This window comes from Halomicrobium zhouii, assembly GCF_900114435.1.
Classification (GTDB): Archaea; Halobacteriota; Halobacteria; order Halobacteriales; family Haloarculaceae; genus Halomicrobium; species Halomicrobium zhouii.
The window spans coordinates 629,110-743,093 of sequence record NZ_FOZK01000002.1; the positions used below are offsets into that span (position 1 = coordinate 629,110).

Sequence of the window (113,984 nt, forward strand, 5' to 3'; positions counted from 1 at the left end):
GCGTCGTCGCCCAGAAGAGCTGGCGACGCGCCCGCCGGTCTCCCTTCACCGTCCAGTTCGCGATCTTCCCCTTTTTCCTGCTCGTCCTCCAGGTGCAGGTCGCCCTGATAGAGCGGACCGTCCCGTCGTCGCTCCCCCTCCTGGCCGCGCTGGCGAGCGGAACCGCGGGTGGCGCGGCGTTCTCGCTCAACCCGCTCGGCGGCGAGGGCGACGTGTTGCCCGCGACGCTGACGTCGACGGTCTCAGGGGCGCAGTTCGTCGCCGGCCTGGCCCTCGCCGGCGGGCTCCCGGCCGCCGGCCTGGCGGTCGCGCTCGCCGTCCCACTGGGCGTCGCTGCCGGACTGGACGTTTCGGCCATCGCCGCCGCCGCTGGCGCCGGAATCGTCGTCGCGGTCGGTGCGCCGGCCGTCGCCGCCGGCGTCGGCGTCGTCTTCCCGCGGTTCGAGACGACCACGGTCCGGAGCCACGCGGTGGTCGTCCCGAGCACCTGGGCGTTCGTCGGCTACATCCTGTTGCTGGGGGTCGCCGTCCTCCCGGTGCTGGTCACGCAGCATCCAGTCCTCGCCTCACTCGTCAGACCGAGCGTCCCGTACGGAGATGGGGGCCTCGCCGCGCTCGGTCTCGTCGGGACGGCGGTGCTGCTCGCTTTCTTCGGTGGTGTGAGTGGCGGCTACGCCGCACGGACTGTCGGGACGTACCGACTGGACTGAGTCAATCGGCGGGTGGACGGCGCGACGGCTACCAGGACACTGTGCGCGCAGTGATTCGACGCGAATGGCCCGCGATCGGTCGGTTACAGCGGCAGTCGGCGCCGGAGCGCATCCAGCAGTGATTCCTCGTCGTCGACGTCTGCCGGGCCGACGACGCCGTCTTCGGGGACGATGACGGTTCGCTCGTTCTCGTGGTTCACCAGGATCAGGTCGTCTTCCTTGAGTTCGGCGAGCGCGTCTTCGAGACGGTCGATGTCGGCGTCGACGCGCGACCGGATCTCGAACACGGTCATCCCCTCCTCGCGCCGGTCGGCGAGTGCGTCGAGAACCGCGACCTCCGTCTCGTCACGGTCGCGATACGCCGGCTTCACTCTCATATCCTCCAGATACACGTGGACCACTCTTGTGCTTATCCCTCGAACCAGTGACTGGCCGGCGCCATTGGGCCGTCCGGCGACCGCGGGCAAACGTATCAGATCGCGGGGGGCAAGCAGTAGGCTTATGTTTCGCAGCGAATCATGACGTGACAATGGGTCTCAAATGCTCCGTCCTTGGACACAAGTTCGGAGACGCGACGGTCGAACGCGACCGTGAGGAACAGGGGAGCGAGGTCGTGATCACCATCCGGGAGATCGAGGCCTGTCGCCGCTGCGAGGAGGAGCGGGTCGTCTCCGAGAACAAGGAAGTCACGACGCTGGAGACGCCGGACGAGCCCGCCGGTGCGGACGCGGAGCCCGCGGACGAATCCGAGGAGACGGGATCGGACGAGTCGGAACCGGCCGCCGGCGCCGAGGACGTGACGTCCGATTCCGCCGACGAGGCTGACGACGCTGGCGACGACCGCGAAGACGACGTCGAGACGTCCGGGAGCGCGGACGAGGAGTTCGACGGCCCCGTCGACGCGGACGACGGGACAGCCGTCGGCGATACCCCGGTCGACGCCACCGAGGGCGCCGAGATTCTGGATGCCGAGACCGAAGACGACGTCGTGGACGACGAACTCGCCGACCCCTCCATCGAGGAGACGGGTATCGGCAGCGACCCGGTCGAGGAGGAACCGGTCGAGGACGACGCCGTGTTCATCGACGAGGACGACGAGAGCGACGACGGCGACGGTGGTCGGGAGCCCGGCGCGTGGCCGGAGGAGCCAGACGACGACCGCGACGACGCGTGGGCACCGAGTGACGCGCTCGACGACGAGAAACCGATCACGGCCCCAGACGCTGGGACGGAGAACAACGCCGCCGTCACCATTCCGGACGGCCAGTTCCGCTGTCCCCAGTGTGGCTACACGACGCTGGTAGAGGACTCCTCGCTGCGAGCCGGTGACTTCTGTCCCGACTGTCGCAAGGGATCGCTCGTCCACGAACCACGGGACGAAACGCGAAAAGAGTAAGGCGGGTCCCACACAAACCGATTTGCATGCGAGAGTACAAGATGCGTCGGGGGGAACACCTCGAAGACCGCGTTCCTGACATGGAGGCATTTGTCGAGGATTACTTCGGTGAACCGACCGACACGGAGGAGTACAAGGGGAACGACCTCCTGGTCGTCGAAGAGCCCGAGAATCCGGTGTTCGAACGCGTCGTCGCCGGAACTATCGAATTCAGTGGCAAGAAGAACAAGCTGGCGCTCAACATCACCGAGCGGCCGGCCGAGGACGTCATCGCCGAGGGCCACGTCGACGCCGCGGAGGACGCCGTCAACGCCAAGAACGACTTTCTCGAGGAGGCGACCGGCCGTGACGCCAAGGCCCGCCGCGACTCCATGAAACGCGACGTCGAGGACGACGCCGACGCGCCCGACGACGTCTAGGCAACTCCTGTCTCCGTCAAGCGATTCGAACTGGCCCGAACAGTCGTCACTCCTAAGTACGTGTGTGACATACGTTATCACACGCCTGGCCCGGAGGCGGCTCGTAAATATCCGGGTCACGAGCCCGGCTCGTGCGGCTGCCGACCGGCTGGGTACCCGGTCGGCGTGCGCCCTGTCATAGTTTGTCCCGCCCCGCCGGTGGCGGACAGTGCCTGGCGGCCGGCCGCCAGCACAACCCGGCATTCCGGTTTTCGATCCGTGTTCTAGCGCTAGCTTTTATTCGCCTAAAACGAGGAGATACACGATCACAGTAGTGAACGTTGTAATCGCTACTACCACAAACGCCACGAGCCGATATACGACTCCTTCTTCAGGGATGAGACCGCGATCTGCCGTCCATTGTATTAGCCCAAACCCCAGAACCACTGAAACCGTCACTCCGACCGGAAGCGTGAACCAGAGTAGCTGAAACAATTTCATACACTAAATAAATGACATTAGATAATAAACATCGTCATCTGAAAGTATCCCGTTCGAAGTACCAATACGAATCGTCGAAATGCTATACTCTCGGAATGGCTGGCAGTGAGCAAGCAGAGATCGAATCCACTCTAAGTTGCTAAGTTGGTGTTCCTCTACTCCACGAGCCCGTAGCCGCGCTTGACGAGCGCGATATCGAGGGCGACCACGGCGACGGTCAGCCCGGTCAACACCGCCAGCGAAACGTCCGGCGCGACGTCCACGGCGCCGGGGACGACGCCGTACCGGACGCCGTTGACCATGTACACCATCGGGTTGAAGTACGACACCGTCAGCGCGATGCCGTCCAGGGCCTCCAGCGGGTAGAACACGGCGCCGAAGAAGACGAGCGGCCGGATGATGAACTGGTTCATCACCGTCAGGTAGTCGAAGTCTTCCGCCCAGAGGCCGCCGATCAGGCCGAAGCCGGCGAACAGGACCGGGATGACGACGGTGAAGGCCAGCAGGTAGAACGGGTTGACCAGCGGCACCGGGGCGAACAGCCAGCCGATGGCCCAGATGATGCAGCCGACGACGACGCCGCGTAGCGCCGACGCCGTGACGTAGGCCAGCACCATCTCGGTGTGGGACAGCGGCGAGGTGAGCACCTCGTGGATGTACTCGTTCCAGCGCCCGTGGAAGATGGAGAACGACGCGTTCTCGAAGGCGTTGGAGATCATCCCGAGCACGACGAGGCCAGGGAGGATGAACAGGATGTACGCCTCGCTGGGCGAGAGGCCGGTCTGCTGGAGGCCGACGTCGCCCAGGTCGATGCGCGCGCCGAGGACGACGCCGAAGACGGTGAAGTACAGCAGGTTGGTGATCACCGGCGGCAGGAAGGTGTTGCGCGGCCGACGGACGTACCGGAGGATCTCCCGGCGCAGCAGCGTCCGGAAGCCCGTACTTCTCACTGTGCCACCTCCGTCTCGACGCTCTGTGTGCGCTCCGCCCTCGTGAGGTCGACGAACACCTCCTCCAGTGACGCCCGGCGGACGTCCAGCGAGGTGACGGTGTACCCCTGCGATTCGAGGTCCCGCATCACCGCGGGGGCGAGGGTGCTCCCGCCCGCGGCGGTCACCAGCAGCGTGTCGCCCTCGACCGTCACGCCGTGGACGCCGTCGACGTCGAGCGTCGGCGCGGTGGTCGGGGCCGACGCCAGTCCCACTTCGACGGTGTCGGTGCCCCGCTCCATCAGGTCCTGGGGCGTCGCGACCTCCACCTTGTTCCCCTCGTTCATGATGGCGACGCGGTCACAGAGGCGCTCGGCCTCCTCGATGTAGTGCGTCGTCAGCAGGATGGTGGTCCCGTCGTCGTTCAGGTCGGTGATGAGCTCCCAGAGGTCCCGGCGGAGTTCGACGTCCACGCCCGCCGTCGGCTCGTCGAGAATGAGCAGGTCCGGGTCGGAGACGAGCGCGCGGGCGAGGACGAACCGCCGTTTCATCCCGCCCGAGAGCCAGTCGAAGCGCGTATCGCGCTTGTCCCAGATGCCGACAGTCTTGAGCGCGTCGGCCGCCCGCTCTTCGGCGACGTCGTGGGGAACGCCGTGGTAACCGGCCTTGTGCTCCAGAACCTCGTGAATCGGGAAGAACCGGTCGACGTTGTACTCCTGGGGCGCCAGACCGATGCGGTCCCTGGCCTCACGGTAGTCGGCCTCCACGTCGAAGCCGAACACCTCCGCGGTCCCGCCGTCGGCGTGGACCAGCCCGACCAGCGAGTTGATGAACGTGGTCTTGCCCGCGCCGTTCGGCCCGAGCAACCCGAAGAACTCCCCCGACTCCACGGTGAGCGAGAGGCCGTCGAGGGCCTGCACGTCACCGTAGGATTTGCGTAGCTCGCGGACGTCGATGGCGGGTGCCGTCATTGGCTATGCGAAACCGATGGCCACGCAAAAGGGTGCTGAAACGGCTCTCGTCGTGGAATTCCGTCGACAAAACCGGCGTCGATAAGTCGTCTAACGTCGCGTTACTGGCCGAGGCGTTCGCGGCTGATCGCCACGCCCGCCGGCGTGATGAGCAACTGGTCGTCGTCCTTCTGGACGATGTCGCCGCCGACCTCGTTGACGACGCGCTTGAGTTCGTCGCTTATCTGTTCCATCGTCCGGTCCTGCGTGCTGTGGCGCGTGATGTCGGCGACGACGATGTCACCGTCGTAGACGGCGTCTTTGATCTCGATGACGTCCTGCTTGTTCCCGATTCGGGCGATCCGGACCTGTCGCTCTGCCTCTTCGGAACCCAGGTCGAAGTCGTCCGCGTGCAGTTCGACGTAGTCCTCGGTCTGGCGAGACGACCCGCCCTCTCCCAGAATCTTGCTCATCAATCCCATGTTCCCCAAGGTGGGTGGAATCCGTATAGGTCTTACGTCAGACGCGACCTTTTTCGTCGTCGGGTGTCCTCGGACCGCTTCGCGGTCCTGCGGGCACCACTCCTCGAAAATCACCCTCAGACGCGCTTCGCGCGTCTGATGGGCTCGCAAGTGCTTCGCACTTGCGACCGTCGGTGAAAAAGGCCGGTCGCTCGTTTCACTCGCGACCGGTAGAAACCGCGGCTCCCTGCGGTCGCCGCGGTATGCTCTTCCGCCCCGCCTACACCGTGAACTCGAAGAGGTCGTCGCCGACGTGGTGGATGGACTCGACGACCTTGCCGGAGTCGCCGACCATGTCGTCGCCGGAGGCCTTCGCGCGGCCGACGGCGAGGAACTTGCCGTGGGACTCCTCGTTGATGGCCACCAGGTCGCCCTCGGAGATGTCGTCGTCGGCCTCGGTGATGCCCGGGCGCATCACGTCCGCACCGTCGGAGACGAACGAGACGGCGCCGGCGTCGACGGTGACGATGTGCTCGGTCGGCGGGAAGGCGTTGAGTCCCTGGACGGTGAGGAACGGCTCGTCGTCCACGTAGAGGACGAGCGGTTCGCCGTCGACGAGGACGACTTCCCAGTCGCTGTCGTCGAACTCGACTTTCTCGTAGCTGTCGGCCTCGACGTCGACGCCGAGGTTCTCCGACACGGCCGTCTCGATGTCGTCGATTGCGTCCGCCCGGAGGTGGTGGCGCGACTTGACGTTCATACCCTGACTGTGCAGTGGCCCGGAGATAAATCGCCCGCTCTCGCGGTACTGGTGCGCGACGCGTGCTCGATTCGACCGTCCTGATGGACTGTTCACGGACGATCGGACGTGCTGTCGCCGACGTGCGAAAAACGATAAATAGGTAGGCGAACCAACTAGTTCCCATGCTGGGATCCCGGCGCTCCCGGGACGTCGTCACCTGCATCGCCTGCGGTGAGTCCGTGGACCGGACCGACGCCCGAGAGTACGACAAACACGGCGACCGGTGGAATCGCCGCGACAAAGAGTTCGAGTACCTCTGCAAGCCCTGCCATCGCGACCTGACCCACCAGCCCCGGAGCGGCCTCGAAGATACCCTCGACGACGCCGGCGCCGGCGAACTCGACCAGGCCCGCTTCCTCCAGCAGTACCACGACCTCGTGCGGGGGCGCGACTCGCCGAAGTAAGGCGTCACACCGCCCGTAGACCGCGTTTTCTTCGCTCGGCCCTTCGCTGCACGCCTGTCGCTCCCTGCGGTCGCTCCCCGCCAGCTCACGGCTCGCTTCACTCTCACGGTTCTCTTCGTTCACCGTTCGAGCACTGTGGCGCGTAGCGCCACTCGTTCCCCGTTCGCCGTGAGCTGGTTTTCGCTGCGCTCGAACCAGCCTCCCGACACTCCTAACTACACACCCTCCGTAGCCGGCGTATGACCACAGACGACGCGCAGGCCGCGGCAGGCACCGTCGAGGGCCAGGGTCCCGTCGAGATCGACGAGGACGTGGCCCGGCACCTCGCCAACAAGCGCGAGGAGCTCTTCGAGAAGTTCGAGATCCGCGACGAGTTCCCCCCGGCCGTGATGGAGGAGGCCGAAGAGCGCACAACCGACGTCCAGCAGGAGATCGCCGAGGAGATCGACGAGCGCGAGGACCTCCGGGAGATGACGACCTGGACGACGGACCCCATCGACGCCCAGGACTTCGACGACGCCATCTCCGTCGAGGAGCGCGAGGACGAGTACGTCCTCTGGGTCCACATCGCCGACGTGACCCACTACGTCAACCCCGACACGGCGATGTGGGACGAGGCCGTCGAGCGGGCCAACACCGTCTACCTCCCGGATTACACCATCCACATGCTCCCGCCGATGCTGGCCGAGACGGTCTGTTCGCTGGTCCCCAACGAGGACCGCCTCGCCCACACCGTCGAGATGCACCTCGACAAGGAAGACCTGGGCTACGAGACCATCGACATCTACAAGTCCGTCATCCGCAGCGACGCCCGGCTCACCTACTCCGAGGCCGAGACGCTGCTGGACGAGCCAGAGAGCGCCGCCGACTTGCTCGAAGACCAGAGCGTCGACCTGGCGGAGAAGACGGACCTCGTCTGGCACCTCGCCGACGCGATGCACGAACAGCGAAAAGAGGAGGGGTCGCTCGTCCTGAACCCCAGTCGCGACCGGGCCCACACCATCATCGAAGAGTGCATGCTCAAGGCCAACAAGGCCGTCACGCACGAACTCATGTGGGGTCGCGGCGTCGAGGCGATGTACCGCGTCCACCCACAGCCCAGCCCAGAGGAGTGGGACGAGGCCCTCGTCGAGATCCAGGAACTCGACGGCGTCTCCATCCCCGGCAGTTCGTGGGACGACCCGCGGATGGCCGTCAACGCCACGCTGGAACAGGCGCCCAAGCGCCAGCTCGACCAGATCCAGTGGGCCGTGATGAAGGTCATGCCCCGGGCGAAGTACATGAACGACCCCTTCGGCGGTCACCACGCGCTGAACTTCGAAATCTACGGTCACTTCACCTCGCCCATCCGCCGGCTCTCGGACCTGATCAACCACTGGATCGTCTACACCAACGACGTCCCGGAGGACCTCGTGGCCCTGTGTGACCGGGCCAGCGACAAGCAGAAAGACGCCGAGCAGTGCGAACGCGAGTACAAACAGTTCCTCGAAGAGGTCGGTCTCGACCCCGCCGCGGTCAACAATCGCGGGATCGAAGTCGTAGAGGAATAGGGAGCCGTCAATCGGCAGCGGGATCCGTGCCGTGCGCGTCGAGGTACCGCTTTCCCCACTCGTCCATCGCCGTCACGACGAGTTCGAGTTGTTCGCCCCACTCGGTGAGCGAGTACTCGACGCGGACCGGTTTGTCGTCGATGACGGTCCGGTCGACCAGGTCGCGTTCCTCCAGGTCGTCGAGGCTCTCGGAGAGCACTTTGTCAGAGATGCCCTGGACTCGCTCTTTCAGTTCGTTGAATCCCAGGGCGCCCGCTTCGAGCAGCACGGACACGATCAGCGGATGCCACTTCTTTCCGAGTACTGTCGCCGTCACGGACAGTGGCCGACGTCGTCTCCGCCCGGTCCCACACCCCGGTGCGTCGTTCCCCGTCAGGTCCATAGCTCGCATATAAAATTCCTCACAGATAAATGCTGCAGAACCCGACTTGCCCCACCTCGTCACAGTCAAGATCATTTCGGAGATAATATTTAAATATTCGAGTTAGGTAACAGCAAACCACGGAAACACGGCGGTGTGTGTTCGGAAAAGTTGATTAACATAACATTTTAGTGGGATGGGCCCGGAGTTCCGGGCGGAGGTGAGAACGAACGATGGCCAGTGACATCGACGACACGGCGGAACGAACGGACGTTCGACGGGTTTCGCGATACGACCTCGTTCTGGCCGTCATTCCGACGGCGTTCCTGCTCGCCGGGATCGCGAGCCTGTTCGTCTCGGCCCCGACGCGGGTCGTCCTGACGGGGGCGGCGGCCGTCGGGCTGCTCGCGCTCGTCGACGGCATGTTCGTCAACCCGCCCCGTTCCGGGTCTGGAACTCTCTGAGGCCGTCGCGTTCAGTTCGTCCACGGGTACCGGTTCATCGCGTCACACCGCCCAGAATTCTCTCCACGGACTCACTGGACGTCCAGCCGGTGCCCGGAATGCGTAGCGAGCGCTCACCGGCTGCTAGTAGACAGTCGCAAACGACGGAAGAACGGCCGCGTCGGTTACTTGCCGCGTCCTCGGTTCGAGCTGAGGCTGGGGCGGGTGTGTTCGCTACCCTTGCCCTTCTTGCCGAGGCCCCGGTTCCGCTGGCCGGCGCCGGTGAGGCCGCGGAAGACGCGGTCGGTCTGGGCCGGGTTGCAGATCCAGTTGAGGTCGTCGTCGTTCTGGATGGCGGGGTGGTTCGGGTCGACGAGGACGACTTCGTGCCACTTCTGGCTGCCGTCCTGGCCGACGGAGTAACTGTTGAGCACCTCGAGGTTGGGGAAGGTCCGCGCGGCGCGCTCTTCGGCGACGCGCTGGATGTTCTTCCGCCGGGTGACGCGGGTGACGCCCTGTCGTTTCGACCGGCGACCGGCCTTGTGCCGGACCTTGCGGGCCCCGCCCTTGCGGACGGAGACGCGCGCCACGATGACGCCCTGCTTGGCCTTGTAGCCGAGCGAGCGGGCCTTGTCGAGGCGGGTGGGGCGCTCGATACGTTCGACGGCGCCCTGTTCGCGCCAGTCCTGTTTCCGCTGCCACTGCAGTTCCGCGAGCTTGTCGTCGTCGTCCTGGTTCTTCCAGGCGTCCCTGATGTGGGAGTAGAAGCTTCGTGCCATGTGTGTTCACCACGGGCGTTGCGTGGTTCAAGCCACGCCGCGGTCGACTCGACCGCTCGCGGCTCACATCCCGACCTGTACAGACAGGTGCCCGCTGGTGCCCGTCGTCCAGCGAGTTACCCCACAGTATCCCGTTCGTCCCCTTAAGCGATTCGAACTCTGCTAGCTCCCGGGCGGGTATCGCCCGGTCACGGGTCGGAGGCCGCGCTGGTACCGGCCGTTTCAAAATTTAATATTATAGTTATCACACGCATTATTAAGGGGGGTGACGCTATATAGATAATGAACGATACTTATGGATAGGCGGACCCTGTTGGACGGACTCGTAGACGGTGGGCTCTCGGAGTACCAGGCCGACGCGTACCTGACGCTGCTCGAACGCGGTACGTCGCCGGCCGTCGACGTGGCGAAGAACTGCTCGATCCCGGTCCCGCGCATCTACGACATCCTGAACGAACTGGAGCAGATGGGATACGTGGAGACGCTCGATAGAGACAAACTGCACGCGCGTGCGTGCGACCCAGTCGAGTTCATCGAGGACCTCCATCACAAGAGCGCACGCCTCTCCGACGTCGCCTCGGAGATCGAGGACCGGTGGGAGCACTCCCCCCTCGGCGAACACGAGATCAACGTGACCAAACACGCCCAGACGGTCCTCGACCACGCGGAGGCCAAGATTCGGGACGCGGAGTGGGTCGTCGACCTCGCCGTGACCGACCGGCAACTCGCCGACCTGGAGGGGGCGCTGGAAGCGGCCGTGGCGAACGACGTCGTCGTCCGCGCGTCGGTGTACTCGGAGGCCGGGGAGTCGTCCATCCTCGACGACCATCCGGTGACCGACGTCGTGACCGAGATCAGGGCCCGTTCCATCAGCGGCCCGTTCCTCGCGGTGATGGACCGGACGGTGGCCTGTCTGGCCCCGACCGAGCGGATGCCGGACCCCTACGGCGTCGTCGTCAACGACGAACTCATCTCCTTCATCTTCCAGTGGTACTTCCAGACCTGTCTCTGGGCGGTGTGGGAGACCCACGACCAGCGCCGCCGGTATCCCGTGCGGTACGTCTCGCTCAAGGAGTTCGTCTGTGACGTCTACCCGGTCTGGTGGGAGGACGCGGTCATCTCCGTGACGGTGGAGGGGATCGACACGACCTCGGGCGAGCAACGGGTCGTTTCGGGCGTCATCACCGACGTTCTCTTCCCCGGCAAGGACCTGACCGGTACCGCCCCCGGCCTGATTCAGCTGGCGGGACAGGCGACGGTAGTCGTCAAGACGCCGGATCGGGTGTGCACGGTCGGTGGATGGGGCGCGCTCATCGAGGACGTCGAGGCACGTCGTATCACTATCGACGCGATCGAGTGGCCTGCCTGATCCGGTTGGTTCACTCGCCACTTCCGTTTCTCGACGCACCGCGCCCGACCGCGAGCGGCGCCTACGTGCGACGCCAGTTACCTGCGAATTGCGTGTCAGGGAGACACTTTTACGCGAGTTAAAATGATGGTGAAACTGACAGTGTGCCCACTTTCGTCCACGATGTGGCTGGAATTCGAACTCTCGAACTCATATATGAATAATTACCTGTGGGGAAAACAATAGTAAACTACCAGATTGCTTATAGCAGGTGTGGAAAACACAATACTGCTAATAACGGCGGTTAGAGCGTTTTTAGGACGTTTTTAATATTCTAAAATAATTAACCCGTCAGTATAGGAAAGTATTTTATATGGTCCTGTATATAGTATGGCAACACGCACCGTCGGGTGCGTGTAGAAGGGGTCACAATGACAGACCGAGAAACTCCCCCGAAAGGGGATAGAGAGGCATCGCTGTCCGACCAATCGAAGCCCGGAGGGAGCGCCCTCAGGCGGGACTTCCTCAAGAGCAGCGCCGTGGCCGGCGCGCTCGCGCTCGGGGCGGGATCGTTCGCCACCGGTGGCGCGTCCGCCGGTATTCCGACGCCGCGGCTCCATCGAGACGGGAACCTGATCAAGGATCCCGAGGGGAACACCGTCACGCTGCGCGGGGTCAACATCGCCGACCCGAAGCGCATCAACGTCACCTCGCAGGCGCGCGGGATGACGGCGACGCAGGTCATCGACATGCTCACCGACGAGAGCGATGGCTGGTACAACCGGGTGATCCGGGTACCCGTACAGCCCGTCGATATCGGTGAGTTCGAACCCGGTTCCGGCCCGCCGGTACCGGCGTTCGACGAGAGCCAGCTGGAGAGCTACCTCACGAATCACCTCGACGAGGTCGTCCAGCACTGTGCGGACCGTGGCGTCTACTGTATCATCGACTATCACCGCCACCGGGACGTCCAGTGGGCCGAGGGCCAGGACGGGCCGGTCAACACCGAACTCCAGGACGAGGTCGACATGTTCTGGGACATCGTCGCGCCGCGCTACGCCGAGGATTCCCACGTCCTCTACGAGGTGTACAACGAGCCCACCGAGCCGGGGATGTGGGAGGACCCGACGACGACGGACTGGGTCGCCGACATCTGGCGTCTCTGGCTCGAGATGGCCCAGCCGTGGGTCGACACCATCCGCTCGCACGCGGACAACCTGATCCTGATGGGGTCGCCCAGCTGGTCACAGAGTCCGGAAGGCGCCCTCGTCGAGGAGTTCGACGGCGAGGACATCGCCTACACCTTCCACATCTATCCGGGGCACAACTCCAGTCAGAACAACGACTGGGAGGACGCCTCGACCAACGGTGAGGGCGTCGCCGGCGTCTACGAGCAGGCGCCCCTGTTCGTCACGGAGTTCGGCTGGGAGGAGAACGCCGGCCAGTACATCGGCGGGACCGACTCTGGCTACGGCGAACCTATCCTCGACTGGCTCGAAACCAGCGAAGCGATCCACTGGACGGCCTGGTGTGCCGACCCCGTCTGGCGGCCCGTGATGTTCAGCCGGCCGTTCACCGAGAACGCGAACGATTCGGTCGGCGACCCGTACAACGGGTCCGTCCCCGAGGCCTGTTCGGACCTGCCCTGTGAGTGGGAGCTCACGACCGGCGAAGGCGGCATGGGTGACAACATCAAGAACGCCCTGGAACAGTACCGCAACGACGGGCTCCCGGGCGGCGGCTCCGGGACGCCGCCTGAGACGGACACCGAGACTGACACGGAAACTGACACCGAGACCGAGACTGACACGGAGACGGAGACGGACACCGAGACCGACACGGAGACGGACACGGAGACGGAGACGGACACCGAGACCGACACGGAGACTGAGGATCCGCCGGACGATGGCGACCTGATCGCCTCCATCGATCCGGGGACGACGTCGGCGTCGACCGGCGACCTGGTCCAGTTCTGGATCACCGACGAGACCGGCAACAGCACGTGGATCACCGACCTCCAGTGGGAGCTGGGTAACGGCTCGACCGGCAGTGGCTGGTACACCGACGAGCGCTACCAGTCCGCTGGCACGTACACGGTGACGCTCACCGCCACCGACAACGAGGGCAACACGAGCACGGATTCGGTGGAGGTCACCATCTCCTGACCGGACCGGCGCGATTCGGCTCGCATAGCGACGCAACTGAACGACTACGAACGACAACACAATGTCACACGACAACGCGAACGGCGGCGGAGAATCGACGAACAACAACGGACGGCGGATCGACAGCGTCTCGCGACGGGACGTACTGAAGGCGGCGGGCGCCACGGCACTGACGGCCGGGATGGCGAGCAACCTCATCGGCTCGGCAGCTGCAGTCGGCATTCCGACGCCGCGGCTGGAGCGCGATGGCAACGAACTCGTCGACCCGAGCGGCAACCAGGTCATCCTTCGCGGCGTGAACATCGCCGACCCAGCCCGGACCGCTCGTAGCTGGCGGAGCAAGGACGCGATGGGCATCTTCGACAAGGCGACCAACACCGACTCTTCGAACGACGGCGGCTGGCACAGCCACATCATCCGTGTGCCGACCCAGCCCCAGGACATCGCAGACGGCGGGTCCGGCAGCGTCGGATCGATGCCTCACGGCGACGACTGGGGCCCGCTCCTCCCCGGCCAGTTCGACGAGTCAGACCTGGAGACGTACTTCACCAACTACGTCGACCCGCTCGTCGACGCCGCCGAGGAGAACGGCACGTACATGATGATCGACTATCACCGGCACTTCCCCATCTTCCACCAGCCACAGCACGAGGAAGACATCGGTGAGTACGAGTGCGGTGAGGAGTCCTTCGAGAACGACCTGGGCTTCTGTGGCGAACGCGGCGTCCTCTGGCACGGTGAGGACCAGGCCGACCAGCTCGACGGCTACACCGAGGAGTACGCCGCCGAACTCAACCAGGAGCTCGAGCTGTACTGGAACTTCGTCGCGCCCCGCTATGCCGACCGGGAGCACGTCATCTACGACATCTTCAACGAGCCGACCGGCCCGTACGCCGGCGACTGGGGCTCGCCGACCTCGCTTCCAAACACTGGCGAAGAGGGTTCGGAGAACCCCTCCTACGACGCCGACGAGAACCAGCAGTACTGGGACATGTGGGTCGACCGAGCGCAGCCCTGGGTCGACATCGTCGAGGAGAACGCACCCGCGAGCGTCAAGACCATCGGCTCCCCGCGGTGGAGCCAGCTGACCTACTGGGCGCCGACCAACGAGTTCGACGGGACCAACATCTGTTACACGGGCCACGTCTACACCCACGAGGGAATGCGCCCGCTGTCGGACTCCTTCGGTACGGCCGCCGAGGAAGTCCCCGTGTTCTTCAGCGAGTTCGGCTGGGCGATCGACGGCGGTCGCGACGGGTTCAACTTCCTCGACGGGACGGCGACGGGTGAGCCTGAAGGGTACGAGGTCGCCTACGCCGACGACTTCGAGAGCTTCCTCGACGAGTACCCGGTCCACCCCATCTGCTGGAACTTCGACCACACCTGGGAGCCGTCGTTCTTCGTCCACGACGAGAGCCAGGACGGCAACTGGGTCATCCACGACTACGAAGACCGACCGGCCCAGTGGTGGCAGGAGTACCTCGCGGCCAACGCGGAGAACGACCTCCCCGGCCAGAGCGACGACGACACGACGACGGAGCCGCCGACGACGACAACGACGACGTCGACGCCGGAGACGGACACGCCGGACACCGACACGCCGGAGACGGACACGCCAGACACCGACACGCCGGACAGCGGCGACCTGGTCGCCTCTATCCGTCCCAGCACGACGTCGGCGTCGACCGGCGACCTGGTCCAGTTCTGGATCACCGACGAGACCGGCAACAGCACGTGGATCACCGACCTCCAGTGGGAGCTGGGCGACGGGTCGACGGACAGCGGCTGGTACGCGGACAACCGGTACAGCTCCAGCGGCAGTTACACCGTCACCCTGACCGCGACGAACAACGAGGGGACCTCGAGCACGACCTCGGTGGAAGTCTCGATCTCCTGACGACCGACGCGATAGCAGTGACGACGCCGCGCCACGTGACGCGCGGGCCGTTCGGCCCAGGCAGGGGGACTCGGTCCCGACCACACCGGTCGGACCCGAGCGCTAGTGGCCGAACCGACGCGGCGGCTGGCCGCCCAGTCCGGCGGTCGCCCGCCACGGGGTAGCGAACTCCGGTTCGCCGGTTCCGGGGCGACCGACTCGCCGCCGTTCGATGGCGGCACACGTCGGGCCCCGGTCACCGGAACGAATCACGCGACCGACCACGCCGCTCCCGGCTATCGTCGGGCACGTTACGGGGGTAACTGCCGCCCGACGACCACTGGGGCTGGCCGACGCAGACACGAGACGACGATGACAGAAAACGATGCGACCGGACCGAGATCCGACGCGAGCGGACCGACGAGGGGACACAGATCGCACGGCGAGCAGCGGGACGGGAGCGCCGGCGAATCCGACACCACGAGCAGACGGGCGCTCCTGCAGGCCGTCGACACTGGAACCCTCGTCGGGAGCGTCGCTCCGTCGGAGGACCGGGCGCACGCCGACGACTTCGCGACTGCCTGCGAGACACTCGATTTCGATCTCGCGTCCCCGCGGGCTTGCTGCTCGGACGAGGGCAGTCACTACCGCCAGCAGGACCCGGACGTCTACGACGAGGTGGGGTTCCAGCACGCACGAAATCGACGGGATACGACTCGAATTGCTACACGACTGCTCGACGCACCTGCGACGCCGCCCCGGCGGTCGGGGCCGACCAGGCGGGCGACGCGAACGAACATGACATGACACGACGGACAGACAGCACCGACGAATGGGGCGAGGGACCGAGTAGCGACGCCGACCACGGCGGAACGAACGAGCGGGACGAGACCGGGGGAACCCAGCATCGACGCGACTTCCTGAAGGCCGGTGCGACGGTCGGCGCGGGCACGTTCGCGCTCGGACTGGGCGAAGAGGCGTCCGCGGCCACCGAAACCGACCCGTCGGACCTCGACATCTACCTGCTGTTCGGCCAGTCGAACATGGAGGGGGCGGGTCCGATCGAGGAGCAGGACCGGGAGACGCATCCGCGGATACACGTCCTCGCGGACCTCGACTGTTCGAACCTCGGGCGCGAGTACGGCGAGTGGTACCTGGCCGAACCGCCGCTCAACCGATGTAACGCGGGGGTCGGTCCCGGTGATTACTTTGCGAAGACCGTGATCCAGGAGATGCCGGAGGACAGGGGTATCGGCCTCGTCCCCGCGGCCGTCGGGGGCGCCGACATCGCGCTCTTCCAGAAGGGAGCGCCCATCGGCCGGAACGACCGCAACATTCCGTCGCAGTTCGACGGCGGCTACGAGTGGCTGCTGGACCTGGCCCAGACGGCCCAGCAGGTGGGGACGATCAGGGGCATCCTGTTCCACCAGGGTGAGACAGACACCGGCGACCAGGAGTGGACGTCGGACGTGGCCGGTATCGTCGAGAACCTCCGCTCCGACCTCGGGATCGGCAACGTCCCGTTCCTCGCCGGCGAGATGCTCTACGACTCCCAGGGCGGGTGCTGTGGCTCGCACAACACCGAGGTCAACGAACTTCCGGACGTGATCCCGAACGCCCACGTCGTCTCGGCCCAGGGACTGGCGGGCCAGGATTACGCCCACTTCACGACGGAGGCGTACCGTGAGTTCGGCCGGCGCTACGCCAACGAGATGCTGGAACACGTCGACGTCGGCGGTACCGGCGGCACTGGTGGCACCGGCGGCGATTCGGGCGGCGATTCCGGCGGTGACTCCGGCGGAGACAGTGGCGGTGGCTCCGCCAGCCAGCAGCCCTACGACGGCTCGCCCCACGCCGTCCCGGGGACCATCCAGGCCGAGGAGTACGACGAGGGTGGCTCGGGCGTGGCCTACAGCGACAACACGTCCGAGAACGAGGGCGGTGCGATGCGGACCGACGAGGCCGTCGACATCACCTCCAACAGCGCCGGGTCGGGTTACGGTATCGGCTACATCGAGTCCGGCGAGTGGGTCGAGTACACCGTCGACGTCCAGCAATCCGGCGAGTACACCCTCGAGGCCCTCGTCGCCTCCGACTCCGGTGGTGGCTCGTTCCACCTCGAAGTGAACGGCCAGGACGTCAGCGGGACCGTGGCCGTTCCCGCCACCGGTGGCTGGGATTCCTGGGAGACCGTCTCCACTTCCGGCGTCTCGCTCGACGCCGGCCTGCAGGTCGTCCGCGTCTCGATGGACGAGAGCTGGTGGGACCTGAACTACATCGACCTCTCGCTCGCCAGCTCCGGCAGCGGCGGTAGCTCCGGCGGCGACGACGGCGGTGGTTCGGGAGACACCGGCGGTTCCGGGGACTCGACTGTCGAACCCCCCGAGAGCACCGGCGATCTGATCGCCGAGATGGAGCCGAGCACGGCCACGGCGGGCGTCGGCGAGCGCGTCACCTTCAGCGTCACCGACACGACCGATTCGAGCACCTGGATCGACTCGCTGTCGTTCGACTTCGGCGACGGTGCTTCGGCTACCGGCTGGTGGGCCGAACACGCCTACGACTCGGCGGGGAGCTACACCGTCGCACTGACCGCGACCAACAACGAGGGCAGTTCGACGACCCACGAGGTGACGATAACGGTGTCGTGAACCGAGCTACCGCTCGCCTGGACGGCTCCCGGTCTCCCGGACCGGACGCCGTGGCTGGGCGGGTGATTCGAACGAGAACCGACGACCCATCCCACGCTCGACCGTCGCGGGACGAACCGCCGCTCGGCGGTACGTTCCCGACGCTGACGACCGGGATCACGAGATAAACGAACGCAGCTGATTCACACCAATGACACGAGACACGACCGACGACGGAATCGACGAACGACAGACCGACCCGGCCGACGAACGACCGGCCGACGGTGACGGCCGAACCCCGCTCGCGAACCCCGCACGCCGCGACGTCCTGAAGGCGAGCGCCGCGGTCGGCGCCGCCGGCCTCGGACTCGGCCTGGGCAACTCCGCCACGGCGGCGACGGCCGAGGAGATCTGCGACTCGGAGTTCGGCCAGATTGAGGTCGGCGACGGCTACACCCTGATGGACAACCAGTGGAGCATGTCGAATGTGGCCCAGTGCGTCTGGTTGAACGACGACGGGAGCTACGGCTACGACTTCGACGCCTCGAACGGTAGCGGCGGCCCCAACTACCCGGAGGTGTTCATCGGGACGCGCCCGTGGGGCGAGGACACCGGGGTCGCGGAGTTCCCGATCCAGCGCCGCGACGTCGACCAGCTAGAGATGGCGGTCGACGCCGACTACAGCCAGTCAGGCGGCGAGTGGAACTGGGCCGAGGAGTGGTGGCTGATGGAGCAGCCACCGGGCCAGGAGGCCGAAACCCACGTCTACGAGATTATGTTGCTGCTTGACTGGAACGGCCAGCACGACCACGGCGGGATGGAGAACGAGGCCGCCTGGACCGACCAGTACGGCAATACGATCGACCACTGGACGACGTACAACTCCGGCGGTACGAGCGCCACGTTCCCCATCTTCCGCGTCCAGGGCGGCTACGACGGCGGCCCCATCGACATGACCGAGATCATCGACTACGTCAGCGCCGAACTGGGCGCGAGCGAGGACCTGTGGCTCTCCGGCATCGAACTCGGCAACGAGTACTGGGGGGGTTGCGTCGGCGAGACGACGTACAACTCCTTCGAGGTCACCATCAACGGCTCGACGTACACCAGCGGGAGCGGTGGCGGTGGTAACGGGACCCCGACGACCGAGCCGCCGACGGACACGCCGGAAACCGACACGCCCGACACGGAGACGCCGGACACGGACACGCCCGACACCGAGACGCCGGACAGCGGCGACCTGATCGCATCGATCGATCCGGGGACGACGTCGGCGTCCGTCGGCGACATGGTCCAGTTCTGGATCACCGACGAGACCGGCAATAGCACCTGGATCACCGACCTCCAGTGGGAGCTGGGCGACGGGTCGACTGACAGCGGCTGGTACGCGGACACCCAGTACGACTCGGCGGGCACCTACACAGTCACCCTGACCGCGACCAACAACGAGGGTGCCACGAGCACCGACGAGGTGGATATCACGGTCTCGTAACCGAGCCACTGCGCTCCATCACTCCGGCTCTGCCGGTCCCCGCACGCGCCCACCGGGAACCGGACCGACCGACGATCGGCCGATCCACCACGCGACGACGAACGACGGCTTCGACGCCTCGTTCTCGTCGGTGTCGATCGAGATCGACGAGATCAACTCACCCGACTGACAGTACGCCCATGACCACAGACGAATTCGACGACGACCGCACCGACGACCGACCGACTGACGCCGCCGAACCGTCGGCGACGAGCGGCGCGTCCACTGGGCCACTCGGGGACGCGTCGCGCCGCGACTTCCTGAAAGCGGCGGCCACAAGCGGCGCCGTCGCAGCCGGTCTCGGCGGCGGCTTCGCGGGCAGCGCCGCCGCGGCGGTCATCGACACGCCGCCGCTGCACGTCGACGGCAACCTGATCAAGGACCCCGACGGCGCCACGGTGACGCTCCGCGGCGTGAACATGGCCGACCCGAAGCGGATCAACGTCACCGCGCCGGCCAGGGGCAAGACAGCGACGGACGTGGTCGACCTGCTGACGAACACCGACGAGGACTGGTACTCGCGAGCCATCCGCATCCCGGTCCAGCCCGTCGATATCGGCGAGCACACGCCCGGCGAGGGACCGCCGCCGGTCGCCTTCGACGAGGGGCAACTGGAGACGTACCTGGAGGAGCACCTCGACCCGGTCGTCGAGCGCTGCCTCCAGCGTGGCGCCTACGCCATCGTCGACTACCACCGCCACCGGGACGTCCAGTGGAACGACTCCACGCTCGACGAGGAGGTGCGCACGTTCTGGGACGTCGTCGCGCCGCGGTACGCCGACCAGCCTCACGTGATGTACGAACTGTACAACGAACCCACGGAGCCCGGGATGTGGGGCGACCCGACCCAGAGCCAGAACTGGGCCGACGTCTGGCGTGACTGGAAGGCCGTCGCCCAGCCGTGGGTGGACATCATCCGCGAGCACGCGCCCGAGAACCTGGTCCTCGTCGGCTCGCCGAGCTGGTCCCAGAGCCCGGAGGGCGCGCTGGTCGAGCCTTTCGACGGCGGGAACCTCGCCTACACCTACCACATCTACCCCGGCCACGACTCCAGCCAGGCGGGGGACTGGGAGGACGCCACGAACAACGGCGAGGGCGTCGCCGGCGTCTACGAGGAGTACCCGCTGTTCGTCACGGAGTGGGGCTGGGAGGAGGGCGGCGGCGAGTACATCGGCGGGACGACGTCGGGGTACGGCGAGCCGTTCCTCGAGTTCCTCGAGCAGAGCGAGGCGATCCACTGGACTGCCTGGTGTGCGGACCCGGTCTGGCGCCCGGTCATGTTCGACCGCGCGTTCGCCGAGGCGGACTTCGAGGACAACATCGGGAACCCCTACGAGGAGGACGTCCCTCAGGACTGCACCGACCTCCCCTGCGAGTGGGAGCTGCTCGGCGGCGACAGCTACATGGGCGAGACGGTCAAGAACGCCCTGATCGAGTACCGGGACCACAACCCGCCGACGGTCCCCTACGACACCCAGGCCCCGCCCACGCCGACGAACCTCAGCGCGGAGGGGGTCGCCGAGACGACGGTGGATCTCTCGTGGGACGCCGCCAGCGACGAGGGCGAGGCGGGCCTCTCCCACTACGCCGTCTCCGTCGACGGCGAGCAGACCGCGGAGGTCCCCGAGGGAACCACGACCACGACCGTCGAGGGACTCGAATCGGACACGACGGTGACTCTCGGCGTCACCGCCGTCGACCGCGCGCGCAACGAGTCCGGGACGGCGACGGTCGAAGTGACTACCGACGCCTTCGAGGACTCGACGCCGCCGTCGGTCCCCGGGAACCTGTCGTCGCCGGCCCGAACCTGGCAGTCGGTGACGATCTCGTGGGACGCCGCGACGGACGCGGGCGACGCCGAGACAGCCGGTATCGACGGGTACAACGTCTACGTCGACGGGGAACGCGATCGCCGGGTCGCCGCCGAGACGACCCAGGTCCAGATCGGCGACCTCGACGCGGACACGACCTACGAGTTCGGCGTCAGCGCCGTCGACCGCGCGGACAACGAGTCCGAGCAGGCGACGCTCAGCGTCGCCACCGACCTGGCCAGCGCCGGGCCGAACGACCTGCTGATCAACGACTACGACGGCGACCCGGCCTGGCCCGACTCGAACGACCTGGGTAACTGGGTCGGGAGCAGCGGCTTCGAGAGCATCGGGGTCGTCGACGGTGCCCTGGAGATCGACTACGACGGCAGTGGCTGGTACGGCACCGGCGTCTCGCAGGACATCACCGACTACCCGACGCTCCGGATCAAGGTCTCCGGCGAGAACGGCGGGGAAGAGCGCGGGATCGAACTGGAGTTCGCGGGCATCGACCCGCTGCTCTCCGAGGTGACCGACGGCACGATCGGAACGGGCGAATCGATCCTGTCCGTCGACCTGGAAGCCGCGGGCGCCGACCTCGAAGCGCCCGGCCAGATCACCTTCCGGTTCTACGACGCGGGCGACAGTTCGATCGCCATCGACGAGATCTGGCTGGACAGCGGCGAACCGGCCGAGACCGGTGATACGACGGCGCCATCGGCCCCGTCGAACCTCACGTCGCCGAGCCAGACGGAGACGGCCGTCGAGGTCGAGTGGGACGCCTCGACCGACGAGGGCGGCTCCGGCCTGGACCACTACAACGTCTCCGTCGACGGCGAAATCGACCAGCAGGTCGCCGCGGGCACCACGTCGGCGACGGTCGAGGACCTGACCGCCGGCACGGCCTACGATATCGCCGTCTCCGCCGTCGACGGCGCGGGCAACGAGTCCGCGCAGGCGACCGTCGCGGTGACGACGGCCGGCGCGACCGACGAACAGGCACCGACCGCTCCGGCGAACCTCACCTCGCCGGCCCAGACCGACTCGACGGTGGAACTGGCGTGGGACGCGTCGACCGACGAGGGCGGGGCCGGCCTCGACGGCTACGTCGTCTCCGTCGACGGCGAGGAAGACCACACCGTGGACGCCGGGACGACGAGCACGACCGTCGAGGGGCTCGAACCCGAGACGACCTACGAGTTCGGCGTCAGCGCTGTCGACGGCGTCGGCAACGAGTCCGGGACGGCGACCGTCGAGGCGACGACCGAAGCGGGTGAGACGGAACCGCCCGCGGACGACGCGCTCGTGATCAACGATTACGACGGCGACCCGGCGTGGTCGAGCAATCAGAACGACCTCGGCCAGTGGTGCGGGGCCGGGTCCTTCGAGAACGGCGGCGGGGAGGTCCAGGACGGCGCGCTCGTCCTCGAGTACGATAACGGCGGCTGGTTCCAGGAGCAGATCAACCAGTCCGTCGAGGAGTACTCGTCGCTCGTCTTCGCAGTCAGCGGCGCGAACGGCGGCGAAGAATCCGAGGTCCAGTTCAACATGGGCGGCGTCACGTCGCTCCTTTCCGACGTGACCGGCGACTCCATCGGGACGAGCACGGGCGACGTCGCGGTCGACCTGGAATCGGCCGGCGTCGACACCGCTTCCCCGGGGCTCTCGGTCCGCCTGAACTTCTGGCAGGGGGGTGCCAGCACGCTCGAAATCGACGAGATCCGACTCGAATAGCGACGAAACTGGCGGAACTATCCAACGATGACAGCAAACGACTCACCACGCGACGCGACGGGGGGCACAGGGGACGAACAGACGCGAGCCGCGGAGACGACGGACCGCGGGCTCGGTAGCGGAACGACCAGGCGGACCGCGCTGAAGACCATCGGCGCGACCGTCGGGGGCCTGGCGCTGGCGGGCGACGTCAGCGCCGGCATCCCCACGCCGCGGCTCCACACCGACGGGAAGTGGATACGGGACCCGAACGGGAACGAGGTCCAGCTCCGCGGCATGGCGCCGGCTGACCCGGCGTTCTACCGGCGGACCCACTCGAAGAGCTTCGAGGAGGTGCTCCGGTGGGCGACCGACGAATCTCGCGGGTGGCACCCGAACGTCGTTCGCCTGCCGTTCACCCAGGACAACGTCGACCACTACGGCATCGACACGCTGGTCGAGGAGTTCATCCGGCCGTCGGTCGACCTGCTGGCCTCCCGTGACGTGTACGCCCTGGTCGACTTCCACCTCATCAGGCCCTACACCCAGGACGCGACCGAGACGTACAACTCGGAGAACGACGAGGAGCTGGCGCCCATCGACGACGTGATGCGGACCTTCTGGAACGCGGTCGCCCCGGAGTTCGCCGACGACGAGCACGTCATCTACGAGCTGTTCAACGAGCCGACCCGGCCGGGGATGTACGGCGACGACGCGGGCGCCTGGCAGGCCTGGCGCGACGCGGCCCAGCCGTGGGTCGACCTCGTCCGTGACCACGCGCCCGAAACGCCAATCATCGTCGGTTCGCCCCGGTGGACGTCGCTGACGCACATGGCGCCGGAGTACCCCTTCGAGGGTGACAACCTGATCTACGCGGCCCACATCTATCCGGACAACGGCGCGCCCTCCGAGTTCGACCAGTACTACGGCGAGCCGGCCAACGACGTGCCGGTCGTCGTCACGGAGTTCGGCTGGGACCCTGCTGGAGGGAACATCGACCAGGGAACCAACTCGGAGTGGGGCCAGCCCTTCCGCGAGTGGGCCGAGGGCTACGAGAACATGGGGTGGATCTCGTGGTGCTTCGACGACAGCTGGGCACCGACGTTCTTCGATTCACCGGGCGAGGGCGCGAACGAGCCCTGGACGCTCAAGGACGGCGACGAGGAGATGGGCGGCTTCATCAAGACCTGGCTGGCGGAGACCCGGGACGACAGTATCCCGGAGAACACGATCGACGACACCATCGCGCCGCCCGCTCCCTCGAACCTCACCGTCACCCGGACCTCGGAGATTAGCGTCGAGGTGTCCTGGGACGCCGTGACCGACGAGGGCGAGGCCGGCCTCTCCCACTACGTCCTCTCCGTCGACGGCGAACCGAACCAGGAGGCCCTGCCCGACACCACGTCCGCGTCGGTCACCGACCTCGACCCGGCGACGACCTACGAGATCGCCGTCCGGGCCGTGGACGACGCCGGCAACGAGTCCGGCCCGGCGACGGTTATCGCCGAGACCATCGCGACCGACGCCGAGCAGTCCGCGTTCAACGGTCCGCACGTGATCCCCGGCCGGATACAGGCCGAGGACTTCGACGAGGGCGGCCAGGGCATCTCCTACTACGACACCACCTCGTCGAACCAGGCGGACGGCTCCTACCGCGATACTGCCGTCGACATCGGGACGTCGGCCGAGTCCGGCTACAACGTCGGGTACATCGACACCGGCGAGTGGCTGGAGTACACCGTCCAGGTCGACTCGGGCGACGGGCTGGTTACTCACGTCAACGCGGCGGCCGGCGAGGGTGGCGGTGGCGCCCTGCGCATCGACGTGGACGGCGAGACGGTCGCCACCCAGGACGTCTGGCAGACCGGCGACTGGACGAACTGGGAGGCGATCCGGGTCGGCAGCCTCGACCTCCCCGAGGGCGAGCACGTCGTCCGGATCACCGCCGAGTCCGGCGCCTGGAACTTCGACTGGATCGAGTTCGGCGACGGCGACGGTGACACGGGGACTGAAACGGAGACAGAGACTGAAACGGAGACAGAGACTGAAACGGAGACGGAGACCGAGACGGAGACCGAGACAGAGACGGAGACTGAAACGGAGACGGAGACCGAGACGGAAACGGAGACTGACACTGAGACAGAGACCGATGACCCGTCCGGAGGGACGCTGATAGTCAACGACTACGACGGCAGCCCGTCGTGGTCGTCCGGCTGGAACGACCTCGGTCAGTGGTGTGGGGCCGGGTCCTTCGAGAACGGTGGCGGCGAGGTCGAAGACGGCGCACTGGTTCTGGAGTACGACAACGGCGGCTGGTTCCAGGAGCAGATCAATCGGGACGTGAGCGAGTACTCCTCGCTGGTCTTCTCGGTCAGCGGCGCCAGCGGTGGCGAGGAATCGGAGGTCGAGTTCAGTATGGGCGGAGCAAGCGGCCTGCTCGCCGACGTTACCGACGATTCGATCGGCACGAGCACCGCCGACGTGGCGGTCGATCTCGATTCGGCCGGGGTCGACACGTCCTCGTCGAGCCTGGCCGTCCGCCTGAACTTCTGGCAGGGCGGGAGTAGCACGCTCGAAATCGACGAGATCCGACTCGAATAGTGGAACAACCGACAGACGTTCGAGACAATCCAATGACGAACGACGACACACGCGACGACGGGGAACTGACGGACGAACAGACGGGGATCGAAACGGCGAACGAGCCGATCGATACCGACGACGCGGACGACCCGACGGCGGCCGAGGTCACGGCGGAGGCGGACGGCGTCCTGGAGTCCATAGACCGGCGGGACTACATGAAGGCGGTCGGCGCAGCGGCAGCCGCCAGCGCCATCGGCGGCGCGGCGTCCTCGCCCGCGACGGCGGAGACCGCCGACACCTCGCTGAGCGTCGACGAGCGAATCCAGGAACACCGCACCGGTGACCTGGAGATAACGGTCCAGAACGCCGACGGGTCGACGGTCTCCAGTGCCGACGTGACGGTCGAACAGCAGTCCCACGCGTTCGACTTCGGGACGGCGGTCAACGCCAACACCCTGATCAACAGCTCCAGCGAGGGGGACAACTACCGGGAGTACATCCCGGAGCTGTTCAACACCGCGGTGATGGAGAACCGCCACAAGTGGGACTTCTGGGAGAACGAACAGCAACTGGCCGACGAGGCGACCCAGTGGATCCTCGACCAGGGGCTGGACATGCGCGGGCACGTCTGCCTCTGGGGCCGTGAGGACGTCGCCGCTATCCCTTCCGACATACAGACGGCCATCGACAACGAGGACGCCGAGACGATCCGCACCCGGACGATGGACCACATCGAGGAGATCATCACCCACTACGGCGACGACCTGACCGAGTGGGAAGTCGTCAACGAGGTGATGCACGTCTACCAGATGCAACTCGGCGTCTACGGCGACCAGATCGACACCGAGGAGCCCTGGACCGGCGAGGTTATCCCGTGGACCTCGGACCTGCTGGCCGACTGGTACAGCCAGGCGGCGGACGTCATCGAGCAGAACGGCTACGACCTGGACATCGCGGTCAACGACTTCAACCAGTTCGCCTACGGCTACACCGACGACCGCTACGTCAACCAGATCCAGCACCTGAACGACAACGCCACGGACATCGACATCGTCGGCCTGCAGGCCCACGTCGGTGCCCGCCAGGGCGAGTACAACTCAAACGACGACCCGGACGGCCGCATCTCGGCCAGCCAGGTCGTCCAGGAGATGAACAAGTGGGCCGACCTCGGTGCCCGCCTGAAGATCACGGAGTTCGACACGTACAACGGCGACGACTGGAACAGCGACCAGGAGCGCGCCGACATGCTGGAGAACTACCTCCGTGGCGCGTTCTCGCATCCGGGCTGTGACGCCTTTATCATGTGGGGCTTCTGGGACGGGCGCCACTGGGAGAACGAGGCGCCCCTGTTCTACGACGACTGGTCGGAGAAGCCGGCCTACGACGTCTGGACCGGCCTCGTCTTCGACGAGTGGTGGACCGACGAGAGCGGGACGACCGACGGGTCGGGCGCCTACTCGACGACGGCGTTCCTCGGTGAGCACGAAATCACCGTCAGCACCGACAGCGACTCGGCGACGACGACGGTCTCGGTCACCGACACCGGCACGACGTCGGTCACCGTGGACGTCGAGGGCGATGGCACCGGGACCGAGACGGAGACTGACACCGAGACGGAGACGGAGACTGATACGGAGACGGAGACTGACACCGAGACGGAGACGGACACAGAGACGGAAACCGACACCGAGACGGAAACCGACACCGAGACGGAAACCGACACCGAGGAACCGCCCTCTGGCGACCTGATCGCCTCGATCGATCCGGGGGCGACGTCCGGGTCGACCGGCGACCTGATGCAGTTCTGGATCACCGACGAGACCGGCAACAGCACGTGGATCACCGACCTCCAGTGGGAACTGGGTAACGGCTCGACCGGCAGTGGCTGGTACACCGACGAGCGCTACCAGTCCGCTGGCACGTACACGGTGACCCTCACCGCGACCGACAGTGCGGGCAACACGTCCACGGACGAGGTGACCGTCCAGATCTCCTGATCTGAAGGGGACGGATCCGTCGGCGGCGACGGCGTTGCGGGCGCTACCGCTCGCCGTCGACGGACGCCGACGGCCCCCCAGCCCTTCGTTCACGAGGGGCCCGCGGTTCCGAGACGACGGGCGACACCGAGAACCGGCGAACGACTGCTCGACGACGCGGAACGCAGACAAATGACACGACCGACGGACGACGCCGACGGCACGGGAGAACAGGACGACAGAACGAGCGCGGATAGCGACACCAGCCCGCGGGGAGGCGAGCGAAGTGCGCTCACTGACTCCATCAGCGGCGGCTCCCGGCGCGACTTCCTGAAGGCGACCGCCGGAGCCAGCGCGGTCGCTGCGGGGATCGGCTTCGGCGTCAGCGGCTCCGCGTCGGCGGGCATCCCGACGCCGTGGCTCGAACGAGACGGGAACCTTATCCGCGATCCGAGCGGGAACGAGGTGATCCTCCGCGGGGTGAACATCCCCGACCTGAAGCGGCTGAACTCGGACAACTACTACTCCTACTCGGTCGACGAGTACATCACCTGGGCGACGAACGGCAACTCGCCGCCGGGGACGGAAGAGGAGAACGGCTGGTACTCGCGGGTGATCCGCCTGCCCGTCCAGCCGGTCGACATCGGCGGGCACGACCCCGGCGCGGCCCCGCCGGCGCCCGGCTTCGACCAGGGACAGCTCGACAGCTACCTCGAGAACCACCTGCGGCCGGCCGTCGAGAAGTGCGCCGAGCAGGGCGTCTACGCCATCGTCGACTACCACCGCCACCGCGGCGAGCACGACGAGACGCTCCACTACACGAGCGACGAAATCGACGAGGAGATCCGGATGTTCTGGGAGACGATCGCGCCCGAGTTCGCCGAGGACTCCCACGTTCTCTACGAACTGTACAACGAGCCGACGGCGCCGTACGCCGACGAGACCGACCCCACGTCGGACTCCGAGGCCGCACAGGAGACCTGGACCACCTGGAAGGAGACGGCCCAGCCGTGGGTCGATCTGATCCGCGAGCACGCGCCGCGGAACCTGGTCCTCATCGGCTCGCCACGCTGGAGTCAGTGGACCGCTCAGGCGCCCAACGACGAGTTCGAGGGCGACAACCTGGCCTACACCGGCCACGTCTACGGCCAGGAGAACATGCGGCCCCTGTCGGCGTCCTTCGGTGAACCCGGGGAGGAAGTCCCGGTGTTCATGACCGAGTGGGGGTACAAGAACGGCCGCGCGCCGTACCTCTCGGGGACGACCGACGAACAGGGCCAGCAGTTCCAGGAGCTGTTCGAGAACTACCCGCTCCACCCGGTGCCGTGGATCTTCGACTTCCGGTGGACGCCGCAGTTCTTCAATCGGGAGTCCCGGGACGATTTCGAACTGCTCCGGAACAACGACACCCACGGTGGGCTGGTGAAGGACCTGCTGTACGAGAACCGCAACTCGGACCTGCCGAGCGGCGACGGCGGCGGCTCGACCACGACGGAGCCGCCGACGACGACCACGACGGAGCCACCGACGACCACCACGACCGAACCGCCGACGACCACGACCACGGAACCGCCGACGACCACCACGGAACCGCTGACGACCACGACGGAACCACCGACGACGACCACGACCGAACCACAGACGCCGGACGGCACCGCACTCCTCGTCAACGACTACGACGGGGACCCGGCGTGGTCGGGCGAGAACGACCTGGGTAACTGGAACGGTGCGGGGTCGTTCGCGAACGACGACGGCGAGGTGGTCGACGGAGAACTCGTCCTGGAGTACGACGGCGGCGGCTGGTTCGTCGAGCAGGTCAACCGGGACGTCTCGAACTACGACCAGCTGGTGTTCAGCGTCCGCGGCGCCAGCGGCGGCGAGGGGAGCGACTTCGTCCTCGACGTCGGCGGCGCGCGCGCCCAGTTCAGCAGCGTCGCTGGGTCGGCCATCACAACGAGTACCGCCGACGTCGCCGTCGACATGGCAGCCGCAGGGATCGACCGCTCCTCGCCCGGTGAGCTCCGATTCGACTTCTGGGGAGGTGAGAACGGGACGAGTACGCTCTACCTCGACGAGGTGCGTTTCGAGTAAGTCGACTCATCCGCACCTGGGCCGCTTTCAGCCCGGGCCGTTTTCAGCCCACCCGCCGCAGGCCGGCTCGGCCGAGCGGCACGCTTACTAGATTATAAAATTTATTTACTAATCCGTTAAATTTATTTTGCCCGAGGAGTTATTGTCACGTGCAATGGTAAAAAGACGAACCATACTCAAAAGTAGCATCGCGTTCGGGAGCCTCGGGCTGGCGGCGACGGCGCTCGGTCAGGAGTCGTCGCTCGTCGTCCACTCCTTCGACGGCGGCACGTATCCGGGATCGAACGACCTGGGCAACTGGGCCGACGCGGGGAGTTTCGCCAACGGTGACGGGTCGGGCGAGGTTTCGGACGGCGCCCTCCGCCTCGAGTACGACAACGCCGGCTGGTTCGGCAGCAACGTCCAGCAGTCGGTCGCCGACCAGTCGACGCTCAATCTGGTGGTTCGGGGCGACAGCGGCGGCGAGGAGAGCGACTTCGTCGTAGACGTCGGCGGCGCCAGGGGTCTTCTTTCGGATCTGACCGACGACACCATCGGGACGGAATGGTCGACGGTGTCCGTGGACCTCTCCGCGGCCGGCGGCGACCCCGAGAACCCGCGCGCCGTCCGGTTCAACTTCTGGCAGGGCGCCTCCGGCGCGATCGAGATCGACACCATCGCCTTCACCGCTGGCTCGGAGCCCCCGACGGACACGCCGACGACGACCGCGCCACCGACGACCACAGACACCGAGACGGAGACCGAGACGGAGACGGACACCGAAACAGAGACGGAGACCGAAACCGAGACCGGCAACGGCGAGGAGCCCACGTGGGACGTCCCGTTCCCGGACCGACCGCCGGAGCCGGACACACTTCCGTCGGACATCACGGGCAGCACGACGGTCGCCGAACTGTACGAGCACTTCGACGACCCGTACTACGTCCCGCGTGACTTCCTGGACTACCTGCCCGGCGAGACGTCCTCGACCGGGCAGACCTGGACCGACTCCGAGAAGGCCGAGGAGTTCGACTACGACGTCGCGGCCGTCCAGGACAACGTCCAGGACGGGTCGCTGACCCTCGACCAGCTCGGCACCCAGGCGTTGCCCTACGTCCAGCAGCTCGCGGACAACGACTTCCCCGCGCACGCGACGGTGAAGCTCCTCCCCCGGCTGGCGTTGCTGCCCGACGAGACGGAGGACCCCGGCACGCACGACGACCCCGATAACGTCTGGAGCGAGACGGCGGGCCCGACGGCGGCGACGAACGGCCCCGGCCAGTTCATCCAGGACCGCTGGCCGACGGACGCGCGGTCCTACCAGCCCGACGAGGTCCGGGTGCGCGACCGGGTCCACGACCAGCCGGAGTACGACGACAGCCGCGAGTGGGGAAGCTCCGCAGACCTGCCCGACGACGTCGTCAACAACCCGGACAATCCCATCCACGACATGGTCGCCGACAAGGTCGACCCGCGGACGGGTAGTTCGCTCGGTGGGGACGGCTTCACCGCCAACGCGCCGATGGAGGCGAGCATCGAGATCCACGAGAACGGCGGCAGCTACTGGAACCAGTACATCGTCCTGAAGAACACCAGCGAGGTGCCCTACTTCCAGGACGGCATGGTCATCACGTGGCTCGGTCCGTCGGGCGACGCCGCGAACCTCGCCGACGGCCACTGGAACAACCCACACCGGCCCGCCCAGTCGCTGGGTCACCCCCAGCGCGACGTTATCGAGGTCATCCACCCCGACTACGAGGGCCTCTCGTCGTACGCCGTCCGCTGTGCGAACCACGACGAGCCGTACCACATGCGGACCATCTACCCGAACCAGCAGGTCGCGATGGAGGTCGGCACGCCCGCGAACCCGGACCAGTGGTCCTCGTCCTCGGCGCGTCAGGACCTCGTCGACACGATGCTCGACTCGCTCCACGTCGAACTGGAGACGAACCTCAGCCGGAACGACCGGCTCATCGACGAGATCGACCTGAAGTACCGCGTGCCCAACTGAACGGGACGTGACGCCGGTCGACCCCGGAGCGATAGCGGTCGACTGCCCCCACATCATTTCTTTGCGGCGCTCGAGTACTCTCCCATGGAGAGCACAGACGCTGCGATGCCGGCGAGTGCCCACGTCGGCCGCGTCGGACTGACCGTGAACGACCTCGACGCAGCAGTCCGGTTCTACGCCGACGTGGTCGGCCTCCGGGTCCAGTCCCGCGAGGACGACCAGGCCACGCTGGGGGCGGACGGCGACCCGCTCGTCGTCCTTCGCGCCGACCCGGACGCTCCGGAGCGCGGCCGCGGGGAGGCGGGCCTCTTCCACACCGCGTTCCGCCTGCCTACGCGTGGGGCCCTTGGGGACGCACTAGACCGAGTGCAGGAACGGTGGCAGTTGTCGGGGGCGTCAGACCACCTCGTGAGCGAGGCGCTGTACCTCTCCGATCCGGCGGGCAACGGCGTCGAGATATACTGGGACCGCCCGCGCGAGGAGTGGCCAGTCACCGACGACGGCCGCGTCGGGATGGACACGCTGCCACTCGATCTCGACGACCTGCGGGCGGCAGCGGCCGGTGGCGACGCCGCGCCGGACGGAACCGACGTCGGGCACGTCCACCTGGAGGTGACGGACCTGGCCGCCGCCCGGGAGTTCTACGTGGACCGCCTCGGATTCGACGTTCGCCAGCGGTTCGGCGAGTCCGCGCTGTTCGTCGCTGCGGGCGAGTATCACCATCACGTCGGCCTCAACACCTGGAACGGCCGGTCTGAACCGGCATCGGCCGGCACACGGGGGCTCGACTGGTTCGAACTCGTCGTGCCCGACGACGAGGCGTTCGAGGAGGTCCGGTCTCGGCTCGACAGCGGTGGAGCGTCCCTCGAGTCGACCGACGACGGCCTGGCAGTCTCCGACCCCGACGACATCGGGCTTCGACTCCGTCGGTAGTCCTGAACGTCGGTAGCGCCGAACGTCGGTAGCGCCGATACCCGGGCTTCGAGAGTCGACTCCGGCCGCCGAATCGCCGCGAACCCCCGGGGGTGGCCGCCGCTACAGTCGAATTTCTCGCTCGAAATATCTGAATCGCACGATTTCGGGAGCCACAGCACTTCTTTCGACGGTTCGGGAACAGCCGGTACCGTTCTGATCAGTACTGATTTCCTATAGCGTTATATAGTTTATAAGTAGTGACAGATCCGCCCCAGTCGTGGCGGTCGCTAGTCGCAGATCATCGAAATTCGAGGAAAAGCGGCCTCAGCTGCGGTGGTCGTCCAGCGCGTCGAAGCTGTCGTCGGCGATGGCGGCGGCCAGGCCGGGGACGTCGACTTCGTCGACGAACTGGGGGTATTTCCGGCGGAAGTAGCCGACGACGTTCGTCACGTCGCGTTCCAGGAGTTCGCGGGCGTTCTCGTGGTCGGTGGGGACGGCCTGGGGCCAGTCGAAGACGGTGACGCCCTCGCTGTTCACGAACACGTTGTACTCGCTCATGTCGGCGTGGACGAACCCCTCGGCGTAGGCCGTCTGCATCTCGTCCAGGACGAGTTCGAGGACGGGAACGACCTGCTCGTCTTCGAGTTTCGTCCGCGCGAGTTCGACGCCGTCGATCTTCTCCATCACGATGGCGTGGCGGTTCTGGTCGATCGGCTGGGGGACGCTGACGTCGGGGTACAGCGTCTCCAGGGCCTCGTACTCGCGTTCGGCGGCCTTGCGGGCAGTGTACTGCCAGGAGACGTGGTCGCGGTCGGAGGTGTACTCCCGCTCCTTCTGGACCTCGCGGAAGTTGGTGTACCCCTCGCGGTGGAACTTCAGCGCGAGTGGCTTGTACGAGCGCACCTCGTAGACGTCGCTCTCCTTGCCGACGCCGAGCGGGGCGCCGAATCCCTCTATCGTCCCGCGTTCGACCAGCGTGTGCAACGCCAGGGCGTCGTACCCCTCGAAGGTGAGCTTGAACCCCTCGTACTGGATGGTCTTCCGTTCGAGGAAGCCCCGGTCCTCACAGCGGTCCAGCCGGTAGTCGACGTTCTCGGCGGTGAGCCGGGAGAACTTCGGAATCTTCTCGCGGTCGACGTACTCCGAGAAGCGCATCCCCTGCTCGACGCCCGAGAGGAGGTGGAAGTCCTCCGCCTCGAGGTCCGCCATCTCGCTGGCGACGTTCTGGACCATTAGCCCCCCGTAATCGCCCGACTCGTAAAAACGCAGTGAGACCGTCTGCGTACCAGTAGCGACCCCTCCGGCGACGGTTTATACGATCACCTGCCGTACTGTCAACGGAACAGCAATGAACGACTCACTCCAGGGGAACGCCCTCGACGAACTGATCCACGAGGGTCGGTACCTCTACCCGACGAACGTCGTCGAGATCGTCGAACGGTACCACGCCGGTGGCGAACCCGGCGTTCCCCGGTCGCTGGTCCTCTCGTACGCCGACCACGTCCTGTCAGACCTCGGCAACCGCGCGCCCTACTCCCTGACGCGGTTCTCGGCGCTGCTCGACGACCGCGTGACCGACGCGGCGTTCTGGCTGCCCAACGCGCTGTATCGGACGGGACCCGACCGGATTAGCGTCTACCCTCTGTCGTGGCACCAGCGTCTCGACGGCGTCACGGATCCGGTCGAGTACGCGACCGTCGTCGGTGCAGACCTCGACAGGGCACGGGGGATCGCGGACGCCGGTGTTGCTTCGGCCGTCCCGAAGCAGCTACTCCTCGACGCGATGACCGTCATGGGTCCGATGGACCGCCGTACCGCGGGTGGCCTGCTCCGGGACGCGAGGCTGTCGGGGCGGATCCGCGTCGACCCGGTGCAGAATCCCGACGCGGACGTCAGAGTGGTCCCAGCGCCGGCACCGGCGTCGTCTGGTCGGTCCGAACCGACGCGCTCGACCGCTTCCGGTGCCGCTTCCGGGATCCCCGACCGTCGGCCTCGGCCCGGCACGTCACCGGCCCCGGGGCACGGCCGCTCTGGATGATCGAGGACGACCGATCGGAGGGACTCCGTCTCGTTCGCCGTCTCCGGGAGGGACTGGTCCGGAACGATGGGTCCACTCCCCGATTCGACGTCGACCACGAGACTGCGATCGACCCGACACCGGACGGGACGCTCGCGGCGACCCTCGCGGCCGACGGGCGGTCGCTGGCCGCCGTGTACGCCCAGCCGACGCGCGCCTACGTCGAGTTCGAGGCTGCGCCGACCGTCGCGGCGGCGTCCGCCGACGCGGCGGGCTTGCGGGTTCGACCGAAGGCGAGCAGGCCACCGAAGACGCTCGTGTTCGTCGAATCCGTGGGCGACGTGGAGCCCGCACTCGGCGTGATCGCGGCCGTCCACGCCGCATCCGAGTCTCCGCGGGGGGCGGACGAGTCTCCCTGAGGCCCGACCGGCTCCGGAACGGGCCGTCACGGTCAGGGACGAGGCCGTGCCCGGCCCCGGCCGATTCACGGCGGCCGCTCCCGCTCAGTTCGCGGTGGGGCGCTGACTGGCGGCTCGTTCCGCGGCGTGTCCGACACAGAGTATCTCGCCGGTGTCCGTGTCGAAGGCGAACGGGTCGCCGGGGCGGATCCGTTCCCCGTCGACGCCGCAGCCGTCGGCGTGCTGGAGGAAGTACCGCCCCTCCTCGCGGCCGGTCTCCAGCCGTCCGGCTTTGACGGCGAAGCGGACGAGTCCTTCGCCGATCTGCGTGCGTTCGGTGGTGTCGGCCGCTTCGAATCGGAGTATCGGCATGCGGGTGACTAGCACCTCGGGACCGATAAACGCACGCCCGGAACCGGATCGCAGGGCTGTCATTTACCGTGATGGCGGACGAACTCACAGGTATGTCAGTGACAGACGTCACCGACGTCCACGAGGAGTTCGGCGGGGAGCGCCTGCCGCCCGGACAGCGCCGCACCGAGCGGTATCCGGTCCTCTCCAAGAGCGGGACGCCAGAGTGGGACCCCGAGACGTGGGAGTTCACCGTCTCGGGCGCCGTCGAGGACGAACTCAGGTTCTCGTGGGACGAGTTCCGTGACCTCCCCAGCGAGACCCAGCGCCAGGACTTCCACTGCGTCACCGGGTGGAGCAAGTTCGACAACGAGTTCACCGGCGTCACGTTCCCGGAACTCGCCGAGCGGGCCGGCGTCACTGACGACGCCGTGCACGTGATGTTCCGTGCGCTCGACGGCTATTCGACGAACCTGCCGCTGGCGGAGTGCACGCGCGAGGAAGTGCTGTTCACGTACGACCTCGACGGCCGGCCGCTCCCCTCGGACCACGGCGGACCGCTCCGGGTCGTGACGCCCCACAAGTACGCCTACAAGGGAGCGAAGTGGGTGACGGGCGTCGAGTTCCTCACCGAACCCGAGCGAGGGTACTGGGAGAAACGCGGCTACTCCAACACGGCGAATCCCTGGAACGAAGAGCGATACGACACGTTTTGAGTCTCGTCGGTTCGGTCCCGTGCTATCTCAGCCTTCAAGGGCCCGCTGATCCAAGTACCGGCGTGCCCGGACCAGACGACGATTCCCGACCGACGCCCCCATCGGACCCCGAACCTGACGACATCATCGTCTCCTGCGAGCGATGCGACCGCGAGTGGGACCTCTCGGACGAACTCGCGACCGTCGGCAACCAGGCCTTCGAACAGTTCGCGCTGGACCACCGCCGCCACACCGGCCACTTCCCGGACTCAATCGAGACCTGGCGGACGAGTTGCCGGAACTGCCCGGAGGAGGCCGAGCGGTTGGACGAGGACGCGGCCCACCGCTGGGCAGCGACCCACGCCCGCCACACGCGCCACGACGTCGAGATACGGCACGCGACGGCGGACGAGGTCTCGGTCATCGAGGGCGAGAAATAGCGTCGCTGGCGGCTCAGAGTCCCTCGAACGAGGCGATTCGCTCCCGCCAGCTGTCGGGCAACGGTCGGGACTTGCCCGCCTCGCGGTCGTAGGCGACCATCGTGGTCGTCCCCTCGGCCGCCACGTCGCCGTCCGATCTGATCTCGTACTCGATGGGGAAACTGGCGTCGCCGAGCCGCGGGACGCGGACGCCCACCGACACCGAGTCGACCAGGCCGACGGAGTGGCGGTACTGGATGTCCAGGCTGGCGACGACGACGCCGACGGCCGCCCCGCCCCCGTCGCCCTCGGCCGACTCGGCGGCGAGCGACCGCGCCTCGTCGCCCAGTACCTCCTCCAGGTAGTCGATGCGGGCCTCTTCCAGGTAGGTCGCGTACGTCGCGTTGTTGACGTGGCCGTAGGTGTCGACGTCCGAGTAGCGGACGGCGACCGTGGTCTCGAACTCGAAGGCCGGATCCTCGGAGCTCACGCCGCCATCAGCTCCTGGAACTGCTTGCGGACCTTCTCGACCTTGGGGGCGGCGTTGACGGAGCAGTAGGCGTCGTTCGGGTTCTTCTCGAAGTAGTCCTGGTGGTACTCCTCGGCCTCGTAGAACGTCTCCAGCGGCGCGATCTCGGTGACGATGTCGTCGTCGTACCCCGACTGGATCTCGTCGACGAACGCCTCCACGGCCTCGCGCTGGGCCTCGTCGTGGTAGAAGACAGCCGAGCGGTACTGACTCCCCACGTCCGGTCCCTCCCGGTCCTTCGTCGTCGGATTATGCGTCGAGAAGAACACCGTCAGCACGTCCTCGTAGGAGAGCACGTCCGGGTCGTACTCGACCTGAACGCACTCGGCGTGGCCCGTCTCGCCCCGACAGACGGCCTCGTAGCTCGGGTCCTCGACGTGTCCACCGGCGTAGCCCGACGTGACGCGTTCGACGCCCGCGAGCTCCTTGAACACGGCCTCGGTGCACCAGAAACAGCCGCCCGCAACTGTCGCGGTCTCTGTGTCGGTCATTACCACCGGTTGGGCGCCTGGCCACTAAACCCTCACTCTCGACGGATCGTTCTTGTTGGACGTCTGTCAATTCCGTTACCTGATGGCTGGTCGGTACAGATCAGCTACGTAGCGTTTGGTGGGTACTGGGGTTGTCGCTGTTAGCACGACGTCTTGCTGTCGGCATTCGTTTCACTGGCCCAACCGAGAACCACCCACTCAGTTCAAAACTCTACCGAGCAATCACCTCGAATCGCGTCACGTTCAGGACGTCGACGGGTAGCCGGCCGCTTCGACGGCGTCGAGCAGATCGTTCAGCTCCGTCATCGCGGGGTCGAACCGGATGCCGACGACGCCGGTGGGCGAGGACGTCGCCGCCCACTGGACGCCCGGGAGGTTGATGAGCGCCGACGTCACCGCCCGTTCCGCCTCCCGTGGGCGGACGCCGGGCACGTCGAGCGCGACCTGTTGCATGCGAAATACAACGCCGTTCTCAGCTATAATATTTTGGGAACCACGGGAAGACGGCGTGGTAACTACCTGTCGACTTCACCCATGATTGTGTCGAGGCTACCGATAGTGGCCACCAGGTCGGCGACGAACTCGCCCCGGCCCATCACGGGGAGGGCCTGGAGGTTCGAGAACGACGGCCCGCGGATCTTGAAGCGAGCGGGCGTGTCGGTGCCGTCTGAGCGGACGTAGATGCCGAGTTCGCCCTTCGCCCCCTCGACGGCGCTGTACACCTCCCGGTCCTTGTCGGGCCGGAGCGTTCTGGGGACGTTCGACTGGAGCGTGCGCTCGTCGTCGGGCCACGATTCCAGCAGGTCGACGCACTGTTCGACGATGCGGGCCGACTGCTCGACCTCCCGCATCCGGACGAGCAGGCGGGCGAGGTTGTCACAGCCGTCCTCGGTGACGACGTCCCACTCCAGTTCGTCGTAGTAGCCGTACGGGTCGTCCCGGCGGAGGTCGTAGTCGATGCCCGACCCGCGGGCGACGGGGCCCGTGCAGCCGAACTCCTTCGCACGTTCCGGCGGGAGAACGCCCGTGTCGAGCGTCCGTTCCTGCAGGATCTCGTTGTTCGAGAGGAGGTCGTGGTACTCGACGACTTTCTCGGGGAGGCCGTCGACGAACTCGCGGATCTTCTCGAAGAACTCTGCGCGCGGTTCGGGGACGTCCCAGGCGACCCCGCCGAGCCGGAAGTAGTTGAACATCAGGCGCTGGCCGGTCAGGTCCTCCAGGACGTCCTGGATCAGCTCCCGGTCGCGGAAGGCGTACATCCACGTCGCGTTGAACTCGCCGACGACGTCGAGCGCGTACGCCCCGAGCGCCAGGAAGTGCGACAGCATCCGGGACAGCTCCGCCGACATCGTCCGGAGCACCTGTGCGTATTCGGGCACCTCGATGTCGGCCAGTCGCTCGGCGGCGCGGGCGTACGCCCACTCGTTACAGAGGCCCGCGCCGCCCCAGTCCCACCGGTCTGGGTAGGGCATGATCTGGTGGCGGTAGGTCCCCTGCTGGCACATCTGCTCCTCGCAGCGGTGGATGTAGCCGATGTCCGGTTCGACGTCGGCGACCACCTCGCCGTCGAGTTCGACCAGCAGGTGGAGCACGCCGTGGGTCGAGGGGTGGTGCGGGCCCATGTTCAGCAGCATCGTGTCCGGCCCCACCTGTCGGTCTTCCATGATACGCTCGTGCTCGCGGTAGGTGACTATCTGTGGCTGGTCCTGGTCGTAGTCCTCGGTCAGCGGGTGGCCCTGCCACGTCTCTGGCAGGAGGATCCGCCGGAGGTCGGGGTGGTCGTCGAACCGGAGCCCCAGGAGGTCGTAGGCCTCGCGCTCGTGCCACTCGGCGGTCTCGTACACCGGCGCCGCCGACTCGTTGCCCGGGTCGTCTTTCGGGGACGGGACGACGACGGACACCTCGTCGGTCGGGGCGTCGTACTTCTTCAGGTGGTAGATGGCCTCGAACCGGTCGCCGTACTCCTGGGCCGTGACGCAGGCGCAGTGGTCGTAGCCCGCGTCCGCTTTCAGCGCGGAGAGAACCTCCTGGACGGCGTCGGCCCGGACCACCACCGCCGGCGCGTTGACGTGCTCTTCGTTCCCCACCACGGCGTCGTCCGGTAATACGTCGAAAACGCTCCCCTCACCGGTTGTAAGCTGTCGTTGCATGCCTTCGATCGTCCGTAACTCCGGCCGGAACGCTCCTCGCGTTTCTGCCTCAGCTGTGAGGTAGGTTTATGTGGTGCGCCCCTCAGCCGTCTCGCATGAAGTACGTCCGCCTGGCACTGGACCAGGACCCCGAGGTGCGCCACCCGATGCACCAGTTCGTCGTCGCCCACGACGGCTACGAGGTGTCGCGCCTGCTGGAGGTGAGCTACAGCCAGCCGGGCACCGACGCCGGCGAGGGGTTCGGCATCCAGACCGCGCTGTTCCACGTCACCGGGTCGCCCGTGGAACCGTACGAGGCCGCACTGCGCGAGACCGAGGAGGTCATCGAGTACGAACTCTCCCGCCGGGACGACGACTCCTTCTACCTCTACGTCCGCGGCGAGCACACCGACGCCGACGACCGCCTCGTGGAGGCGTTCAGCCGTCAGGGGCTCGTCCTCATGATGCCCGTCGAGTTCCACGCCGACGGCACGATGCGCGCCACCGTCATCGGCCCCGGCGAGACGGTCCAGCGCGCCGTCGAAGCACTCCCCGAGGCGTTCACCGTCGACGTCCGCTCCGTCGGCGAGTACGACGCCCGCTACTTCGTCACCGGCGGCCGACTGACCGACCGCCAGTACGAGGCCGTCGACGCCGCCGTCGACTGTGGCTACTACGAGGAACCACGCAGCGGGAGCGTGGCCGACGTCGCTGAGGTACTGGGCTGTTCGCCCGGGACAGCGGCGGAACATCTCCGGCGGGCCGAGGCGTCCGTGATGGCGGACGTCGTATCTGAGAGGTTCTCGTAACCACCGACCGCGTTCGTGAGAACGCCGGGAACCGGGACAGGGCTACTCCCGCCCGGACTGGACCCGAACTGCCAGAACCGCGAGCGGAACGGTAGCGAGGACCGAGACGACTGCGCCGGCGACAATCATCAGGATCAGGGGTCCGAACGGCCGAGTCGCGACGGGAACCCGGACGACTGCGGCCAGGAAGAACGTAAACACGGAGCCAAGGTACCCATATGCGACTGCCCGTGCGGTCCGGGCCGACCGTGGCCCCGCGACAGCGAGCCCGAACGCTGGCGCGACCGCCACGGGGAGGTGGTACGCGGTCTGTTCGAGCACGGTCCGGGCGGAACTGCCGTTTGTCCAGGCGGCAGGCTCGATGGTGGTGGCGACGACCCCGGCTCCGAGAGCAGCGACGACGGCCACTCCGAGTGCGTCACGCACCGACACGAGGCGGTCGGGCCGGCGCCAGGCGACGAGGCCGGTCACGAGGTATATCGCCGCCAGCCCGCCATACCAGGCCGGTTCGTGGAGGTGCTGTGCAAGTACCGCCGCGACGATACCGACGAGACCGAGACCGGCGAGGAGTGGGGCGAGCCGGTCCGAGTCACCGCTCTCGGCTCTCCGTACCGCCGCTACGGCACCGAGCAGCAGGGCTCCGTAGATGGCCGTCGGTGGGAGGACGTACCACTTGACGTTCTCCAGCCAGAGGGGCGCGGTGGCGAGCGCGACTGCGCCATCGGCGTGGTACTCGCTGGTGTCGGGCGGTCCGTACACGAGATAGACGTTTTCGCTAACGAACTGTCCCCAGTCGGTCTCCGGCCCGGTCCAGGTCACTCGCCGACCGTCCACGTCCGGAACGCCCGGTGCGTCGGCGTCGTCGGCGTGGATGGTCTCGTTCGGCTCGTTGACCAGCTCCGTCCCCGGCGGACCGACGACGGTGAACCGGTCGGCGTTGAGGAGCCAGCCGCCCATGACGCTGCCTCTATGCAACGTGCCCGCGACGGTGAGACCGAGTCGTGATTCGCTGGCGTCGCGCTCTCGGAACTGGAACGTGACGTTCCGGCCGTCGACCGACGCGGTGACGGACGTTCTCGGCACTCTCGTACCGGCGGGGTGTCCATACCCCTCCGTCGTGGTGGCCCGGGCGACGCGGTGGAGCGCGGCGGGCGACGCGGCGAGTTGATCGGCAGCAGACTCGTTGACGCGATTGGTCACGACCCACGTCGCCGATCCGTTCTCGTGGACGTACACCGTCGCCGTGCTGTGAGTCACCTCGACCGGAACTCCCTGCTCGCTGGCCACATCCTCGAAGACGTCTCCGCAGGCGCCACAGACGTTGTCTGGAGAGGGACTCGCCATCGCCGTGCCGGCGACCGCCAGGGCGACGACTGCGAGGAAGACCAGCGTGCGGCCGGCGACCCGTTTCATTGCCCACGTGTGTTCTCGACCGGCCTATATGTCTTCTGACGTGACACGGCACCGTGGCAACTCCTCACCCGCCGCGGCCCGCAATCCATTTCCACGGTTCTCGCCAACCCACGAGTAATGACCGAGCTGGCGGACGAGGAGTGGCGGATCATCGCCGAGGAGTCCCACGAAGGGCCGCTGAACATGGCGCTGGACGAAATCGCCGCGGAGACGGCGGCTGCCGGCGGGCCGCGCACCCTCCGCGTCTACCGCTGGGAACCTAGCACGCTGTCGCTGGGGTACAACCAGGACCCCGAGACCGTCGACTGGGACGTTTGCGAGCGGGAGGGGATCACCGTCACCCGGCGGCCGACCGGCGGCGGCGCCATCTACCACGACTCGTGGGGCGACGTCTCCTACTCCATCGTCGTCCCGGCCGACGAGGTGCCCGGGGACCTGATGGACTGCTACGAGCTGCTCTGCGAGCCGGTTCTCGAAGCGTTCTCACGGATGGGCGTCGACGCGGGCTTCGCCGACGAGGAGCGCCCCGCGGTCTATCAGCCGGCCTGCTACTTGCGGGCGCTCCATCCCGCTCACGACGTCGTCGGACCGGACGGCCGGAAGGTCTCCGGCAACGCCCAGTATCGCCAGCGCGACGCCGTCGTCCAGCACGGCTCGCTCACGTTCTCGACGAACCCCGAGCGTCACTGCGCGTGTTTCACGGGAGCGGGCGGCGACGCGGACCAGCGCGATAACGGCCCGGATCCGGCCGCCTTCGCCGACCGCGTCGGTGGGATCGACGAGTACGTCGACGTCGACCGAGCGGGAGTCGTCGACGCGCTCGCGACGACGCTGGCCGAGTGGGTCGACGCCGACGAAGGCGACTGGACCGACGACGAACTGGCCCGCGCTCACGACCTGGCCGAACGAAAACACGAGACCGAGGCCTGGACGCGGGACGGGACGGATCCGACCTAAAATTCGGCGAATCAGAGAAGCATCGCGACGCCGACGCCGACGACGAGGCCGATGGTCAGCAACATCACTGCGACGATGATGCCGACGAGCGGGCGATTGTCGCTGGCGGGCTGGCTGGTCGAACTGGCCGTTCCGGTGTTCGTACCGAGCACCGAGCCGATGGCCCGCTCGACGGTGAGGCCGAGGTTGACCGTCGCGGCGCCCAGCGAGCCGATGAGGTAGGCGACGAACTCGGCGACCTCCCAGACGGGATCGTCGGCCGGGTCGGGATCTGGGCTGGGCCGGCGTGCGCGGCGATTGACGCCGCCGTCGGACTTGGCCGACGCGGTCCCCTTGCTCGCCTGCGACCTGCCGCTCGCGTTGCCGGCGGACGCACTGACGTCGCCGGCGGAGACGTTTCTGGCCGCTCGTTCGAGGGCGTCCTCCGTCGTCTCCGCTGCAGGTTCGTCTGACTGCGACTGGGTGCTGGACTGGGACTGCGATTCGCTCGGCGAAACTTCGTCCGGGTCGGGTTCGTCCAGTTCGTCGAGTTCCGAGGGGTCGCTCGACGTTTCCTGGGATCCGCTGGTCGATTTGGAAGCCTGCTGGGAGTCCCTGGCCGCCGCGTCGGCGGCGGGTTCCCCGGCGGCCGCTCCCTGGCCGCTGGGCTCGCGAGGCGCCGTGTCGGCGGGCTCCGGGTCCGCTGCACCACGCTCGGGGTCCTCGGCGACGGCGTCGACGGCGCTGGAGGTCGCGGCGGCCTCGTCCTCGGCGTCCCAGTCCTTCTGCTCGCCCTTCTCGGTGAGGCTCGCGCCGGCGTCTTCGAGTTCGTCGACGATGTCCGAGCGGACCGACTGGGTCTCCGGGTCGTCGATGCCGTCGAGGTCAGGCGTCGCGCCGGCGTCTAGCGTGCGCTTCCGGCGGAACTTCACCCGGATCTTGTCGTCCTCCCAGTCGGCCATGATGATGGCCTCGCCGGGTTCGAGGCTCTGGACCTCGTCGGCGGTCTGGGAGCCCATGATGGAGGAGACGACCTGGGTGTCGTTCTTCCAGGTGAGGCGGTGCCAGACGAGCCAGTCACACTGGGTGATGAAGTCCTTCGAGACGGAGGCGGGGCGCTGGGACATCGCACAGACGCCCAGGCCGCGCTTCCGGCCGCGCTTGGCGACGCGGACGAGCATCTCACCCACCTCGTCCAGGCCGCCCGATTCGGGGATGAACTCGTGGGCCTCCTCGATGAGCAGGAGGTACGGAACCTTGGCCTTCTTCTCCTTGATGAACAGCTCCCGGACCACGTCGTGGACCAGGCGCTTGGAGTCGGACTCCTCGATGAACCCCGAGACGTCGAGGATGATGGGGACGTTGCTCCCCAGGGTGATGTCGGCGATCTTCTCGGCGTGTTGCGGACCGATGCGCAGGTCGCAGCGCTCGTCGCCACCGACGTGGAGCATCTCGTACTCCTCCTTGAGGCCGTAGTACTCCCCGTCGGTGTCGACGATCATCAGCGGGACGCCCTCGTCGAGCAACTCCTCGCAGAGCACGCTCGCGGTGTTGGACTTCCCGCTCCCGGACTTGCCAGTGATGAACCCTCGCCCCGTCACCACGTCCGCGATGGGCATGGGCTTGTGTTCCTCCGTCAGTATCATCGTCCGGTCCGCGCTCGACATGTACTGAACACGGCTATGTGCTGGGGGGATAAATGCTTCCTGTCCCTCGGTCGTTCGTCAGACGCATTCGCCTGAGATGATAGATACGGGTGTGATACGTCCGACGCGAGAGTGTGGAACCTGTTCGTGTGCGGGTAATTTAGCGTCAACTTGCGTGAACTGAAGCACCGCTTCCGTCGACGGTGGCGTCGGTACCCGTTCGGACGTCGCCGATTCTTCACGACCGACCCTCAGCCATCACACTTGCGACAGTGTCACGATACCCCCACTCATCACCAACGCGTCACTCGAATCCGATTTCCCAGTAACCTTTTATCGGCCTGTACTCACCAGCTACTATGAGCGTTCGAGAACGGACAGTGGGGTTCCTGCGGCAGCGGGTGCTGACGCCGATGGCGCTGGGGGTCATCATCCTCTCGCTGACGCTGACGGCGGCGTTCCTCGGCCTCGTGGGGCTGATCAGTGGGGCAGATCTCAACGTGATCGCGCGCTTGCCGGCGTACTCGCTGGTGATGGGCATCGTCTTCGTCGTGGCCATCCTGCGACTCGACTCGCCGAACCGCGACGGCATGATGGTGCTCGTCTCGACCAGCGGCATCGCCGTGCTGGCGTTCGTCCTCGTCGGCCTCGCCACCGAGGGCGTGATGTACACGTACAATTCCCCCGAGGAGGTCGTGATGTCGAACCTCATCTTCTACTTCGCTGCAGCTGGCATGGTGTGTACGGGCGTCGTCTTCTGGGCGTTACACCACTGGCGCGAGTTCGCGACGAACGACTCGCGGCTGTAAGGGACGAGTCTCGACGTCCGTCCCGACGGGGCGTTCGGTTTCGTCCGGCCGACCGGTCGCGGCTATCCGGCAAGCTAAATAGTTTGGCAGAATACTGCGTGCAATGACGACGGCGGACGACCGGGACGGTGACCGGATCGAACTGTTACTGGTGGAACCGAATCCCGGAGACACGCGACTGTTCACCGAGTCGTTCAGGGACGGAAAGCTGGCGAACAACCTCCACACGGTCTCGGACGGCGAGTCGGCCATCGACTTCGTCCGTCAGCGCGGCGAGTACGCGGACGCGCCGCGTCCCGACCTCGTCCTGCTCGAACCGGAGCTTCCCGGGGTCGGTGCCAGCGAGGTTCTGTCGGAACTGCGGGGCGAGCCTGCGGTCGCGGACGTCCCGGTGGTCGTCCTGTCGAGTTCGGACGCCGGCGAGCAGATACTCAGGTCTCGCGGCCTGGACGCGGACCACATCATCCAGAAACCGATCGAACCCGGCGAGTTCATCGAGTTCGTCCAGTCGGTCGAGGACTTCTGGCTCGCGATCATCGAGCAGCCGTCCGCGGACGACTGACCGCCGGCGTGGACGACTGACCGCCGGCGTAAACGACTGAGCACCGGCGTGATGCCTTCCGGTCAGGCTGCTCCGCTCGCGCCGCGCTTCGAAGCCCCTATGGTCGCGCTCGCGTAGGCTCGTGGTATGAGAGTGGGCGCACACACCTCCATCGCTGGCGGCGCGTACAACGCGGTCGACGAACAGGTCGAGTACGGCGGCAACTGCGGGCAGATATTCAGCCACTCGCCGCAGGTCTGGCAGGACCCGAACATCGACGACGACGAGGCCGAGCGGTTCCGCGACCTCACCGACGAGAACGGCGTCGGGCCGTGGGTCATCCACTCCTCCTATCTCGTCAATCTCTGTACCCCCAAGGACGACCTGCGCGAGAAATCCATCGACTCGATGCAGAAGGAGGTCGACGCCGCCGACAAGCTCGACGTCGAGTACGTCAACGTCCACCTCGGCGCCCACACTGGCGCCGGCGTCGACGGCGGCCTCGACAACGCCGCCAGCGCGCTGGACGAACTGGACATCCCCGACGGCGTCACCGTCCTCGTCGAGTCCGACGCCGGGAGCGGCACGAAGCTCGGCGGCGAGTTCGAACACCTCGCCGAGGTGCTGGATCGGTCCTCACAGGACCTGGAAATCTGCGTCGACACGGCCCACGCGTTCGCGGCGGGATACGACCTCTCGACGGTCGAGGGCGTCAACGAGACAGTCGCGGAGTTCGACGAGGTCGTCGGCCTCGACAAGCTCGCGTGCATCCACCTCAACGACTCCAAGCACGAGTGCGGGACGAACAAGGACGAGCACGCCCACGTCGGCGAGGGCGAAATCGGCGTCGAGGGGATGCAGACGATTCTGACGCACGAGGCGCTCGCAGACGTCCCCTTCGTCCTGGAGACGCCCACCGAGGACGGCAAGAGCTTCGCGTGGAACATCGAGCGAGCCAGAGAATTAGCTGGAGCGGAGTAACGCGACGAGGCGGCTCACGGCTCCCGCTGGTCGCCGGAAGACTCACTCCGTTCGTCTTCCGAGCCTTGCGTCGTTTCACTCCGCAAGACGCCGTTCGCCAACAGCCGGCGCGTGAACGGAGTGAGCGGGCCGGCCGCGTCAGAAGATTTTTCGCCATGATTCGGTTATAGTAACCCAGTGGATTCCCCGTTCGACGTCCTCCACCTCGACCCCGACGCCGACGACGAGGCGGTCAAGCAGGCCTACCGCCGGCGGGTGAAGGAGGCCCACCCGGACCACGGCGGGTCCAAGGCGGAGTTCCAGCGTGTGCGAGCCGCCTACGAGGCGATCAAGGCCGGCGAGACGCTCCCCGAGTCCTGGCCCGAACCCGAAGTCGAGCAGGCGACCGAGCCCGAGGACCAGGACCCCCTCGTCGAGTACCTCGACTACGAGGTGCTGGCCGACAACGGCTGGGAGCTGACCGACGAGGACCTCTTCGAGAAGGCCGCCGCCGCGAACCTCGACGGCGAGGACTACGGCCAGTTCCGCGTGGAGGAGCGGGATACGCTGCTCGAAGCCGCGGAGGAACACGGGTTCACCTGGCCCTTCTCCTGTCGCGGCGGCGCCTGCGCCAACTGCGCCGTCGCCGTCGTCGAGGGCGACCTCTCCCTGCCCGTGAGCCACGTTCTCCCCTCCGAAATGACCGACCGAGGGATTCGCCTGTCGTGTGTGGGGGAGCCGATCACTGACGACCTGAAGGTCGTGTACAACGTCAAACACCTCCCCGCGCTGGACGAGTTGCGGCTTCCGCCCGGCCCCTACGAGTGGGCCTCTGATGACTAGGTGATGGATTTCTTGGCTGGATTTGCGCCAATGACCGCTTCTAGTCGACGTCAGCCAACACTACGAAAGCCCTCGGCGCGCTCCAGTCCCGGGGCTTGCTGCGCGCCTCACTCCGTTCGGTGCTTACTGCGCCCGGGTTCCCGGACCGCGCCTCGCCCTTTCAGTCCACCGTCAGAGCAAGCTCTGACGAGCCCTCGTTCGCTTCGCTCACGAGGACTCCGAGGTAAGCACAGCACCGCTGCCCTGCCCTTCCCCTGGTCGCGCGCCCCTCGCGTCTGCTCGGGGACGTGCTCCCGGCCGGGTGGTTGCCGAGCGGTCAGGAAGCGTGTCGCGCCGCCAGGCGCGACCGGGGAGGGGTGGGGAGTCAATCGCGAGCGCCTCCGTGCGCGAGCGAGGCTGTCCCTGGAGGACTGAAAGGGCGAGGCGGGGTCGGCGACGCCCGAACCCGTAAGCACCCATGGCGCGCAGCGGGTTCGCGCGAGTCGAGCGCGCCGAGGGCTTTCGAGTTGTTTGCTGTATCAATTCTGGCTCCAGAGGCCGCGCCGAGGGCTTCCGGGCTCCTTTCCCTGTCTCCCGCTCTCACACGAACTCACTCACCAGATGATCGACCCGTTTTTTCCGATCCGTGCGCAACCACGGGTGTGCGACAGTTCAGCGCCGACTACCTGGAGACGACGCGGGAGGGGATGTGGGAGGGGTCCCGGGAGGCCCTCACAGACCTCGATCTCGCCGAGCGGGAGTCGGTCCTCGACGTCGGCTGCGGCACGGGCGTCCTCACGCGCGTCCTCCGGGAGGAGTGTCCCGGGGAGGTCGTCGGCCTCGACGCCGACCCGGCGCTCCTCCAGGCCGTCGACCCGCCGGTGGTCAGGGGTGACGCGACCCGCCTCCCCTTCCGCGAGGACGCCGTCGATCTGGTGGTGTGCCAGGCGCTGCTGATCAACCTGCCAGACCCCTCAGTCGCAGTCCGGGAGTTCGCCCGCGTCGCCGCCGACGCCGTCGCCGTGGTCGAGCCCGACAACAGCGCCGTCACGGTCGAGTCCACCGTCGACGACGAACCGGCACTGGCCCGGCGGGCCCGCGAACGCTACCTCGACGGCGTGGACACGGACGTCGCGCTCGGCGCCAGCGCCGCGGCCCTCCTCGACGACGCGGGCCTCGACGTGGTCTCGACCCGGCGCTACGATCAGGTGCGGCGGACGGGTCCGCCGTACTCCGAGAGCGCTATCGAGGCGGCCCGCCGGAAGGCGACGGGCGAGGCGCTGGCCGACAACCGGGCGGAGATCCTCGCCGGCGACGCCAGCGAGGCCGACTACGACGCGCTCCGCCGGGAGTGGCGGTCGCTCGGACGCGACGTCGTCGAGCAGATGCAAAACGAGGCGTACGAGCGCACCGAGACGGTCCCCTTCTTCGTCACCGTGGGCCGGGTTTGAGGCGCCCGAGCAGGTTTAGCTCCGCTCGCCGACGCGGTCGGACTCCGGCGTGGCGTCGGCGGCTATCGGATCGGACCCGCTTCCGTCTGGAACGGCCACGGCTGCGACGCGGACGGCGGCCAGGTCCAGCAGCGTGAACACCAGACCGAACGCGACGCCGACGGCGGTGGCGATGCCTGCACCGATCGCGAAGATCAGGACGACCGACGTCAGGTCCGCACTGCCGGTCACGAGGTCCGGAAGCGACAAGAGCAGCAACGGCCCGACTAAGGTTCCCAGACCGACCAGCCCGCCGCCGGCGCTCCCCCGGAGGATCACGGGCCGCACTGCTCCCGCGAGCGTCGCTTCGAACACCTCGTCGGTGAGCACCCAGCGCGTCGCCAGCCAGGAGAGTACCCAGAGGTAGGCGTAGCCGAGGACGCCCGGAATCGTCCCGAACTCCGGGAGGACGTCGCTCAGTCCGCCGGAGGCGTACGCCGGAATTACAAATCCGATCGTGAGTCCGGCGACGTGGAACGAGGCCAGCGTCCAGACCAGGAGTCGCCGGTCGACCTCAGCCATGGGCGAGCACCTCCGCGAGGACGACCAGGGCCAGAAGTACGACCGTTGTCGCGCCGTAGGCCCGGCGGTAGAAGGGAGCGTTCGTAACGCCAGCGCGGTCACTCCAGGCGTCCATCCTGGCAACCGCCACGGTCCGGACGAGCGAACCGAGGACGAACGCGGCCACGACGGCGAGTTTGACCAGCAGAATGCTCCCCCAGCGGGTCTCGGGACCGGGCGCCCCGAGCGCGCCGAGGTTGCCGACGCCGGTGACCACCATCACGCCGAGCGCGCCCCAGAACGCCCACTCGTAGCCGCTGGCGAGCGACGACGCCGTGTCACCGCCACCGCCAGGATCATCGCGACGAGCCACGTACCACACCGTGCCCGCGCCGCCGAGCAGGACGACCATCCCGAGGACGTGCAGCGTGCGAACGGCGACGTGGAGGGTTTCGGCCATCGGTCGGGGTTCACCCGCCGGGTAGAAATAGACTGTCGCTGTCACCGGCGACAGGGGCTGTCACACCCTTCAGACCACGTCGCCGCGGACCGTCGCGCCGTCCTGGCGCTCGCGGTAGGCCTCGACGACGTCGGCGGCCTCGCTAGCCTCGTCCGCCTCCATCCCGAGCATCTCCAGCGCACCGGAGAGCGTCGGGAAGACGAGTTCGCCCTCTCTGAGTTTGCGGAACGCCTCGTCGCTACGCTGGCCGCCGGAATCGTCGTCGACCCACAGGCAGACGCCCCGCGGATCGAGGATCTGTTCGTAGTTCTCGCGGGCCTGGGCGCCCTTCAGCCGCTGTCGCACGTTGTCCTCGAAGGAGGCGTTGCACACCTCGAGGTGGACCGGTTCGTCGTCGTCGAGCAGCTGGGCCGCCAGACACTGCTCGGGCGCGGCGTGGCCGTTCGAATTCGCCCGGACGTGCTCTGGATACTCGTCGGCCCAGTCGGCCCGGACCGTCTTGCCGACGCCCTGGACGCCGAGTTCCGCCTCGAACGCCTCGGCGCGCTCCGGCGCGTCGCGCATCAGGATGTCCTTGGTGAGGTAGACGTCCAGCCGTTCGACGGGGTCGAGACCGAGCGCGACGTCGCCGTACACCCAGACTTCGCGGACCGGGACCGGCATCGGCTCACTCGCGACGGTCGAGACGATCTCCGCGACGCGGTCGATGGCTTCCGCCCGACCGAACTCGTTCATCGGTCCTCTCTTGACGACTGGGAAGGAAAACGGTTTCCAGTCGGCCCGGACGGTCACGGACCGCTCGACACCGACGCAACCATTAAGCGACGGCTGGCGGTACCCGGACGTATGGACGACGCCAGTCCGGCCCAGCGGGCCCGCGAGAACGCGACGGGGATCGTCTCGATGCTCGTGACCGGCATCTGGCTGGCCGCGCTCTTCCTCGGGTTCGACTGGTGGCTCCCGTTCATGCTGTTCGGGTACATCGTGCTCATCCCCCTCACCGCCATCCTGTTCGGCGACGAGGACGACGTCGAGGAGTGGGTCGGCGAGGACGTCGACGTCGGATCGACGACCGACGAGTCGGCCGATGCGGACGACGCCCGCACCGACCACACCCACACCGACGCGGCCGACGACGAGGCGCTGGCGCGACTGCGCGAGCGCTACGCGAACGGCGAACTCACCGACGAGCAGTTCGAGCGCAAGGTCGAGCGACTCCTCGAAACCGACACCCTGGAGAACGTCGAGGACCGCCAGCGTGACCGTGACCGGAGTCGAGAGCGGGAACCCGAATTCGAGTAGTCCACCGGCGAGTCCGCCCCCGGACTGCGAACGTAAACACTACCGGCACTCCGCTCCGACAGTTCGTCGATGTCCTGGCTCCTGCTGTTCGTCGCCGGACTGTTCGAGGCGGTGTGGGCCATCGGCCTGGAGTACTCCGACGGGTTCACGAGGCCGGTGCCCACTGCAATCACTGTCGTCGCTCTCGCCATCAGCATGGTCCTGCTGGCCCGGGCCGTCCGTGACCTGCCCATCGGCACCGCATACGCCGTCTGGACTGGCATCGGCGCCACGTCGACGGCCATCTACGGCCTGACGGTGCTCGACGAGCCAGCCAGTCCCGCCCGACTGTTCTTCCTCGGGTTCATCGTCGTCGGTATCGTCGGACTCCACAGCACGGGAGCCTAACACTTACTGCCACGCTGGCAGAAGCGGCGGGCATGGTGGACGACGTGGACGCTCACGAGGGGGTGGACGACGTGCCGGCGCAGGAAGGGGTGGCCGAGGCGTTTACGGACCTGGCCGGGTGGGCCGCCGACTCCTCGCCGCTGTACGAACGCATCAGTCGCATCGTCGCCGACGACCCCGACCTCCTCGAACTCGCCGCGGCGGTCCCCGAGGACCGCTCGACGGCCAACGTCTTCCTCGCCGCGGTGCAGTGTCTCCTCTTGCGCGGCACAGACCACCCGCTGGCCGATTACTACCCGAGCGTGACCGAGACCCCACGCGAGCCGGACGACGCGCTCAGCGACCGACTTCGCGACTTCTGCGAGACGTACGAGGACGACCTCCGCCCGCTGCTCACGACCCGGCGAACCCAGACGAACTCGGTCCGTCGTACCGCGGCGCTGTATCCCGCAATCTCCCACGTCGCCCGGCAGGTCGACGGCCCGCTCGCGCTCGTCGAACTCGGCCCGAGCGCGGGCCTGAACCTCCTGTTCGACCGCTACCGCTACGAGTTCGGCGACCGCACCGCCGGGCCGGCCGACGCCCCTGCGACCGTGCGGACGACGGTCCGCGGGGACGAGGACCCACCGCTCCCCGACGACCCGCCGGCCGTCCACTCCCGCGTCGGTATCGACCTGAACCCGATGGACGTGACCGACCGGGACGATGCGGACTGGCTGCGGGCACTCGTCTGGCCCGAACACGACGAGCGTCGTCGGACGCTGGAGGGGGCCATCGAGACCGCCCAGCGAGATCCACCCAACCTCGTCACAGGGGATCTCCTGGAGGACCTCCCGGCCGTCCTCGCCGACGTCCCCGACGACGTACCGGTCTGCCTCTTCGACACGCTGGTGCTGTACCAGGTCCCCGAGGCCGTGCGCGAGCAACTTGACGAGACCGTCCGCGAGTTCGCCGCGCGGCGCCCGCTCCACTGGCTCGCCGGCGAGACGGTGTTCGGCGATCAGGACGGCATCCGCCTGGAGTGGACCCGCGCCGAGGATGGCACGGTCAGGACCGACCTCCTGGCCGCCTTCGAACAGCACGGCGACTGGGTCGAGTGGCGGCCGGACGACGACGCCGCGTAGTTCTCCGGAATCGGCGCCCGTTTTTTCCCGCTCGCGGCAGATGCTCGTCCATGGAGTTCGACGTGTTCGGGTCGGCGGACGCCGCGGCCGACGCTGGTGGAGACGCGGTCGTCGACGGCGAATCTGACACCAGCGACGGCGCGGCCGAGCGTGACTGCCTGTTCGTCCTCGGTTGGGGGAATCGACCGGACCACGAACCCGTCCGCTGGCTGATCGACCGCCTCGTCGCGGACGGCTGGCGCGTCCACACCGCCGCCCTCCCGGTCCACGTCACGAACGTCCGGCACGAGTGGGTGGCTCCGGTCGAGCGCTACGCCGCGGACCTCGACGAGTTCGCCCTGCTGGGCCACTCTGCCGGCGGATTGACGGCCGCCCACGCCCGCGTCTCCGGCGCGACGACGCGGACCTACCTCAGTCCCTGGTGGGGGTATCCCCCGGCGACGAGCGGCCCGCTCCCGTCGCTCCTCGCGAAGATTCCCGCCGACGCGAAGGTCCTTCCCAGCGGGATGGCGGGGCCGCACCTCCTCGGGGAGTACGCCACCGAGCGGCAGGTCGCCGCGACGCCAGACCGCGTCTCGCCCCGCTTTTTGCGGGCGACGCGCGAGGCCCACGACCGACTCCCCGCTATCGACGACGACGCCGTCGTCTTCTGCTCGCTCTCGGACCGCGTTGTCTCGACGCGCGCCATCGGCGACCGCGTCGACTCTGACCACGTCGTCCTCTACGACGGCGGCCACGAACTGTTCTCGTCCGTCTCGCGGGATGACCACCTGGAGACGTTGCTTGGTGTGCTTGGCCAAGGCCCTGATGCGCTCGATTGATTGTACCATGCTATGCGGTCAGGAAGCGTGATTCTCGCCGAACGGCGCGAATCCGGGGAGGTATGGTGGTGTAACCGCGAGCGCCTCCGTGGCGCGAGCTATACGGTGCCTGGTGGACTGAAAGGGCGAGGGCGGTTCCGGGAACGCGGGCGATGCAAGCACCGAACGAAGTGAGGAGCGCAGCGAGCCCCCGGACCGGAACCGCCCGAGGGCTTTCGGGTTCGTGCCGTTCCTTACTGTCCAGCGATCGATCGGTGATCCACATCCAGAACGAAACCCTCACCCTCGCGCGTTCACAACCACACGCCAATGGAGTGCGACAAGTGCGGCGACTCGGCGGCGGTCCACGCCGAATACAGCGGCCTCCACCTCTGCGAGGGCCACCTGTGCCAGGCCGTCGACAAGCGGGTCCGCCGCCGGGTTCGCGAGGACGGGCTCGTACCCGACGACGCGACGCCGGAGGACCCCGACACCTGGGTCGTCGGGCTCTCCGGCGGGAAGGACAGCGTCGTCCTCACGCAGATCCTCCACGAGACGTTCGCCGAGGACCCCCGCATCGAACTCGTCGCGCTGTCGATCCACGAGGGGATCGAGGGGTACCGCGACGAGAGCCTGGAGGCCTGCGTCGAACTCACCGAGGACCTGGGGATTCGCCACGAGGTGGTCCACTACGAGGACGAGTTCGACGTCCGGATGGACGACGTCGTCGAGGACGACCCGGAGAACATGGCCGCCTGCGCGTACTGCGGCGTCTTTCGGCGAGACATCCTCTCCCGCTACGCCGAGGAACTCGGGGCCGACAAACTGCTGACGGGCCACAACCTCGACGACGAGGCCGAGACGGCGCTGATGAACTTCCTCGAGGGCGACGTCGGCCAGATGGCCAAGCACTTCGAGGCGTCGCTGGGCCCCTTCGACGACGAGTCGCGGGGTGACGGCGAGGACGGCGCTGGCGACGGCGACGCCGCCACGGACCACGCCCGCGAAGACCAGGACCACCACGTTCCCCGGGCCAAACCCCTCCGCGACGTTCCCGAGAAGGAGGTCGCCCTCTACGCGCGCTTCCGGGACCTGCCGGCCCACATCACGGAGTGTCCCCACGCCGAGGAGGCCTACCGCGGCGAAATCCAGCAGTTGATGCTCAAGCTGGAGGAGAACCACCCCGGAACGCGCCACTCGATCATGGCCGGCTACGAGGAACTCGCGTCGCTGGCCTCCAGCGCCCAGGACCCCGACGACGAAGACACGCCGGACTTCGGCGAGTGCGAGCGCTGCGGCGCGCCGACGGCCCGCGACGTGTGCCGGAAGTGCGGGCTGCTCGACGCGCTGGAAGCGGTGTAGTCGAAAAGCAGCGGAGAGTTTGTCAGCCTGCGGTCTGGTTCGTGTGCTCCTGCGTGAGCCACGGGTCGAAGTGAACGCCGCTGGAGACGGGCGCGCCGTCACCGTCGGCGGCCGCACCCGTTATCGGGTCACTCACGTTCTCACCGGTCGGACTCGACGGCCCGTTCTCGGCGCCCCAGTAGTTGTTCGTCGCGGCGAGGAGTCCGTCGTCCTCGTTCAGGACGGCGTAAGTCCGTCCGTCCCCGCCGTCGGCCGTGAAGTTGTTCGCGCGAACGTCGACGGCCGCGGCGCCGCTCTGGCGGCGCAGGCAGAGTTCCATCTCGGCGACCCGGGCGCCGTAGATCGCGTCGATGTCGTTGTGCTGAACGTCGACCGAACGCGCGGCACTCTCGATGTACACGCCGTGGACGCCGTCGAGTGTGTTCGACGCAACGCGGTGATCTCCGCCGGCGAGGCGGAGTGCACCACCGCTTCGCTCGATACCGTCACCGCCACTGAGGTCGTTGTTCACGACGGTATGGTCGTCCCCGCGTGCGGTGACCGCCCACTCTTCGCTCGGACTGACGTCGTTGTTCTCGATACTCGTCTGCGTCCCGGAGACGTTGATCCCGGTGCCGGCGGTGGCGATCGTGTTGTCGCTCACTCGATTCGCGTGCCCGCTGACGTCGATACCGACCTGTGGGCGGTCCCGGATCGTGTTGTTCGAAATCACGTTGTCGGCACCACGGTCGACGTCGACCGGGTAGTCGACGCCGCTGAACTCGTTCCCGGACACCGTGGACTGGGTCATCAGCTCGGCGTCGATCGACCGTACACCGCCCGTAAACGCGTTGTTCGAGACGGTCAGGAATTTCGAGTCCCGAATCCGAATCGCCGGGCCCCCGAAACTCCCACCAGCGAGGTCGCTCGATCGAACCTCGATTCGGTCTGCGTCTATCACGGCGACCCCAGCGCCGGTAGAGTCAGGGCCCTGACTCGTCACGTTCGACAGCTGTCCGTCGCTCACGTTCTCGAACCGGACGTTCGTCACGCTCTCTCGGACCGTGAGGTCGACGACGCTGACGTTCTCGATGGCCGTCGTACCGGCCGTGCCGACGCCCGTCCCGTAGCCGTTGCCGTCGACGGTATGCCCGTCGCCGTCGAGGACGACGTCGCTCGATCGGATCTCGATACACGCGCTCTCGGTCTCGCCAGGCTGATCGACGTCCTGCGTCAGGACGTAGTGGCCCGGTTCGTCGATGACTGTACACGAATCGATGGAGGTCGCCTGGGCAGACGCCGGCCCAGAAGCGAGGACCGCAGTACCGGCCGCGCCCACCGCGAGCGCGACCAGTAACACGGCCACCTGTGGTAGTCTTCTGCTCATAGGGCTGCCGGCCGAGCGAACACTGGGGTGCGTGTTTATTACGGACCAGATAAGGTGGCCCAATTCCGTATTATCGGCGCACGCGACGACGCTCTCGCTCACCGGTCGAGCGTCGTGCAAAAAGCGAGATAACCGTGTTCGAGAACTCCGGGCGTGGAGTGCCGGGAGTTACTGGTTCGTCCGGACGACGTCGAGACCGTTGTTCTTCTCGTGAGAGTCCTGGCCGCCGTCGGTGTGGCCGAACTCCTGGGAGGACTCGACGTTCTGGCTGGCGTCGAAGGACATGTCGTCGTCGTCGACGCCCTCGATGGCCTGCCGGGACTTGTCGGCCTGCTTCTGCGTGCTCGGGCCGAGCACCTGCGCCGACTGGACACCGGTCATGATGGCCATGACGCGGACCTTGCCCTTGTACTCCTCCTGGATGCGGGCGCCCCAGATGACGTTGGCGCTCGCTTCCAGGCGTTCGGTGATGTTCTGGGCGATGCCCTCGGCCTCTTTCAGCGTGAGGTCGGGGCCGCCGGTGATGTGGACGAGTCCACCGCTGGCGCCGCGGTAGTCGACGTCGAGCAGCGGGTGGTTCATCGCGTCCTTCACCACTTCCTCGGTCTTGTTCTTGTCCTGGGTCTCGCCGACCAGCATGACGGCGACGCCGCCCTGGTTCATGATCGATGTCATGTCGGCGTAGTCCAGGTTGATCAGGGACGGCTGGGTAATCGTCTCCGAGATGCCCTTGACGGTCTCGGCGATGATCTGGTCCATCACCGAGAACGCCTTGCCGATGGGCAGGTTGGGGACGTAGTCCAGCAGTCGGTTGTTGTCCAGGACGATGATGGAGTCGGCCTCGTTACGGAGCCGTTCGAGGCCCTCCTCGGCCTTGACCGTCCGGGCACGCTCGACGTTGAACGGCGTCGAGACCATGCCCACGACGATGGCGCCCTGTTCCTTGGCGATCTTGGAGACGACCGGCGCCGCGCCGGTGCCCGTACCGCCGCCCATGCCTGCAGTCACGAAGACGAGGTCGGCGTCGCCGAGCACTTCCTTGACCGTGCCCTGGGCCATCTCGGTGGCGCGCTCGCCCATGTTGGGGTCGCCGCCGGCGCCGAGCCCGTTGGTCAGGGACTTGCCGACGAGGATCTTCGTGTCGGCCTCGATCATCTTGAGGTGCTGCTTGTCCGTGTTGATGGCGACGGTGTCGGCGCCCTCGACGCCGATGTTGTAGAGACGGTTGACGGTGTTGTTGCCGGCACCACCACAGCCGACGATGACGATCCGCGGATCGCCGAACCCGTCGACGCTCTCGTCGCTCATCTTCTCCTGCTCCGCTTCGTCACGCTCGAGCGCTTCCTTGACGATGTCCTGCATCGTTATGCCCTCGCCCAGGTGCGCCGCTTGCGTTTCTCTGATGGCCGTTCCTGAGATGGTTCCTGCTCGGAGAGCATCTCACGCACAGCGGAGCGGATAGCCTCGCTGCGGTTGGGGTATTCCCCCGTCTCGACCATTCGTTCGACCTCTTCTATCTGCTGCTTCGGAATCCGTAGTGTCACACGCTCCATTGTTATTCGTTCCCCGGTAAGACGGATGGCGTTTACACGCCGACGAGTGTGTCACACAGCGAAACCCCCAGACGGCAACGCCGTCCGCGCTGATTCGCACTGTGTAAGACAACCGTCTTACGCGTACCTCACAACAAACTATGGCATAATAAAGGTTACGACGGTGTATGACACTGGCACGTTTACGACTCTAAACGGTGCCTAAACGGTGTTTACAGGCCTCTCGGCCGAGCAAACGGCTCCTGCCGTCGCGGCCGTTCGACCCCGGCGACGAGGGGTCGAAAGCCGGGCTTGAAATCCCGCGTTCCGTCTGGCGCCCGTTCTCGCGGCAGGTGTGTAAACGCGAATATCGGGCGTTTCGAGCCGTAACTGGACGATCGAGGAGATCACAGGACCCGTTTACACGCACCGTTCGGAGCACCACTCGACGTCTGCAAACAACCGCTGAGACGGTCGAATTCGGCGCCATTCGGTTCGTCGTATGGGTCACCGGCGGACTATATCAAGTTTCCTCTCCGACCCCCCTGTCACGCGGAATGATAACCGTTAAGTCCGGCAACGGCGCTACCATTGAGTACGCCCGCCCTTAGCTCAGACTGGTAGAGCAGTCGACTGTAGATCGACTTGTCCCCCGTTCAAATCGGGGAGGGCGGATTTCTCCTGCGAACGACCGTGAGCAGTGAGAAGTCTCTCCTGACCCGATTTGAGCCTGGAAGTCCCAGCTCCGCACAGGGAGCGCAGCGATGCGAGCACGTCTCACAGTGTTCAAATCGGGGAGGGCGGATTTGCGCACAAATCCGGCCGAGTCGATTTCGTACTCGGCAGTCGCAGTCCGCGAGCGTAGCGAGCGGAACCGTTTACAGTCGTTCAAACCGGGGAGAGCGGCCTGAATTTGTGCCGACCCCGACCAGAGGAAGCCAGCGGCGGCTAACCAGCTGACGCCCGAGTCGAAACCGAGCGGTAGCGTCACCGGCCGCGTTCGGTGTCCCGAGTTCGGTCGCTGTCCACGTCGCTGCCGGTTCGGTCGTCGGAGGGGTGCTCCGACTGGGGTCCCCACGGTCCTTCGCCGCCATCGATGCTCGTCCACTCTGGAATCGATTCCTGAGGCGTCGCCAGTGGCGTGAGCAATCGCTCCAGGATGCTCAAATCGTCTGGGTTCGGTTTCTGGACGGTCTCGTACTCGACGACGACGTCGCCGTCCGCCTCCGAGATGCACACGTAGTTCAGGCGGTACGAGGGGTAGAACACGTCCGGGAGCAACCCGAGCACCACCGATCGCCGGTGGAGTCGCCGCAGCCACGTCCCCGTGTTTACGACGACGCGGTCGGCAACCTCCGTGACGGAGGCGCGGTGGGTGTGTCCGTAGAGGAACACCGCGACCTCGGGGTGTTCGTCGAACACCGTCCGGGCCACGTCGACGTACCTGTCGTTGACGTCTTCCGGGTCGTCGCCGCCGACCAGACCGAACCGGGTGAGCGTCTTTCGGACGTCCCGGGCGAGGAAGAAGGCCGGTATCGCGAGGAGGGCGAGAATGGCGATGACGACGACGTTCACGACGAGGACGAGGTCGATGAGCGAACCGACGATACTCAACCGGGTGAGCGCGAACGACACCGCCTCCGCCGGCAGCGACCAGACGCCGAGGACGTCGAGCACCACGGCCAGGAGGTAGAGCAAACTCACCTGGAACAGCAGGAGGAACGGCACCGCGGTGTAGCGAAGCAGCGGGCTCATCTCCCGGTAGAAATACTGGGAGATCATCCAGTCGGGAATCCGCGTCATCGGCGTCACCGACTGGATGTCCTTCAGCCAGTTGAACCGCCCGCGCTCAGAGAGGCGTCCGGCCTTGCTCGTCACGTGTCGGTTCACGTGGTAGCCTGGGGGATTCGCGTAGGGATTGCCGAAGTCGGGACTCTTGTTGTTCGGGTCGCGCTGTTGGCCGTGTTCGATCCAGACCACGCGGTCGGCGACTTCGCGAGTGATGACGACCTCCTGTTCGAGGGTGACGTTGTACTCCGCCAGCCGCTCGACGTACTCGGGGTGACACGCGAGTTCGTAGTCGTGATTCCCCGGGATGACGGTTGTCGGGACCTGCTCGCCGGTCGCCCGGAGCTGCTCGAACAGTTCGGGATACAGCTCGAGCAGCGCGTCGAACTTCTCCATCCCCTCCAGTTCGGTGAACTCCCAGAGCCCGAACAGGTCGCCGTTGACGATGAGTTCCGCGTCCTCGTCGCGTTCCGGTAATTCGCGGAGGAACGCGAGGAATTCGTCCATGAACTCGACCTCCTGGAGCGTCTCGTCGCCCCCGATGTGGAGGTCGCTGACGAAGTAGTACCGCGTCGAGTCCCGGTCCGACTCCCCGTTCATGCTCCGTGACGGTTCGCCGAGGTGCGTCTCGGTCGCTCTCTCGCGTCCGGTCGACGAACGGTCTCGACGGGAGCGGTGACGTCGTCCGGCGCCGTGTCGTGACGGTCCCGGGCCAGGAGAATCGTCGGCGGGAGTACGAGCACGTCTCCCCATTCGACCGACGACTCAATGAATGTTGCCGAAGTGTCAGTTCTCCGTCTCAGACCCGCGGCGGTAGCCTGGGGACCCCCACTCCCCCTGGAACGTCGCCGTTTCCGAGACCTGTTCGTCGAGAAACGCGACGCGGACCGTCAGGTCGACGCCTGTCGCCTCTGTCAGGCGGTCGTCGAGGCGCTGGGCGAGATCAGGGGGGACCGACGCCCCTCGCTCGACGCCGACGGAGATCTCGACCTCGTAGTCCGTCCCGAGGGCGTACTGGACGTAGCTGAAGTCGGTGGCGACTCCATCGTAGTTCAGGCCCTGGTATCCCGGTTGCTCGAGCAGCGCTCGCGTCCCCTCGGCCGGTCTCCTCGCAGACCGCGTCGTCGATGGCCTCCTCGTCGAGCACCGCTTCACCGCTGCAGGCCCGGACGCGGTCGGGAGCTGATCCGCCGACGACCCACCGGAGATGGCTCAGTCCTTCGCTTTCTCGCCGAGAGGGATGACTGGCATCTCGTCGAACCTTCGACGACCCTTTCCCCGGTACTCACGGGTCGATCATCTCTCCACCCGTCCCGGCCGATTGTCGGAAGCCGTCACACCGACAGGCTCGCTCGGGTTCGGCCGGCGCCGAATCGAGTTCGGACGCATTCGCTTTCGGCGTACGTCCAACTTTTTCCGACTCGCGTGCGCGCGCGAGCACGCCAACAGGGTCTTACGAACGGAACGACCGACGCTGAACTGGTCTCGTAGGAGTACGACGTGCACCTGACCGGTTATCTATCAGTACCATTCGTTCAAACGTCAGTGACTGGGTAGCTACTGGCGAAAACGACGTGAACGATAGGCCCGCTTTTTAACTACCTGTGTGGTACCTCTGGTGTGGTCGCAATGGGAGTCTTCACCGGAGCGAACGACGCATCGCGCCCCGGGAACCTCGATGGCCGTCCGTACATCTGCATGGGGTGTGAGGCGACCTTCGAGGTCCAGTACCACTCGTGTCCGTCCTGTGGCGGGTTCGACGTCCGACGGGCCGAGTGGCTCGGCGAGTGACTCCCGGCGTCCACGAAACGGCACGTCCTGTCCGAGTGGGTCCGTGACCCACCGAACCGACGACAGCGGCAGTCCGGACCGACGTTTCTGTCATCGGTCCGTTTCGACAGTCCCGCGTGACGGCCCGTTTTGCACATATCCAAGTGTGATCGGTGCATAGATTCGGGTATGCAGCGACGAGAACTTGGTACGACTGGCTGGAACGTCACTGAGGTCGGCCTGGGCACCTGGAACATCGGCGGAAGCTGGGGCGACGTGAGCGACGAAGACGGTCGCGACGTCGTCCGCACTGCGCTCGACGCCGGCATCGACTTCATCGACACGGCGGACGTCTACGGCGACGGCCGGAGCGAGAAGCACGTCGCGCACGTCCTCGACGAGCGCGAGGCCAGGGACGACGTCGTCGTCGCGACCAAGGCCGGCCGTCGGCTCGAAGAGCACACTGCCGAGAACTACGACTACGAGCACCTCTCCGAGTTCGTCGACCGTTCGCGGGAGTACCTCGGCCAGGACACGCTGGAACTCGTCCAGCTTCACTGCCCGCCCAACGACGCGTACTACCAGCCCGAGACGTTCGAGGCGCTCGACCGGCTGAAGGAAGAAGGCAAGATTGCCCACTACGGCGTCAGCGTCGAGAAGGTCGAGCAGGCGCTGAAGGCCATCGAGTACCCCGGCGTCGAGACGGTGCAGATCATCTTCAACATGTTCCGCCAGCGCCCGGCCGAACTGTTCTTCGAAGAGGCCGAGCGTCGCGACGTCGGCGTCATCGTCCGCGTGCCGCTGGCCTCCGGGCTCCTCACCGGGAAGCTCTCCCGGGACGACGAGTTCCCGGAGAACGACCACCGGAACTTCAACCGCGAGGGCGAGGCTTTCGACCGCGGCGAGACCTTCGCCGGACTCCCCTTCGAGCGTGGCCTGGACGCCGTCGACGAACTCGAAACCCACCTCCCCGAGGACCTGACGACGGCCCAGGCCGCCCTGCGCTGGATCCTCGACTTCGACGCGGTGTCGACGGTCATCCCGGGGTCGACGTCGCCGGACCACATCCGCGACAACGTCGCCGCCAGCGAGGCCGACCCGCTCAGTCACCAGACCCACGGCGCCGTCCGCGACGTCTACGAGGAGTACGTCTTCGACGACGTGCACCACCGCTGGTGACTATCAATCTTCCCGAAGATGATTTGCATTTAAGATTCTGAGTCTGTAATTACTTTTCTTTCGCCGTTTCGGGTAGCGACAGCGCCGTGTTCCGGAGTTGCATCAAAGAGTGGAAAATACGATGACAAAACCGTATGTTGCTATATCAAATACTCGTCGCGAAGCCGGGAACTCCCGGGCTGGTTGTGGAAAATTTACGGTTCTGTACGAGAATTAAACTCCACTTTGGTATCTCTGGCCTCGTTCCTGCTGATACCTGTTACAACAGTGGTTTCCACGCGATCATCGCCGAAATCGAGAGGCGTCGTCTGTCCGCAGGGACCGGCTGGTGGGACGGCGAGTGGACGCTCGTCGCGTCTCGAGAATGTGAATTTTTATTACTCGATGCCGTCTTCGTTAATACATGGGCGTCGTCAGCATCTCGATGCCGGACGAACTGGAGCACAGGATCGACGAGTTCGCGGAGGATCACGGCTACACGGGCCGGTCGGAGATCGTCCGCGAGGCCGTGCGCAATCTGATGAGCGAGTTCGAGGACAAGCGCCTCGAGGACCGCGAGCTGATGGCCATCGTCACCGTCCTCTTCGACTACGAGACCACCGCCGTCGAGGAGAAGATGATGCACCTTCGCCACGACCACGAGGACCTCGTCGCGTCGAACTTCCACAGTCACGTCGGCGACCGCTACTGCATGGAGCTGTTCGTCCTCGAAGGGCAACTGGAGGACATCTCGTCGTTCGTCGGTCGGGTTCGCGCGACGAAGGACACGCTGTCTGTCGATTACTCGGTACTGCCGGTCGACGACATCGCGTCGATCACCTGAACCTGTCCCGCTCGACCTGACCGCACTGTTCAAGTGCGATTGCAGTAATCACAGGTGTGTGGCAGTATCGTTCGACTGCTTCGGGACGCTCGTAACTGCAGACCGGCCCGCCGAGCCGTGGGTAGCTGTCGCGGCCGAGCTCCGCGAGCGGGACGTCGCGGTCCCGGACGACTGGGAGGCGGCGTACCGTTCGTCCCACCGCGAGTACGACCGTGGCGCGGAGGCCCCCCTCGACGAGCACGTTCGACTGGCGCTGGCCAGCCGCGGCGTCGAGCTATCGGCGGCGACGGCTCACGACGTAACGCTGGCGGCCTTCGACGGCGACGTCTCGGTCCGCGACGGGGCTCACGAGGCGCTCTCGGCCGCCCGCGATCAGAGCACCGTCGCCGTCTGCTCGAACTGCAGCGTGCCGGGGCTCGTCGAGCGGACGCTCGACCGGGCGGACCTCTCCGTCGACGCCGTCGTCACGAGCGTCGACTGCGGCTGGCGCAAGCCTCACCCCAAAATATTCGAGGCGACCGCGGCGGCGCTGGAGTGCCCGCTCGACGCGCTCGTCCACGTGGGCGACGACGCCCGAACCGACGGCGGCGCTGAGCGGGCCGGCGCGACGTCGGTGCTCGTCGCGGACGTCCCGCTCACCGAGTTCCCGGCGTGGCTCGACGCGGAGGGATCGCCGTGCTGATGGCCGCCACCGTCGGCGCCGTCGTCGTCGCGGGCGCGCTCGAAGCGGCGCTCGGCGAACCACCGCAACGGCTCCACCCCGTTGCCTGGCTGGGCCGCCTCGTCGCCCCGTTCGATCGCCAGTGGTCGCACCCCCGAGTCGTCGGGCTGGTCGCAGCGCTCGTCTTGCCGCTGGGCGCCGCGACGCTCGTCGGGACTGTGGTCGCCCTGGCGGCGACGGTCCACATCTGGCTCGGTGTCCTCCTCGCCGGCGTCGCGCTCTTCGTCACGACGAGCCTGCGGCTGCTCTTGACCGAGGCCGGGGGAGTCGCGACGACGACGGACGCCGACCTCTCGCGGGCGCGCGAACGGCTCCGGTCCCTCGCTGGGCGGGACGCCGCCGACCTCTCGGCCGGCCAGGTCCGCAGCGCGGCCGTCGAGAGCGCGGCGGAGAACCTCGCCGACGGACTGGTCGCGCCGCTCGGCGCGTTTACCGTCGTCGCCGCACTGGCCGGCGCGCTCGCTCCGACCGCACAGCTCGGGCTCGCGGCCGGCGCGGCCGCGTGGGTAAAATCCGTGAACACCCTCGACTCGATGCTGGGCTACCGGTCGAAGCCCGTCGGCTGGGCGCCGGCTCGTCTCGACGACGCCGTGATGTGGCTGCCCGCCCGCACGAGCGCCGTTCTCCTCGCCGTCGCAAGCGGACGACCGGACGCCCTTCCGGCAGCACGCGCGTGGCTCGACCGGGTTCCCTCCCCGAACTCCGGGTGGCCGATGGGTGTCCTGGCCGCGACGGCCAGCGTCCGACTCGAAAAGCCCGGCGCGTACGTGCTGAACCCGGACGCGCCGCTGCCGACGACCGCGGTGGCGCGGTCGGCGGTCCGGACCGTCGGCGTCGCCGGGGTGCTCACCTACGCGCTCGCCGCCGGAACGCTCGCACTGACGGAGGTGGTCGCGTGGTCCTGAGAGCCATTCGGGGTGCACTGGGATTCCTGACTCGGCTCCCGGTCGGCCGCGACGAGGCGGCGCTCGACGCGTTCCAGCACAGGCCGGTCGCGTTTCCGCTGGCGGGCTACGTCGTCGGCGCGCTACTCGCACTCCCGTTCGTACTCGGCCTCCCGGCGACGGCGACGGCCTTCCTGTTTCTCGCCTGGGTCGTCCTGATTACGGGCGTGAACCACGCCGACGGCCTCGCCGACCTGGGCGACGCGGCGGTCGTCCACGGCGACGCGGCGGACCGGCGGGACGTGATGAAAGACACCACCGTCGGCGTCGGCGCGGTGCTCGCGGTGGGGACCGGCCTCCTCGGGCTGGCGCTCGCCGGACTCGGACTCGCCGAACTGCCGGTGCTGACCGCCGTGGGCGTCGTCGTCGCCGCGGAAGTCGGCGCCAAACTCGCAGTCGCACTCCTGGTCGTTACGGGAGAGCCGAGCCACGAGGGGTTCGGTTCCCGGTTCGTCGACCGCGCCGCGAGCGGTGATCGGCCGCTGCTCGCACTCGTCGCGCTGCCGGCACTGCTCGCGCCCGGATCGATTCCAGTCGGCGTCGCCTGCCTCTCGGCGGCCCTCGCCGTCTCCGTGCTCGTCCACCGGTGGGCCGACCGCCGGCTCGGCGGCGTCGGCGGCGACGTCTTCGGCGCGACGAACGAACTCGCTCGCGTCGTCGCGCTGCACGCGGGGGTGGTCGCGTGGACGCTCTGGTGATGTGCGGCGGCCTGGGCTCCCGGCTCGACGGCGACGTCGAGAAGCCCCTCGTCGAGGTTGATAGTGTTCCGATGGTCGACCGCGTCGTCGCTGCGCTGGCTGGCAGTCCCGTCGACGACGTCTACGCCGTCACCTCGCCGAACGCGCCCGCGACGGCGGCCCACGTCGACGTCCCCGTCATCGAGACCGCTGGCGAGGGGTACGTCGCCGACCTGCAGGCGGCCCTCGCCGACTCGCGGATCGAGGGGCCGGTCCTCACCGTCGCCGCGGACCTCCCGTTGCTGACGCCGGAATCGGTGACGGCCGTCCTGGATCGCTGGGACGCAGGATCGCTGACGGTCGCGGTCCCCGTCGCGTTCAAGCGCGACCTCGGTGCGAGTGTCGACTCGTCGTTCACGCACGAGGGCCGCGAGGTCGCGCCGTCGGGTCTCAACGTGGTCGGCGGGGAGCCCGGGCGCGTGCTCGTCCGCGAGGACGATCGACTCGCGGTCAACGTCAACCGTCCCGCGGACCTGACCCTCGCCCGGCGACTGGCGTGAGGCCGGAACCGCTCGGGCCATGGCCGTCGTCGTAGGACTGGCTTACACCTTCCCTCGGCGGGCCTCGCGACCGGTCGACAGTCACCGTATCGGTGACCTAAGCGGTTCCTTACAATGTCACGAAGCGGTGTACCCCTCGGTACTGATGTCACAGACGACCGATCGTCTTCGGGACTGCCTCATCGCCGAGGAACCGTTACAGGGCGTCTACGCTGCGACGCTCTCGGACGAGAGCGCGCCGAAGGAGGTGTCCGTCGGCGTGACCGACCGACGGTTGGTCTGCCTCGCCGACGACGGGACCTTCCTCGACGTGGGCTACGACGCCATCTGTGCGATCCGGAGCCGTCCCGAGTCGACGTTCACCTACCGCGGTAACGACTATCGCCTGGTGCTCGGGGCCGGTGCAGGACTCTCGGTTCTCGGATTCGTCGCGCTGGCGGCGTTCTCGTCGAACCCCGCCGTCCCCGTCCTCGCGCTCACAACCGTCGTCGCGCTCGTCGCGACTGTCCTCTTCCGCTGGAACGACCAGGTCGCCGAACTGGTGACGCTGGAGGCCCTCGACGAGCGGACCGCCACCGACTTCGACGGCGTGGCAGCGCTCCGCCGCGTCGAGCGAGCCCTGCCGGCCGGGGCCGACGGCCGCCGCGTCCTGCTCTCGGTGAGTGCGTTCCTCACCGTCGTGTGCTTCGCCGGCACCGTCGCGCTGACGGCGAACCCGCTGGTGCTGCTGAGCTTCCTCCCGATGCTCGCCGGCATCGGACTCGTCGAGTACGCGCGCCGCCACGTCGACGAGTTCGACGGTATCGAGATACGCCGAGAACGCGCTCGTAACGTCCGGATCAGCACGGCGGACGGCCGGACGGTCTCGCTGGCGGTCGACCCGTCGGCGGAGATCGACCGCGAGCTCGGCCGGCTCACCGCCGTCACCGCCCGCGACGACGCCGTCTCGACCATCTCGTCGCGGGCCTGATAGTGGCGGTTGTAAATCTGGCCCCCTTCGACTTGCCGGTGCCGGCGAACGCCCGAAAAAAGGTGCAACCACCACTCTGAAGCGGTCCGTTCCCAGTCTCGTCACAGCCTGTTCCCCCGTCCGTCCCCGATTCTGCGCCCGCGAAAGTATTATCCGCCGGTGCGACGGACGGGCGGACATGCACCCGGAGGCAGTCGACACGCTCCGCTCGGGGGCCGAGGACGCCATCGACGCGGCCGGCCGCGTTCCCCACGGGAGTTCCGACGACCCCGACGTTCTCGATTTCAGCGCCAACGTCAACCCGCGGGTCCCCGACGGCGCCGAGAGCGTCTTCCGGAGGTCGTTCGACGCCGCTCGCAGCTACCCGGACGACGCCTACCCGGAGTTCCGCCGTGTAGCGGCGTCCTACGTCGACTGCGACCCCGGCGCGGTCGTGCCGACGGCTGGCGGTCTCGCCGCGATTCGGCTCGCGATGCAGATGGCCGTCAGCCCTGGCGACTCGGTTCTCGTCCCGTTCCCCAGCTTCGGCGAGTACGCCCGCGAGGTCCGCCTGCAGGGCGCCGAGCCCGACTTCGTCGTTCACGACGAACTGCTCGACGCCGCTCTCGAGGACCACGCGATGGCCGTCGTCTGCAACCCGAACAACCCGACGGGCGAGGCCGTCGAGGCCGACGCGCTCGAACGTTTCGCCGGCCGGTGTCGGGACGCGAATACGACGCTGCTCGTCGACGAGGCGTTCCTGGGCTTCACGGACCGTCCCTCCATCGCCGGCGCCGAGGGGGTGGTCGTCGCGCGCTCGCTGACCAAACTGTTCGGCCTGCCCGGCCTCCGCGCCGGCTTTGCCGTGGCCACGGGCGACCACCGCGCCCGCCTCGAAACAGCGCGGATGCCCTGGTCGCTGGGGACGCCCGCCGCCGCGACGGGGGCGTACTGCATGCGACAGGAGTCGTTCGTCGACGATACCCGATCGCGGGTCGATCGGGAGCGTGCTCGCATGCGCGAACGACTGGAAACCCGTTACTCGGTGTCGCCGTCGGACGCACCCTTCCTGCTGTTCGATTGCGGGTCCTCGGCGGCGGTCGAGGACCTGCTGGAGCGCGCGGCCGACCACTCCATCGCCGTCCGGGATGCCCGGACCTTCCGCGGGCTGGATTCGCACGTCCGCGTCGCGGTCAGGCTTCCCGAGGAGAACGACCGCCTGCTGGAGGCCGTCGGTGTTTGACGCGACGGTCCGCGACGGCGTCTGTCAGTGCCGGCACGCGGGCGCCCGCTGGCTGGTCACCGGCTGGGACGGTGGGTACCGCGACGCCGACGCGGCGTACAACGTCACCGTGCCCGACGGCTTCGACCGGACCGACCTGGCCGACTTTCGCGACGAACGACTCCGGGCCGTGGGCTTCGAGGATCCGGGGCCAGCGCTGCTCACCGGCGTCTCGATGGCCCACGCCCGCTGTGCGAGCGCCGGCCCGGTGACGGCGCTGGCGACGGCGGGCGTCTCGAACCCCGCGGCGCTCCCGGTGGATCCGGCATCGTCCGAATCCCCGGCGGCGGGGCGCGCTGACGACTGCCCGTCCGACTGGCGACCAGGCACCGTCAACCTCGTCGTCGGGGCGGAGCGGGCGCTCGCCGACGGGACGCTGGCCGAACTGCTGGCGACCTGCGTCGAGGCGAAGGCCGCGACGCTCTCGGACCTGGCCGGCGTCCCGGGCACGACGAGCGACGCCGTCGCCGTCGGCTGCGTTCCCGACGCCGACCCGGTCGATTTCGCCGGAAGCGCGACCGACGTGGGGGGCCGGGCGCGGGCCTGCGTCAGGGACGCGGTCCGGGCGAGTTTCGCGTCGCGGTACGCGGAAGCGGAACCGCCCAACTCGGTCGCCGACGCGGAGTACGGCGTGGTGACCGACCGGGAAACCGACGTCTGGAACCCGGCCGACGCGGACTGAACTCGCTCGCCCGGGCTGCTGTCGCTGGCTCTACAGGTGTCCCTCGCGAGAGAGACCGCGGGGAGTGCGCCGATGACTACGGGAGATGCGAGAGACCGATCCAGACGAGGCCGCAACCCATGATCCGGTGGAGCCAGAGATCGGTCCTGGTCGGCTCCGACGACTCCCCTCGCAGGAAATCGAATCCCGTGCTGTACATCCTGCGTGGAGCAGCGACGTACGCGAGTCCGAGAAGGACGGTGCCGACGGCGGCGATTCGAACGAGCGCGTCCATGGATTATCGTTGCCACACGTAGACGGCGAGTGCGAGGAACCCGCCGAAAAATGTCAGGTAGGTCAGGCCGCCGACGGCGAGCGCCCACAGCGCGCCGTCGTCGTCGCCGCGTGCTTCGGCGTCCGTGTACACCCAGTAGGACATCGCGAACGGAACGACCAGGAAGAACACGCCGACGATAAGCAATTCTGTCGCACCGGGGAGGCCGAACTGGAGGGGGACCATCGGTTTCACACGTCGACTGGCAGCAATTAAAACCACCGGACCCGTCGCCGGCTCACTCCTCGTCGCGTTCGTCCCCGCCGCGGTTACGGGCCCGCAGTGACGCCCCGCCGCCGAGACCGGCCAGAGCGGCGGCGACGCCGAACCCGGGACCGACCGCATCCGTCCCCTCGTCGCCAGCGCCGGTCGTCCCGGGCGCCGTCGTCGCCGTTTCGGAGCGGGTCGCCGTCTCGGTCGGGGATTCGGTCGCCGTGTCGGTCGGCCGGTCGACGTCCAGGGACTGGTCGGCGTGGCGGTAGCCGTCGTGGTGGCCGAGGGTCCCGAGCGTGACGCGCGTCCCCTCGCTCGACGCGTCGACGCCGGCGTCTATGGCCACCAGTCTGCCACCGTTTTCGTCGTCGTCGGCGTCCCAGTGCCCGACGAAGACGGTGCCGTCGACGACCGTCGGCGAGGACAGTACCTCGGCACCGGCGGGCGCGCGCCAGCGCTCCTCGCCCGACTGGGCGTCGATGGCCCGGAGCGTCCCCTCGCTCTCGCTCACGTCGCGTGCATCTATCGCGTTCGTCCCGACGAACACCGTCCCACCGGCGACCGTCGGCGACGAGAAGACGACCTCGTCGACGCCGGCGCGCCACTGCTCCTCGCCGCTCGCGGCGTCGACGGCCCAGACGTCGCCCCCGTCGTCGCTGGTCTGGGTCCCGACGAAGACGGTGCCGTCGGCCACCGTCGGCGAGGAGCCGACGTCGTGACCGGTGTCGAATCGCCACGCCTCCTCGCCGCTCTCGACCGCGAGCGCGTAGACGGACACCGCCTCGTCCCCACTGAACGTCCCAACGAAGAGGCGCCCGTCGGCCACCGTCGGCGACGAGTAGGAGACGTCGCCGATCTCGCGGTGCCAGCGCTCCTCGCCGCTCTCGCCGTCGACGGCGACGACCCCGGCGTCGGTGCCGAGGTAGACGGTGTCGTCGACGACCGTGGGTGAGGAGAACGTGAACTCGCCCGCGTCGACGCGCCACCGCTCGTCGCCGGTCGCGGCGTCCAGCGCGTACAGGATGGCGCCGGCGCTGCCGACGAAGACGGTGCCGTGGACCACCGTGGGCGAGGAGTGCGGGTTGTTTATCTCGCCGCCGACCACCGCTTCGGCGCGCCATAGCTCGCGGCCCGTCGGGGCGTCGAGGGCGAACACGCCGGCGCCGCTGTCGAGGAATACGACGTCGTCGACGACCATCGGCGCGGCGTTCACTGCCCTGCGGCCGGCGGCGTCGACCTCGAAGCGCCACCGTTCGTCGCCCGACGCTGCGTCGACGGCGTGGACCGTCCCGCCGGCGCTGCCGACGTAGGCGGTGCCGTCGACGACCGTCGGCGAGGACAGCGCGTCAAACGGGAGGTCGACCGCCCAGCGCCTCTCGCCGGCGTCGGTCTCCTGGGTGCCGGTCTCCTGTGCGGCGGCGGATCCGACCCCGCCGAGGCCGGCGACCGACGCGAGACCGGTCGCCACGGTCGCCCGGAGGAAGCGCCGGCGGTCGGACGCCGGCGTCGCGCTCGCTGTGTTACCTGGGACCGTCTCGTTCATGTCGGTACCAATTACAGACCAGTTGAAAGTTCTTGTGTGACGCGGCCGGCCGCGCCGGAGAACCGGCCGTCGGGGACGTCACTCGCCGAGCGGCTCGGCCAGCGGTTCCCCCTCGAACAGCTCCGGATGCAGCACGGTCGCGATGCGCTGGCACTCGCCGGCCAGCCGGGGCGTCCAGCGGTTGAGCGCCTTGCCGTCCAGCACGTAGACACGGTCGTTTCGGACGGCGGGAAGCTCCTCCCACCCCGGCCGCTCCGTCAGTTCCTCGATCGAGGCGAAGGAGTCGTCCAGCGTGTAGCTGCACGGTGCAACGATGATCACGTCGGGGGCGGTTGCGCGGACGTCGTCCCAGTCGACCTTCACCGAGCGGTCGCCGGGGTCCGCGAGCGGGTACTCGCCGCCGGCGTGCTCGACGACCTCCGGGACCCAGTTCGCGGCGAGGTGGAGCGGGTCGAGCCACTCGAAGACGGCGACGGTAGGGCGCTCGCCGGCGTCGGCGGCGACCCCCTCGTCGATGATCGACTCGACGGTCGCGAAGCAGTCTTCGAGCTGGTCGATCAGTCGGGCGGCCCGCTCCTCGCGGCCCACGGCCGCGCCGACGGTCTCGATGGTGTCGAACAGGCTTCCGAGGTCGCTGGCTTCCATCCCGAGCACCTCGGGGTCGGCGGGTTCGCCGGCGAGGATCTCGCGGACGCGGCCCTCGTCGACGGCACAGACGCCACAGACCGACTGGGTGAGGATCAGGTCCGGTTCGACCTCCCGGAGCAGTTCCTCGTCGACGTCGTACACCTCGTGCGAGGAGGTGGCCTGGCCGTCGCGCTCCGAGCTGGTTTCGCCATCGACGCGGGAGCGGTCCAGCCGCGGCCGGTCGGCGACCGACGGCGGGTGGTCGCAGGACCCGGAGACGACCGCTGGCTCGACGCCGAGGGCGCAGAGTATCTCCGTGCCCGACGGCGACGTCGAGACGACCGTGGGGTCGGTCGACCGGTCGGTCATCGTCAGGTCCCTCGGCGGCCCGCCAGGAGCGAGAGGGAGACGAGCGCGACCAGCGCACCGACGGCGGTGAAGCCGGGGCCGCTGGCGCCGGTACCGGGCCCGTCTTCGGTCACTTCGGTGGGCGACGGCGTCGACGACTCGGTCGTCGCGTCGGTCGGCGACGCGGTGTCGGTGTCCGTCGCCGTCGCCGTGGCCGACTCGGTCGCGTTCGCTTCGGCGTACGCCTCCGGATGCATCGCTTTCGTCATCGCGACGAGCGGGTAGATCACCCGCGGCGCGGGTCGGTTCAGCTGGTTGTAGTTGACGACGACGATCTGGTCCTCCTGAACGGCGGTCGTCCCGTTGTAGGCCGCCGTCTTCGGCACCTGGTCGTTGTCGCTGTTGCGCAGTATCCAGTCGGGGTCCTCGTCGACGAGCACCTCGTCGTTGAGCTCCTGGTAGCTTTCGATGCCGGCCTCGGCGGCGACGTTCCTCGCCCCGGCGCGCTCGATGAGGTTCCCGATGAACGTCCCGTTGCCGGCGGTCCAGCCGAAGAAGGTGTAGATCATCCCGGGTCGCTCCTGGCCTTCGACGGCCGCGTCCACCGTCGCGAGTTCGGCGTCCATCCAGTCGACGGTCTCCTCGGCGCCCGCGCATTCGCCGGTGAGCTCACCGATGATCCGCGTCTTCTCCTGGATGCCCGCGATCGACCCGGCCTCGCCGAAGTGGTAGACGGTCAGGCCCGCGTCGCGGAGCGACTGGACCGTCTCGTTGTCGATGGTGTTCGGCGCGAGGACGAGGTCCGGCTCCAGGCCGACGACCTTCTCGTTACTGATGGTCTGGCCGCCCGCGGAGATGTTGGTCTTCGCCTCGGCGCCCTCCAGGTTCATGGCGTGTTTCGTCACGCCGACGACCTTGTCCTTGGCGCCGATCTCCCACATCGTCTGGGCCGCGCTGGGGTTCAGCGTCACGACGCGCGAGGGTTCTTCCTCGACGGTCACGTTCGTCCCAGACTGGTCGGTCAGTTCGACCGGGAACGAGCACTCCGATCCCTGTGCTGCCGCGTCGGCCGCCGGCGCGGTCGGTGCGGTGGCCGTCGCCGGTGCGACGGTCGCAGTCGCCGGGGCCGTCGCTGCCAGCACGAGCAACAGGACTCCAAAAAGTGGTGCGTATCGCATTCTGCTAGGCACTCCATCGGCACCCAATAAATATTTGTCTACCCCAACTGAGTTTTCATTCCATGCGACCAGTGCCAGCCGCTTGCGGAGGGGTGACGTGACCGACCCGGAGGCGGCGGACTCGGGTTCGACGGATCCGGCGACGTTCGCGTCTCGCGAAGCGGAGTCGACCGCGGAGCCGGTCGTCCACGCCGTCGGCGTCGGTCCCGGGGCGCCGGCGTTTCTCACCGGGCGCGCTCGCGACCTGCTCGCCGAAGCCGACGTCGTCGCCGGGTTCGAGACGGTCGTCGACTTCGCTCGCGCGGCCATCGACGACGCCGACACCGACTGTCTCACCTGCGGCTACGCCGACGAGGGCGAGACGCTCTCGGCCTTCGCCGACCGCGTCGCCGCCGGCGAGCGCGGCGTCGCGCTGCTAATGGGCGACCCGAACGTCTCGGGCTACCAGTTCCTCGGCAAGGTCGAACGAGCCGTCGACGGGCCGGTCCGCGTCGTCCCGGGCATCTCGTCCATCCAGGTCGCTGCCAGTCGCGCGCGGACGCCGATGGAGGACACCGCGTTCCAGACGCTGCACGTCCGCGGCGACGTGACCGGGGCGCTGGACCGTCTCGCCGACGACGCCGGCGAGCGCCACCTGATCGTCATCCCGCGGCCCTACGACTGGATGCCCGAGGACGTGGCGCAGTTCCTGCTTGACCGCGGCGCGCCCGGCGAGTCGACGGCGCTCGTCTTCGAGCGCCTTACCCACGACGGCAAATCGCGAACCGAGACCACCCTGGCCGACCTGGCGGCCGACGCCGGCGGCGACGACCCGGACGACACCGCGTTCTCGGACCTCTCGATACTCGTGGTCCGTGCGCCGACCGACACTGACCTACCATGACCGACGACACCACCGACGACGCCGCTACCGCCGAATCGCCCACCGACCACGCTATCGAACCCAGCGCGCCCGAGGAGTTCGGCCTCGTCCAGGTGTGGTGGGGCGACGGCAAGGGCAAGACCACCGCCTCGCTCGGCATGGGGATGCGCGCGGCCGGCCACGGCTACCGCGTCCACCTGCTCCAGTTCATGAAGGGCGGCACCGCCTCCGTCGAGAACGTCCGCGGTGAGTACAACGCCATCGCCGCCCTCCCCGGATTCTCCTACGAGAACGCCGGCCACTTCGGCTGGCACGGCTTCATGGACGGCTCCGACGACGACGAGCACGCGGCCCGGGCCGAGGGAGCGCTCGCCCGCGCTCAGGAAATCGTCGAGGGGTCGGCCGACGCCGACCTCGAATCGCCGCTGGACCCCGATGGCACCCCGGACGAGGGCGTCCACATGCTGATCATCGACGAGATCGTCTACGCCGCCAACCGGGACCTGCTCGATCCCGAGGACGTGGTCGACCTCGTCGAGTCGAAGCCCGAGAACCTGGAACTCGTCCTCACCGGCGGCCACGAGCGTCCGGAGTACCTGTTCGACCACGCAGACCTCGTCTCGAACGTCCGCAAGGAGAAACACCCCCTGGAGGACGGCCACCCCGCACGGAAGGGGACCGAGTACTAGTCGAAGCGAGCGCGAGCGTCCGAGAGTCGCTCCCGCGCGGCCGCGACGTGTTCGTCGGCTCGCTCGTCGCCCGTCTCTTCGACCTCCCCGAGAAGCTTCTCGATAGTCGCGAGTCGATCGGCCACCACGTCGGCCGGGAGGTCGCTCTCGCGCAGGTCCGCGGCGAGCGCTTCGGCCTCCCCGAGCCACCTGCTGGCCGACCGCTCGACGGGCAACTCGCCGGTCGCGGCGAGGTGGTCGTGGAGCGCCGCCAGGTCCCCGGCGTCGTCGGTCACGGCTGGTCGCAGGAGCGCCGGCGGGAAAGGTGGCCGGGAGTCTCGCGGTCCGGCCCGCGGGCCGGAAACTATCACGCTCAGCCCGGGACTCCGACTACCCGGGCGAGTGCGACGCCGTAGACGAGCGAGTAGGTGACGTTGGCGACGCTGCCGGTGAGGTAGTAGGTCGTGTTGCCGCTGGAGATGTCCTGGTAGCGGACGATGGACTTCGCGGTGAAGACCAGGCCCAGCGCCGTGTACGCGCCCAGGAGCGCCAGCGTCAGGATGAGGACGTTCTCGACTTTCCCGACCGCCCGCCCGGTGTCTGCCTCCTCTTCGCCGACGTCGGCGCCCGCGAAGCGGAGCGACCCGGCGACGACGTAGCCGCTGGTCGCCACGAGCAGGCCGTAGCCCGCGGCGAGCGTCAGGAGCGCCGTCCCGCTGTCCGCGACGACGGTCGGTGCGGGCGTCAGCCAGAGCAGGACGGCGGCCGACGCCGCCGCGAGACCGATCGACGCGACCCGTCGGAGCACGCTGCGATACCCGTCCCCGATCACGCCAGGTCACCCCACAGTTCCGTCATGGCTGTCTGGAGGTCCCGCTCCATCCCCATAATCGTCACGGCGTCGGCCCTGGCCAGCGTCTGCGAGACCGACTGGATGGAGACCTCGAGGCGGTCTGCCACCGCCGCCATCTCCCCGAAGTCACGGTACAGTCTCGCGACCTCCATCTGCCTGGCGGTCCACCCGGCCTTCCACATGCAGACGAGGTCGATCTGGTTGGTCAGCAGGTCGACGAGCCACTCGTCGGTCCCGTCGACGGACAGGCCGACGTACCGGTCACCTCGTTCGACCTCCGCGAGCAGGTCGTCGGCCTCGTGGAACGCCGGGCCGTCCATCCTGGCGACGTCGTCGGCGTCGGCGCCCACGTCGACGTCCCCCCAGACGACGGCGAACCGGATCCCCGTCGGGTGGACCGCGTCGGTCAGTTCCCGCACCGCGTGGTAGGCCCGCCCCGGGTCCGTCAGGACGCCACCTACCTCGTCGACGCCTTTCAGCGTCGTGAAGGGGGCGACGAGTCGGTCGCCGACGGCGTCGTTCGCCCGCTCCATGCCGGCTTCGAGGCTGTCGTGGAGCGCCTCTCTGTCCTCGACCGCGCGCGAGTCGACGACGTCCCCGACGATCACGCATCGACGCCTGGTCATTGCCCGATGTTCAATCTATACCGGTTTAACAGTTGTGGGTAAACCGAATTTGGTTTACTCACTACCGCGTTGGTAAATCAAAACTGGTTGAATACTAGCATATCAACCGGTTGTGTTTGATAATCGCCGGGAGAGCAGTGGCGAAAGACACGTGGCCCCGCGCGTCGCAGGTACGGCCGATGACCCGGACCGTCCTCGTCGCCGGCACGGCGAGCCACGTGGGAAAGAGCACCGTCGCCGCTGGGCTCTGTCGCCACCTGGCGAACGAGGGACGGTCGGTCGCGCCGTTCAAGGCCCAGAACATGTCCAACAACGCCCGCGTCGTGCCGCGGGCCGATGGGAGGGCGGGCGACGGATCCCCGGACGACGAATCCCCGGACGACGAATCCCTGGACGAGGATCCCTGGGGCGAAATCGGCGTGTCCCAGTACGTCCAGGCCCGCGCCGCCCGAATCCCGGCGACGACGGACCACAACCCCGTCCTGCTCAAGCCCCGCGGCGACGGCGAGTCCCAGTTGATAGTCGACGGCCGCGCCGCCGGCCACTTCGCGGCGGGGACCTACTACGACGACCACTGGGACGACGCCCTGTCGGCGGCCCGGGCCGCCCACGACCGCCTCGCCCGCGAGCACGACGTCGTCGTCGCCGAGGGCGCGGGCTCTATCGCGGAGATCAACCTCCACGACCGCGACCTGGCGAACGTGGAGACGGCCCGGTTCAGCGACGCAGACATTCTCCTCGTCGCCGACGTCGAACGCGGCGGCGTCTTCGCTTCCCTCGTGGGCACGCTCGAACTGATGCCCGACGACCTCCGCGAGCAGGTGGTGGGCTGCGTGATCACGAAGTTCCGCGGCGACCGATCGATCCTCGATCCCGGCGTCGAGCAGTTCGAGGACCGGACGGGCGTGCCAGTGCTGGGTGTCCTTCCCTACGACGACCCCGGCCTCCCAGAGGAGGACAGCGTCGCCCTCCCGGCGGCCGACGAGCGGTCGGTTCGCGGGGCGGCCGACGGCGTACCGGCGGACCGGACCGTCACCGTCGCGGTGCCCCGACTTCCCCGAATCTCGAACGCGACTGACCTGGAACCACTCGCCGCGGAACCCGGCGTCCGGGTGGCGTACGTCCCGCTCGACGGATCGCTGGCCGACGTCGGCGCCGACGCCGTCGTGATCCCGGGGACGAAGAACACCGTCGACGACCTGCTCGAACTTCGGGACGCGGGGATGCACGAGGAACTGCGACGTTTCGACGGCCCCGTCGTCGGCCTCTGCGGCGGGTATCAGATGATCGGTGAGGAGATCACGAACGCTTCTCTCGAAGGCACTGGCGAGGACGAGCGCGTCGAGGGCGTCGGCCTGCTTCCGATCACGACCCGGTTCGACCCCGAGAAGACGCTAGAGGCGGTCACTCGGGATATCTCCGGCGTGGGTCCGCTCGCCGAGGCCGACGGCGAGGTTTCCGGCTACGAGATCCACGCCGGAGAGACCGAAGTCGTCGGTGAGGTGCGGCGGCCGTTCGCCGACGAAGGCGCGGCGACCGACCGCGTCCTCGGTACCTACCTCCACGGCCTCTTCGAGAACGAGGTCGCGTTGGATGGGTTCGTCGAGAGAGTGTTCGAGGTGGCAGGACGTGAGCGACCCGATGGTGATTCCGTGGAGTCTGATCCCTACGAGCGCGCCGCCTCGCTCGTCGAGGAGTATGTCGATCTGTCTCCGATTCTCGGGTAGTGGTTGGTGCTACGAGGAATACCGACAACAACCAGAAAGCCCTCGGCGCGCTCGACCACCGAAAGACTCGCTTCGCTCGTCTTTCGAGCTCTCGTTCGCTCCGCTCACGAGAATCGCGCGCCTCGTTGCGCGCCTCACTGCGTTCGGTGCTTACTTCGGCGTGCTTCGTCGACCTCGCCTCGCCCTTTCATTCCTCCAGGATCAACCTTGCTCGCGCGGCCTCACTCTGTTCGGCACGCGCTCGCGATTGACTCCACCACCCCTCCCCTGATTCGCGGCGTCCGCCGCGAATCACGCGTCCTGACCGCTCAGCAACCGCCCGGCCGGGAGCGCGTTTCATCGCGCGACCAGGGGAAGGGAAGGCTGCGGTTACCTGGTGGACTGAAAGGGCGAGGCGCGGTCCGGGAACCCGGGCGCCGATAGCACCGCAGCGCAGCGAGGAGCGCAGCAAGCCCCGGGACCGGAGCGCGCCGAGGGCTTTCTGGTTGTTGGCGGTCGCAGTACCGGTTTCAGAGAGCGCGCCGAGGGCTTTCCGGGCGTTGACGGTCGTTCTGCCGACACCTGGCGACCCACCACCTCCCCAGAGATCCACACCTTTTAATCAGAACACGAAGACACCGTAAGATAATGGTCGAGGCGTTCGCTGTGGCGAGCGGGAAAGGCGGGACGGGGAAGACGACGAGCACGCTCGCGCTCGGGATGGCGCTGGCGGAGTCCCACGACGTGACCGTCGTCGACGCCGACACGGGGATGGCGAACCTGCTCTTTCACGCCGGGCTCTCGGAGGCGGAGACGACGCTGCACGACGTGCTCTCCGGCGACGTGCCGGTCGAGGAGTCCTGTTACGAGCGGTTCGGAATGACAGTCGTCCCCTGTGGCACGAGCCTGGATGGATTCCGCGACGCAGACCCGGCGCAGTTGCGAGAGGTCGTCGCCGAACTCGCCGCCGACACCGACGTCATCCTGCTCGACTCCGCGGCGGCCCTGTCGAGTCGGTCCGCCATCTTGCCGGTCGTCCTGGCCGACCGGGTCGTCGTGGTGCTCCAGCCCACGATCCCGTCGCTGTCGGACGGGATCAAGGTCCAGGAGTACGCGAGTTCCTACGGCACCGGCGTCGCCGGGCTGGTGTTCAACAAGGTGCGGGACGACGACGCCATCGGTCGGATCGCCGAGAAGTCCGAGCGGTACTTCGACGGGCCGACGCTGGCGACGGTGCCGGCCAGCGAGGCCGCCCGCGAGGCCCGCCGGGCGGGCAGGCCGCTGCTGGCCCACGCCCCGGATTCGGACGCCGCGGCGGCGTTCGAGGAGGCGGCGGCTGCCATCGAGGTCCGCGACGGGGGCTCGGAGGCCGTGGCCGACCGCTTCCGTAGCGCCGTCATCCCGGACCCGCCATGAACCTCCCCGACGGTCGGCTCCTGAAGTCCCGCGTCGTGAGCGACCCGCGCTACCCGCTCGCGGAGGCGCTGGACCGGAGCCTCACCGGTTACGCCGTCCTCGAACCGCAGGAGACGCTCCTGCTCGAGGGCGAGGGGCGCGGCGTCGTCACCTTCCGCGAGGGCGTCCCGGAACTGACCTACGCAACCGGCACCGAGCGGGGCGGTCCGGCGGCGCTGGGCGACCTGGCGATGCCCGGGCCGTACCACGTCGAACTGTACGAACTGCCCGACGACGCCTTCGACGCGCTCGACGACGCCGCGGCGTTCCGGGTGCCGCCGGGGATGCCCGCCGAGCGACTGGCCGGCGACCCCGCCCTGGCCGCCAGCACGCGACGCGCCGCCCCGGACGAGCGAATCGACGCTGGAACCTGTAGCGGCGACGCGTCTGATACCGATAGCGACGGGGCGGAGAGCCAGGCACCGGAGGACCGCAGCGCCGTCGAGGCCTTCCTCGACGACGAGGAGAAGATCGAGGCGATCCGCGAGCAGGCCCGCAGAGAGGCCGAGGCCCGCGCCGAGGAGTGGGGCTTCGACTGAGCGTTCGCCTCCACACGGGCGGACTAACTGCCCGTGTGGAATGGTCCCATTCCGCTCCCGTCTTTCGATAATTAGGCCGAACGTATATCGGGCGAACTCGGATTTATCCTGACGACACAGCGATGAGCAAACGAGCACTCGTACTGACGATAGTCGTATTACTCGCGGCGGTGGCACCGGCCACGGTCGCTGCAGACGCCCAGGACGGGAGTGCGTACGCCGGTTCCCACGTGACGTTCGACGCGACGGGCGACGCGCTGGTCGATTACAGCGTGGACGGCCAGACAGTGATGGAGTCGGTCCGCGTCCAGTCCCAGAGCGACGCGGAGAGTAGCCTGGGCGTCGGCGCCTCGGTGAGCGCGTCGGCCGTGACCGACATCGTGGGTGCGGCCCTCTCCCTCGACACCTCGGTGAAGACGGCCGCGACGGTCCAGTCCGAGAGCGGTGCGACGCTCCGGGCCCACGACAACGGGCACGGCTCGCTGGTCGTCTCGGCCGACGACGAGGCCCAGTACGTCGAGGTCGGGCTGGGCGGCGAGGCCTCGGCCGACCAGTCGAGCGACGACAGGCTGGTCGTCACGACGGCCAACGGGACGGAACAGGCCTACGTCGTGGCGGGCGAGGGCAACGTCACGCTGAACGACGAGGGCAACGTCACCGCTGCCCTCGAACGGGACAGCCGACTCGTCGTCCGGTCGTACCCGAACGAGCGGTCGAGCGACGACGAGGAACAGGAGCGCATGATAGCGAACGGCACCGCGGCCGCCAGCGTCTACCTGCTGCAGGACGGTGAAGAGGCGGTCACCGACACCGTCGACTACGGCCAGGACACCACCGTCGAAGTCTCCGAACGGAGCGCGAACCGCGTGAACATGACGGTCTCCCGCGCCGAGAGCGAGGGCAAGGTCGTCATCGTCTCTGCTTCGGAGGCGGCGTTCGACGCCGCTGACGACGTCGAGGTCAGCGTCGACGGCGAAGCGGCCGCCGAGGCGTCCTCCTACGCCGAACTGCGACGGGCCGCGAACGGCGAGTCGGACGGCTCCCGCTACATGGTGACGCAGTCGAGTTCCGCCGAGGCCGCCGCGGACGTGGCCATCGCGGTCGACCACTTCTCGGAGCGCGACGTGACGATGTCGTCCGGGTCGGACTCGACCACCGACGGTGCGAACGAGGACGACGGCTCGACCTCGGCGATCGGTCCCGGATTCGGTATCCTCGCCGCGCTGTCTGCACTCGCCGGCGTGGTCGGCGTCCGCGTCTGGAACGAGAACTGAGCAAAGAGACCGAACGCGACAGATCTGCAGGCTCTCTTTCTCACGCGTCGCGTTCACGAGTCCAGGCGCCACGTCCGCCCGGACAGCGAAAGCCTATTTGCCCGCCTGGACCCACGAGTTCGCATGGTACGACCTGCACTCGTTTTGCCGCCGTATCCCGACGAGCGATGGGAACTCGCCAAACAGATGGGCGTCACCGACGCCGTCATCCACCCCCTGGAGATCGGCGACGACAAGACCCAGTGGACCTACGACGAACTCCGCGGGCTGCAAAACTACCTGGAGGGCGCCGACCTGCGCTTTTCCGTCCTGGAGGGGAGCGTCCCCATCTCGGACCGGATCCGCCTCGGACTGGAAGGCCGCGACGAGGACATCGAGGTGTTCAAGGAGTTCCTCCGGCACTGTGGCGACCTCGGAATTCCGGTCGTCTGCTACGACTGGATGGCCGGCGTCCGCTGGGCACGCACCGAGGCCCACAACGAGCTCCGGGGAGGCTCCCTCGCGACGGGCTACGACAACGCCAAGATGCAGGGCGGCCCCGCCGTCGAGGCGGCGGCAAAGAGTCACGAAGACGTCTTCGAGGCGCTGGCGTACTTCCTCGAAGAGGTCGTCCCCGTCGCCGAGGAGGCGGGCGTCAAACTCGGCCTGCACCCCGACGACCCGCCGCGCGAGGAACTGCGCGGCGTCCCCCGCGTCGTCACGAGCGTGGAGAACTACGACCGCATCCTCGACGTCTACGACAGCGAGTACAACGGCGTCACCTTCTGCCAGGGCAACTTCGCCGCGATGGGCGCGGACATCCCCGAAGCCATCCGCCACTTCGGCGGGAAGATCAACTTCGTCCACTTCCGCGACGTCGACGGCGACGCCGACCGCTTCGTCGAGACGTGGCACGACGAGGGACCGACCGACATGCACGCCGCGATGGAAGCTTACGTCGAATGGGTCGACGACGACGTCCCGATCCGACCCGACCACGTCCCGACGATGGCCGGCGAGGACAACTCGAATCCCGGCTACCACACGAAGGGTCGGCTGTGGGCCATCGGCTACATGCGCGGGCTCCTGGACTCGCTGGAGTAAGTTCCACCACTGATTCTCGTAGCGCCGGTCGTTCGTCGACGGCCGGTCAGTCCGCGTCTGACAGGCGTCAGACGCCTCTCCCACGGTTTCGGCTGGAAATCGACTGCGCTGGGAGCCCGCGGACGCCGCGGTAGCGGTGCTACGTCGGGGAGAGAGGCGCGTCCACGCGACTGGCGACCGGCGTCGCGTTTCACTTCCGCTCCGGTTGGCTGGCGTATATACTCGTCTGGGTCGAAGCCGGGGATATGATCGAACGCCTGCAGCGAGCACTGGACCGGCGGACCAGTGCCACCGAGTACGGCGAATGCAGACAGTGCGGGACGACCGTCGACACCGATACCGCGCGGTGCCCCGACTGCGGGTCGGCCGAGATCGCGAGCTACACGTTCTGAGTCGAGGAGGTTTCGGCCGCTCTCCAGTTCACACGGAGAAAATACTTACCACAGCCCGGGAACGGCTCGCCTATGGACCGCCGTCGATTCCTGACAGCCCTCCCGCTCGCGGCCGGACTCGCTGGATGCGTGAGCGAGCCCGGCACGGACGATACGACCACCCCATCGACCGGGACCAGTTCGGCCACGGACACGGCTACGTCTACGGAACGCCCTGCGCCAGACGTGCGGCTCCGGTCGTCGTTCAGGTACGGGATCAACGACGACGGCATCGGCGTAGAGGCGCCCGAGCACGACCAGTTCGCGTTCGTTCGACCGACCGGCTCGAGCGGGGACCCGTCGCCGACCGACTTCTCGCTCGTGCTCGGTGACGAACAGTACACGCCGGCGTCGTCGGTGCGGGGGTTCCGCGCCTGGACCCCCGGCGTCGAGTCGGTCTATACCGCGGACGGCAGGTCGGGGTGGCTCAAGTTCGACGTCCCGGCGGTCGAGACGGACAGTGTGGCGCTCGTCCGCGACGGAACGAGCCAGCCGCTCTCCGAGGCGGACCGCGCTCGACTCGCCACGGCACCCGAACTCCGGCTGGAATCCGTCGACGTCCCCGAATCCGTCGCATCCGGTGACCCCATCCAGCTCGGCGTGACGGTCGCGAACGAGGGCGAGGTGACCGGCACCTTCCTCGCGGGGTTCCGCACCGGCGGCTACCCCAAGACGTTGGACGTCAGGGTCGCGCCGGGAGAGACGGCGTCGGGGTCCGTCAGTTACCGGGAGATATCCGACGACGGCGCGCACTTCGCCTTCGATTACCCCGGCGGCGACAGGAGCTACGAAGTCGACGTGACGACCGAGCGAGCGACCGGGACTGCGACGAGCACCGACGCGGCGTGACGGATTTCGACGACGACCGTCCGTCCCGATCGCCGAGTAGGGGCCCGTCCAACGTTCAAACTCGATTTTGACCGTAGGGAAGCTTAACTGACCGTCCCGGTGAACGACCGGGTATGAACCGACGAGAACTGATCGTCGCGTCCGGAGGTATCGCTGCGACCGCGCTGTCTGGCTGTCTCGGCCTCGGTAGCGGGAACGCCGACGTCCCCGCCCAGCAGTCCTCGCCCACCGTCGAGGAGCGGACTGGGCAAACCGTCATCGTCAGCAACACCGGCGAAGTCCAGGGCGAGCCCGACCTGGCGATCCTCGACGTCGGTGTGGAGGCGAGCGGCGACTCCGCCGGCGCCGTCCGGTCCGAACTCGCGACCCGATCGGAGGAACTGCGGACGGCGCTGCTCGAGTTCGGCCTCGACGAGGACGCCGTGACGACCAGCCGGTTCCACATCAGCGACCGGGTCGACCGCCGCCGGATGGAGGAGGAGGGCGTCCGGCCCGACTCGCCCGAGGCCGAGGAGTACGTCTACTACGAGGGGACCCACGCCTTCTCCGTCGAGGTCGCGGCCATCGACGACGTCGGTGGGGTGATCGACGCCGCCGTCGACGGCGGCGCCGACCGGGTCGGCCGGGTGACCTTCACGCTCTCGGACGAGCGCCGGACCGAGTTGCGCGAGGAAGCCCTCCGGAAGGCCATCCAGGGCGCCCGCACGGAGGCGGAGGCCATCGCCGACGAGGTCGGCACGTCCATCGCCGAGACCACCGTCGTCGACGCCTCCGACGGGCGCGTCTCCCCGGTCCACCGCGAGGTCGCCTTCGAGGCGGCCGCCACCGCGACCGAGACGGCCGGCGACGGCGCCGCGACCGGCGTCCATCCCGGCGACGTGACCGTCACCGCCGACGTGCGGATCCAGTACCGGATGGCGTGACGTAGCCCCCTGCCGACCACTGGCGTCCTGACTGCGACAGCCCCGCTCACTCGAACGCCGGCAGCACGTCCTCGGCCATCACGTCGCAGAAGGCGGCCTGGTCGGGGCTGGAGCTCTGGAAGACGACTTCGTCGAAGCCGACGTCGACGTAGGTCTGCGTGACCTCGACCAGGTCCTGCGGATCCGACGTGACGACGAACGCCTCCCGCAGGCGCTCGTCGGAGACGTCCTCGCCCATCTTCTGGAGCTCGCGGGGGTCGGCCGAATCCGACGACCAGACGTCGTCGAGCAGCGTGAGTCCCCAGGGGCGGATCTCCTCCAGGGCGGCCTGCTCGTCCTCGTCGTAGGCGCAGTGGACGTGGACGGTGCGGTGGACGTCGTCGAGCGAGTCGTTGCGCGCGGACTTCTCGACGCCGTCGCGGGCCGCGGGGAACAGTTCCTCGCGGACGCGTTCGGGCGGCTCGTACACCGTGACCAGCCCGTCGCCGAGGTCGCCGGCCATCCGCGCGGAGGTGGGGCCGCTCGCGGCGACGTGGATCGGCGGGGCCTCGTCGGGTCCGGTGTAGAGGTTCGCGCCGTCGAGCGTCCAGAACTGGCCCTCGTGGTCGACGAACTCCTCCGCGAACAGCCGGCGGATCATGCGGATCGCCTCGGCGGTGCGGCGGGCGCGCTCGCCGTAGTCGGGCAGCGGGTTGCCCAGCGGCACCTCGTTGAGCGACTCGCCGGTGCCGATGCCGAGGAAGACGCGGTCGGGGTACAGCTCTGCCAGCGTGGCCAGCCGGTGGGCGACGTTGGCGGGGTGGTAGCGGTTGATGACCGCCGTCACGCCGGTGCCGATGTCGACGTCCTCGGTCCGGTCCAGCGCGGCGGGCAGCCACGTCCAGCAGTTGCCGCCGTGGGCCGGTGAGCCGTCGGCGAGGTGGTCGAACCAGGGGTGGAAGTGGTCGTTCACCCAGACGCTGTCGAAGCCCGCGGCCTCGGCGAGTTCGACCTGGTCGAGGCAGGCGGCCGGCGAGAACTCCTCCAGCGAGGCGAAGTAGCCGAATCTGACCATGCCGACAAGACGGGCGAGGTCGGAATAAGCGTCGGGGTCGCTGCGGGGCGCGAGCGCGTCGCCGAGCGACCGACCGCGGCCGCGTCGCCGAGCGACCAACCGCGGCCGCGTCGCCGGACGACCGACCGCGACCGTTCTGGTGGACTTAAGGCCCGTTCGGTCGTGTGTCCGTTCATGACACGGTACGAGCGCGTCGCGGACTACCGCTCACACACCGGCGAGGGACCGCTGTGGCACCCCGACGAGGAACGGCTCTACTGGGTCGACATCCCGAACGGCGACCTGTTCCGGTACGACCCGGCGACGGACGAACACGAGCAGTGTTTCGATCGAGACGTCGTCGGCGGGTTCACCATCCAGGACGACGGCTCGCTCCTGCTGTTCGAGGACGGCGGCCGCATCGAGCGCTGGGTCGAGGGCGCGGGGACGACCACCGTCGTCGACGGCATCGAGGGCGAGGCCGACTCTCGGTTCAACGACGTGATAGCCGACCCTCGCGGCCGGGTGTTCTGCGGGACGATGCCCACCGACGACCGGTCCGGGCGACTGTACCGCCTGGACACCGACGGCTCGGTGACGACGGTGCTCGAGGAAGTGGGACTCCCCAACGGCATGGGGTTCACCCTCGACCGCCGACGGTTCTACTTCACCGACTCCGGCAACGGCCGCATCGACCGCTACGACTACGACCAGGCGACCGGCGCCATCTCGAACCCCGAGACGGTCGTCGAGGTGGACGAGGGCGAGGCGATTCCGGACGGGATGGCCGTCGACGCCGAGGGGTACCTCTGGTCGGCCCGCTGGGACGGCGGCTGTCTCGTCCGCCACGACCCGACGGGCGCCGAAGTCGCGCGGATCGAGTTCCCGGCGCGGAAGGTGTCCTCGGTGACGTTCGCCGGCCCGGACCTGTCGACGGGCTACGTAACGACCGCGCTAACTGACAATTCGAGGGACGAGGAGGGCGACGGCGCGGGCGCGCTGTTCCGGTTCGACCCAGACGCGGTGGGGGTTCCGGAGTTCCGGTCGCGCGTCCAGATCTGAGGGAGTCGGTGGAGGCGGTAGCGAACGGTCGACTGGGGACTGGTTTCGGGCTGTCTGCCGACGAACTGGCTGTTGGGTAGGGATGTTTATGGAACGGGTGATTCTCGGTTGTGTTGGTGAAATGAACACCGACAGCAAGAACCAGAAAGCCCTCGGCGCGCTCGGGTCGCGGGGCTCGCTGCGGTCCTCGCCTTCGGCTGCGGTCCTTGCATCGCCCGGCTTCCCCGAGCCCGCCTCGCCCTTTCAGTCCTCCAGGGACCGCAGCCCTGCCCTCCCCCTGGTCGCGCGATGAAACGCGCTCTCACGGCTTCGCCGTTCAAGCAAACGCGGTCGCTTCGCGCCCGCTCCGCTCCCGGCCGACCGCCGCGCGGTTGCGGAGCGGTCAGGAAGCGTGACCCGGAGCGGACGCGACGGGTCCGGGGAGGGTTAGTGGACTCAATCGCGAGCGCAGGGAGGCGACGACCGAAGGGAGGGGCCTCCGAACGAGCGAACGGGGAGCGAAGCGACTCGTGAGCGCGTGCCGAACACAGTGAGGCCGCGCGAGCAAAGCTGGTCCTGGTGGACTGAAAGGGCGAGGTGCGGTCGGCGAAGCACGGACCCGCAAGCACCGAACGAAGTGAGGCGCGCAGCGTGGTCCGCGCGAGGCGAGCGCGCCGAGGGCTTTCGAGGTGTTTGCGTCTGTGATCGCAGCGAGAAGTACGAACCCACCGATCGTTCAGTCTCTTACCTGTATTGACCGATTGTGGGTTACTAATTTCAACCGAGGAGTATTAAATTGACTGTACACTATGGGTGCAATAATAACATGCCAACCCCAAGGCATAGGTGATGACGTATTGTCGTCAAATCATGACTTCGCTGGAAGAGTATCTTGGCATTACTGGAGTCCCTCGAAGAGCTGCATACCTGTTATTCCTGTTGGTGGCACTCTATTTTATAGCGACTTTTAGTATCAGCTGGGGCCCATCCGGACTACCAATTGCGATTTTTGCGTCGTATCTCGCTGTTTATATAGCCTTGAGACAGGTTGAGGGAGTTGTCGAAGATAAACTCGATCGCTGACCCGTAGGCTAAGCGTTACATCTAATCCCTGTACTGACCGGGACAGCGGTACTGATGGACGACGTCTCCCACCCACAGCTCCGACCAGAATCCATCAGTCCATCCGGACCGGGATCCACCAGACGCGACTGCGCCCACCGACCTTCTTGCTCGTGACGTCGGTGCTCTCCTGCAGGTCGTGGAGTTTGTTCAGTGCGGTCCGGCGCGAACAGCCCAGCAACTCGGCCACCTCCGACGCCGTCAGCGGTTCGGCGTAGTCCGAGCGGTCCTTGAAGACCTGGATGACGTCGGATTCGGAGTACTCGACCTCTCGTCCAGGTGGTGACATGGGTCGCGCTAGGGTGTCGAGGTACTTAGCGGTTCGTGCCACCGCCGTCCCCGAATTTTCGCGGTCGGGACGCCTGTGTCTCGGGGGTGAACCGGCCCGGAAGGCGAGAGACGACGGGCAGACGAGGGGCCGGTCGAATCGGCCGCCGTCGGCCACCTGGGGGAGTGCAAGATATTTCCACGTCCGCGCCTACGGTCCAGTAGATGCGGTACCGCCGGTCTCTCGCCGTCGCCGTCCTGGTCGTCCTCGTCACGACGGCAGTCGTCGTCGCCGCAGAGTTGAACAGCGACCCGCGGGTCGGGCCCGGACCGGACGACGTCCGCCTCGTCGACATGGAGACGGGCGACGACCGCCTCTGGCCCTACACCAGCCGACACGCGGACTTCGCCTCGCGGACGCTGGCGATCAACCTCATCGTCTACGACGACCCCGAGGTCGTCCGCTATCGGCTCGAACGGCGCTCGAACGCGACCTGGACCGAACTCAACGAGTCCGAGGAGACGGCGAACTTCAGCGTCGAACTGACCGAGGAACGGGTCGGGTTCGACTGGCACTCGGCCCACGGCGCGATGCGCTACACCTACGTCGAGCGCGACGGGCGGGGCCGGTGGCTCCCCCAGCGCTACCAGTTGCACGCCGGCACCTACCTCGGGACTCGCTCGCACGTCAGGGTGTACGCCCCCGGCGGAGACAGCGAGTGGAGCGCCATCCAGGCCCACAGCGAGTACTGGGACTGGTTCCGCATGCGTCACGGCGTCACCGACGTCTGGGGCACGAGCCGACAACTGGAGGAGGACTTCGCCGACCAGCCCCTCGTCTCCGACGTCGAGCGGGCCTACGCGACCGAACGGGGTCCGATGTCCGAGGGCATCTCCGTGATCCACGTCGCGACACTGCTGCTCGCGGTGTCGGTGCCCGCGGTCCGCCGGCGAGTCACCGCGGTGGCCGACGAAGCCGGACTGGCGACGCCGACCCGACGCCGCTCGGTCGCACTGTTCGGCTTCGCGCTGGCCGTCCCACTCGTCGTCCGGGGCGCCGGCATCGGGCTGGAACAGGCGCTCCCGTGGCTCCCGCCGAAACTGATCGCCGCGCCGCTGTACGTCGTCCTCGTCGCCGGGCTCCCCGTCGGCGTCTACCGGCTGAGCGAGGACGTTCCGACCGAGCGGGCCGTCGCCCTCGCCGTGATGGGGTTCCTTGCCGGCATCACGCTGGACGCCGTGGCCATGGACGTCACGGCGACGGTGATGGCCCGGTTCGCCTGGCATCGCCTGGCCCTGGCTACCGGTCTCGGCGCGATCGCTGGCGGGACGCGAGAACCGGGTCGGTCGCGCACGTTGCTCACCGCGGGATTCTGTCTCTGGTCGGCCGCGGTACTGGCCGCCGCACTCGACGTGATCTGACCCCGCTCGACAACGGAGGACTGTTATGGCATCGACGTAAATATTCAGGTCGATGACTCCGCCGGTCGACCGCCCCTCCACGACAGCGACCCGGCGAGCCGTACTGGCAGGTGTCGCTGGCAGTATGGCCGCCACGAGCGGTTGCGTCAGCCGTCTTCGGACGGTGATGGGCCGCGAGCGCCCGGACCCGGTGACCGTGACGATCAAGACCGTCCCCGCGGACGACGACCCCTACGCCCTGTTGATCGCCCGCCAGCTATCCGAGTGGCTTCGCGCCGCGGGGATCAACGCCAACGTCCTCCCGATGGCGAGCGAGGAACTGCTCCGGCAAGTGCTGGTCAACCACGAGTACGACCTGTTCGTCGGCCGCTATCCGGACTCGACCCTCGACGCCGACTCGCTGTACTCGCTGTTGCACTCCCAGTTCGCCACGGAGCCGGGCTGGCAGAATCCCTTCGGCTACGCCAACCTCTCGGTCGACGACCTGCTGGCGCGCCAGCGAACCACCGACGGTGACGAACGGCGCCAGGCGGTCGCCGACCTCCAGTCGACCGTCGCCCGCGAGAACCCCTTCACGGTGCTGGCCTTCCCGGACGTCATCCGCGCCGCCCGGAACGACCGGTACTCACGATTCGGGACGGCCAGGAGCGACGAGGCGCTGGGCATGCTCCAGTTGCACCGCGTCGACGACGACGCCGACGCGCTCCGCGTGACGACGACCGACGAGCGCGTCACCAGTACCCTCAACCCGCTACTGGCCTCGGTCGGCCGGGTCGGGACCGTCACCGACCTGATCTACGACCCGCTTGTCCGACGCTACCGGGGCGAGCGCTACCCCTGGCTCGCCGAGTCGACGACGTGGGTCGAAGACGGCGTCCTCGAAGCGACGCTCAGGCCCGACCTCTCCTTCCACGACGGCGAGGCGCTGACCGCCGACGACGTCGTCTTCTCGTACAGATTCCTCCGCGACACCGCAAGCGGCGAGCGAAACCAGGCGGCGCCGACCATGCGCTTTCGCGGCCGGTCGACGCTGGTCGAATCGGCCACCGCGCCCGACCGGCGAACGGTCAGACTCGCGTTCGGCGAGGAGACGGACTCGGTCGCGAAACGCGCGCTGACCGTCCCGATCCTCCCGCGCCACGTGTGGACGGAGCGGACCGGCGAGCCCAGGGTCGGCGGCCTCGACCTGGGCGGCGGGACGACGGAGGCGCTCGTCACCGCCAACATTCCACCGGTCGGGAGCGGGCCGCTCGCGTTCGTCAGCGCGACGCGCAACGACCGGCTCGTCCTGGAGCGGTTCGCGGACCACTTCCTCGAGACGGCGGACACGCCGGAGTTACCCGACGCGGTGGCCGACGGCGCCGCCTTCGAGGAGCTCGTGATGAAACACGTCGGGTCGGACTCCTCCGCCGTCGACCTGGTCGACTCCGGTGACGCGGACCTGACGCTCGCCGGGCTCGGCCCCGGCGTCCTGCGACGCATCGGGCAGGCCGAGGAGCTGGACCTGCTCGTCGACCGCTCACAGTCGTTTTACTTCCTGGGGTTCAACACCCGGCGGGCGCCGTACGCGAACCCCCGCTTTCGCCAGTTGATCGCACAGCTCGTCGACCGACGCCACCTTGTGCAGTCGGTCTTCTCGACGTTCGCCGCCCCCGCCATCTCGCCGCTGGCACGCACCGACTGGGTAACCGACGACCTGGCCTGGCGCGGCCGGGACCCGATCACCCCGTTCATCGGGGCCGCGGGGGAAGTCGACGAGGCCCAGGCCCGGGCGGCGTTCCGCGAGGCCGGCTACCAGTACGACGACCAGGGCCGACTGCTGGGGGTCTGAGATGGGGCTGCTGGCCGTCGTCGTGGAGGTCGTGACCGCCGTCGGCCTGTTGCTGGCGACGACTGCCGCCGTCGTCGTCGGCCCGGACCGCCTCCGACAGCTCCGTCGATCACTTCGCGACCGGGTGCGCGCCGCCCTCGGACCGATCGTCGCGCTCGCGGTGGTCCTCGCGATCAACGCCGTCGTCCGCGACGTCGGCCTGGAACTGTCCTGGCTCGTCGGCGTCAACGTCACGGCGGCCATCTACGCCGTCGAGGGCGAGTTCGTCGCGTGGCTCCAGTCGCTCGGGACACCCGCCGTCACGACGGTGCTCGGGTACGTCTACGTCTACGGCTACGCCTTCCTCGTCACCTTCCCGCTGGTGGCGTATCTGGCCCTGGAGGACCAGCGATATCTCCGCGCGACTGCGACGGCCTACGTCGTCAACTACGGCATCGGGCTGATCTGCTACGTACTCTTTATCGCCTACGGCCCCCGGAACTACATGCCCGACATGGTCCAGTCGCTGCTGTACGACGCGTTGCCGCGGTTCCAGCTGCTGACGAGCGAGATCAATACGAACACGAACGTCTTTCCTTCGCTGCACACCTCGCTGTCGGCGACCGTCGCGTTGCTGGCCGTCCGGACGCGCGATATCTACCCGCGCTGGCTGCCGGTAGCATCGGTTCTCGCCGTGCTCGTCGCGCTCGCGACGATGTACCTCGGCATCCACTGGGCGACCGACGTGGTCGCTGGACTCGTCCTCGCCGCGGGCGCCGTCGCCGTCGCCTCGCGAGTCCACTCCATCTAGCCGTCGCCGTTCCCGGTAGCACCACTGCCACCCGCACCACTGCCACCGTCGCCGACGTCGCGAACCCGGAAGACGACGACGCCCTCGTTCTCGAACACCGGCTCGTACCGGTCGCGATTGGCGAGGGACCGGTCGAGCGTGCCGAAGTTCGCCTGGTCGAAGCCGCGGACGGTGTAGTGGCCCTTCGGGACGTAGAGGTAGTCCGGCTCCTGTTCGAGGCTGGGGGTCCACCGTTCCACGCAGCCGGCAGACTGGCACGTCGACGCGTTCACGTACGCGCCGAGGTGGCGCTCGTAGGTGGCCGGCTCGCGCCACTCCATCCCCCACGGGCCGAGCAGGATGGTCCGGTCGGCCACCACCGGGAACCACTCTGCCGCGTCGCCGAGGACGACGAACGTGGCCTCCGGCGACGTCTCCGTGCCGGCCCACTCCATCGCCTGGACGTCCGCGTCGTCGACGAACGCCGGCGTCGTGTCGCCCGTTCGCTCGTCGAACTCGTAGCCGACGGTGCCGACGCCGGCCGTCGCGACGACGACGAGCGCGGCCATCGCCAGTTTCCGGCGGTGTTCTCCGACTGCCGGCCACCACGAGCGACTCCTGTCGACGAGGACGACCGCCGCGCCGACGAACGCGAACGCGCCCACGGTGTAGGCGAAGCGGGGCTGTGCGAAGAGGAACTCGGCGGCGAGGAGCCAGACTCCGATCACTCGCCAGCCGCCGAGGACGGCGACGGCACCCGCGGCGAGGACGAGGAGCGACCACACCGAGACGCCCGAAAGCACGGCGAACAGGCCGCCACCGACGCCGCCGTGGGTCCCCGCGGCGGACGTGAACACGTCGAACCCGAACCGCGAGGCGACGGTCAGCCACCACGGGGCGGTGAGGACGAGGCCGCCGACGCCGACGACGGCGCCGTCCAGGAGGCCGGAAAGTGAGCGGTCGTAGCCCGCCCAGAACACGAGGTAGGTCACGACGACGAACAGCGCGTAGGTCGGATGGGTCAGCAGGACGAGTGCGAACAGCGGGAGTCCGACTGCCACCCACTCCCGGTCGCGGTCGCGGAAGATCCGGAGGGCGGCGTACGCGCCCGACAGCGCGAGCAGGAACGCCGGCGCGCGAACCAGCCCGCCGGCGCTGATGTGCCACTCGAGGACCTGCGGGTTCACCGTGACGAGGACCGCCGCGGCCGCTCCCCGGAGACGGCCGTCGAGCAGGTCCCGGCCCAGCAGGTAGGCGGGGACGAGTGCGAGGACGACGACCAGCGGCGGGACGAACCGTGCCGCCGCGAAGGCACCGGCACCCAGGTCACGCAGGACCGCGAGCGCGTAGAACGCCAGCGGCGGGTAGGCGAAGGGGACGCCCTCGGCAGTGTAGTGGGGTATCGTCTCCGGCAGTCCGTAGCCCGCCGCGCGGATCTCGTCGGCCGTGAGCGTGTACAGCCCCGCGCCGTAGGCGGGGTACTCGTTGAGCGCGAGGTAGAGGCCGGCGACGACGAGGCCCACGAGCAGCGCGCCGCCGAGCCAGGGGCGGTCCCGCCGGTCGAGGGGGATCTGCGGTCGATCGAACCGGTCGGTCGAGCGGGTGAACAGGCGATAGCTCATTTTCGGCGGACGTCGAGCGGGGACTGGACGTCGACCTGCAGGTCGGCCCGGCGCCACTCGTGGCGCGCCCAGAGCGGGACGGCCACGAGCAGGCCGACGACCGCCACGATCTGGAGGGGGCCGACCCAGGACGGGAGCAGGTAGATGATGCCGTTGACGATGGGTTTCGGCACCAGGTCGACGACGGACTGGGACGCCTGCTCGGTCCCGGAGTCGGCGGACGGTTCACGACTCGTCAGGTCCAGGCTGGCGGCGCTCTCGCCGCCCGTGCTCTCGTCGCCGGTCCCCAGTCGCTCGGCCTCGTAGGGGAAGCCGACGTCGACGCTCCAGACGACGCTCCCGTTGGGGGCGACTTCGATCACCCGATTCCCGTTGGAGTCGGTGACGAGCGTGTTGCCGTTCGGCAACCGGTCGGCGTCGCGAGGCCACTGGAGGCGGCGGTCTTCCCAGGACCAGGACTGCTCCCAGCCCCCGTCTTCGCGCTGGTACTCCAGAACCCGGCCGTTCTCGGAGTCGGCGACGACGACGGCTGGCCCGCCACGCTCGGCGGGAATGAAGTCGGGGTTGTGCTGTTCGTACATCGTGTCGTAGTCGTCCTCGCTCCCGAGGGTCCACTCGTCCATGAGCCCCCGTTCCATATCGACGAAGACGACCTGGTCCTGGTTGCGCAGACTGATCATGACGACGTCCCGGCCGTCGATTTCGACGAGTTCGACGTCGTTGAGGTGCGTCCAGTCCTCGGGGTAGGGACCGCCGCTGTCGGTGTCGAAGTCGGCCTGGGCGTCCCACTCCCACTCGACCAGCTGGGTCGTGGTGTTGACGACGTAGGCCCGGTCGCGGTCGATGTCGGCGACCAGCAGCCGGTGTTCGTCGATCCGGTCGACGTCGTGCCACCGGGTCGAGTGCTTGCCGGGCGTGATCCGGCTGTAGACGTGCTCGACGTCGCCGGTCGTGAGGTTGACGCGCTCGACGCCGTTGCGGGTACAGACCGTCTCTGCGTCGCACTCGTCGGCGTCGAGGTGGTCGGCGTAGACGTACTCCACGGTCGCGTCGGTTCCGGCGACGGGGTCGACGTCCCAGTACCGCGTGTGCGAGTTGTTGTGGTAGTAGATACTCCCGTCGGGGGCGAGGGCGACCAGTTCGGCCCGCTCGCGGGGGCCGGACCCCTCGCCGGTGACGAACGCCGTCGAGTCCGTCGCGATGACGGTGATGTTCTCGCGGGGTTCGACGATGGGGTCGCGGTCCCCGGTTTCGAAGGCGCGTTCGAGGCTCGATTCGTCGCGGAGCTCGTCGCCGGTGACCTGGGGCGCCGCGTAACTCACCAGGAGCGTCGCCGCGAAGACCACGGTAACGACGGCGAACACCAGTCTGACCCTGTCGGAACCGACCATCTATCCGAAAATCGGGGAGAGCGCGAAAAACTGTTGTGTTTTCTCACTGGTGTGTCGGGCGTCGCTTCGCACGGATGCCGTCGACGTCGAGGCGGCCCGCCCCCTCTCGAACGCCGGTCGTCGATGCGACGTCGTCGCCCGGTCATCGAATGCGTTCGAGCGCCGGGACACTCACGCAGGCAGGAGCACTCCAACGTACCAGTTCCAGATACATATACGGAATAGTATAGATCGGATGCCGGTACCGCTTCCGTGGGGCACGATGTATCGTCTCGGTGACTCTCCGAACCACGACGCGCGAGCGCTCTTCAGTTGTCGACGAGTGTCGTCACTCCGCCCGTGACCAGAGGCCCTGACGGCGAGATCGGCCTCACCTCGGAGACTGCACATCCCCGACCAGTTTCAGAGTGGACTGAATACGGTTGCAACCGCTATCCTGCGAGCAGTCTGGTCGTTCTCTGGTCAGGCTCTCCGGAGCCGGTTCCTACGTCTGTACGGGCTCGAACGGAGTTGCCATCGTTCGGATCGAACGCCATCTGTCTGCTGTCCCCGTCACAGATCCTGTCCCGACGTCCCCCGTCGTGGGGTCGCCGACGCACAGCGGTCTGACCACGCAGATCGGTGTTACTGAGTTCTGTGACTATTCGAGACACGTAAGTAATCAGTGAATAATTTTTGGCTCCGTCTGCTGCGTTCCCCGTCACCAACGCCGGGGTCCCCATCGCACAGTCAGTTCACGGACGCCGCGGCCCGTTACAACACTACTGCTGTAATGGCTTTTTGGAGAGTGCGTCGCTGGTAATGGAGACTGGGGATACCGTCCACTCGCGCCGGCACCACTAATTTTATCCAACTACCGGCGAGAGTAACGCTATGCCAGAGAACGACACCCTCAGAACGGTCGGCACGGAACGCGGGTTCGACGTCGGTGCGGCGGTGAGCGCCGCGCCGCTCCGGAGCGACCCCGGCTACAAGAAGACACTCCGGCGGGAGTTCAACACCATCACCGCCGAGAACGCGCTGAAGATGGGGCCGCTGCGGCCGTCGCGACACACCTACGACTTCCACGACGCCGACGCAGTCGTCGACTTTGGCCGGGCCAACGACATGCGGGTCAGGGCGCACACGCTCGTCTGGCACAACCAGACACCCGAGTGGTTCCAGGAGTGGGACTACACGGACGACCAGCTCGAGGCGTTCCTGCGGGACCACGTCCACACCGTCGCGGGCCGGTACCGGGACAAAGTCGACACCTGGGACGTGGTCAACGAGGCCGTCGCCGACGACGGGTCGATGCGCGAGACGGTGTGGTACGACGCGATGGGCGAGGAGTACCTGGACAAAGCGTTCCAGTGGGCCAGCGAAGTCACCGACGCCGACCTGTTCTACAACGACTACGGCGCCGACGGGATCAACGAGAAGTCCGACGCCATCTACGATCTCCTGGAGCGGTTGTTGGACCGGGGCGTCCCCATCGACGGCGTCGGCCTCCAGATGCACGCCCTCCACGAGAAACCCGACCCCGAATCCGTGGCCGAGAACATCCGCCGCTTTCAGGACCTGGGGCTGGACGTCGAGATAACGGAGATGGACGTCGCGTACCTCCCCGAGGACGACCCCGGCGACGAGGCCGCGCGCCACGAGTTACAGGCCGAGTTCTACCGCGACGTCGTCGAGGCCTGCCTGGAGACCGGCTGTGACACCGTCGTCGTCTGGGGCGTCCGCGACTCGGACTCGTGGATCCCGACGTGGTTCGACGAACTCACGGACGACCCGCTGCTGTTCGACGCCGGCAACGACCCGAAACCCGCCTACGACGCGGTCAAAGAGGCGCTCGCGAGCGACTGAAGCGCGCTCGTCGACTGCGACTGGCGCGCGTCTCGACTACAGGTCGACCCGACGGCCCTCGTCGCTGGATTCGTAGACGGCCTCCGCCACGCGCAGGTCGAGGAGGCCGTGCTCGCCGTCCGGGCCGATGTCGCGCTCGCCCAGGACGGCCGTCGCGAAGAAGTCGAACTCCTCGACCATCTCCGGGGGTTCGGCCACGTCGACCGTCGTCTCGCCGTGGTCGCGCGCGATGGTGATCTGTCGGTCGGCGTCGACGTCGAACACCGGGTCGACGGTGATGCGCCCTTCGGTCCCGACGATGGTCATGTGGTTCGCGCCGCTCGCGCCGTAACTGGCGCTACACTGCGCCGTGACGTCGTCGGGGAACGCCAGCGTGAAGGCGACGTGCTCGTCGACGCCGTCGAACGCGGGCGGGTTCTCGATGGCCGTCGCGTGAACCGCCACCGGGTCGGCGTCGAGGACGAACCGCGCGGTGTTCAGCGGGTAGACGCCGACGTCCATCAGCGCGCCGCCACCGGCCAGGTCCGGGTCGAGTCGCCACTGGTCCGGGTCGCCGCCGCCGGCGAGCATGTTGAAGGAGAACTCGCCGGTGAACTGGACGGGGTCACCGATCACGCCCGCCCGGACCTGCTCGCGGACCCACCGGACGGACCGCGTCGTCTGCATCCGGTAGGCCGTCATCAGCTGGACGCCGGCCTCCTCGCAGACCTCGACGACGCGTTCGGCGCGCTCGCCAGTCGCCTCCAGGGGTTTCTCGCAGAGGACGTCCTTGCCGAGACTCGCTGCCGTCTCCACGTGCGGGAGGTGGAGTGCGTTCGGCGTGACGACGTAGACGGCGTCGTACGCCTCGGCGTGCTCCCCGTCGGCGTACTCCTCGTAGGTGAGCGCGGCGTCGAGTCCGCGTTCCTCGGCCACCGACGAGGCCTTTTCGGCGGATCCGCTGACGACTGCCGTCGCTTCACAGTACTCGGAGTCTTCGATGGCCGGGAGGGCGACGTCTCGGCCGAACCAGCCGAGCCCGACGACGGCGAACCGGACAGGTCCGCCGTCGACGGCTCGCTCCCAGTCTCGTTCGGCGAATCGCGTCGGGATTTCCAGATTCATGCACGGTCCTTTACCGTCCTCCCTCAAATAGGGCGCTGATACGGCGGCTAGCCTCGCGCTCGGCCCGGAGACGAACTGTCGTGGAACGACAGTGAAGCGATCCGGGACTCGCAGACCTTACTGATCTTTCCTGACGATCGCTGTTCTCCGTTCCAGAATCTAATTCTCTATGCCTGGGAAAACCGTGGTATTCCACCGCATGATATGTTCAGTAAAGCGGAACGACGCCGTGGGACTGACGATATGGACAGCGCCCGGCGACGCTGGAACGGTGAGTCAGGCCCTCAGACGCCGATCGCTGGTCGGCGACCGGATCGCGCTCACAATAACGCCCTTAGGCCCGTTATCCCGATGGCCCTGACTGTCGGCTCATCTTTCAGATGGATAGATCGTGATACTCAATCTGTGATATCTGGAAGCTATTCACAATTACCGGGTTATACGCCCTCGTGGCGGAATTTCTCCGCGGTCTCCGGCGCCGAATCTCGGTAGAGAAATTTGGAGTGAGTGCTGGCCGTCGTTCTGCAAAACAGAACGCGAGTCTAGTAGGATGTTGTGCTGTTCTACCTGTTCTCGAATCCGTTCTCGTTGGTGGAATATCGAAGGAGAGACGACGCCCCTTCGTGGCCACCGACTGGCGGTGCGCGTCGACCGGGCCGTCCGCGACGGCGACCACAGCTATTTACGCTCCCGGTCGCCATCGACTGGACGTGACAATCGAGTCTTTCGACGCGGACGGCGTGCTGGACGGTGACGACCTCACGATCGCGTACGTCGGGGGCGGAAGCCGGCAGTGGGCCCCCAACCTGATACGGGACCTGGCGCTCTCCGAGTTCGACGGACACGTTCGGCTGTACGACACGAACGAAGAGAGCGCCCAGCTCAACGCGGAGTTCGGGAACTGGGTCCAGCAAGACGACGACGCCACCGCCGACTGGAGCTACGAGGCAGTCGGCTCGCTTGAGACGGCACTTGCCGGCGCCGACGTCGTGATCCTCTCGACCCAGTACGACCCCACGGAGACGTTCGTCCACGACCTGTCCATTCCCAGGGAGTACGGCATCTACGGGGCCGTGTCGGCGACGATCGGTCCGGGCGGCATCTTCCGGGCGATGCGGACCATTCCGGTGTATCGACGGTTCGCGGCCGCGGTCCGCGAGCACTGCCCCGACGCCTGGGTGTTCAACTACACCAACCCGGTTCACTTCGTCACGCGCGCGTTGTACGACGAGTACCCCGACATCAACGCGCTCGGGCTCTGCCACGAGGTGCTCGGGACGCGCTGGCACCTCGCCATGCTCGCCCGGGAGGAACTCGGGATGGACGCCGAGCGCGCCGACGTCGACGTGAACGTCAAGGGGATCAACCACTTCACGTGGATCGACGAGGCTCGCTGCAAGGGCGTCGACCTCTGGCCGCTGCTCGAAGAACTGAAAGACGGCGAGCGCGGGAACCAGCGGTTCACCTGGGAGGACCTGGCCGACGAGAGTGTGTTCACCGACAACTGGCAGGTCACCTGGGAGCTGTTCCGCCGGTTCGGCGTCCTGCCCGCCGCCGGCGACCGCCACATCGTCGAGTACGCCACGTCGTTCATCCAGGGCGGCCAGGAGACGCTCAACCGCTGGGGCGTCAAGCGCACCGGTGCCGACTACCGGGCGAAACACTGGACGCCGGCCGAGTCCGACCAGACCACGGACGTCGAGGCCTGGCTGGAGGGCGAGAAGGAGTTCGAACTCGAGCCCTCCGGCGAGGAGTTCCTCGACATCCTGGGGGGGCTCACCGGCGACGGCCCGTACGTCACGAACGTCAACCTGCCCAACACCGGCCAGATCTCGGATATCGAGCAGGGTCCGGTCGTCGAGACGAACGCCGTCGTCCGCGCGGGCCAGGTCAAGCCAGTCGCCGCTGGCGGCTTCCCGCGACCGGTCCGGAGTCTGATCCAGGGCCACGTCGACACCATCGAGACGATCATCGAGGCCGCACGGGACGGGGACGTCGACAGGGCGTTCGAGGGCTTCTCGATCGACTCCCAGGTCCAGACGCTGACGCCAGACGAGTCGCGTGACCTGTTCGGCGAACTCGTCGCCGCCGAGGTCGACTACCTGGCGGACTGGCACCTCGAGGAGTCGGACGTGCTCGCCGGGGCCGAGACGTACCCCGGGGCCTGACTCGCGGGTGGGCCGACCTGACTCGCGGGTGGGCCGACCTGACTCGCGGGTGGGCTGACCTGACTCGCGGGAAGGCAGGACCTGATTCGCGGGAAGGCAGGACCTGAAATCTCAATCCGATCGGCCGCGAGACGGCCGCCGACATCCCCCTTCGATAATCGCCAACACGACCCTCGATCGTGCAATTTTCTCCGCATCCATGCTGCAATTATCCAGTACATATTTGGCGTGCTAATAGAAAGAACGGGTGAACCACAGATGACAAACGAACGCGCGGACATCGGCAGCGACCGACGGACGTTCATCGGTTCGCTCGCGGCGCTGGGCGCACTCGGCGCCCTGCCGGGAGCGGCAAGGGTGGGCGCTGCACAGGAAGACGACTCGATCGACGACTACTATCAGACGCTTCGACAGATCCTCACTCAGTTCCGGGGCCTCCCCGAGGGTGAGTTCGTCTACGAACCGGACGAGCAGGCGACCATCGAGACCTTCGACAACGTCGGCCCAGGGGGGAGCAGTTCGTCGTCGTTCACCGTGGACGACGTGAACGTTCCCTTCACGCAGGCCGAACGCGTCGAGATCAACGAGGACCCGGAGAACAACTGGACGTACTCCTACCAGGGGATCATCCCCGACGGCCAGTTCGAGGCCGGCGACGTACTTCTGGGCGTAGCTCACGTCCGGAGTGGGAGCAGCGACGCTCAGATACAGGCCGGGTTCAAGTACCGCTACGAGAACTCCAGCGGCGAGACGGCCTACGGGGACGAGAACTTCGTCGCCGAAGGGGCGATGGTCGAGCCGACCGGGTCCTGGGAACGGTACTACTTCCCCATCGAGGTCGGCGAGAAACCCGACGGGTCGAACCACGAGCCGTACATGGAGTTCTGGACCGGTTTCGCACAACAGAATCTCGACTTCGGTGGGCTCGCGCTCATCGACTACAGTGCCACGGACGTCGCCGTCGGCGACCTTCCCGTCGGCCGGCACTCGCACCCCATCTTCGACTACGACGGCCGGTCCGAGGGTGCCACGTGGCGCGAAGACGCGTACGCGCGTATCGAGGAACTCCGGAAGGCGTCGCTGGACGTCTCCGTCGTCGACGCCGACGGCAACCCGCTCCCCGGGGCGAGCGTCGACGTCGCGATGCAGGAACACGAGTTCGACTTCGGCAGCGCCGTCTCCGTCGAGCACATCACCGGTGACGCCGACGACGACGATGTGTACCGCGCTCGGTTCCTGGAGAACTTCAACAAGGCCGTCGTCGAGAACGGGATGAAGTGGCCGGCCTGGAGCGGTGACTGGGACATCGACAAGGAGGCCACCAGACAGACCGTCCAGTGGCTCAACGACCAGGAGATTCCGACGCGCGGGCACTACCTGGTGTGGGAGGAGTACGGCGGCGCCAACGGTGGCGGGATGGCCGTCAGCGAGGACCGTTCGGACGGCGAACTGCAGGAGGAGATCCTCGACAAGATCGAGAGCCACACCGCCGAGTTCGAGGGGCAGGTCACCGACTGGGACATGCACAACCACCCCATGTGGCAGAGCAACATCCGTGACCGCCTCGGCTGGGACGCGGCTCTCGAGTGGTGGTCGACCGCCGCAGAGGCGACGGACGCCGGCCTCTACACCAACGAGATGGGCAACGTCGCGGGTGACTTCCTCCGCGACGAGCACTACGAGTTCGTCCAGCGCCTGGTCGACGAGGGCGCACCCGTCGACGGCGTCGGCTTCATGGGCCACGTCCAGTTCTCCAACGGCAACGTGACCCCGCCCAAGGAGATGCTCTCGACGTTCGACCAGTTCGGGGAGCTGGATCTGCCGATCCTCATCACGGAGTTCGACATCCAGATCGACAGTCGCGACAACCAGCGACAGGTCGACTGGCAGGCGGATTACCTCAGGGACTTCTTGATCGCCTGCTTCAGCCACGATGCCGTCGAGGGCCTCGTGAACTGGGGCTTCTGGGCCGGTGACCACTGGCGACCGACCGGCGCCCTCTTCGACTCGAACTGGGGGCTTCGACCGCACGGGGAGCAGTTCATGAACCTGGTCTTCGACGAGTGGTGGACCGAGGACAGCGGCGAGACGAACGACGAGGGGACGTACTCCTCGTGGGCCTTCAGGGGCGAGTACGAGGTCACCGCGAGCTACGAGGGCGAGGACGCCTCGACGACGGCGACGCTCTCGGACGGCGGGACCACTGTCGAACTGACGCTCGACGCCGCGCAGTCGACGGCAACGGACGAGGGCGAGTCGGACGAGGGGACGGAGACGGAGTCGACGTCGGCTGTCGGTCCCGGTCTGGGCGTCGGCTCGGCGGTGGCGGGCGCCGGTGCGCTCGCGGGCTACAAGCTGACTCGCGACGACGACGACGACGCGTAGTCGATCGCAGACCGGATCCCGTTTTTTTGACGCTGCGACGGACCACCGAAGCTATCGCGTGGACCATCCGGAGTCGGGTGGACGGGCTCGGTATCTTTTTACGCTCCCCCGGGTGACCAACTGACATGAATCAGGAGGCCCGCAGCGGGAACGAGTCGCGCGAGCGGCTGGTGGCGGAACTGTGCGACCGGCAGCACTACTTCGTGGTCCTCTTCGCGTTCGCGGTGGTGTTCCTGCTGATACAGGTGCCCTACCTGTTCGTCGCCGACAGCGATTCGGCGCTGTACGTGGTAGTCACGATGAACGTGGCCGGGAGCGCGGCGTTCGCCCTCGGCAGTGGCGTCGTCCTCCGGACCTGTGCCCGGCGGGACTAGAAGGAGTTGAGTTCGGCGTCGAGGTCGGATTCGGGTTCGGTGTCGGCGTCGGACTCGGTCGACGAATCGGTCTGGATCCGCGCGACGAACTGGTTGAGCCAGAGCGCGCCGTACGCGAGGACGCCGAGGAGGACGACCGTCGCGCCCCAGACGCCGAACATCCCCGCGAAGACGCCGTGGGCGAGCACGTTCAGCGGGCCGTCGGCCCCGAACAGGAAGCCGGGGCGACCCGAGAGGACTGTGGCGCCGAATGCCATCATGGCGATGCCGACGAGCACGGCCACGATGGACGTGTTGTTCGCCAGGAAGTAGTACGCGGCGAGCAGGTATCGTTTCGCGCCCGTGGCCTCCGCGTTCGCCCGTTCGAGTGATCGCTTCATCGGTGAGTGCTGCCACGGGAGATTATTTCAAAGTTTGGGTCGTCGGTACCAGTACCGCCGTCAAAGATCGTGAAAGAATCGGATACCTTTATATAATATTGGCTGAACGTAGGTAGCATGCGGGATACTGACAATAACCGCGAGAAGTTGTCGCGACGACGGTACGCGCAACTGGTAGCTGGATCGAGTGCGGCAGCACTGGCCGGCTGCCCGGAGTCGGGGTCCGAGGGAACCGAGACCGAACCCTCGACGAGCGAGTCCGACACCGACGAGTCGACGACCAGTGACGGGGACTCGACGCCGGATCCGAGCAACCGGATGACCGACACCGTTCGGGTGTTCACCCTGAACACGCCGGACACGTTCGACTGGAACCCTCACACGCCCCAGGACAACTCCACTGGCGACCTCTTCATGTCCGAACTGCACGGCATGTCGAACTCCCACGATACGTCCAAGCGGCTCCACGGCGACGACGCGACGTTCGACGCGCCGTGGGTCCAGGGGCAAGACGAGATCAGCCTCGTCACCTGGATCAAAGACTGGGACGTCGAACCGCCCTACGACCTGTGGAACACCCACGACGACCGCTCCACGTTCTGGAACGGCGAGCCCAACGACGCCGACACCCGGTACAAGTACGACAAGGTGCGCTACTTCGTCGAGGGCAACAAGTTCCAGGAGGGCCAGATCCACCGTGCCGAGGCCGAGAGCCAGTGGCGCTACCACTTCTGGCACGCGAGAGCGGAGGTCGAGGGCGCAGACGACGACCCGGCGAACGAACCGCTGCTGGCCGACGAGGCGGCGGCGACCGACGGCGACGTGCCGCTCCCGCAGGAGTGGAGCGACCCGTGGCTGCGAGAGTTCGACGCCGCCGGGACCCAGGAGCGGTACAACGAGGTCATCAGCAACGTCCGCGGCGACCGCGTCTCGCTGGAACGGCTCGCCGAGAACGGCTGGGGGACGGGTCCGTACGAACTCCGCTCGACCGACGACATCGGCTCGGACCGGGCCATCCTCCGGATCCGCGACGAGGACGCGGAGTCGCCCCATCCCCACCGCGAGCACATCAACATCCCGAAGCTCCAGCTCCAGTTCGGTAACGAGGACCGTGAGCAGACGCTGGCGAACAACGGCGCCATCGACGTCCACGCGGGCTCGATCACGCCCAACAACACGTGGAACCCGGAGAGCCTCCCGGACCACGTCGACAACATCACCACCTACCTGCGCCCGAACGGCGGGGACTCGTGGTGGTTCAACTGGAACAACCCGCACCTCGGGCGCCTGTGGGTCCGACGGGCGCTCGTCACGGCCATCGACTGGAACACCGTGGGCGCGAACGGCTGGGGCGACCAGCGCTCCGTCCCGCTCGAACACGACACCGGGATGCTCGACGCTCACTCCGAGTCGACGTTCTCGGAGGAGTTCCTGAACAGCCTCCACTCCTGGCCGAAGGGGCCCGACGTCGAGACCGCCAACGAGTACATGAAGCGGGCGGGCTACACGAAGAACGGCAACATCTGGGTCGACCCCGACGGGAACGACTTCCAGCTCGACGTCCTCATCACCTCGAACATCGAGGACTGGATCGGCGCCGGCCAGACCATCCGCCAGGAGCTCAGGAACTTCGGCGTCGACGCGACGTTCACCCAGCAGGACTGGGGGACGTGGTCGAACAACCTGGACACGTTCAACAACGAGGGGCCGAACTTCGACACCTCGATCCACTGGTACAACCAGCCGACCCGCTTCGGCTACTACAAGTCCCAGGCCGCGTGGTGGGACAACGCGTCGCTGCTGGGCGGTGACCCCAACGGCACGGGCTCGGACCGCCGCGCCGTCGACCCGGGCGACGAGTTCACCATCAAGGGCGAAGTCGTGCAGGCCCACCTGCCGACCGACGCGGGCTCCATCGAGGCCCCCGACCAGGCCGGTCAGCAGCCGGACCTCGAGGGCGTCACCGACTACGAGGAGGTGGATATGGCCCAGGTGGTCGAGGACATCCGCAGGCCCACCGACTCCGAGGAGGAACTCCAGAATCTCTTCCGGACCTGCGCCCGTTACTACAACTACTACCTGCCGAAGTTCGCGTTCCACCAGTACACCTACGGCGAGTGGGCGAACGTCCGCGACTTCGACTGGCCCGGTGAGGACGACGACGCCCTGGACTGGGAGCGCAGCTTCAACATCACGGACACCGTGACCCTGGGCGGCATCGCCCAGGCCAGCTACGACGAGGAGATGGACCGCTGAGGTCGGTCCTTCCTTCAGCGGCTCGGCGTTACCTCGGATAGAACGGAACGAACAGGCTGTCACTACCACTGCGATACGCACCGTCGGTCCGGGTGCGACCCGGACTGCCGTACTTTTTAGCCGTCTCCCGGCCGGACGAGCCCGTGCTTTATCGCGTGGATAGCCGACTGGTTCTCCGGGCCCGCGGTCCGGTAGGCGTCCTCGTCACCGACCCACTCGAAGTCGCGCGTGTTCCCCCACGTCCCGCTGACGCTCGTCGCGACGTGGATATCTGGCAGGGCGTGGTTCCACCATCGGGCGAACGTGCCCACTGCGTCGGCCGTCGTCTCGCGGTCGGACTGGCCGCCGAGCCGGTGCCAGAGGTCGACGAGGTTCACCGTCCGCTCGCCGTCGCCGTCCGCCGCCGGAATCGTGACTTCGACCGGTTTGCCGTGGGCCGACGTCTCGGTCGCCGGGTCGGTGACGCCGTAGCCGAGTGCGGTCGCCCCCGTCGCGGTGACGTCGTAGAGCGTGTGGGGGCTCCCGTCGCTGGGCCACAGCAACACGTCGAAGTTGTGCGTGTCGACGTCGGTGACCAGCCGCGGAGCCGGGATCTGCGAGAAGTCGACGTCGAACCCGAACTCGGTCAGCGCCTGGTCGACGAGTTCGCCGCTGGCCTTCCACTCGGGCCACATGGGCGTGCGGAGGCGGAACCAGACCGACTCGCCGTCGGGGTCGTACCAGTCGCCGTCCTCGCGCGTGTACCCCGCCGAGCGCATGTACTCCGCCGCGCGCTCGGTTTCGGCCTCGACTGGATACTCGCGGAGGTCGGCCAGCACGTCCTCGTCGAGCCAGCGCCGTTCCGCTGGCGTCGCCATCCCCGTCTGTCGCGTCGTCGCCTCGCCGAACCCGCCCACGTCGACGACGTCGTCGAGCGGGAGGGCCGCGAGCAACGCGCGCCGGACCGCCAGCCGACCGAGGTGGGCGTTCCGCCAGTCGAGGGCGAGTTTCGTCCCGCCGGTCGTCGGGTACCGGGCGATCTGGTCGACGTTGTCCGCGGGCGACCCCTTCAGCCCCGTCAGCAGGCCGCTGCCGCCGTCGAGCGTTCCCTGCTGGACGAACTTGTCGAGGGACACCGACTGGACGACGGGGAACCACAGCGTCGGAATCGAGACGTCGTCGGCCCGGGGGTGGTCCTCGAAGCGTTCGAGCATCAGCCGGTTCATCGACGCCTCCACGAGCTCGTAGGGCCCACAGCCGACCCCCTTCTCCGCCGCGTCCTCGAGCGAGACGCGCCACTCGTGGAGCTCCGAGACGACGTCCTCGCGGGCCGCCGCCGTCGACGCACCGTCCAGACGGTCGGCCCACTGTTCGAACAGCCAGGCCGGCGTGTTGACGGCGCCGCCGACGACGTGGGACAGGACCAGGGGTTCGGCGAGTGCGCGGTCGAACCCGTAGACGAGGGTGTGCTCGTCGCGCAGCGTCACCGCCGGCCGGTCCTCGTCGCTCACGGCCGACTGGATCCGCTCGTACACCCACTGGTCCCGCGCCGTCACGGGCTCGCCGTTCCACCAGGAGAACTCGTCGCTGTAGGTGACCGTCGCGGTCGCCCCGTCGATGGCGACGTCCTCGACGACGTCGCCCAGTCGACGCTCCCCGCCGGGTCGCTGGACGGACTGGACCTCGAACAGCATCGTGTAGAAGTGCCAGGGGTACGAGCCCGACAGCCACGGGTTGAGCTGGACGCTCTCGGTGGCGTAGGGGAAGGCGTGGCCGAACACGTCCGAGGCGTGTCTGATGTCGTCCGGGTCGGCCGAGCAACCCGCGAGGCCGCCCAGGGCGAGCGCGCCGGCGCTCGCCAGGACCTGCCGTCGCGTCGTCGCCCCCGAACCGGATCCGTCGCGTCCGCGGCCGTCTCTCATTGGCGGCTTCGTTGTGTAGCGGGGTGTATAAACGCTCCGTCGGACTGCCGGAGGGCTGCTCGACGGAGCGCGGCACCGCGAGAAGTGGTGGGGCCGCGGTCTACTCGCAGGGAAGCGATCCGACGTCGTCCTCGCTCGTGTCGCCGACGGCGACGGCGCCGCACATCAGGAAGTGCGTGTCCTGGGCGTCGTGGTAGGAGTAGACGCCGGAACTCTGGAACGTGTGGGCGCCGGTCTCGCCGGCCTCGATGGCCAGGTCCAGTTCCCACTCGTTCGAGCCGTCGACTTCGGTGTTGGCGCGGACGGTCCGCCGCTCGCCGGTCTCGTTGATCCACCTGACGGCCTCGCCCTCTGCGACGTGGACGCGCAGCGGGTCGAAGGCCTCGTCCTCGGTCAGCGTCACCTCCGCGGTGACTTCGCCCTGTGGTTCGCTGGAGCCGCCGCCGCCGCAGCCGGCCATCGCGATCGCCGATGCTGTCACTGTCGTCGTCGTGAGGAATTGTCGTCGTTTCATAACTCTCTGTCGCCGGGTATATGCGAATAGCTCACACCGTTGGGGAAAATACTTTTCCCCCGGACAGGCCCCGCCGAGGTCGACCAGCGCGGGTCGCCCGGTGATCGACTGCCAACTGGATGAAAACAATCCGAACAAACATATAACCGGGTGTCAACACATCGGTGTATGGACTACGTGTCACGCGACACGGCGCGAGTCGTTGCTATCGGGGTGGTGAGCATCGTAGCCATCGCGATGGGTGCGGCGACCATCCAGACCACCGTCGAGTTCGGGACCGGCACCGCGTCGGGCGGCTTCGAAATCGGCGAATCGGGTGGCCAGGCCGGTGGCCTGAACGACTCGACGTCGGAGACCAACACCAGCATCGACATGGAGGAGGGCGAGAGCTCGGACGGGTTCATCGCCCAGACCTCGACCTGCGTGGAACCGCTCTCGAAGTGGTACGGCGGACTCGGCTACTTCGGCTTCTTCGCCCTCGTCCTGTACGGGATCAAGCGTCGCTACTCGCTCGGAGCGTCTTTCCTCGGAATGTACGCGATCGCGCCGGTGGCGCTGACGGCGTACTTCCTCACGACCGACTGTACGGCGGCCCTCGACGGCCAGAACGGCCAGTCGGGCGTCGTAGAGGGGATCGGCGACGCGGCCGGACAGGGCGTCGTCTCGACGGACGTCTCGCCGATGGTCGTCGGTGGCGTGTTCGCCCTCGCGCTGGTCGCGACGGCCGTGGTGCTCTACCGCGCATCGAGCGACCAGACGGTCGCGATGGTCGAGGAGGACGACGAGGAGGAACTCGGCAAGCCGGACGTCGGCGACCTGGCGGCCGCCGCGGCCGCCGCGGCCGACCGACTGGAGGAGCGCAACGCCGACGTGGACAACGAGGTCTACGCCGCGTGGCGCGACATGACCGCGCTGCTCCGGGTGTCGAAACCCGAGAGCTCCACGCCCGGAGAGTTCGCCGAGGCGGCTATCGAAGCGGGCCTCGACGAGGACGACGTCGGCCAGCTCACGCAGCTGTTCGAGGAGGTCCGCTACGGCAAGCGCGACCCCGAGTCCCGCGAGGAGCGGGCCATCGAGGTCTTCCGCTCCATCGAGACGGCCTACGGGACGGGCGACGACGCTGGCGCAGACGAGGGAGGTGAACGATGAACGTCGACGAGATACTGAAGCGGCTGATCGTCGGAATCGGCCTGCTGTTCGTCGTCGTCGGCGTCGCGCTGATCGCCGTCCCGGACCCGTTCCCGTTCGGGGCAGAGGTCATCTTCGCCGCCGGCGTCGCCGCGCTCCTGGCCGCGGCGCTGACGGTCCGCGGCCGACTCCAGGGCGAGATAACCGAGACGGTGATGCCCGACCCCGAGCGACCGGCGGACAACCAGCGCCCCGGCGACGAGGTCGACCGGATGCTCTACGAGATGACCGAACTCCGCCAGGGCGTCGCGGAGAACAGCGAACACCTCGAAGAGCGCATGGATCGCCTCGGGGTCGCCATCGTCCAGGACCGCGAGGACTGCTCGGTCGCGGAGGCCAGGACGGTCCTCGAGTCCGGCGACTGGACCGACGACCCCGACGCCGCCGCGTTCTTCCAGGGCGAGCGGACCGAGGCCGACGAGGCCGGATTCACGGGGCTCGTCCAGGGCGGCGACGACGGCGGCTTCGAGACCGAGTTCCGCGCGGCCGTCGAGGCGCTGCTCGACTACGGCGAGATCGAGGTCGACCCCATCGAGACCGAGGAACCGCCGAGCCGGTTCGAGCGGATCTTCGGCCGGTCCGGTGACGACGACGCCGACGCGGGCGTCGAGACGAACTGGAACGAGGCGGACTCCTCGATCCCGGACTTCGACACGAACGGGCCGCTGGAGGACGTCTCGCTCCACCACACCAACCGGTGGCTCGGCGTCACCGCCTTCGGGCTGTTCGCCGTCGGCGTCGGCGTCGTCACCTTCTCCCCGGCGCTGATGATGGCCGGGACGGTCGGCATCGCCTACACCATCTACGGTCGCGTCTCGGCTGTCCCACGCGTCGAGTCCCTCGCCGTCGAGCGCGAACTCGAGGCCGACGACCCACAGCCCGGTGACGAGGTCGCGGTGACCGTCACCGTCCGCAACGAGGGTGACTCGATACTGCCCGACTTGCGGCTGGTCGACGCCGTCCCGGACGCCTTCGTCGTCACCGACGGCGTCCCGCGGCTCCACACCGCGCTGCGCCCCGGGTCGAGCGCGACGTTCTCCTACGTCGCCCGGGTCGAGCGCGGCGAGTACCGCTGGCCGGTGGTCTGCGTCTCGCGGGACTTCAGCGGCGGGGCCGAGCGGACGTCGCTGCTGACGCCCGAGACGGAACTGACCTGCGTGCCGTCGCTGAAAGTCACCAACGACGTTCCCGTCCGGGCCCAGACGACCCAGTACTCCGGCGACGTGAACACGCAGAAGGGTGGCTCCGGCCTGGAGTTCCATTCGGTCAGGGACTACCTGCCGGGCGACCCGATGAACCGGATCAACTGGAAGCAGGTCGCCCGGACCGGCGACCTGGCGACCATCGACTTCCGCCAGGAGCGGGCTGCGACGGTGACGTTGCTGTTCGACACGCGCCAGCGCGCTTACGTCGCCTCCGAGCCGGGCAAACCCCACGCCGTCGACAGCGCCGTCCACGCGGCCAGCGACGTGTTCGGCGCGCTGTTCGACCAGGGGAACCTCGTCGGCATCGCGGCGTTCGACACCGTCCCGTGCTGGTACGACGCCGGCGCGGGCAGCGAGCACCGCGAGCACGCCCGGATGCTGTTCGCCCAGCACCCGGCGCTGTCGCCGCGGCCGCCGGACCGCCAGGACACCGAGGGCGGCTACATCGACCCGATGACGCACGTCCTCCGGCGGCTCTCGAGCAACTCCCAGATATTCCTCTTCACGCCGCTGGCAGACGACTACGCGATGGAGGTCGCCAGTCGGCTGGACTCGAAGGGGCACCTGGTGACGGTGCTGAGCCCCGACGTGACGAACGACCAGACGGTGGGCCAGCGCCTCACCCGCGCGGAGCGGACGGCGCGCGTCCGCAACCTCAGGCAGCGTGGCATCCGCGTCATCGACTGGAATCCGGACGACAAACTGCGACTGCAGATCGATCGAGCCAAAGCGAGGTGGGCATGATGAGTTCAGAACGAGTCAACGGCAGTATGGCGGGTTCGGAACAGGGCGACGAGACGGTACGGGCGGTCGAGGTAACGCACTCCCCGGCGACGGTGAGCAGTGTCCTGGCGGTCGTGGCGGCACTGGTGGCGGTCGTCGCCAGTGCCACGTCGCTGCTGGCGATGGCGGTCAGCGCCTTCGGCCTGGTCGGCGTCGTCGCGGGCCTGTTCGCGTTCGAGTCCGAGCGTGCCGTCGCCATCGGGACGGGCATCGTCTTCGTCGGCGTCGTCCTGAGCGGCGTGTTCGGCAACTCGCTGCCGCTGCTGGTGCTCGGCTCGCTGGCGACGGTGCTGTCGTTCGACTACGGACAGAACGCCTTCAGCGTCGGCTCGCAGCTCTCTGACCAGACCGATACCATCAGGGGCGAGGTCGTCCACGCCGCGGCGAGCGTCGTGGTCGGCATCCTCATTGTCGGCGTCGCCTACGGCGTGTACGCGGTCGCCGTCGAGGGCCTGTCCTACGGCGCGCTCGCGTTCCTGCTGTTCGGCGGGTTGCTCCTGGTCTGGGGCATCAGGTCCTGACCGGTTCGCCCCGGAACTTCGTTCTCGACGCGCCGCGCGGTCGCTCCCGGGTCACGGAGTGGCGACGACGCCGCACGGTCCGTGGTATCGTGAGGTGCGAGACACCGTCACAATTAAGGTGACCTGTCTGCCCATCCATACTATGGCGTCAGAGTTATCGATCCAGGCGGCAAGTGAAGAGATTGACCTGGTAGTCGACGAGATACGATCGTCGGTTATCATCGAGGAGGAGTTCCTCGAGACGGTCCTGGTGGGACTGCTCTCCCAGGGCCACGTCCTCCTCGAGGACGTGCCGGGGACGGGGAAGACGCTGACGGCGAACAGCTTCGCCGAGGCGCTCGGCCTCTCCTTCTCCCGGATCCAGTTCACGCCGGACCTGCTCCCCAACGACGTCACGGGGACCTACATCTACAACGAGCAGAAAGGCGAGTTCGAGTTCAACGAGGGCCCCATCTTCGCCAACGTCATCCTGGCCGACGAGATCAACCGCGCGCCGCCGAAGACCCAGGCCGCCCTGCTCGAGGCGATGGGTGAGGGCCAGGTCACCACCGAGGGTGACACTCGCCAGCTGCCCGAGCCGTTCTTCGTCATCGCGACGCAGAACCCCGTCGAGCAGGAGGGGACCTTCCCGCTCCCCGAGGCGCAGGTCGACCGATTCAACATCAAGTCCAGTATCGGCTACCCCGACAACGATGGCGAGGTCGAACTCCTGCGTCGCCGGAACGACCGCTCGGCGCCGACGCCGACGGTCGAGCAGGTGCTGGACCACGACCGCGTCACGGCGCTCCAGGAGGTCCCCGAGACCGTCACCGTCACGGAGGACATGCTGGAGTACATCGCGGCCATCTCCCGGGCGACCAGGGAGGACCACCGCGTCCAGGTCGGCATGAGCCCCCGCGGGACCCAGCGTCTCTACGAGGCCGTCCGCGCCCAGGCGGTCGTCGAGGGGCGCAACTACGTGACGCCGGACGACGTCAAGACCGTCTCGCGGGCGACGATGGCCCACCGCATGGTCCTGACCGCCGAGTCACAGGTCCAGGACGTCGACCGCAACGACATCATCGAGGACGTCCTCGAAGAGATTCCGGTACCGACCGTCGAGGCGCCGGCCTGACATCTCAGTACAATGGCTATCTCACAGGCGGTTCGAAACCCGCGATCGTACCTGAGTCGGACGCTCGGGATGTACCGGACGCTGCTGACCGACCCCGGGACGTTCTACGACGAGTACGTCGGCACCCGCGGGCTCCGGGTCGAGATACTGCTGGTGCTGGTCGTCGGCGCCGTCGGCTTCGTCGGGAACGTCTACGCGCTCCTCCAGGTCGAGGAACTGTTCGCACAGATAGAGGTGCCCCTGGGCCCGGACGTCGCCTTCGCGATGTGGGGTGAGGTCGTCGCGCCGCTGGTCGGCGCCGTCCTCCTGTGGGTGGGACTGACGACGGCACTGTACGTCGTCAGCTGGCTCTACTCCGCGGTCGGTGAGTACTACGTGCTCCTGAAGTGGACGGCGTGGGCGCTGGTGCCGCTGGCGTTCGCGAACCTGATCCACTCGGCCGCGATGGCGTACGCCGCCTTCTCGCTGTCGGCTTCCGACGTGGCGACCTCGGAGATTCCGCGGCGTCCGGCGGACCGTGCGGCGTTCGTGTGGGACGTGGTGGCCGGCGAACTCGCCGTCCTCGCCGCCGTCGTCGTCGGCATCGCCTTCGCCGTCTGGGCGGGCTACATCGGCGCGTACGCCGTCCGCGGCGTCCGTGACATCGAGACCGACGAGGCCTACCGGGTCGCTGCCGTCCCGACCGTGGGCTACGTGCTGTACGTGGTCTACGAAGTGGCCACGACGGGGCTGTAGACCGGGCGAACCGATCAGGGCGAGCGAGCGGTCGTCGCGGCCGAAGCCGCGGTCGGCGACCGCGACGGTGTCGACTCGAACGTCACCGAACGCACACGAGGCCGCTCTGGACCGGCCCGATTCACCCGACCAGCCTGTGGCCCGTCCCGTGAATTGCTCATCATTGTTGACGGAAGATATAAGGGGTGCTGGGTTGCGTCAACATACATGCGATACTATGTCAGACGCATAGCGCAGTCAGTGTTTACCCTGTTGTCGGGACTGTTCCTGACGTACGCCCTCTATCGCCTCATCCCGGGGAGTCCGCTGAAGGCGATCATGGCCGACCTCATCGCCCAGCAGCAACGCAGGGGCGAGGTGGACACCGAACAGGTCGCGAGGATGGCGGAGCAGATGACGGGGATCAACCCGGACGAACCGATCATCGTCGGCTTCTTCAACTACGTCAGCGGGATCGTCCTGCGCGGGGACTTCGGGACCTCGATCATCTACCAGGACCCGGTGTTCGACATCCTCTTCCGGGCGATGCCGTGGTCCATCTTCCT

Annotated in this window: 108 protein-coding genes and 1 tRNA gene (2 of these 109 only partly in view); 70 read left to right on the forward strand and 39 right to left on the reverse strand. The window is 67.5% G+C overall.

Features of this window, described 5'->3' with window-relative positions; genetic code table 11:
- Nucleotides 1-710, forward strand: the end of a protein-coding gene (locus tag BM337_RS10320) for a hypothetical protein (RefSeq protein WP_143117697.1). It extends 913 nt beyond the left edge of the window; the window shows 710 of its 1,623 coding nt (coding positions 914-1,623); the start codon falls outside the window, past its left edge; its stop codon occupies nt 708-710.
- Between the two features lie 83 nt (nt 711-793).
- Here the strand turns inward: BM337_RS10320 and BM337_RS10325 are convergent, their stop codons facing one another.
- Complete coding sequence (locus tag BM337_RS10325) at nt 794-1,087, reverse strand: DUF6432 family protein (RefSeq protein ID WP_089817171.1); 294 nt, start codon at nt 1,085-1,087, stop codon at nt 794-796.
- Nucleotides 1,088-1,239: 152 nt separating this feature from the next.
- Between BM337_RS10325 and BM337_RS10330 the strand changes: the two genes are divergently transcribed.
- Nucleotides 1,240-2,106: a DUF7093 family protein gene (locus BM337_RS10330; protein ID WP_089816532.1), complete on the forward strand. Its 867-nt coding sequence runs from the start codon at nt 1,240-1,242 to the stop codon at nt 2,104-2,106.
- Nucleotides 2,107-2,132: 26 nt separating this feature from the next.
- Nucleotides 2,133-2,525 (forward strand): DUF5611 family protein, encoded by a 393-nt coding sequence (locus BM337_RS10335; protein ID WP_089816533.1) that lies wholly within the window; start codon nt 2,133-2,135, stop codon nt 2,523-2,525.
- Nucleotides 2,526-3,160: 635 nt separating this feature from the next.
- Here the strand turns inward: BM337_RS10335 and BM337_RS10345 are convergent.
- The 4 genes from BM337_RS10345 to BM337_RS10360 form a co-directional block, all read right to left on the reverse strand.
- The gene (locus tag BM337_RS10345) at nt 3,161-3,955 is read right to left on the reverse strand and encodes an ABC transporter permease (protein WP_089816535.1); all 795 of its coding nucleotides are present in this window, start codon (nt 3,953-3,955) and stop codon (nt 3,161-3,163) included.
- On the reverse strand, nt 3,952-4,905 hold the full coding sequence (locus tag BM337_RS10350) for an ABC transporter ATP-binding protein (protein WP_089816536.1): 954 nt from the start codon (nt 4,903-4,905) through the stop codon (nt 3,952-3,954). Before BM337_RS10350 ends, BM337_RS10345 begins: the two co-directional genes overlap by 4 nt.
- A 101-nt stretch (nt 4,906-5,006) precedes the next feature.
- On the reverse strand, nt 5,007-5,366 hold the full coding sequence (locus BM337_RS10355; RefSeq protein ID WP_089816537.1) for a cell division protein SepF: 360 nt from the start codon (nt 5,364-5,366) through the stop codon (nt 5,007-5,009).
- 259 nt (nt 5,367-5,625) lie between these two features.
- Entirely contained in the window at nt 5,626-6,105 is a 480-nt protein-coding gene (locus BM337_RS10360) for an RNA-binding protein (protein ID WP_089816538.1), read from the reverse strand.
- Nucleotides 6,106-6,269: 164 nt separating this feature from the next.
- Here BM337_RS10360 and BM337_RS10365 point away from each other — a divergent pair, with 164 nt between their 5' ends.
- The gene (locus BM337_RS10365; protein WP_089816539.1) at nt 6,270-6,551 is read left to right on the forward strand and encodes a DUF7562 family protein; all 282 of its coding nucleotides are present in this window, start codon (nt 6,270-6,272) and stop codon (nt 6,549-6,551) included.
- Nucleotides 6,552-6,790: 239 nt separating this feature from the next.
- On the forward strand, nt 6,791-8,101 hold the full coding sequence (locus BM337_RS10370) for an RNB domain-containing ribonuclease (RefSeq protein ID WP_089816540.1): 1,311 nt from the start codon (nt 6,791-6,793) through the stop codon (nt 8,099-8,101).
- 7 nt (nt 8,102-8,108) lie between these two features.
- Here BM337_RS10370 and BM337_RS10375 read toward each other — a convergent pair whose 3' ends face one another.
- Complete coding sequence (locus BM337_RS10375; protein ID WP_089816541.1) at nt 8,109-8,483, reverse strand: winged helix-turn-helix transcriptional regulator; 375 nt, start codon at nt 8,481-8,483, stop codon at nt 8,109-8,111.
- A 212-nt stretch (nt 8,484-8,695) separates the two neighbouring features.
- Here BM337_RS10375 and BM337_RS10380 point away from each other — a divergent pair, with 212 nt between their 5' ends.
- Complete coding sequence (locus BM337_RS10380) at nt 8,696-8,926, forward strand: DUF8015 family protein (RefSeq protein ID WP_089816542.1); 231 nt, start codon at nt 8,696-8,698, stop codon at nt 8,924-8,926.
- A gap of 164 nt (nt 8,927-9,090) precedes the next feature.
- On the opposite strand, the gene BM337_RS10385 is transcribed toward BM337_RS10380, so the two are convergent.
- Entirely contained in the window at nt 9,091-9,684 is a 594-nt protein-coding gene (locus tag BM337_RS10385) for a 50S ribosomal protein L15e (protein ID WP_089816543.1), read from the reverse strand.
- Between the two features lie 313 nt (nt 9,685-9,997).
- Between BM337_RS10385 and BM337_RS10390 the strand changes: the two genes are divergently transcribed.
- The 12 genes from BM337_RS10390 to BM337_RS10455 all read left to right on the forward strand — a co-directional run bounded on the left by BM337_RS10390 (nt 9,998) and on the right by BM337_RS10455 (nt 32,328).
- Nucleotides 9,998-11,053: a TrmB family transcriptional regulator gene (locus BM337_RS10390; RefSeq protein ID WP_245778645.1), complete on the forward strand. Its 1,056-nt coding sequence runs from the start codon at nt 9,998-10,000 to the stop codon at nt 11,051-11,053.
- 410 nt (nt 11,054-11,463) lie between these two features.
- Nucleotides 11,464-13,197 (forward strand): cellulase family glycosylhydrolase, encoded by a 1,734-nt coding sequence (locus BM337_RS10395; protein WP_245778646.1) that lies wholly within the window; start codon nt 11,464-11,466, stop codon nt 13,195-13,197.
- Nucleotides 13,198-13,258: 61 nt separating this feature from the next.
- Nucleotides 13,259-15,094: a cellulase family glycosylhydrolase gene (locus tag BM337_RS10400; protein ID WP_089816545.1), complete on the forward strand. Its 1,836-nt coding sequence runs from the start codon at nt 13,259-13,261 to the stop codon at nt 15,092-15,094.
- 351 nt (nt 15,095-15,445) lie between these two features.
- Nucleotides 15,446-15,880, forward strand: a complete 435-nt coding sequence (locus BM337_RS20620) for a hypothetical protein (RefSeq protein ID WP_143117698.1) — start codon at nt 15,446-15,448, stop codon at nt 15,878-15,880.
- A complete protein-coding gene (locus tag BM337_RS10410; RefSeq protein WP_089816547.1) occupies nt 15,877-17,724 on the forward strand; it encodes a sialate O-acetylesterase in 1,848 nt (615 codons plus the stop codon). Before BM337_RS20620 ends, BM337_RS10410 begins: the two co-directional genes overlap by 4 nt.
- 190 nt (nt 17,725-17,914) lie before the next feature.
- Nucleotides 17,915-19,195 carry a PKD domain-containing protein gene (locus tag BM337_RS21620; RefSeq protein ID WP_245778647.1) on the forward strand — a complete coding sequence of 427 codons (1,281 nt, stop codon included), beginning with the start codon at nt 17,915-17,917 and terminating at the stop codon, nt 19,193-19,195.
- Between the two features lie 179 nt (nt 19,196-19,374).
- Nucleotides 19,375-22,776 (forward strand): fibronectin type III domain-containing protein, encoded by a 3,402-nt coding sequence (locus BM337_RS21405; protein WP_143117699.1) that lies wholly within the window; start codon nt 19,375-19,377, stop codon nt 22,774-22,776.
- A 27-nt stretch (nt 22,777-22,803) separates the two neighbouring features.
- Nucleotides 22,804-25,356, forward strand: a complete 2,553-nt coding sequence (locus tag BM337_RS10435; protein ID WP_089816548.1) for a cellulase family glycosylhydrolase — start codon at nt 22,804-22,806, stop codon at nt 25,354-25,356.
- Between the two features lie 32 nt (nt 25,357-25,388).
- A complete protein-coding gene (locus tag BM337_RS10440) occupies nt 25,389-27,335 on the forward strand; it encodes an endo-1,4-beta-xylanase (RefSeq protein ID WP_089816549.1) in 1,947 nt (648 codons plus the stop codon).
- A 171-nt stretch (nt 27,336-27,506) separates the two neighbouring features.
- Nucleotides 27,507-29,405 carry a glycoside hydrolase family 5 protein gene (locus BM337_RS10445; protein ID WP_089816550.1) on the forward strand — a complete coding sequence of 633 codons (1,899 nt, stop codon included), beginning with the start codon at nt 27,507-27,509 and terminating at the stop codon, nt 29,403-29,405.
- 154 nt (nt 29,406-29,559) lie between these two features.
- On the forward strand, nt 29,560-31,395 hold the full coding sequence (locus BM337_RS10450) for a hypothetical protein (protein WP_089816551.1): 1,836 nt from the start codon (nt 29,560-29,562) through the stop codon (nt 31,393-31,395).
- An 84-nt stretch (nt 31,396-31,479) separates the two neighbouring features.
- Nucleotides 31,480-32,328, forward strand: a complete 849-nt coding sequence (locus BM337_RS10455; protein ID WP_089816552.1) for a VOC family protein — start codon at nt 31,480-31,482, stop codon at nt 32,326-32,328.
- A 306-nt stretch (nt 32,329-32,634) separates the two neighbouring features.
- On the opposite strand, the gene BM337_RS10460 is transcribed toward BM337_RS10455, so the two are convergent.
- A complete protein-coding gene (locus tag BM337_RS10460) occupies nt 32,635-33,543 on the reverse strand; it encodes a serine/threonine-protein kinase RIO2 (protein WP_089816553.1) in 909 nt (302 codons plus the stop codon).
- Between the two features lie 115 nt (nt 33,544-33,658).
- On the opposite strand from BM337_RS10460, the gene BM337_RS10465 reads away from it, so the two are divergent.
- Nucleotides 33,659-34,348: a hypothetical protein gene (locus BM337_RS10465; protein WP_089816554.1), complete on the forward strand. Its 690-nt coding sequence runs from the start codon at nt 33,659-33,661 to the stop codon at nt 34,346-34,348.
- A complete protein-coding gene (locus BM337_RS10470; RefSeq protein ID WP_089816555.1) occupies nt 34,345-34,746 on the forward strand; it encodes a DUF7993 family protein in 402 nt (133 codons plus the stop codon). The genes BM337_RS10465 and BM337_RS10470 overlap by 4 nt, the downstream gene beginning before the upstream one ends.
- Nucleotides 34,747-34,830: 84 nt before the next feature.
- Here the strand turns inward: BM337_RS10470 and BM337_RS10475 are convergent, their stop codons facing one another.
- On the reverse strand, nt 34,831-35,097 hold the full coding sequence (locus tag BM337_RS10475) for a DUF8075 family protein (protein ID WP_089816556.1): 267 nt from the start codon (nt 35,095-35,097) through the stop codon (nt 34,831-34,833).
- A 92-nt stretch (nt 35,098-35,189) separates the two neighbouring features.
- On the opposite strand from BM337_RS10475, the gene BM337_RS10480 reads away from it, so the two are divergent.
- Together BM337_RS10480 and BM337_RS10485 are read left to right on the forward strand one after the other, a co-directional pair.
- On the forward strand, nt 35,190-35,792 hold the full coding sequence (locus tag BM337_RS10480) for a sulfite oxidase-like oxidoreductase (RefSeq protein WP_089817174.1): 603 nt from the start codon (nt 35,190-35,192) through the stop codon (nt 35,790-35,792).
- A 62-nt stretch (nt 35,793-35,854) separates the two neighbouring features.
- Nucleotides 35,855-36,211 (forward strand): DUF8062 family protein, encoded by a 357-nt coding sequence (locus BM337_RS10485; protein ID WP_089816557.1) that lies wholly within the window; start codon nt 35,855-35,857, stop codon nt 36,209-36,211.
- A gap of 13 nt (nt 36,212-36,224) precedes the next feature.
- Here the strand turns inward: BM337_RS10485 and BM337_RS10490 are convergent, their stop codons facing one another.
- From BM337_RS10490 to BM337_RS10505, 4 genes are all read right to left on the reverse strand, one after another.
- Nucleotides 36,225-36,680, reverse strand: coding sequence for an acyl-CoA thioesterase (locus BM337_RS10490; protein ID WP_089816558.1), 456 nt, complete (start codon nt 36,678-36,680; stop codon nt 36,225-36,227).
- Nucleotides 36,677-37,210: a peptide-methionine (S)-S-oxide reductase MsrA gene (gene msrA / locus BM337_RS10495; protein WP_089816559.1), complete on the reverse strand. Its 534-nt coding sequence runs from the start codon at nt 37,208-37,210 to the stop codon at nt 36,677-36,679. The genes BM337_RS10490 and msrA overlap by 4 nt, the downstream gene beginning before the upstream one ends.
- A 243-nt stretch (nt 37,211-37,453) precedes the next feature.
- Nucleotides 37,454-37,663, reverse strand: coding sequence for a heavy-metal-associated domain-containing protein (locus BM337_RS10500; protein ID WP_089816560.1), 210 nt, complete (start codon nt 37,661-37,663; stop codon nt 37,454-37,456).
- A 62-nt stretch (nt 37,664-37,725) separates the two neighbouring features.
- Nucleotides 37,726-39,360 (reverse strand): NADH-quinone oxidoreductase subunit D, encoded by a 1,635-nt coding sequence (locus BM337_RS10505; protein ID WP_089816561.1) that lies wholly within the window; start codon nt 39,358-39,360, stop codon nt 37,726-37,728.
- 95 nt (nt 39,361-39,455) lie between these two features.
- Here BM337_RS10505 and BM337_RS10510 point away from each other — a divergent pair, with 95 nt between their 5' ends.
- Complete coding sequence (locus BM337_RS10510; protein ID WP_089816562.1) at nt 39,456-40,148, forward strand: helix-turn-helix domain-containing protein; 693 nt, start codon at nt 39,456-39,458, stop codon at nt 40,146-40,148.
- Between the two features lie 42 nt (nt 40,149-40,190).
- Here BM337_RS10510 and BM337_RS10515 read toward each other — a convergent pair whose 3' ends face one another.
- Entirely contained in the window at nt 40,191-41,561 is a 1,371-nt protein-coding gene (locus tag BM337_RS10515; protein ID WP_089816563.1) for a hypothetical protein, read from the reverse strand.
- A 117-nt stretch (nt 41,562-41,678) separates the two neighbouring features.
- Between BM337_RS10515 and BM337_RS10520 the strand changes: the two genes are divergently transcribed.
- On the forward strand, nt 41,679-42,518 hold the full coding sequence (locus tag BM337_RS10520; protein ID WP_089816564.1) for a lipoate--protein ligase family protein: 840 nt from the start codon (nt 41,679-41,681) through the stop codon (nt 42,516-42,518).
- A gap of 11 nt (nt 42,519-42,529) precedes the next feature.
- Here BM337_RS10520 and BM337_RS10525 read toward each other — a convergent pair whose 3' ends face one another.
- Nucleotides 42,530-44,164, reverse strand: coding sequence for an ATP-binding protein (locus tag BM337_RS10525; protein ID WP_089816565.1), 1,635 nt, complete (start codon nt 44,162-44,164; stop codon nt 42,530-42,532).
- A 338-nt stretch (nt 44,165-44,502) separates the two neighbouring features.
- On the opposite strand from BM337_RS10525, the gene BM337_RS10530 reads away from it, so the two are divergent.
- The 5 genes from BM337_RS10530 to BM337_RS10550 all read left to right on the forward strand — a co-directional run bounded on the left by BM337_RS10530 (nt 44,503) and on the right by BM337_RS10550 (nt 48,726).
- On the forward strand, nt 44,503-44,952 hold the full coding sequence (locus BM337_RS10530; RefSeq protein WP_089816566.1) for a hypothetical protein: 450 nt from the start codon (nt 44,503-44,505) through the stop codon (nt 44,950-44,952).
- A 103-nt stretch (nt 44,953-45,055) separates the two neighbouring features.
- The gene (locus tag BM337_RS10535; RefSeq protein ID WP_089816567.1) at nt 45,056-45,514 is read left to right on the forward strand and encodes a response regulator; all 459 of its coding nucleotides are present in this window, start codon (nt 45,056-45,058) and stop codon (nt 45,512-45,514) included.
- Between the two features lie 126 nt (nt 45,515-45,640).
- Complete coding sequence (locus BM337_RS10540; RefSeq protein WP_089816568.1) at nt 45,641-46,474, forward strand: deoxyribonuclease IV; 834 nt, start codon at nt 45,641-45,643, stop codon at nt 46,472-46,474.
- 177 nt (nt 46,475-46,651) lie between these two features.
- Nucleotides 46,652-47,296 carry a ferredoxin Fer gene (fer, locus tag BM337_RS10545; protein ID WP_089816569.1) on the forward strand — a complete coding sequence of 215 codons (645 nt, stop codon included), beginning with the start codon at nt 46,652-46,654 and terminating at the stop codon, nt 47,294-47,296.
- A 686-nt stretch (nt 47,297-47,982) separates the two neighbouring features.
- A complete protein-coding gene (locus tag BM337_RS10550; RefSeq protein ID WP_089817175.1) occupies nt 47,983-48,726 on the forward strand; it encodes a class I SAM-dependent methyltransferase in 744 nt (247 codons plus the stop codon).
- Between the two features lie 15 nt (nt 48,727-48,741).
- On the opposite strand, the gene BM337_RS10555 is transcribed toward BM337_RS10550, so the two are convergent.
- The 3 genes from BM337_RS10555 to BM337_RS10565 form a co-directional block, all read right to left on the reverse strand.
- Complete coding sequence (locus BM337_RS10555) at nt 48,742-49,287, reverse strand: DUF7965 family protein (RefSeq protein ID WP_089816570.1); 546 nt, start codon at nt 49,285-49,287, stop codon at nt 48,742-48,744.
- Entirely contained in the window at nt 49,280-49,726 is a 447-nt protein-coding gene (locus BM337_RS10560) for a CopD family protein (protein ID WP_089816571.1), read from the reverse strand. Before BM337_RS10560 ends, BM337_RS10555 begins: the two co-directional genes overlap by 8 nt.
- Before the next feature lie 69 nt (nt 49,727-49,795).
- Nucleotides 49,796-50,461, reverse strand: coding sequence for a DUF7095 family protein (locus BM337_RS10565; RefSeq protein WP_089816572.1), 666 nt, complete (start codon nt 50,459-50,461; stop codon nt 49,796-49,798).
- 111 nt (nt 50,462-50,572) lie between these two features.
- Between BM337_RS10565 and BM337_RS10570 the strand changes: the two genes are divergently transcribed.
- The 5 genes from BM337_RS10570 (at nt 50,573) to ncsA (ending at nt 54,701) form a co-directional block, all read left to right on the forward strand.
- Nucleotides 50,573-51,028, forward strand: a complete 456-nt coding sequence (locus BM337_RS10570) for an SHOCT domain-containing protein (protein ID WP_089816573.1) — start codon at nt 50,573-50,575, stop codon at nt 51,026-51,028.
- A 69-nt stretch (nt 51,029-51,097) separates the two neighbouring features.
- Complete coding sequence (gene sugE / locus BM337_RS10575) at nt 51,098-51,415, forward strand: quaternary ammonium compound efflux SMR transporter SugE (RefSeq protein WP_089816574.1); 318 nt, start codon at nt 51,098-51,100, stop codon at nt 51,413-51,415.
- A 32-nt stretch (nt 51,416-51,447) separates the two neighbouring features.
- Nucleotides 51,448-52,539 (forward strand): DUF2332 domain-containing protein, encoded by a 1,092-nt coding sequence (locus BM337_RS10580; protein WP_089816575.1) that lies wholly within the window; start codon nt 51,448-51,450, stop codon nt 52,537-52,539.
- A 50-nt stretch (nt 52,540-52,589) separates the two neighbouring features.
- Nucleotides 52,590-53,360 carry a lysophospholipase gene (locus BM337_RS10585; protein WP_245778648.1) on the forward strand — a complete coding sequence of 257 codons (771 nt, stop codon included), beginning with the start codon at nt 52,590-52,592 and terminating at the stop codon, nt 53,358-53,360.
- A 309-nt stretch (nt 53,361-53,669) separates the two neighbouring features.
- On the forward strand, nt 53,670-54,701 hold the full coding sequence (gene ncsA, locus BM337_RS10590; protein ID WP_089816576.1) for a tRNA 2-thiolation protein NcsA: 1,032 nt from the start codon (nt 53,670-53,672) through the stop codon (nt 54,699-54,701).
- A 22-nt stretch (nt 54,702-54,723) separates the two neighbouring features.
- On the opposite strand, the gene BM337_RS10595 is transcribed toward ncsA, so the two are convergent.
- The 3 genes from BM337_RS10595 to BM337_RS10605 all read right to left on the reverse strand — a co-directional run bounded on the left by BM337_RS10595 (nt 54,724) and on the right by BM337_RS10605 (nt 57,620).
- The gene (locus BM337_RS10595; RefSeq protein WP_089816577.1) at nt 54,724-56,067 is read right to left on the reverse strand and encodes a right-handed parallel beta-helix repeat-containing protein; all 1,344 of its coding nucleotides are present in this window, start codon (nt 56,065-56,067) and stop codon (nt 54,724-54,726) included.
- A 168-nt stretch (nt 56,068-56,235) separates the two neighbouring features.
- Complete coding sequence (ftsZ, locus tag BM337_RS10600; RefSeq protein WP_089816578.1) at nt 56,236-57,429, reverse strand: cell division protein FtsZ; 1,194 nt, start codon at nt 57,427-57,429, stop codon at nt 56,236-56,238.
- A 2-nt stretch (nt 57,430-57,431) separates the two neighbouring features.
- Nucleotides 57,432-57,620, reverse strand: a complete 189-nt coding sequence (locus tag BM337_RS10605) for a ribbon-helix-helix domain-containing protein (protein ID WP_089816579.1) — start codon at nt 57,618-57,620, stop codon at nt 57,432-57,434.
- A gap of 580 nt (nt 57,621-58,200) precedes the next feature.
- Between BM337_RS10605 and BM337_RS10610 the strand changes: the two genes are divergently transcribed.
- Nucleotides 58,201-58,274, forward strand: a tRNA-Tyr gene (locus tag BM337_RS10610).
- Nucleotides 58,275-58,586: 312 nt separating this feature from the next.
- Here BM337_RS10610 and BM337_RS10615 read toward each other — a convergent pair.
- The gene (locus tag BM337_RS10615; RefSeq protein WP_089816580.1) at nt 58,587-59,987 is read right to left on the reverse strand and encodes a metallophosphoesterase; all 1,401 of its coding nucleotides are present in this window, start codon (nt 59,985-59,987) and stop codon (nt 58,587-58,589) included.
- A gap of 186 nt (nt 59,988-60,173) precedes the next feature.
- Nucleotides 60,174-60,542, reverse strand: a complete 369-nt coding sequence (locus tag BM337_RS10620) for a hypothetical protein (RefSeq protein ID WP_089816581.1) — start codon at nt 60,540-60,542, stop codon at nt 60,174-60,176.
- A gap of 474 nt (nt 60,543-61,016) precedes the next feature.
- Between BM337_RS10620 and BM337_RS20630 the strand changes: the two genes are divergently transcribed.
- The 10 genes from BM337_RS20630 (at nt 61,017) to BM337_RS10665 (ending at nt 68,974) form a co-directional block, all read left to right on the forward strand.
- Complete coding sequence (locus BM337_RS20630) at nt 61,017-61,178, forward strand: hydrogenase maturation nickel metallochaperone HypA (RefSeq protein WP_143117700.1); 162 nt, start codon at nt 61,017-61,019, stop codon at nt 61,176-61,178.
- Between the two features lie 168 nt (nt 61,179-61,346).
- Nucleotides 61,347-62,336 (forward strand): aldo/keto reductase, encoded by a 990-nt coding sequence (locus tag BM337_RS10625; protein WP_089816582.1) that lies wholly within the window; start codon nt 61,347-61,349, stop codon nt 62,334-62,336.
- A gap of 403 nt (nt 62,337-62,739) precedes the next feature.
- The gene (nikR, locus tag BM337_RS10630) at nt 62,740-63,159 is read left to right on the forward strand and encodes a nickel-responsive transcriptional regulator NikR (RefSeq protein WP_089816583.1); all 420 of its coding nucleotides are present in this window, start codon (nt 62,740-62,742) and stop codon (nt 63,157-63,159) included.
- Between the two features lie 58 nt (nt 63,160-63,217).
- Nucleotides 63,218-63,841: an HAD family hydrolase gene (locus tag BM337_RS10635; protein WP_089816584.1), complete on the forward strand. Its 624-nt coding sequence runs from the start codon at nt 63,218-63,220 to the stop codon at nt 63,839-63,841.
- Nucleotides 63,841-64,785, forward strand: coding sequence for a CobD/CbiB family cobalamin biosynthesis protein (locus BM337_RS10640; RefSeq protein ID WP_089816585.1), 945 nt, complete (start codon nt 63,841-63,843; stop codon nt 64,783-64,785). The genes BM337_RS10635 and BM337_RS10640 overlap by 1 nt, the downstream gene beginning before the upstream one ends.
- Nucleotides 64,776-65,522 carry an adenosylcobinamide-GDP ribazoletransferase gene (gene cobS / locus BM337_RS10645; protein ID WP_089816586.1) on the forward strand — a complete coding sequence of 249 codons (747 nt, stop codon included), beginning with the start codon at nt 64,776-64,778 and terminating at the stop codon, nt 65,520-65,522. Before BM337_RS10640 ends, cobS begins: the two co-directional genes overlap by 10 nt.
- A complete protein-coding gene (locus BM337_RS10650; protein WP_089816587.1) occupies nt 65,522-66,061 on the forward strand; it encodes an NTP transferase domain-containing protein in 540 nt (179 codons plus the stop codon). The genes cobS and BM337_RS10650 overlap by 1 nt, the downstream gene beginning before the upstream one ends.
- 145 nt (nt 66,062-66,206) lie before the next feature.
- Nucleotides 66,207-67,031: a hypothetical protein gene (locus tag BM337_RS10655; RefSeq protein WP_089816588.1), complete on the forward strand. Its 825-nt coding sequence runs from the start codon at nt 66,207-66,209 to the stop codon at nt 67,029-67,031.
- Between the two features lie 178 nt (nt 67,032-67,209).
- Nucleotides 67,210-68,253, forward strand: coding sequence for a threonine-phosphate decarboxylase CobD (gene cobD / locus BM337_RS10660; RefSeq protein ID WP_089816589.1), 1,044 nt, complete (start codon nt 67,210-67,212; stop codon nt 68,251-68,253).
- Nucleotides 68,246-68,974, forward strand: coding sequence for an adenosylcobinamide amidohydrolase (locus BM337_RS10665; protein WP_089816590.1), 729 nt, complete (start codon nt 68,246-68,248; stop codon nt 68,972-68,974). The genes cobD and BM337_RS10665 overlap by 8 nt, the downstream gene beginning before the upstream one ends.
- Before the next feature lie 76 nt (nt 68,975-69,050).
- Here BM337_RS10665 and BM337_RS10670 read toward each other — a convergent pair whose 3' ends face one another.
- The 5 genes from BM337_RS10670 to BM337_RS10690 all read right to left on the reverse strand — a co-directional run bounded on the left by BM337_RS10670 (nt 69,051) and on the right by BM337_RS10690 (nt 73,196).
- Nucleotides 69,051-69,248: a DUF6199 family natural product biosynthesis protein gene (locus tag BM337_RS10670; protein WP_089816591.1), complete on the reverse strand. Its 198-nt coding sequence runs from the start codon at nt 69,246-69,248 to the stop codon at nt 69,051-69,053.
- A 3-nt stretch (nt 69,249-69,251) separates the two neighbouring features.
- Entirely contained in the window at nt 69,252-69,473 is a 222-nt protein-coding gene (locus tag BM337_RS10675) for a hypothetical protein (RefSeq protein ID WP_089816592.1), read from the reverse strand.
- Between the two features lie 52 nt (nt 69,474-69,525).
- The gene (locus BM337_RS10680; RefSeq protein ID WP_089816593.1) at nt 69,526-71,043 is read right to left on the reverse strand and encodes an outer membrane protein assembly factor BamB family protein; all 1,518 of its coding nucleotides are present in this window, start codon (nt 71,041-71,043) and stop codon (nt 69,526-69,528) included.
- 78 nt (nt 71,044-71,121) lie between these two features.
- Nucleotides 71,122-72,039, reverse strand: a complete 918-nt coding sequence (locus BM337_RS10685; RefSeq protein WP_089816594.1) for an ABC transporter substrate-binding protein — start codon at nt 72,037-72,039, stop codon at nt 71,122-71,124.
- A 2-nt stretch (nt 72,040-72,041) separates the two neighbouring features.
- Nucleotides 72,042-73,196: a PGF-CTERM-anchored ABC transporter substrate-binding protein gene (locus BM337_RS10690; RefSeq protein WP_089816595.1), complete on the reverse strand. Its 1,155-nt coding sequence runs from the start codon at nt 73,194-73,196 to the stop codon at nt 72,042-72,044.
- A 97-nt stretch (nt 73,197-73,293) separates the two neighbouring features.
- Between BM337_RS10690 and BM337_RS10695 the strand changes: the two genes are divergently transcribed.
- Both BM337_RS10695 and BM337_RS10700 read left to right on the forward strand, forming a co-directional pair.
- Entirely contained in the window at nt 73,294-74,079 is a 786-nt protein-coding gene (locus tag BM337_RS10695) for a cobalt-precorrin-7 (C(5))-methyltransferase (protein WP_089817177.1), read from the forward strand.
- Nucleotides 74,076-74,747, forward strand: coding sequence for a cob(I)yrinic acid a,c-diamide adenosyltransferase (locus BM337_RS10700; protein WP_089816596.1), 672 nt, complete (start codon nt 74,076-74,078; stop codon nt 74,745-74,747). The genes BM337_RS10695 and BM337_RS10700 overlap by 4 nt, the downstream gene beginning before the upstream one ends.
- Here the strand turns inward: BM337_RS10700 and BM337_RS10705 are convergent.
- From BM337_RS10705 to BM337_RS10715, 3 genes are all read right to left on the reverse strand, one after another.
- Nucleotides 74,744-75,022, reverse strand: coding sequence for a DUF8152 family protein (locus tag BM337_RS10705; RefSeq protein ID WP_089816597.1), 279 nt, complete (start codon nt 75,020-75,022; stop codon nt 74,744-74,746). The two genes, BM337_RS10700 and BM337_RS10705, sit on opposite strands and share 4 nt — an antisense overlap.
- Before the next feature lie 77 nt (nt 75,023-75,099).
- Nucleotides 75,100-75,558, reverse strand: coding sequence for a hypothetical protein (locus BM337_RS10710; protein ID WP_245778649.1), 459 nt, complete (start codon nt 75,556-75,558; stop codon nt 75,100-75,102).
- On the reverse strand, nt 75,555-76,205 hold the full coding sequence (locus BM337_RS10715; protein WP_089816598.1) for a SatD family protein: 651 nt from the start codon (nt 76,203-76,205) through the stop codon (nt 75,555-75,557). The genes BM337_RS10710 and BM337_RS10715 overlap by 4 nt, the downstream gene beginning before the upstream one ends.
- Before the next feature lie 179 nt (nt 76,206-76,384).
- Between BM337_RS10715 and BM337_RS10720 the strand changes: the two genes are divergently transcribed.
- The 8 genes from BM337_RS10720 to BM337_RS10750 all read left to right on the forward strand — a co-directional run bounded on the left by BM337_RS10720 (nt 76,385) and on the right by BM337_RS10750 (nt 84,465).
- Complete coding sequence (locus tag BM337_RS10720) at nt 76,385-77,932, forward strand: cobyric acid synthase (RefSeq protein ID WP_089816599.1); 1,548 nt, start codon at nt 76,385-76,387, stop codon at nt 77,930-77,932.
- A 627-nt stretch (nt 77,933-78,559) separates the two neighbouring features.
- On the forward strand, nt 78,560-79,327 hold the full coding sequence (locus tag BM337_RS10725; RefSeq protein WP_089816600.1) for a nucleotide-binding protein: 768 nt from the start codon (nt 78,560-78,562) through the stop codon (nt 79,325-79,327).
- Nucleotides 79,324-79,905: a DUF8054 family protein gene (locus BM337_RS10730; protein ID WP_089816601.1), complete on the forward strand. Its 582-nt coding sequence runs from the start codon at nt 79,324-79,326 to the stop codon at nt 79,903-79,905. Before BM337_RS10725 ends, BM337_RS10730 begins: the two co-directional genes overlap by 4 nt.
- A 122-nt stretch (nt 79,906-80,027) precedes the next feature.
- A complete protein-coding gene (locus BM337_RS10735) occupies nt 80,028-81,179 on the forward strand; it encodes a hypothetical protein (protein ID WP_089816602.1) in 1,152 nt (383 codons plus the stop codon).
- A 123-nt stretch (nt 81,180-81,302) separates the two neighbouring features.
- Nucleotides 81,303-82,262 carry a mannonate dehydratase gene (locus BM337_RS10740; RefSeq protein ID WP_089816603.1) on the forward strand — a complete coding sequence of 320 codons (960 nt, stop codon included), beginning with the start codon at nt 81,303-81,305 and terminating at the stop codon, nt 82,260-82,262.
- 245 nt (nt 82,263-82,507) lie between these two features.
- Nucleotides 82,508-82,654 (forward strand): hypothetical protein, encoded by a 147-nt coding sequence (locus BM337_RS21135; RefSeq protein WP_177227416.1) that lies wholly within the window; start codon nt 82,508-82,510, stop codon nt 82,652-82,654.
- 72 nt (nt 82,655-82,726) lie between these two features.
- Entirely contained in the window at nt 82,727-83,542 is an 816-nt protein-coding gene (locus BM337_RS10745; protein ID WP_089816604.1) for a hypothetical protein, read from the forward strand.
- 113 nt (nt 83,543-83,655) lie between these two features.
- On the forward strand, nt 83,656-84,465 hold the full coding sequence (locus BM337_RS10750) for an SIMPL domain-containing protein (protein ID WP_089816605.1): 810 nt from the start codon (nt 83,656-83,658) through the stop codon (nt 84,463-84,465).
- A 46-nt stretch (nt 84,466-84,511) separates the two neighbouring features.
- Here BM337_RS10750 and BM337_RS10755 read toward each other — a convergent pair whose 3' ends face one another.
- A complete protein-coding gene (locus BM337_RS10755) occupies nt 84,512-85,519 on the reverse strand; it encodes a TIGR03557 family F420-dependent LLM class oxidoreductase (RefSeq protein WP_089816606.1) in 1,008 nt (335 codons plus the stop codon).
- Nucleotides 85,520-85,693: 174 nt separating this feature from the next.
- On the opposite strand from BM337_RS10755, the gene BM337_RS10760 reads away from it, so the two are divergent.
- Nucleotides 85,694-86,560: an SMP-30/gluconolactonase/LRE family protein gene (locus BM337_RS10760; protein ID WP_089816607.1), complete on the forward strand. Its 867-nt coding sequence runs from the start codon at nt 85,694-85,696 to the stop codon at nt 86,558-86,560.
- A 1,156-nt stretch (nt 86,561-87,716) separates the two neighbouring features.
- On the opposite strand, the gene BM337_RS10770 is transcribed toward BM337_RS10760, so the two are convergent.
- A complete protein-coding gene (locus BM337_RS10770; protein ID WP_089816609.1) occupies nt 87,717-87,950 on the reverse strand; it encodes an HTH domain-containing protein in 234 nt (77 codons plus the stop codon).
- 203 nt (nt 87,951-88,153) lie between these two features.
- Between BM337_RS10770 and BM337_RS10775 the strand changes: the two genes are divergently transcribed.
- The 3 genes from BM337_RS10775 to BM337_RS10785 all read left to right on the forward strand — a co-directional run bounded on the left by BM337_RS10775 (nt 88,154) and on the right by BM337_RS10785 (nt 91,971).
- Nucleotides 88,154-89,350, forward strand: a complete 1,197-nt coding sequence (locus BM337_RS10775) for a hypothetical protein (protein WP_089816610.1) — start codon at nt 88,154-88,156, stop codon at nt 89,348-89,350.
- 124 nt (nt 89,351-89,474) lie between these two features.
- A complete protein-coding gene (locus BM337_RS10780) occupies nt 89,475-91,181 on the forward strand; it encodes an ABC transporter substrate-binding protein (RefSeq protein WP_089817179.1) in 1,707 nt (568 codons plus the stop codon).
- 1 nt (nt 91,182) lies between these two features.
- Entirely contained in the window at nt 91,183-91,971 is a 789-nt protein-coding gene (locus tag BM337_RS10785) for a phosphatase PAP2 family protein (RefSeq protein WP_089816611.1), read from the forward strand.
- Here the strand turns inward: BM337_RS10785 and BM337_RS10790 are convergent.
- A complete protein-coding gene (locus BM337_RS10790) occupies nt 91,968-93,572 on the reverse strand; it encodes a glycosyltransferase family 39 protein (RefSeq protein ID WP_089816612.1) in 1,605 nt (534 codons plus the stop codon). The two genes, BM337_RS10785 and BM337_RS10790, sit on opposite strands and share 4 nt — an antisense overlap.
- Nucleotides 93,569-94,963, reverse strand: a complete 1,395-nt coding sequence (locus BM337_RS10795; RefSeq protein WP_089816613.1) for an aryl-sulfate sulfotransferase — start codon at nt 94,961-94,963, stop codon at nt 93,569-93,571. The genes BM337_RS10790 and BM337_RS10795 overlap by 4 nt, the downstream gene beginning before the upstream one ends.
- Nucleotides 94,964-95,836: 873 nt before the next feature.
- Here BM337_RS10795 and BM337_RS10800 point away from each other — a divergent pair.
- Nucleotides 95,837-96,811, forward strand: a complete 975-nt coding sequence (locus tag BM337_RS10800; RefSeq protein WP_089816614.1) for an endo-1,4-beta-xylanase — start codon at nt 95,837-95,839, stop codon at nt 96,809-96,811.
- Nucleotides 96,812-96,847: 36 nt separating this feature from the next.
- Here the strand turns inward: BM337_RS10800 and gfo6 are convergent, their stop codons facing one another.
- On the reverse strand, nt 96,848-97,915 hold the full coding sequence (gene gfo6 / locus BM337_RS10805) for a D-xylose 1-dehydrogenase Gfo6 (RefSeq protein ID WP_089816615.1): 1,068 nt from the start codon (nt 97,913-97,915) through the stop codon (nt 96,848-96,850).
- Nucleotides 97,916-98,625: 710 nt separating this feature from the next.
- Between gfo6 and BM337_RS10810 the strand changes: the two genes are divergently transcribed.
- From BM337_RS10810 to BM337_RS10820, 3 genes are all read left to right on the forward strand, one after another.
- Nucleotides 98,626-100,083 (forward strand): family 4 glycosyl hydrolase, encoded by a 1,458-nt coding sequence (locus BM337_RS10810; protein ID WP_089816616.1) that lies wholly within the window; start codon nt 98,626-98,628, stop codon nt 100,081-100,083.
- Between the two features lie 258 nt (nt 100,084-100,341).
- Complete coding sequence (locus tag BM337_RS10815) at nt 100,342-102,468, forward strand: endo-1,4-beta-xylanase (RefSeq protein ID WP_089816617.1); 2,127 nt, start codon at nt 100,342-100,344, stop codon at nt 102,466-102,468.
- A 125-nt stretch (nt 102,469-102,593) separates the two neighbouring features.
- Nucleotides 102,594-102,842, forward strand: coding sequence for a hypothetical protein (locus tag BM337_RS10820; protein WP_089816618.1), 249 nt, complete (start codon nt 102,594-102,596; stop codon nt 102,840-102,842).
- On the opposite strand, the gene BM337_RS10825 is transcribed toward BM337_RS10820, so the two are convergent.
- On the reverse strand, nt 102,839-103,222 hold the full coding sequence (locus BM337_RS10825; protein ID WP_089816619.1) for a hypothetical protein: 384 nt from the start codon (nt 103,220-103,222) through the stop codon (nt 102,839-102,841). The two genes, BM337_RS10820 and BM337_RS10825, sit on opposite strands and share 4 nt — an antisense overlap.
- 117 nt (nt 103,223-103,339) lie before the next feature.
- On the opposite strand from BM337_RS10825, the gene BM337_RS10830 reads away from it, so the two are divergent.
- Nucleotides 103,340-105,478: a periplasmic substrate-binding domain-containing protein gene (locus BM337_RS10830; protein ID WP_089816620.1), complete on the forward strand. Its 2,139-nt coding sequence runs from the start codon at nt 103,340-103,342 to the stop codon at nt 105,476-105,478.
- A gap of 116 nt (nt 105,479-105,594) precedes the next feature.
- Here BM337_RS10830 and BM337_RS10835 read toward each other — a convergent pair whose 3' ends face one another.
- Both BM337_RS10835 and BM337_RS10840 read right to left on the reverse strand, forming a co-directional pair.
- Nucleotides 105,595-107,379, reverse strand: coding sequence for an ABC transporter substrate-binding protein (locus BM337_RS10835; protein WP_089816621.1), 1,785 nt, complete (start codon nt 107,377-107,379; stop codon nt 105,595-105,597).
- A 100-nt stretch (nt 107,380-107,479) separates the two neighbouring features.
- Complete coding sequence (locus tag BM337_RS10840) at nt 107,480-107,893, reverse strand: cupredoxin domain-containing protein (RefSeq protein ID WP_089816622.1); 414 nt, start codon at nt 107,891-107,893, stop codon at nt 107,480-107,482.
- A 168-nt stretch (nt 107,894-108,061) separates the two neighbouring features.
- On the opposite strand from BM337_RS10840, the gene BM337_RS10845 reads away from it, so the two are divergent.
- From BM337_RS10845 to BM337_RS10870, 6 genes are all read left to right on the forward strand, one after another.
- Complete coding sequence (locus BM337_RS10845) at nt 108,062-109,042, forward strand: DUF4129 domain-containing protein (protein ID WP_245778650.1); 981 nt, start codon at nt 108,062-108,064, stop codon at nt 109,040-109,042.
- Nucleotides 109,039-111,030: a DUF58 domain-containing protein gene (locus BM337_RS21410; protein WP_218155554.1), complete on the forward strand. Its 1,992-nt coding sequence runs from the start codon at nt 109,039-109,041 to the stop codon at nt 111,028-111,030. The genes BM337_RS10845 and BM337_RS21410 overlap by 4 nt, the downstream gene beginning before the upstream one ends.
- The gene (locus BM337_RS10855; protein WP_089816623.1) at nt 111,030-111,590 is read left to right on the forward strand and encodes a DUF7519 family protein; all 561 of its coding nucleotides are present in this window, start codon (nt 111,030-111,032) and stop codon (nt 111,588-111,590) included. The genes BM337_RS21410 and BM337_RS10855 overlap by 1 nt, the downstream gene beginning before the upstream one ends.
- Nucleotides 111,591-111,732: 142 nt before the next feature.
- Nucleotides 111,733-112,704, forward strand: coding sequence for an AAA family ATPase (locus tag BM337_RS10860; RefSeq protein WP_089816624.1), 972 nt, complete (start codon nt 111,733-111,735; stop codon nt 112,702-112,704).
- Nucleotides 112,705-112,716: 12 nt separating this feature from the next.
- Entirely contained in the window at nt 112,717-113,439 is a 723-nt protein-coding gene (locus tag BM337_RS10865; protein WP_089816625.1) for a YIP1 family protein, read from the forward strand.
- A gap of 207 nt (nt 113,440-113,646) precedes the next feature.
- Nucleotides 113,647-113,984: the 5' end (the start) of an ABC transporter permease gene (locus tag BM337_RS10870; RefSeq protein ID WP_089816626.1), read on the forward strand. The gene runs 682 nt beyond the window's last position; the window shows 338 of its 1,020 coding nt (coding positions 1-338); the start codon lies at nt 113,647-113,649; the stop codon falls past the right edge of the window.

Bases quoted from the DNA above. Each gene is read 5' to 3' on its own strand.
- BM337_RS10650 (WP_089816587.1), top strand. From the start codon at position 65,522: ATGTGCGGCGGCCTGGGCTCCCGGCTCGACGGCGACGTCGAGAAGCCC.
- BM337_RS10560 (WP_089816571.1), bottom strand. From the start codon at position 49,726: ATGGCCGAAACCCTCCACGTCGCCGTTCGCACGCTGCACGTCCTCGGG.
- BM337_RS10820 (WP_089816618.1), top strand. From the start codon at position 102,594: ATGAATCAGGAGGCCCGCAGCGGGAACGAGTCGCGCGAGCGGCTGGTG.
- BM337_RS10830 (WP_089816620.1), top strand. From the start codon at position 103,340: ATGCGGGATACTGACAATAACCGCGAGAAGTTGTCGCGACGACGGTAC.
- BM337_RS10445 (WP_089816550.1), top strand. From the start codon at position 27,507: ATGACACGACCGACGGACGACGCCGACGGCACGGGAGAACAGGACGAC.
- BM337_RS10540 (WP_089816568.1), top strand. From the start codon at position 45,641: ATGAGAGTGGGCGCACACACCTCCATCGCTGGCGGCGCGTACAACGCG.
- BM337_RS10530 (WP_089816566.1), top strand. From the start codon at position 44,503: ATGAGCGTTCGAGAACGGACAGTGGGGTTCCTGCGGCAGCGGGTGCTG.
- BM337_RS21410 (WP_218155554.1), top strand. From the start codon at position 109,039: ATGAACGTCGACGAGATACTGAAGCGGCTGATCGTCGGAATCGGCCTG.
- BM337_RS10380 (WP_089816542.1), top strand. From the start codon at position 8,696: ATGGCCAGTGACATCGACGACACGGCGGAACGAACGGACGTTCGACGG.
- BM337_RS10525 (WP_089816565.1), bottom strand. From the start codon at position 44,164: ATGTCGAGCGCGGACCGGACGATGATACTGACGGAGGAACACAAGCCC.
- BM337_RS10730 (WP_089816601.1), top strand. From the start codon at position 79,324: ATGAACCTCCCCGACGGTCGGCTCCTGAAGTCCCGCGTCGTGAGCGAC.
- BM337_RS10865 (WP_089816625.1), top strand. From the start codon at position 112,717: ATGGCTATCTCACAGGCGGTTCGAAACCCGCGATCGTACCTGAGTCGG.
- BM337_RS10625 (WP_089816582.1), top strand. From the start codon at position 61,347: ATGCAGCGACGAGAACTTGGTACGACTGGCTGGAACGTCACTGAGGTC.
- cobD (WP_089816589.1), top strand. From the start codon at position 67,210: ATGCACCCGGAGGCAGTCGACACGCTCCGCTCGGGGGCCGAGGACGCC.
- BM337_RS20620 (WP_143117698.1), top strand. From the start codon at position 15,446: ATGACAGAAAACGATGCGACCGGACCGAGATCCGACGCGAGCGGACCG.
- BM337_RS10400 (WP_089816545.1), top strand. From the start codon at position 13,259: ATGTCACACGACAACGCGAACGGCGGCGGAGAATCGACGAACAACAAC.
- BM337_RS10435 (WP_089816548.1), top strand. From the start codon at position 22,804: ATGACAGCAAACGACTCACCACGCGACGCGACGGGGGGCACAGGGGAC.
- BM337_RS10585 (WP_245778648.1), top strand. From the start codon at position 52,590: ATGGAGTTCGACGTGTTCGGGTCGGCGGACGCCGCGGCCGACGCTGGT.
- nikR (WP_089816583.1), top strand. From the start codon at position 62,740: ATGGGCGTCGTCAGCATCTCGATGCCGGACGAACTGGAGCACAGGATC.
- BM337_RS10365 (WP_089816539.1), top strand. From the start codon at position 6,270: ATGCTGGGATCCCGGCGCTCCCGGGACGTCGTCACCTGCATCGCCTGC.
- BM337_RS10785 (WP_089816611.1), top strand. From the start codon at position 91,183: ATGGGGCTGCTGGCCGTCGTCGTGGAGGTCGTGACCGCCGTCGGCCTG.
- BM337_RS10755 (WP_089816606.1), bottom strand. From the start codon at position 85,519: ATGGTCAGATTCGGCTACTTCGCCTCGCTGGAGGAGTTCTCGCCGGCC.
- BM337_RS10410 (WP_089816547.1), top strand. From the start codon at position 15,877: ATGACACGACGGACAGACAGCACCGACGAATGGGGCGAGGGACCGAGT.
- BM337_RS10680 (WP_089816593.1), bottom strand. From the start codon at position 71,043: ATGAACGAGACGGTCCCAGGTAACACAGCGAGCGCGACGCCGGCGTCC.
- BM337_RS10330 (WP_089816532.1), top strand. From the start codon at position 1,240: ATGGGTCTCAAATGCTCCGTCCTTGGACACAAGTTCGGAGACGCGACG.
- BM337_RS10480 (WP_089817174.1), top strand. From the start codon at position 35,190: ATGTCAGTGACAGACGTCACCGACGTCCACGAGGAGTTCGGCGGGGAG.
- BM337_RS10570 (WP_089816573.1), top strand. From the start codon at position 50,573: ATGGACGACGCCAGTCCGGCCCAGCGGGCCCGCGAGAACGCGACGGGG.
- BM337_RS10640 (WP_089816585.1), top strand. From the start codon at position 63,841: ATGGCCGCCACCGTCGGCGCCGTCGTCGTCGCGGGCGCGCTCGAAGCG.
- BM337_RS10715 (WP_089816598.1), bottom strand. From the start codon at position 76,205: ATGACCAGGCGTCGATGCGTGATCGTCGGGGACGTCGTCGACTCGCGC.
- BM337_RS21135 (WP_177227416.1), top strand. From the start codon at position 82,508: ATGATCGAACGCCTGCAGCGAGCACTGGACCGGCGGACCAGTGCCACC.
- BM337_RS10465 (WP_089816554.1), top strand. From the start codon at position 33,659: ATGAACGACTCACTCCAGGGGAACGCCCTCGACGAACTGATCCACGAG.
- ncsA (WP_089816576.1), top strand. From the start codon at position 53,670: ATGGAGTGCGACAAGTGCGGCGACTCGGCGGCGGTCCACGCCGAATAC.
- BM337_RS21620 (WP_245778647.1), top strand. From the start codon at position 17,915: ATGACACGAGACACGACCGACGACGGAATCGACGAACGACAGACCGAC.
- BM337_RS10595 (WP_089816577.1), bottom strand. From the start codon at position 56,067: ATGAGCAGAAGACTACCACAGGTGGCCGTGTTACTGGTCGCGCTCGCG.
- BM337_RS10615 (WP_089816580.1), bottom strand. From the start codon at position 59,987: ATGAACGGGGAGTCGGACCGGGACTCGACGCGGTACTACTTCGTCAGC.
- BM337_RS10670 (WP_089816591.1), bottom strand. From the start codon at position 69,248: ATGGACGCGCTCGTTCGAATCGCCGCCGTCGGCACCGTCCTTCTCGGA.
- BM337_RS10450 (WP_089816551.1), top strand. From the start codon at position 29,560: ATGGTAAAAAGACGAACCATACTCAAAAGTAGCATCGCGTTCGGGAGC.
- BM337_RS10825 (WP_089816619.1), bottom strand. From the start codon at position 103,222: ATGAAGCGATCACTCGAACGGGCGAACGCGGAGGCCACGGGCGCGAAA.
- BM337_RS10745 (WP_089816604.1), top strand. From the start codon at position 82,727: ATGGACCGCCGTCGATTCCTGACAGCCCTCCCGCTCGCGGCCGGACTC.
- BM337_RS10395 (WP_245778646.1), top strand. From the start codon at position 11,464: ATGACAGACCGAGAAACTCCCCCGAAAGGGGATAGAGAGGCATCGCTG.
- BM337_RS10740 (WP_089816603.1), top strand. From the start codon at position 81,303: ATGGTACGACCTGCACTCGTTTTGCCGCCGTATCCCGACGAGCGATGG.
- ftsZ (WP_089816578.1), bottom strand. From the start codon at position 57,429: ATGCAGGACATCGTCAAGGAAGCGCTCGAGCGTGACGAAGCGGAGCAG.
- BM337_RS10510 (WP_089816562.1), top strand. From the start codon at position 39,456: ATGAAGTACGTCCGCCTGGCACTGGACCAGGACCCCGAGGTGCGCCAC.
- BM337_RS10500 (WP_089816560.1), bottom strand. From the start codon at position 37,663: ATGCAACAGGTCGCGCTCGACGTGCCCGGCGTCCGCCCACGGGAGGCG.
- BM337_RS10535 (WP_089816567.1), top strand. From the start codon at position 45,056: ATGACGACGGCGGACGACCGGGACGGTGACCGGATCGAACTGTTACTG.
- BM337_RS10505 (WP_089816561.1), bottom strand. From the start codon at position 39,360: ATGCAACGACAGCTTACAACCGGTGAGGGGAGCGTTTTCGACGTATTA.
- BM337_RS10375 (WP_089816541.1), bottom strand. From the start codon at position 8,483: ATGGACCTGACGGGGAACGACGCACCGGGGTGTGGGACCGGGCGGAGA.
- BM337_RS10735 (WP_089816602.1), top strand. From the start codon at position 80,028: ATGAGCAAACGAGCACTCGTACTGACGATAGTCGTATTACTCGCGGCG.
- BM337_RS10360 (WP_089816538.1), bottom strand. From the start codon at position 6,105: ATGAACGTCAAGTCGCGCCACCACCTCCGGGCGGACGCAATCGACGAC.
- BM337_RS10860 (WP_089816624.1), top strand. From the start codon at position 111,733: ATGGCGTCAGAGTTATCGATCCAGGCGGCAAGTGAAGAGATTGACCTG.
- msrA (WP_089816559.1), bottom strand. From the start codon at position 37,210: ATGACCGACACAGAGACCGCGACAGTTGCGGGCGGCTGTTTCTGGTGC.
- BM337_RS10355 (WP_089816537.1), bottom strand. From the start codon at position 5,366: ATGGGATTGATGAGCAAGATTCTGGGAGAGGGCGGGTCGTCTCGCCAG.
- BM337_RS20630 (WP_143117700.1), top strand. From the start codon at position 61,017: ATGGGAGTCTTCACCGGAGCGAACGACGCATCGCGCCCCGGGAACCTC.
- BM337_RS10780 (WP_089817179.1), top strand. From the start codon at position 89,475: ATGGCCGCCACGAGCGGTTGCGTCAGCCGTCTTCGGACGGTGATGGGC.
- BM337_RS10840 (WP_089816622.1), bottom strand. From the start codon at position 107,893: ATGAAACGACGACAATTCCTCACGACGACGACAGTGACAGCATCGGCG.
- BM337_RS10565 (WP_089816572.1), bottom strand. From the start codon at position 50,461: ATGAACGAGTTCGGTCGGGCGGAAGCCATCGACCGCGTCGCGGAGATC.
- BM337_RS10700 (WP_089816596.1), top strand. From the start codon at position 74,076: ATGACCGACGACACCACCGACGACGCCGCTACCGCCGAATCGCCCACC.
- BM337_RS10325 (WP_089817171.1), bottom strand. From the start codon at position 1,087: ATGAGAGTGAAGCCGGCGTATCGCGACCGTGACGAGACGGAGGTCGCG.
- BM337_RS10750 (WP_089816605.1), top strand. From the start codon at position 83,656: ATGAACCGACGAGAACTGATCGTCGCGTCCGGAGGTATCGCTGCGACC.
- BM337_RS10795 (WP_089816613.1), bottom strand. From the start codon at position 94,963: ATGGTCGGTTCCGACAGGGTCAGACTGGTGTTCGCCGTCGTTACCGTG.
- BM337_RS10550 (WP_089817175.1), top strand. From the start codon at position 47,983: ATGTGGGAGGGGTCCCGGGAGGCCCTCACAGACCTCGATCTCGCCGAG.
- BM337_RS10770 (WP_089816609.1), bottom strand. From the start codon at position 87,950: ATGTCACCACCTGGACGAGAGGTCGAGTACTCCGAATCCGACGTCATC.
- BM337_RS10835 (WP_089816621.1), bottom strand. From the start codon at position 107,379: ATGAGAGACGGCCGCGGACGCGACGGATCCGGTTCGGGGGCGACGACG.
- BM337_RS10440 (WP_089816549.1), top strand. From the start codon at position 25,389: ATGACGAACGACGACACACGCGACGACGGGGAACTGACGGACGAACAG.
- BM337_RS10370 (WP_089816540.1), top strand. From the start codon at position 6,791: ATGACCACAGACGACGCGCAGGCCGCGGCAGGCACCGTCGAGGGCCAG.
- BM337_RS10335 (WP_089816533.1), top strand. From the start codon at position 2,133: ATGCGAGAGTACAAGATGCGTCGGGGGGAACACCTCGAAGACCGCGTT.
- BM337_RS10775 (WP_089816610.1), top strand. From the start codon at position 88,154: ATGCGGTACCGCCGGTCTCTCGCCGTCGCCGTCCTGGTCGTCCTCGTC.
- BM337_RS10580 (WP_089816575.1), top strand. From the start codon at position 51,448: ATGGTGGACGACGTGGACGCTCACGAGGGGGTGGACGACGTGCCGGCG.
- BM337_RS10455 (WP_089816552.1), top strand. From the start codon at position 31,480: ATGGAGAGCACAGACGCTGCGATGCCGGCGAGTGCCCACGTCGGCCGC.
- BM337_RS10605 (WP_089816579.1), bottom strand. From the start codon at position 57,620: ATGGAGCGTGTGACACTACGGATTCCGAAGCAGCAGATAGAAGAGGTC.
- BM337_RS10460 (WP_089816553.1), bottom strand. From the start codon at position 33,543: ATGGTCCAGAACGTCGCCAGCGAGATGGCGGACCTCGAGGCGGAGGAC.
- BM337_RS10685 (WP_089816594.1), bottom strand. From the start codon at position 72,039: ATGACCGACCGGTCGACCGACCCCACGGTCGTCTCGACGTCGCCGTCG.
- BM337_RS10515 (WP_089816563.1), bottom strand. From the start codon at position 41,561: ATGAAACGGGTCGCCGGCCGCACGCTGGTCTTCCTCGCAGTCGTCGCC.
- BM337_RS10690 (WP_089816595.1), bottom strand. From the start codon at position 73,196: ATGCGATACGCACCACTTTTTGGAGTCCTGTTGCTCGTGCTGGCAGCG.
- gfo6 (WP_089816615.1), bottom strand. From the start codon at position 97,915: ATGAATCTGGAAATCCCGACGCGATTCGCCGAACGAGACTGGGAGCGA.
- BM337_RS10655 (WP_089816588.1), top strand. From the start codon at position 66,207: ATGTCACAGACGACCGATCGTCTTCGGGACTGCCTCATCGCCGAGGAA.
- BM337_RS10675 (WP_089816592.1), bottom strand. From the start codon at position 69,473: ATGGTCCCCCTCCAGTTCGGCCTCCCCGGTGCGACAGAATTGCTTATC.
- BM337_RS10800 (WP_089816614.1), top strand. From the start codon at position 95,837: ATGCCAGAGAACGACACCCTCAGAACGGTCGGCACGGAACGCGGGTTC.
- BM337_RS10725 (WP_089816600.1), top strand. From the start codon at position 78,560: ATGGTCGAGGCGTTCGCTGTGGCGAGCGGGAAAGGCGGGACGGGGAAG.
- BM337_RS10760 (WP_089816607.1), top strand. From the start codon at position 85,694: ATGACACGGTACGAGCGCGTCGCGGACTACCGCTCACACACCGGCGAG.
- BM337_RS10470 (WP_089816555.1), top strand. From the start codon at position 34,345: ATGATCGAGGACGACCGATCGGAGGGACTCCGTCTCGTTCGCCGTCTC.
- BM337_RS10350 (WP_089816536.1), bottom strand. From the start codon at position 4,905: ATGACGGCACCCGCCATCGACGTCCGCGAGCTACGCAAATCCTACGGT.
- BM337_RS21405 (WP_143117699.1), top strand. From the start codon at position 19,375: ATGACCACAGACGAATTCGACGACGACCGCACCGACGACCGACCGACT.
- BM337_RS10555 (WP_089816570.1), bottom strand. From the start codon at position 49,287: ATGGCTGAGGTCGACCGGCGACTCCTGGTCTGGACGCTGGCCTCGTTC.
- BM337_RS10855 (WP_089816623.1), top strand. From the start codon at position 111,030: ATGAGTTCAGAACGAGTCAACGGCAGTATGGCGGGTTCGGAACAGGGC.
- BM337_RS10845 (WP_245778650.1), top strand. From the start codon at position 108,062: ATGGACTACGTGTCACGCGACACGGCGCGAGTCGTTGCTATCGGGGTG.
- sugE (WP_089816574.1), top strand. From the start codon at position 51,098: ATGTCCTGGCTCCTGCTGTTCGTCGCCGGACTGTTCGAGGCGGTGTGG.
- BM337_RS10790 (WP_089816612.1), bottom strand. From the start codon at position 93,572: ATGAGCTATCGCCTGTTCACCCGCTCGACCGACCGGTTCGATCGACCG.
- BM337_RS10520 (WP_089816564.1), top strand. From the start codon at position 41,679: ATGACCGAGCTGGCGGACGAGGAGTGGCGGATCATCGCCGAGGAGTCC.
- BM337_RS10475 (WP_089816556.1), bottom strand. From the start codon at position 35,097: ATGCCGATACTCCGATTCGAAGCGGCCGACACCACCGAACGCACGCAG.
- BM337_RS10385 (WP_089816543.1), bottom strand. From the start codon at position 9,684: ATGGCACGAAGCTTCTACTCCCACATCAGGGACGCCTGGAAGAACCAG.
- BM337_RS10720 (WP_089816599.1), top strand. From the start codon at position 76,385: ATGACCCGGACCGTCCTCGTCGCCGGCACGGCGAGCCACGTGGGAAAG.
- BM337_RS10815 (WP_089816617.1), top strand. From the start codon at position 100,342: ATGACAAACGAACGCGCGGACATCGGCAGCGACCGACGGACGTTCATC.